The sequence below is a fragment of the Chryseobacterium sp. WG14 genome, from assembly GCF_024586945.1.
In the GTDB taxonomy this organism is placed as follows: domain Bacteria; phylum Bacteroidota; class Bacteroidia; order Flavobacteriales; family Weeksellaceae; genus Chryseobacterium.
In genome coordinates this window covers 519,045-628,118 of sequence record NZ_JALCZD010000002.1, presented here as the reverse complement: position 1 = coordinate 628,118, position 109,074 = coordinate 519,045, and the positions used below count along the sequence as shown (strand labels likewise).

The window sequence follows — 109,074 nt, the reverse complement described above, 5'->3', positions numbered from 1 at the left end:
AGAAGTTAAGCCCACCAGCGCCGATGGTACTGCTAACGCGGGAGAGTAGGCCGCCGCCAGTTTTTATTTTATTTTTAAAAATCCTTTATCGTAAGATAGAGGATTTTTTTTGTTTATATACTATAACAACTATACTGCTATACTTCAACTCTAAACTATACCCAACCTCAGTTGATAGTTAATAGTTGATAGCGCTGTCAACCCTCAACTCTTAACTCTCAACTATTAACTCCTAACCCATAACTCAAAACTGGCCACTCATCACTGTTCATAGATGTACTAAGATTCCCCTAATAATCATATATAGAAAGAAATTTCCCGCTAGAAGTAGATTTTACTCGAATAAATTCAATAAGTTTGTATCTGTTTTCCAAATACAATTATAATGTCAGGAAATATTCTGATTATCGACGATGAGATCAAACTCCTTAAGTTATTAGGTATGATCCTTTCCCAAGAAAATTTTAATGTAAAAGAAGCTTCTACGGCACGGTCAGCGATGACAATGTTGGAGCAGTATGATTTTGATGTCGTTTTAAGCGATGTCCGTCTTCCTGATGCCTTTGGGGTTGAGCTGATCAAGTCCATAAAGACAAAATATCCCCATCTAGAAGTCATTTTAATGACCGCATTTGGAAATATTACAGATGCTGTACAGGCCATGAAGAATGGTGCCTATGATTACCTGGTAAAAGGGGATGATAATGAGAAGATTATTCCATTAGTATATAAAGCACTGGATAAAGTAAAAGACAACAGATCAAAAGTTGTTCAGCAAATTACTGCCATAAAAGGTTTTGAACAAATTATTGGACATTCTCCTATCATTTTACAGGCTAAGAAACTGGCTGAAAAAGTTGCTTTAACAGATGCTGCCGTACTTTTGACAGGGGAAACCGGAACCGGGAAAGAGGTTTTTGCCAATGCCATTCATGAAGGAAGCGACAGAAAGAAAAATAATTTTGTGGCGATCAATTGCTCTGCATTCAGTAAGGATATCCTGGAAAGTGAGCTTTTTGGACATAAACAGGGTGCTTTTACAGGTGCTTTAAGAGATAAAAAAGGCTTAATTGAAGAAGCCAATGGCGGAACTTTGTTTCTGGATGAAATTGGTGAAATGCCCATTGAGCTTCAGGCAAAACTGCTTAGGGTACTGGAAACCAAAGAATTCATAAAAATGGGAGAAACGAAGCTCTCAAGATCTGATTTTAGGCTTGTAGCAGCAACGAACAGAAACCTCGAGGAAGAAATAAAGCAAGGTAACTTTAGAGAAGACCTCTATTTTAGACTGAACGTTTTTGAAATTACTCTTCCCGCATTAAGAGAGAGGAAAGAGGACTTAAAAATGCTGGCTAAATATTTTATTAATTTATTTTCAGATAAGCTGCATTTATCAACTATTCAGGTGAATCCGGATTATTATAAAGCGTTGGAAAAAAATGACTGGAAAGGGAATATCCGTGAATTGAGAAATGCAGTAGAGCGAAGCCTGATTCTTATGGATAATAATATTCTTGATGCCGAAAGCCTTCCTCGCTATTCAGAGAAAGCGGTGGCTGAAAGTGACTCCCTGAGCATAAGATCCCTGGAAAAAATACATATACAGAAAGTATTGCAGTATACAAAAGGAAATAAAGCTGAAGCTGCCAGGTTACTGGAGATTGGTATTGCTACCCTATACCGTAAACTGGAAGAATACGGATTGAAATAAATTATTTTTATCATTTTAATAAAGAGCCTATCATTTTGATAGGCTTTCCTGTTTTTATACCGTTTGTTAAATTAGTGTATCGTATTGTTATACAATGTATTATATGTTCTTTTTTTAGGATGGAATTCTTTTTGGCATATAGACTATGAATAAAATATTTAAAAAATGACAATTTCAAGAAAAACGTTTAAAAAACGGGAGTACTCTACTTTTAGCCTGCTGATTGTATCGTACGTATTACTGACTATTTTAACCTTAATAATAAAGATATGATGTTGATAAGTTTAGTTCTGCTTTGTGCAGTCCTGTTTTGGCTTTTATATAAATCAGTTGAATTTTTTGATAGAATATAAAATTATGTGGAGTTTATTTTTCCTTTCAATACTTGCCTTTGTGTACATCTGTTATGTTTTAATGAAACCTGAAAAATTTTAAATGGTCATGAATACAGAAATTTTAGGCATCATAGCAATGTTTGCTATTACATTAGTTATCGGAATATTTTTGGGTAAATATATTGCTAATGTCTATGGATATAAGAAAACTTTTTTAGATCCTGTTTTTCAGCCGATCGAAAAGTTAATTTATAAAATATCGGGAATTAACCCGACTCGTCAGATGAGCTGGAAACAGAATATGTATGCCATGCTGACGATTAATCTGGTTTGGTTCATCATTGGATTTTTAATCCTTCTGAATCAGTCCTGGCTTCCTTTAAATCCGGATGGAAACCCCAATATGACGGCAGATCTGGCTTTTAATACAGCTATCTCGTTCTTAGTTAACTGTAACCTACAGCATTATTCGGGAGAAACGGGAGTAAGCTATCTAAGCCAGCTCTACCTGATGTTTTTACAGTTTGTAACAGCAGCAACGGGAATGGCAGCAATGGCAGTCCTTTTTAAAGCCTTTAAAGACAAAACAGCTACCGAACTGGGAAACTTTTATGATTATTTTACCAAATCGATGATTCGGATTCTGGTTCCCATAAGCGTAATTGTTGCTTTAATACTTTCCATTAACGGAAGTCCTATGACTTTTGAAGGGAAAGACCATATCACAACTTTAGAAGGGCAGAAAATTGATGTCTCAAGAGGTCCTGTGGCAGCTTTTGTTGCTATAAAGCATTTGGGAACCAATGGAGGTGGCTTTTTTGGAGCCAATTCAGCCCATCCTCTTGAAAATCCTAATTATGTAACGAATATGACAGAAATGGTTACTCAAATGATCATTCCGTTTGCATTGGTTTTTGCATTAGGCTTTTACTTGAAAAAAAGAAAACTTTCATGGGTCATCTTTACAGTAATGACTGTTGGATTTCTCGCGCTAACCATTCCGAATGTTATCAATGAAACAGGTGGAAATCCCCTGATTACAGAGATGGGAGCAGATAGTAGCCTGGGAGCTATGGAAGGCAAGGAAATCCGCCTTGGGAGTGCTGCATCAGGATATTGGAGTATTGCTACCACTGTTATTTCAACAGGTTCTGTAAACTCTATGCATGACAGCACCATGCCTCTTTCGGGAATGAACGAATTGCTTGCCATGATGATCAACTGTTTCTATGGAGGCTGTGGAGTAGGTATTCTGAATTATTTCATCTTTATCATCCTTGCCGTATTTATCAGTGGTCTTATGGTAGGACGAACGCCGGAATTTATGGGGAAAAAGATTGAAGCCAAAGAAATGAAGATTGCAATGATCGTGGCTTTATTTCACCCATTCTTAATTCTTGTGGGAACGGCTTTAACGGCTTATCTGCCGGAATTTGGAGCAAAAACATTGAATAACCCGGGTTTTCACGGATTCAGTGAAATGCTTTACGAATTTACTTCATCTTCTGCTAATAACGGATCCGGATTTGAAGGATTGGGAGACAATACTCCATGGTGGAATATTGCAACAGGAATCGTACTGCTGTTATCAAGGTTTATCCCAATCATAGGACCGGTAGCCATAGCCGGATTGTTGGCTCAGAAAAAATTCATCCCTGAAAGTTCAGGAACACTGAAAACGGACACCGCTACTTTCGGATTTATGACGCTGGCAGTTATCCTGCTTATTGCAGCATTGTCTTTCTTCCCTGCATTGACATTAGGACCCATTGCAGAGCAGATTCAGTATTTCTCTAAATAAAATATGAACATTAAAAATTAAAATCAATATTCTGCCATTAAGGAAGCTGAAGCGTCTGAGGAAGTTAGTCTAAAAACTTACTGAAACGTTCATCACATAATATTATCCATTTTCTTCCTTACAGTTTTAGCTGCCCTTGATGGTTAGTATTGATTTATAATGATATAAAATTCTTTCAAAAAAATGAAAAATCAATCACAAACATTGTTTCAAAGAGATTTGGTTAACGAGGCGATTAAGCAGTCTTTCGTAAAGCTGAATCCGAAAATTATGTTTAAAAATCCGGTCATGTTTCTGGTGGAAATCGGAACCGTTGTCATGTTTATCGTAAGCATGTTTAGCCTGACTGGCGATACATCACAGGGAAGCTTCTCTTATAACTTTTTAGTTTTTATAATATTATTTTTTACAGTTCTGTTCGCCAATTTTGCAGAAGCAATCGCTGAAGCCAGGGGAAAAGCACAAGCTGATACACTTAGAAAAACCCGTGAAGAAACACCTGCTAAATTAGTGGTTGATAATAAACCCGGATTTCAGGTGGATACCACATTGAAAATGTCTGCTGAAATGAAATTAGGTGATATTTTCCTTTGTGAAACAGGAGATCAGATTCCAATGGACGGAGAGATCATCGAAGGATTGGCAACCATTGATGAATCTGCAATTACCGGTGAAAGTGCTCCGGTAATCCGTGAAGCCGGCGGAGATAAAAGTTCTGTAACAGGGGGAACAAAAGTACTCTCAGACAGGATAAAGGTAAAAGTAACCACAAAACCGGGAGAATCATTTTTGGATAAGATGATTGCTCTTGTAGAAGGGGCTTCAAGACAAAAAACACCTAACGAAATCGCATTAACCATACTTTTAGCCGGGTTTACCCTTACATTTATTATTGTTACCCTCACGTTAAAGCCTTTTGCAGACTATGCACAGACGCCGATAACAATAGCAGCATTTATTTCTCTTTTTGTTTGTCTTATTCCGACAACCATCGGAGGACTGCTTTCTGCCATTGGAATCGCTGGAATGGACAGAGCTTTGAGGGCCAATGTCATCACTAAGAGTGGTAAGGCGGTGGAAACAGCAGGTGATATTGATGTTCTGTTGCTTGATAAAACAGGAACAATCACTATTGGAAACCGTAAAGCAACCCATTTCCATCCGTCAAACGGAATTAAGCTGGAAGACTTTATTAAAGCTTCTGCACTGAGTTCTGTAGCAGATGAAACACCGGAAGGAAAGTCTATCATTGAATTAAGCGATTTAAAATCAGAAGATTTACTGGTTCCTAATCCTACTTATATTGATTTTACGGCTGAAACAAGAACTTCAGGAATTGATTTTGAAGATACAAGGATCAGAAAAGGAGCTTATGACACTATAAAAAAACTGACTGAAAAAGCCGGGAATATCTTCCCGCAGGAAACACAGGATGCTGTGACCAAAATTGCTGAAAACGGAGGAACTCCCTTAGTAGTAGCAATCAATGAAAAAGTATGGGGCGTGATTGAACTTCAGGATATCATTAAAACCGGAATTCAGGAGCGTTTCCAACGGTTGCGAAAAATGGGAGTAAAAACGGTAATGGTAACCGGAGACAATCCTTTAACCGCAAAATTTATCGCAGAAAAAGCCGGTGTAGATGATTTTATTGCCGAAGCCAAGCCTGAAGATAAAATGAACTATATCAAAAAAGAACAACAGGAAGGCAAACTGGTAGCCATGATGGGGGACGGAACAAATGACGCTCCGGCATTAGCCCAGGCAGATGTAGGGGTGGCCATGAACAGTGGGACCCAGGCCGCAAAAGAAGCCGGTAATATGGTAGACCTCGATAACGATCCCACAAAACTGATTGAAATTGTAGAGATTGGAAAACAGCTTTTGATGACCCGAGGAACACTGACAACCTTCAGTATTGCTAACGACGTTGCGAAATACTTTGCCATTATTCCGGCCTTATTTATCACATTTATCCCTTCACTGCAAAAATTGAATATCATGAATCTTCATAGCCCGGAAACAGCTATTTTATCAGCTGTCATTTTCAATGCTGTGATCATTCCTTTCCTTATTCCGTTAGCATTAAAAGGAGTAGCTTACAAACCTATTGGAGCAAGTGCCTTATTAAGAAGAAATCTTTTGATCTATGGGTTAGGTGGTGTCATTGTTCCGTTTATTGGAATCAAAATCATTGATGTACTGATCAGTTTATTCTATTAAAATTTAAAAAATGAAAAATCATATTATTTCAGCATTCAGGCTGACTCTTGTAATGCTGGCTGTGGTAGGAATCTATTTGGTAATTGTCTACGGAGGTTCAAAAATATTACCTGCACAGGGAAATGCGGAGATTATTACCTATAAAGGACAGAAATTCTATGTAAATATCGGCCAGGAATTTAAATCTGGTCAATATTTTCAAGGGCGCCCATCCAGTGTCAACTATAATGCCGCAGGAAGTGGAGGAAGCAATAAAGGTCCCAGCAATGAAGAATATCTGGAAACGGTACAGAAGAGAATTGATACCTTAAAACTAGATAATCCGGAAATGAAAAATGCTAAAGTTCCTGTAGAACTGGCTACAGCCAGCGGAAGCGGATTAGATCCTGACATCTCGCCGGAAGGTGCTTTATACCAGGCAAAAAGAATAGCTAAACTAAGAAATCTTTCAGAAGAGAAGGTGAAAGATTTAATTAAAAACCAGACTGAAGGTCCATTCTTAGGGCTTTTCGGACCCTCAAAAGTAAATGTATTAAAGCTGAATATTGCTTTAGATCAATTAAAATAATTAGAAATAACGTGAAAAAATATATTGTTATAGGAATGCTGTTGGGTGTTTTCTTTCCCAAAGCACAATCTTCGGATTCATTAAAAATAGGAAATAAAGTTACCTTTTCTGCCTATGCAGAGCTTTTCTACACCTACGATGCTAATGAACCGGGTAATCATCTTCGTCAAAACTTTTTATATTCATACAACAGGCATAATGAAGTAAACCTGAATCTGGGTCTCGTAAAAGCCAATTATCAAAGTGAGAATCTTCGTGCCAATGTAGCTTTAATGGCAGGAACCTATGCTCAGGATAATATGGCTGCCGAACAGGAAGCCTTACGCTATGTAAATGAAGCGAATATCGGGATCAAAATATCAAAGAATAAAAATCTATGGATTGATGCGGGGATTATGCCTTCTCATATCGGTTGGGAAAGTGCCATAGGAAAGGATAATATCAATTTGACGAGAAGCCTTGCAGCAGAGAACTCTCCTTATTTTGAGACCGGAGCCAAGCTTTCCTATACTTCAGATAATGGAAAATGGTTTTTAAGCGGATTGGTACTGAATGGATGGCAGCGCATTGCAAAAGCAGAGGGAAATCAGAGTATTTCTTTTGGACATCAGGTAACTTACAAACCTAATGATAAGATTACACTGAACAGCAGTTCATTCATTGGAAATGATAAGGCAAAAGAAGAAAAAAGAATGCGGTATTTCCACGATTTGTTTGGAAGCTTTCAGCTGACGGATCAATTTTCAGCATTGCTGGGGTTTGATATCGGAGCAGAGCAGAAATCCAAAGGAAGTGAGCAATATAATATCTGGTACAGCCCGAATGTACAGATGAAATATCAATTAGATCAAAAATGGGCCCTAGCCGGAAGATTTGAATATTATAATGATAAAAAAGGAGTGATTATTAATTCGGGAACTCCTAATGGATTTCAGACTTTTGGATATTCACTGAATGTAGATTATGCGATCTTAAAAAACGTGATTTTCCGTACCGAGGCCAGAGGATTTACCTCTAAAGATGCCGTTTTTGTAAAAAATGGCGAAATGAAGCAGGGAAATTTCTTTGTGACAACAAGTTTGGCAGCATGGTTTTAGAAGTTTGATGGTAAAAACGAAATAACTACAAAAAGGACAAAAATTTTTTGGAAATTTTATCCATTCAATTTGTCATTCCGTAGGAATCCAGACAAGGTAAATAAAAGTAATCAATCATAATATGACCTTTTATCCTTTGAAGTTAAGAGGCTGGATTTCTTCAGAATGACAAAATTGTGTTAAAATACAGGAAAGCTTTTGTCCCTTTTGTAGTTCAATAAAAATTATAATAACTTAATACTGTAAAAGCAGGAATCAATGTCATCAGCAAAACATTTTTTAGAACTGATCCAGAAATCCAGAAAAGGAAAATTCAAGATCTATATAGGGATGAGTGCAGGCGTAGGAAAAACTTTCCGGATGCTTCAGGAAGCTCAGTCCCTTTTACGGAACGGCATTGATGTAAAGATCGGCTATATAGAAACGCATGGCCGGGAAGAAACAGTGGCTTTGGTGGAAGGTCTCCCGGAAATTGCAAGAAAATCAGTTTTTTATAAAGGTAAAAACCTGGAAGAAATGGATGTTCAGGCTATTATCAATGAACATCCTGAAGTTGTTTTGGTGGACGAATTAGCCCATACCAATGTAGAAGGATCTAAAAATAAAAAGAGATGGCAGGACGTCCTTGAGATTCTGGATAATGGGATCAACGTGATCAGTGCCATGAATATTCAGCATATTGAAAGTCTGAATGAAGAAGTAAAAGTAATCACAGGAGTTGAAGTTACAGAGCGTGTACCGGATAAAATTCTTGCTATTGCAGATGAAGTGGTAAACATAGACCTTACCGCTGATGAATTACTGACCCGGCTGAAAGAAGGAAAGATCTATAAAAAGGAAAAAATTCAGACCGCCTTGAATAATTTCTTTCAGAGCGGACATATCTTACAGCTTCGTGAACTGGCTTTAAAGGAAGTGGCCACTCACGTGGAAAGAAAAGTAGAAACTGAAATCAAGACTGAAAATTTTAAACCGATAAAATTTCTGGCCTGTATCAGCAGCAATGAAAAAATTGCCAAAACAATCATTAGGAAAACAGCCAGGCTGGCGAGCTACTATAATAGTCCGTGGACGGTCTTATATATTCAGAAGCCCTCAGAAAATCCTGAAAAAATAGCACTGGATAAACAGCGGTATTTGATTAATAATTTTAATTTAGCACAGGAATTGGGAGCAAAAGTGGTCCGGATCAAAGACGGAAGTGTTCATAATGGAATTCTGGAGTATGTAATTGCCCATAATATAACAACAGTCTGTATCGGAAAGCCTCACGCCAGATTTTGGCAGCGCCTGTTGGGGTATAGCTGGATCTATACCCTTATGAACAGATTGAATGAAAGGCAAATAGATATTATTATTTTATCTTAAAAAAAGTAATGAAACTTAAAACTAAACTTACCTTAGGCGTAGGCCTTTTATTTTTTCTGATCGTTCTGCTTTCAGTGATAGGGTCTGTGTATATCAATAAACTGAAATCTGATACGGAGAAAATCCTTACAGCCAACTATAACAGCCTGGAGTTTTCTAAAAATATGCTCCTGGCTTTGGATAATATAAGCAGCGACAGTGCGGTGGCCATTGCAGATTTTCAGAAAAACAACCAGTTACAGGAAAAAAATCTCACGGAATTCGGAGAAAAAGAAGCTACTCAGAATCTGAATTTACATTTTAACAGTTACCTGAAAGAACCTTCATACAGTAAAGAAAAGCTGATCCGGGAAGATCTTACGAAGATAATGTCTTTAAATATGAAAGGCATTGAAAGGAAAAGCGATATTGCCATCATCACTGCCGGTAATGCTACTTTCTGGATTGTTAGCTTGGGAACGGTATGCTTTCTGATAGCCTTTATTTTACTTTTTAATTTACCGCAAACCATTGCAGAACCTATTAATCAGCTGACATTCAGTATCAGGCAGATTGCTGATAAAAATTATAATGAAAGGGTACATTTTAAAGGAAGTGAAGAATTCAACAGCCTGGCAGAATCATTCAACACCATGGCTGAAAAGCTTCAGGAGTATGAAAGCAGTACACTTTCTAAACAGCTCATGGATAAGAAGAGGATTGAAACACTGGTAAACAATATGCATGATGCCGTGATTGGATTGGATGAAAACCATTTTATCTATATGATTAATGACGAAGCGTTGAAAATCACCAACCTGAACAAAGACGATATTATAGGCAAAACAGCTCATGAAGTTGCTGTAAACAATGATCTGATCCGGGAGCTGTTGAAAAATATTGACCATCCGGTAAAAGAACCTATGAAGATCGTCCGCGATAATAAAGAGAACTATTTTGAACAGGATATTGTTCCTATCAATATTGTGAAAACCGGGGAAAAGGAGAAAAAATATATTGGAAAGGTTATTTTACTGAGAAATATTACCCCTTTTAAGGAACTGGATTTTGCTAAAACGAATTTTATAGCTACCATTTCTCATGAACTGAAAACTCCTATTTCTGCCATAAAAATGGGCGTACAGTTACTGGGAAATCAGAAATTCGGTGAACTGAATGACCAGCAGAAAGAACTACTGAAAAGTATCAATGAAGATGGGCAGCGCTTGCTGGATATTACCGGTGAACTGCTTAATCTTTCACAGGTAGAATCCGGAAATATCCGTTTGACAATTGAAAAATGCTCCCCTAAAGAGATTGTACAGTCGGCGGTGAAAAATGTAGAAAAACTGGCAGAACAGAAAAATATCTCAGTGAATATGGAATATCTTCTGGAAGACACAGATTTTGTTGCTGCAGATTTTGATAAGACGGTTTGGGTGATGAATAACTTTCTTACCAATGCTGTGAAACACTCTTTTCAGGATGAAAATATAAAGATTTTGGTGGAAAAAATAGATTCATTTATTCAGTTCAGTATTACAGATACGGGAAGTGGTATAGATGAAAAGTACCACCGTCAGATCTTTGACCGGTATTTTCAGGTTCCTGGCGAGCACCAGAACGGAACAGGTCTCGGCTTGGCTATTTCAAAGAATTTTATTGAGAAACAGGATGGAGAAATTGGAGTAAGCAGTTCCCCTAATAATGGAAGCACATTTTATTTCAGGCTGCCTGTTTCTTAAAATGTATAATATAGTATTTAACTTTACGTTTGAATTTCAATAAAGATACTGTAAGAGTAATATTAATAAAGTATGAATATTAAGAAAATAATTATTTTACTTTCATGTGTTGTGGTTAATTTTTGCTTTGGACAAAGTGAGTTTAGAGAAGCATTTACATTAAAACTCAAGGTGGATTCTGTTAGATTCTACCAACAGGAGATCAAAAAATCGCCGTATTTTGTAAAAGACGATATTTTACAGATTTATCCAGGTGAACATTTGTTTATAGAAACAGAAGTAAAAAATGGAAAGATTGAAGCCATGAAAGTGGTTAAAGCCAATATAAATCCTGAAAAAACTATAGAGATAGATTTTTCACAAAATACTGAAGAAAGAAAAAATAAAGGAATGCTACTTCAGGTAAAAAATCCTTTTAATATCAGTCTAATGTACGATGCCATGATGTATATTGTTGGAGATACCCGATGGATTAAAACCTCAATTATACCTGTAAAACCTCAGCTTCAAAATTTTGAAACGTGGAATGATCCTATTATTAGTCTTGTATTAGAGAACTGGAGATTGGAGAAATAATCCTTATTCAGAAATTATATAAATAAATTCAGTCTTTTAATTAATATGTTTACAGACTTATTTTTTTACTTTTTCCTAGCTTCTTTAGTATTTGCTGTTCTCTCAGGAATCTTCTTTTCTATACAAAAAAAGAAAATTATTTCAAAATATAAACAACCAAACTCAAAAGTCTTACAGAATATTAGTGGTACAATTGTTACTAAAAACGGCTTTCTGCGGAAAAAATATGAATGGTGTAATTTTGATGTATTAATCAATTCCAATTCAATATTTTTATTTCCCAAGACTCTTTATTGTATTCCTACTCGTTTTATTAACCTTATATTTTCTAATTTTGATAAAAGGAATACAAAAAGACCAACCATTTTAAGAGAATTTTATATTAGTAAGCATTCTGTGGAGTTGGTATCTTATCCGGGTTATCTTATCAATGGAGAGCGTAAAATTTATTTAAAGAACCTCAATCAGGAACAAATTATACTTTTCCAAAACGTATTAAAGAAAAATTCATAACTTTATCAAAAACTTGAAGACTATTCTTTTAAACTTATAAACTTTTATCATACAATGAAAAAAACTCTATCTCTATTAACATTGCTGTTTTTTATCGTATTAAGTATTCAGGTATCAGCTCAGGCATTTACATTAGAAAAAATTGCAGAATTCAATAAGCTTGGTATGTCTGAATTTAAAAATGAAATGAAGAAGATTAATTTCAGCTTTAATGACAAAACAGAAAGTGCAGATTTCACCCTGAACGAATATGAAAGTCCTGATCATACATTTAAAATTGGAAAATTTGTCTACACTAAAGATAAATCCCAGGACAGAATAGAGTGTGAATTTCCGGAACAGAGAGATTATCATAAGTATCTTTCAGCTGCTTTAAATGCTGGTTATAAAGAGACTGGTAAAGGGAAAATTATTACAAAAGAGCCTTATGTTGATTACCAGAAAGGAAAACAGCACATCAGGTTTATTTTACCTAAAGAAAATCAGAATGGCCCTTACAGTGTTCTTGTTTTCAAATAAAAAGAAACTCTAAATTAAAATACAAAGGCTGTGAAAGTAATTTCGCAGCCTTTATTTTAGTGTAGCCCTTTTTCCACCTTAATAAATTTCTAAATGTAATTTTTATTTTATCAAATGCTAAGGTAAAAGAAAGCTTTTTTATTCTTATTGTTTTTCAATCAAATCAAGGAACTCCTGCTCATCCAGAATGGTAATTGTTCCAATATCCTGAGCTTTTTTCAGTTTACTTCCCGCTTTTTCACCTACCACCAGGAAGTTTAGGTTTTTGGAAACGGCAGAAATATTTTTTCCACCATGTTTCTCCACCATTTCTTCGGCCTGTTCTCTGGTAAATAAAGATAATTTGCCGGTAAAAAGAAAAGCTTTTCCTTCCAAAACTTTGGATAAAACCTCATTGGTATTTTCTCCCTTTTCAAGCTGTACACCGTAAGATTTTAAACGTTCTATCATCAGGATATTTTCAGAATTTTTGAAAAACTCTACAATGCTTACTGCAATTTTGGCTCCGATATCCTCTACCTGGCAAAGCTCTTCTACAGTAGCGTCTTTCAGTTCTTCTATGGTAGGGAAGTTCTTCACCAGTTTCTTGGCAACTGTTTCTCCTACATGCTTGATCCCTATTCCGTATAAAACTTTTTCAAACGGAATTTCCTTAGATTTTTCAATGCCTGTGATGATATTTTGTGCTGATTTTTCTGCCATTCTTTCCAATGGGAGAAGCTGTTCTTTCGTTAGAACATAGAAATCAGCTGGATTTTCAATTAACCTTTCCCTGTAAAGCTGTTCAATGGTTTCACTTCCCAGGTTCTCAATATTTAAAGCTTTTCGGGAAACATAGTGGATCATTCTTCCTACCACCTGAGGCGGGCAGTGAAGTTCATTCGGGCAGAAATGGATCGCCTGATCTTCAATTTTTACCAACTCAGTTCCGCATTCAGGGCAATGTTTAATGTATTCTATTTCTTTACTTTCTTCAGTCCTTTTTTCAGTGTTTACCGCAACGATCTTCGGAATGATTTCACCGCCTTTTTCTACATAAACGAAGTCATGCTCATGAAGGTCCAGCTTTTTGATAATATCTTCATTGTGGAGAGAAGCTCTTTTGACAATAGTTCCTGCCAGTAAAACAGGTTTAAGGTTGGCAACCGGCGTAATAGCACCTGTTCTTCCTACCTGGTAAGAAACGCTTTGAAGCTCTGTCTCTACTTTTTCAGCCTTGAATTTATAAGCCATGGCCCAGCGGGGAGATTTTGCAGTATATCCAAGCTGTCTTTGCTGCTGCAGAGAATTCACTTTTAAAACAATTCCGTCAATTTCAAAAGGAAGGTTGTGGCGCTCCGTATCCCAGAAACTGATAAACTCTTTTACCTCATCCAGGGTAGTACATAATTTTGCCTGCTGAGATGTTTTGAATCCCCAGCCATGGGCTTTTTGAAGCAGTTCCCAATGGGTTTCAGCCGGAATATCTTCAGCAATGAACTGATAGAGTACAGAAGATAAACTACGCTTTCTTACTTCTGCGCTGTCCTGCATTTTTAAACTTCCGCTTGCTGTATTTCTGGGGTTCATAAACGGATCAAGGCCTTCCTCTTCACGCAGTTTATTGAGTTTATCGAAATTCTTTCTGGTCAGGTAAATTTCTCCACGCATAAAGAAATGCGAAGGAAAATCACCTTTCAATGTCAGAGGAATATCTGAAATAGTGCGGACATTCGGAGTAATTTCGTCTCCCTGAAAACCATCGCCCCGGGTTACTGCCTGCATCAGTTTTCCGTTTTCATAAAGAATGGAAATAGAGGCACCGTCATATTTTAATTCAGCAACAAACTCTACAGGATCATTAATGGTCTTAATAATTCTTTTTTCCCAATCTTCAAGATCCTCAAAATCATAAGAATTATCCAGAGAATACATTCTGAATTTATGCTGAATAGTAGGAAAAACCTTTGTAACTCCACCACCTACTCTTACAGAAGGGGAGTTTTCATCATAAAACTCCGGATGCTTTGCTTCCAGTTCCTGAAGCTGCTGCAGAAGTATATCAAAGTCATAATCTGAAATGGTAGGCGTATCCAGAAGATAATAGTTTTCATTATGCTGATGAAGCTCTTTGCGGAGCTGTTCTATTTTTTGTTGAATGTTTTCGGACATTGCGGTTCTATCTTTTGAGCAAAAATAACTAAACTAATCCCATTTAGAAAATAACATAATTAAATATTACAGGAAAATTAATATTACGTAATGTCTTTTAACAGGCTGGTTATCTAGGGGATAAATTGGTTGTTTATAATAAATTAACATAACGTTTCGATTTAATTAAAAAAATGTTAAAACTCTCTTAAACAGAAGGCTCTTAAAGTCAAAATACCTTTGCACATCTAATTTGAGGTAATGAAAAAAGTAAAGATTGTACTGGGATTATTGTTTTTAGGGTTTGGAACGCTGGCATATGCACAGACTACACAGGCTTCTATTGTAGGGAAAGTAACAGGACCGGGAAGTACGGTTCAGGAAAAAGTGAAAGTAACGATCATTAATGAATCTACAGGATTCAGAACGGAAACGGAAACCAATTCAAAAGGAGAATATATCTTTAAAGAGATTCCTCTCGGTGGCCCTTATACCGTTATTGTCAACGAGGATAAAAAAGAAGGCTATAATGTCAACTTTGGAGATCAGGTTACTGTAAACATGGATATGGGTGGAGAGAAGCACATAGAAGAAGTAGTGATTACCGGGAACCTTAAAAACAAGATCGGAAACCTTGGAGCAGCTACAGCCATTTCTGCAAAGAATATAAGTATGCTTCCGGTAAACGGGAGAAACTTCACGAACCTTACAGAACTGTCTCCTCTAAGTGGAAAGGGAGGAAATTTATCCGGACAGCTGGGCTCTTCCACCAATTTCACCATTGATGGGATGACCGCTAAAAACCCAACCTCTGCAGGTTCTACTACCAGCCGGAGCGGTGCCCCTTTTTCTATTTCTATAGAAGCAGTACGTGAATTTAAAATTACAACCAACCAATATGATGTAACATTGGGACGAAGCGGTGGTGGAACAGTAAGTGCCGTTACCAAATCAGGAACCAACAAATTTTCAGGAAGTGCCTGGGAATATTTAAGAACCAATTGGCTTTCCAGCCCATATGATATCAGAGGAAATAAGAGACAGAATGATTTCTCTACCTCTCAGTTTGGGTTTTCATTGGGTGGACCGGTCATTAAAAATAAACTGCATTTCTTTGTAGCCTGGGATCACCAACTGGATTCCAGACCATTGATTATTGCAGATATCAGATCTCAGGAAGATGAAAAAAGATTCAACACCACTACAGAAACGCTGAACAAGTTTCTGGATATTTCAAGAGCAAAATATGGGGTAGGAAACACTCCTCAGTTCGGAAGCTTTGATAAAGTGAGAAATTCAGATGCTGCATTTTTACGTTTAGACTGGCAGATTAATGAAAAGCACTTATTGACGTTAAGAAACAACTTCACTTACGATCTTAATAAAAACGGGCTTGGTGATAATACCAATATCAATTTCTTTGAATCTTACGGAAATGATAAAAACCTTGACAACAGTTTGCTATTGACTTTAAGATCAAATCTGAAGCCTAATGTGACGAATGAGCTGAAGGCTCAGTACTTATATACTTTTCAGAATAGTTATCAAAATGATGAGTTAGGAAGACCTGTGCCGAGAGCTATTGTTGAAGGAGTAGCATCAAGTGCCGGTTCTACAAATATCCAGATTGGAGGTCACCGTTTTGCTCAGGAAAGTTTCAGAAATAATGTATTCCAGATTGTAGATAATTTGTATTACAATACCGATAAAGTAAAATATACTTTCGGTGCAGATTTGATGTATACCACTTCAAAATCTGTTTATGGAAGTGAGGTAAACGGAAGATTCCACTTTAAGGAAGATCCGGATAAAAAAATAAGCAGCCTTGATAATTTTGATAATCTTAAACCTTACAGATTCTATAGAGAAGTTCCTTTAATGGATGACCCATCAGTAAGATCCAGTATCTGGAATATCGGTATTTACGGGCAGTTTCAGACGAAAATTGCAAAAGGTCTTGATTTGATGGCCGGTTTAAGATTAGACTACAGCGGTTATCCGAAAGCGGAGTTCAACCAAAAGCTATTTGATGAAATGGGGATCAGAACGGATAATAAAATCAAATCATTTGTGATCCAGCCAAGATTCCAGTTTGATTGGAATATCAACGAACAAAATAAAGATTTCTTGAAGTTTGGAGCAGGAATATTCTCTTCAGATATCAACAATTATATGATTATCAATAATTTGGTATTCGATGGAAAACATTTGGCTACAGTAGATGTGGATCCTGCAACTGTTGGTCTTACTCCTGATTTTAACAGCTACAGATCAGATTATGGCAGCGTTCCTTCCCTGGCTCAGTATCAGATCCCAACGATCAACTATACAGGGAAAGATGCAAAGATTCCAATCGTTTATAAAGCCAATATTTCCTATACCCACTTCTTTAATGAAAGATTCAGAGCAGGATTGGCAGCATATATGGCTTTGGGTAGAAATAACTACTATTACTATGACAGAAATATGGTAGCTAACCCGTTCTTTACATTGGATAATGAAGGAGGAAGAGGAGTATATGTTCCTACTTCAGCAATAGATGGTGCAAAAATCGACTGGAAAAAAGGAAGAATCAATAATAATTTTGGAAGAGTATTGGAATTGGTAAGTGACGGTAAAGTGAACCAGTTCTCTTTTGTAGTGGATACCAGCTACCGTTATTGGAAAGATGGAGAAATCACGGCAAGTTATACCTGGTCTGATATTAAAGATAATACTTCATACAACGGAAATGTAGCCAATTCTGCAACATTATCCACAATGGTTCAGGGTGATCCGAGAGATTTGAGAATGACATATTCTGACAACCAGTTTCGCAATAAAGTGGTTATTTATGGAAACTCACCTACTATTGCAGGATTTACATTGGGAATCAGATATTCAGGAATCGGGGGAACACGTTTCTCAATGACAGCAGGAGGAAATATTAACGGAGACTTTGTGGATAGCAATGACCTTGCTTACATTTTCCCGAATGTTACCCAGTCTATTATTGATGATCCTAATGTAGGACAGGCCTTGAAGGATTATGTGAATGAATACAATGGTAAAATTGCAGAACGTAACGGTGGTAAGAATGGATTCTACGGAGTTTGGGATTTACGTGTAGCTAAGAAAATAAAATTTGATAAAGTAGGGGCATTTGAACTTTCTGTAGATATTTTCAACGTGGCAAACTTACTTAATAAAGAATGGGGCGTCAATGAATCCTATGGAAATACCTCAATGTACAGGATCAAAAAATTCGATCCGGTAACCAAGCAGTTTGAGTATACAAAAAATTTGAGTGGTAACGGTTTAGCCCCTTTATCTGGAAATCCGTATCAGATTCAGATTGGTGCAAAATACAGTTTCTAACAAGAAAATAATATGAACCACAAAAGGCTGAAAAATAGAGAAATGACCGAAAACAAGCGAAAAATTATGTGTCTTTTGTGGTTTAAAACTTTTTAAAATAATTATCTTTATCCAAAAGTCTCCGGACTCGGTTTTTAATTATCAATTTATATTATGAAAAATTTTATCTTAGGATTAGCAGTTTTAAGTACAGTATTGATGAAAGCACAAACTCAGATTATCGCACACAGAGGGTATTTCCAGGCACAGCCTCCTACAACGGAGAACTCTATTACATCTTTAGAGAATGCTCAAAAGCTTAAAGTGTATGGATCTGAATTTGATGTGAGAATGACAAAAGATGGAGTATTGGTGATCAACCATGACGAGCACCATGATAAAATGGAAATCTCTGAGACTTCTTTTAAGGAATTGGAAAAAGTAAAACTATCCAACGGAGAAAAGTTTCCTACCTTAAAAGAGTACCTTAAGCAGGGAAAAAAAGATCCGTCTGTAAAGTTAATTGTAGAGATCAAGCCTGCTAAAACTCCTGAAATAGAGAATGAGATCACTCAAAAGACGATCAAAATGATCAAAGATATGAAGTTGGAATCTCAAAGTGAATTTATTTCTTTCAGCTTAAATATTTGTAAAGAAATCAAAAAGCTTGAGCCAGCATTTAAAGTGCAGTATCTGAATGGCGAATTGTCACCGGAGCAGATCAGAAAAGAAGGACTTGACGGCATGGATTATCATTACAGTGTTTTCCAGAAAAACCCTACATGGATTGCCGAAGCTAAGACGCTGGGGCTTATTACGAATTCCTGGACAGTAAATGATACAGCTGTTTATGAGGAATTAAAAAAGCAGGGAATAGGGTTTGTTACCACTAATATCCCTGAACAATTGAAAAATAAGTAAAAATAAATATTGCAATGTGTAAAGTCTGTCTCTTCCAAGAGGCAGACTTTTTTGTTCTTGTTCATCAACATTAAGTTCCCTGGGATTCTAGCTGGCTTTTATTTTCTTTTTGCTGTACATTTCGTTCAGCAGATTGGCGTTAAAAATAAAGTATGCCGAATTTAAATAGCTGTTATGTAATTGTTTATGATGTTTTGTTTTATTTTCTCAAAGACAGACAATAAAGATATGTAAACATTATCATTAAATGATATTAAAAATAATTAATTAGTTAATGTGTTGTTAATCAATGTGGTGTGTTAATGTGTTAATGAAAATTTAATATTCCATTCAATATTTTTTTAATAAATGTTAAAGTGTTGTTAAAATCTTAATCATAATGTCCTTTTAATTTTGCACAAACAAAAGGATATGCGTAAAGAGACACAAAAGCTGTTGGTTTTGTCACTGTTAGGACTAATCAGTGTAAACCTGACAGCTCAGCAGAAATCTAAAAAAGACACTATTAAAGGGCTTGATGAGGTGGTGGTAACTGCTTTGGGAATCAAAAGGCACGACAAGTCATTAGGGTATTCTACCCAGACGGTTAAATCTGAAGAAATATTACAGACTCAAAACAACAACTGGGCAGAAGCGCTGGAAGGTAAGGTGGCAGGACTGAAAGTGCAGACTGCGGGAGCAGGACCCCTTGGAACAGCCCGTATTACCCTCCGTGGAGACATTTCTATGAATATGGGAAATAATGATGCATTGATTGTTGTTGACGGCGTTCCCCTGAGCGGGAGAAAAACCGGTACCGGAACGGCAGCATATGGAGCGGGTTCAGGAGGAGATTTACCGATTGACTATGGTGACAGCTTCAACAGTATCAACCCTGATGACATTGAATCCATATCAATTCTGAAAGGACCTACCGCTTCTGCATTGTATGGTTCCAGAGGTTCCAGAGGGGCTATCATGATTACAACCAAATCCGGAAAAACAAAAAAAGGGAAAGTTCAGATTACCTTAAATTCATATTCAAGCTATGATACCGTTCTTAAGTGGCCGGATTATCAATATGAATACGGGCAGGGAACTCAGCAAAAAGATAAGAACGGAAATTATTATTATTCTTATGGAGCTTCTGCTGACGGTATCAATACAGGCTCTACCAGCAGTGCTTTTGGACCGAAATTTGACGGACAATATTACTTTCAGTATGATCCGGCTGTAGAAGGCCAAAGCCTGGAAAGAAAACTCTGGAGACCTTATAAAGATAATATTAAAAACTTCTGGCAGGTAGGCTCTACTTATTCAAACAGCTTGTCAGTAGAACATTCTAACGAATCTACATCCTTCAGAACTTCACTTTCTTATCTTAAAAATGAGTGGATGATGCCTAATACAGGTTTCGACAGGTTGAATGCTGCTATATCCGTAGATCATAAATTGAGCAACAGGCTGAAAATGGGAACTAAAATCAACTTCAGCCAGACTAAAAGTGATAACCTTCCTGCTACAGGATATAATAACCAGTCGATCTCTTATTTTATGATTTTCCAAAATCCCAATGTAGACCTCGAATGGTATAGACCCATCTGGAAAAAGGGACAGGAGCAGGTTGACCAGATTCACCCTTTTAGCTCATATATAGACAACCCTTATCTGATTGCCTATGAAAATCTAAACAGTACAAACAAAAAGATTATTACAGGAAACGTTAACCTAAACTATCAGCTGGCTAAAAACTTTGATATTGCTTATAAGACGGGATTGGAATGGAGTAATGAGCTCCGTACACAGAGAAGACCCTGGAGTTCTGCCAATTATCTGAAAGGATATTACAGGGAGCAATACATCAGGTATTTGGATCTTAATAATGATATTCTTTTTACCTATAAAAACAAATTCGGAGATCTTGGTGTGACAGCTTCTGCCGGAGGTAACATCAAATATCATGAATATACGATGAATGATTACCGGGCTAATGGACTTAATAAAGCAGGATTGTACCAGCTGTCTAATGCAACATCATTGGAAAACAGACTGCCAAAGCCTAACGATAACCAGGTAAACAGTTTATATGCATTGGCTAATTTCAGTTATAAGGATATGATTTTCCTGGATGTGACCGCCAGAAATGACTGGAGCAGTACCCTTCCTGATCAGAACAGGTCTTATTTTTACCCTTCGTTATCATCATCTTTTATATTATCGGATATTTTTAAATTGAAATCGGATAATCTAAATTTCTGGAAACTTAGACTTTCTTGGTCGAAGGTAGGTAATGATACCTACAATTATATGCTTGAAAAATACTATGAAAATAGTGTATTTACAGGATCTGTAGAATCTCCCTTATTGTATCCTAACCCTAATCTGAGACCGGAAATGATTACCAATGTAGAAGGAGGGATGGACTTTACCATTTTGAAAAACAGACTGACCTTTAATTTTACAGCGTATCAGAATAATTCTAAAGATCAGACCATTATTATTCCTGTACTCTATGAAACCGGATATAATAAAAGAATTATCAACTCCGGAGAGCTCAGAAACAGAGGAATTGAAATGTCATTAAGCACTACTCCCATTAAAAATAAAAACTTCTCCTGGAATGTAAATGCCAACTGGTCAATGAACCGGAATAAAATTCTTTCCCTTCCAGAAGAGTTTAACGGAATACCTTACACGATGGCGAGTGTGGGAGGCGTGGTTTATTACAATGCTGTAGTGGGAGGTTCACTTGGAGATATGTATGGTTATGGCCTGATGTATTCTCCGGATGGACAGGTGATTTATGGTACAGATGGATTAACGGCAAAGCCAACCGAAATGAAAAAAATAGGAAATGCCTATCCAAAATGGAGAGCAGGGCTTCAGAATGAGTTTAAATATAAAAATATTACAGTTAGTTTCTCATTTGACGGACAGTACAAAGGGATCGCTTACTCACAGTCGCATCATAAAATGTCTGAACAGGGAAAACTTACCCATACTCTTGTAGGAAGAGATAACCCGGGTGGGCTGATTGTAGGGAACGGAGTAGTTCAAAATCCGGACGGAAGCTTTTCTCCGAATACAAAAGGAGTTCCTGTTTCTTCCTATTATGGAGATTATTACAGAAGAGCCAATGTAGAAACCAATTCATTTGATACTTCGTTCATTAAGCTAAGAGATGCCAGAATCTCGTATTCCTTCCCAAAATCTATTACAGAACCATTAAAAGTTACAGATATCAGCCTAGCTTTATTTGGAAGAAACCTTTGGATGTGGACAAAATTTCCATTATTTGATCCGGAAGCCGCTACCCTTGACGATTCTACCATTACACCGGGAGTTGAAATCGGACAGTTGCCTTCAGCCAGAACAGTTGGAATTCAGTTAAATGTTAAATTCTAAAAATTTTAAAATGAAAAAGATACTCTATATATGCTCATTTCTTAGCCTTGTAGGAAGTGCCGTTTCATGTGACAGAAGCCTTGATGAAATTAATAAAGATACAAGTAGAATCAACGAACCTGTTGCAAGCGCTTTGCTGGCTCCAATACAATATAATATGGCTTCCATAGGCTATAACAGAGCCAATGATTTTAATTTTGATATCATGCAGGTTTCTCTGGATTTTCCGAATGAAGGAAACTCATTAAGCCGTTATTATATTACAGAAAACACAGGAACGGGATTCTGGAACAATTCATACAGGTGGCTGAAACAGGTTGATGACCTTAAAAAAGCGGCTATTTCTGAAGGAGATAAAAATTACCAGGCTATTTCCATGGTACTCAATGCATGGATTTATTCCAACCTTACCGATACCTATGGCGATATTCCTTTTTCCGAAGCTTCACAACTGGATAATGGGGTTTCTCAGCCTAAATTTGATAAGCAAAAAGACATTTATGTCCATCTTTTAGATGATCTGAAAGCGGCTAATGCTCTCTTCATTACCACAAAGCCTCTTACCGGAGCAGATCTTTTTTATAAAGCAGATACCGATAATACTGGAATTGCCAATTGGAAAAAATTATGCAACTCGCTTTCTTTAAGGCTCTTGCTAAGAATACTAAGCCGGGAGGGAGAAGTGAATGTTAAAGAAAGAATTCAGGAAATCGTTAACAATCCAACGGTATATCCTGTTTTTCAAAATAATGCAGATGCAACAAAGCTTGATATTTCCGGAATTTCTCCATTAATGCCACCTATTGCAAGACCTCAGGATTTTACAACAGGAAGAGCAGCTTCAGATTTCTTTGTACAGGCTTTACAGAAAAATAATGACCCGCGTATACCGATGTTCTTTACCCAGGCAAAAGATCTGAAAAATAATAATATAGGATATGTGGGTGCTCCTTCCGGATATCCTTTCGGAACAGTTTTTACCTTCCAGCCATCCAATCTTAATCAAAACCTGGCAAAAGCCCCGCTGAAAATTTTTGTTTATCCCTATGCAGAACTCCAGTTTACATTAGCGGAGCTTGCTCTAAAGGGAATCATTCAGGGAAGTGCTAAGACTTTTTACGAAAACGGAGTGAAAGCTTCTATTGAACAGTGGGGAGCTGTAGTACCGGCCAACTATTTTGATAACCAAAATGTAGCCTATGAAGCAGACCTGAAAAAAATTATGCTTCAGAAGTATATTGCTCTATTCTTTGTGGACCAGCAGCAATGGTTTGAAAAAAGAAGAACAGGATTTCCGGTACTTCCCAACAATGGAGGTCTGCTGAATAATGGAGATTTACCCCAAAGATTAATGTATCCGCCCAATCCGAAAATATTGAATCCCACCAACTATCTGGCAGCTGTTCAGCAGATGGGAGGAGATCATATTAATGTGAAAATGTGGTGGAATAAATAAGAAGATTAATAAAGAATAAAAAAGAAAAAAGAAATGAGAGCTAAGATGAAATTTTTGATGCCATGTATGCTGATTTCGGCAATGGCGTTTTCCCAGACTTCTGTCTCCGGGTATATATATGAAGACAGCAATAAAAACCAAAAGAAAGAAAGTCGTGAAAAAGGAGTGGAAGGAGTAGCCGTATCCAATGGAGCACAGGTTGCCCTTACGGATAAAAACGGACGGTATAGCTTACCTGTTCAGGATGGACAGACCATTTTTGTCATCAAACCTTCAGGATACCAAACGGCTTTAAACAGCAATAACCTGCCTCAGTTTTATTACCATCATAAACCCAAAGGTTCACCGGCTGATTTTAAATACAAAGGAGTAGCTCCTACCGGAGAACTTCCTAAAGAGCTGAACTTCCCACTGTACAGGCAGAATGAAGATAAAAATTTTGATATTCTGGTTTTTGGAGATCCACAGCCTTATACAGAGAAAGAACTCGATTATTTTAAAAGAGGAATTGTAAATGAAGTTAAAAATACCAGAAAAAATGCAGTGCTCGGAATTAGCCTGGGAGATTTGGTTGGAGATAACTTAAGCCTTCAAAAACCTTATGCAGATGTGATGAAAGAAGTAGGATTGCCATGGTACAACGTTATGGGAAATCATGATATGAATTATGATGCAAAAGAAGACCATTTATCAGATGAAACATTCGAATCCAATTTTGGTCCTGCCAACTATTCATTCAACTATGGTAATGTTCATTTCATTATTTTGGATGATATTCTTTATCCGGACCCGAGAGATGGAAAAGGATATTGGGGAGGATTCCGTGAAGATCAGCTTCAGTTTATTGAAAATGATTTGAAATGGGTTGATAAGAATAAGCTTGTTGTGGTATCTTTCCATATTCCGTTGGAGCATAAAAACGAAGATAGTTTTAGAAATGCTGACCGTCAGAAGTTATTTGATTTCTTAAACCCTTTTCAGAATGTATTGCTCTTATCGGCGCACACCCATATTCAGCAACAGATTTTCTATGGCAAAAAAGCAGGCTGGAACGGAATAAAAGAATTACACGAATATAATGTGGGAACCACTTGTGGTGACTGGTATTCGGGTACGGCTGACGAAGCAGGTCTTCCTACATCAACGATGAGAGACGGAACAGCAAAAGGATATTCTTTCATCAGTTTTACAGACAACCAATATAAAGTTAAGTATAAAACGGCTGGAAAACCTGAAGACTATCAGATAAAACTGTACGTTCCAAAGGTCATTCCTTATCCTTCAAAAACCTCTGCAAAAGTGCTGGCAAACTTTTTTATGGGAAGTAAAAAAGATAAAGTAGAGTATAAAATAGACAACGGATCCTGGGAGGCCATGGAGTATGATGAAACGATAGATCCGAATTTTGCTCTTTCAGTTTTTAAATGGGATGCTACAGAGAAAATTCTTCCCGGTAGAAGACCTTCCAACCCTGAAATGTCAAAACATATCTGGGAAGCAGATTTTCCTAAAAAATTAGCCTTGGGGAAACATAAAGTTGAGGTAAGAGCTGTTGATATGTACGGAAATCAATTCTCCGCTTCAGAAGAATTTGAAGTACAGAACTCAATTCAGATTCCTTAAGCTTATTATTTTACTTTTTTTAGATTTTGAAGCCGGTTTATCATGAACCGGCTTTTTTAGTAAGCTGGCACTAAAAAAATCAAATTTTACCATAATCTTTGTCATTCCGGAAGAATCCATCTTCATTTCAATATCATTTATTTAGATTCTCCTAATGATAAATCATGTGGATTGTTTTGTGGTGAAGACAATAGAATGCCGTTAAAAAAACATTAAATATATATTCTTCTCATCCCGTAAAAATGTTCTTTTGTAACTTTGTACAACGAAAAGTATTATTACAATGAACATAAACGGAAAAAATGCCATCGTAACCGGTGGTGGAAGAGGATTAGGAAGGGCAGTAGCGTTAGCTTTGGCTCATGAAGGAGTGAACGTTGCCATTACAGGAAGAAACGAAGAGAATTTAAAAAATACAGTTGATGAAATCCAGAAATTGGGAGTAAATGCAGCCTATGCTGTATTTAATATTGACGATGAAGCCTCTGTAAAAGCAGGAATCAGAACTTTAGCTGAAATGCTTGGTGGAGTAGATATCCTGATCAATAACGCAGGAATCGGGGATTTTGGAAGTATTGAAGATATGTCTTCTGAAACCTGGGAACAGGTGATCAAAACCAATCTGTTCGGGGTATACTATGCGGCTAAGGCCGTTCACCCGTTTATGAAAGCTAAAGGAGAAGGTGATATTGTAAATGTAGCCTCTACAGCAGGTTTAAAAGGAGGACCTAATATGTCTGCCTATGCAGCTTCCAAAGCAGCGGTAGTTTCTCTATCCCAATCCATGATGGCAGAATGGAGAAAACAGAATATCCGTGTGATTACGTTGACGCCAAGTACCATTGCTTCTGATATGAGTATTCAGGGCGGACTTACAGACGGTAATCCCGAAACGGTATTACAGCCAGAAGATTTTGCAGAATGGGTAAGAGATATTTTAAAAATGAACAGACGCGCATTAATTGCAAATGGTTCTATTTTCTCTACAAATCCATAACAGATTTAAAATTTAAAGCCTCGCGAAACATACTTTACGTAGCTTTTAAATTGTTAAATTCAAAATAAATGCAGGTTTTACTTGTCAGAGTCGGAAGAGTTTTCTTCCGGCTTTTTTATTTTACTATCTTTTTTGCGACTTATTCTAAAGTCTTTAAAAACAGTGTAAAGCTGAAAATTATTCGCTCACAACAGAGGGATATGGGCTATTTTCTCTAACTTTGCATTTTAAATTTTTCCCCCAATATTATTGTGAAATTAATTAACTTATACACGAGTTCTTTCAAAGGACTCTCGCAAGAGAGTTGGATGCTGGCGTTGGTAATGCTAATCAACAGGGCGGGTTCTATGGTACTTCCTTTTTTAGGAGTTTATATGACAGACCATTTACATTTTAGCATTGAAAATTCCGGAATTGTCCTTAGCTTTTTTGGAATAGGTTCAGTGATAGGTTCATGGTTTGGTGGAATGATCACCGATAAAATTGGTGAATACAAGGTGCAGAGCCTAAGTTTACTTTTGAGCGTACCCTTATTTTGTTTAATTCCTCTTTTTACAACAGAAGCAGGGCTGGCAGGAATTATTTTGCTGCAGAGTATTGTAAGTGAAACTTTCCGGCCCGCCAACTCGGTGGCTATTACAAAATATGCCAGGCCGGAGAATATCACCAGAGCCTTTTCATTAAACAGGATGGCTGTTAATTTAGGATTTTCTATAGGCCCTGCATTAGGAGGTATTCTATCTGCTATTTCTTATGAATTTTTATTTTTCAGTAATGCTTTGGCCGCTTTACTGGCCGGATTAATGTACATCTGGTTTTTCAGAAAACGTACAAGATTAGCTAAGAAGAAAGCAAGAAATGTAAAAGAAGCTATCGCCATTAAAAAGGAGAATTCTCCCTATAGAGACCGTAAATTTCTGGTATACTGTGTATTCTGTATGCTGTTTTCCATTTGTTTTTTCCAGTTATTCAGTACATTGACTATTTTCTATAAGGATACCGCTCATTTGAGTCAGCAGAATATAGGATTTATTCTGGGCTACAGTGGCTTCCTGATCGTATTGCTTGAAATGGGATTTGTACAGCTGGCTGAGAAATATTTCACCTTAGGCTTTACAATGCTGATAGGAACTTTCTTGTGTGGATTTTCCTATGCTATGCTGGCCTTCGACTACAGTATGGTGGTATTGTTGGTTTCCATGACATTGCTTTGTGTGGGAGAAATATGGACCCTGCCTTTTATGTCAACCATTACTGCACTGCGCTCGGGAGAAAATAATAAAGGAGCTTATATGGGACTGAACGGAATGTCTTTTTCAATAGCTTTTATTATTACACCTTATATAGGAACATTGATTGCAGATAAACTAGGTTTCAACAATCTGTGGATAGGAACCGGTGTGTTGGCAATACTGATTGCCATAGGCTTTTATTATATAGTTCCATGGATGCTTAAAGATAACAGAAAAACAGAAAAAGATTTAGTTTAAAACCAGTCTTTATTTAATAATAAACCCAGCTGAATACTATCCAGCTGGGTTTTTCATTGACTATATGAATTAAACTTATTTAATGATAATTTTTTTAGTAATTTTTTGGGTATCTGTATTGAATACCATTATATAATTACCCTTAGCAAAGTGGGTAAGGTCTATTTTGGTATCATTGGTAATGCCGGATTGTTTATGTACTAATCTTCCTGCAATATCAAAAATATTTACCTCCACAAAATTGCTCTTTTTCATCAAGACACTAAACTTTCCATTAGATGGATTAGGATATATCTGGAATTCATCATTTTTTAATGAAAGATCTTTTACTGCCAGAGTAGTAATTGCTTCTCTTGTACAAAGTTCGATTGCAGTTGCATTTACAGTTCCTGAACTGCTATTTGCCTGTACATTATTTAAGACGTCTGATGTATGTAAAGCTTTGATGAGCCAGTTTCCGTTTGGATTCTGTCCGTAATATTGACTTAAGTCTAATCTGATAGGCTCCAGATGCTTATTGTTACTAATATTATTACAATTTACCACTGGAGATTCTCCTTCTTGGTCAAAGATGGTTTTCATTATACCGGTTCCTGAACAATTCCCCAGCCAGAATATCTGATTGCTCTGATCATTCGGACCTTTAAGTTGTAAAGCAGTTTCTTTAATATCGGTATATGAAAGGTCCATTACAATATTAATATCTTCAATCAAGGTAGTAGCAGGAATATTAATAGTAATATTTGCTGGTGTAGCCGGAGCAAAAGCGAAAGTTCCACTCGCAGGATATTGTGTACAGTTCATTGTTATAGCATAATCTATTGCAAAAGCAGGGCTTGCTGCATAATAGATATTTCCTACGGATTCCACTATAATATATGCCTTTTTTGAAGAAGTAGAGGGAATTGTAATGCTTTCTTCCCCATCGTTTGGCGTATTGGAAATAAGAGGGTTGAATGTAGTTCCTCCATCTGTTGATATTAGGACATTAACAAACTGAGTATTGATAGGCGCCGCATTTGTTCCTGCTACATCCCATTTCAGAAGGTGCGAAGATCCTGAAGGGTAATTCTGATTCAATGATAGAGAGGTAACTTTAAAAGGGCCAGTACTTTCATGTACATTAACTACAGCTTCATCACTTGCCGTTTGTCCGCCCTCCGTAGCATTATCTCTTATCAAACTTACAAATTTCATACTTCTTGCCACATCAGATATCATATTCCAGGTGCTGTATAAACTTCCGTCTAGAACTTCCTTAAGCGGTGGAAAATACCTTGTTGCGCTTGTCGTTGGTGGATATGTTCTGAAGTTAGGATTTACTGCAGACATACGGTCAGGATATGAAAATGGTCTCATCATAGCCAGAATTTGAGCAGAAGCATTTGGATCCGTAATATCAATATTATCAAAAACAGGATTGGGATCTGCAATATCAGACTCTTCCCAGGAATATGTTAAACTATTATTATCAGGGTCTGTTCCGGTAGCAGTTAACTTGAATGCTGTACCTTTAGGAATTGTATAGTCAGATCCGGCATTAGCTGTAGGCGGATTATTAAGCATATTCACTGTTGCCGCGCAGCTGGTTGTTTTAACATAGGCATTGATTTGGCTAATACTATAATGAAGAAATTGATCACTGAATTTATCGGCTACATCATATGTTCCTGTTACACCCGGATATCCCATTATGGTTACTCCGCTTCCAGGTTCTCTATTGGCTCCGGTTTCTGGTAGAATCTCGTAAGGAAATGAGATACCACCGAAGTTAATGAGAATACTAACATTTTCTGGTTTTGAAAACGTGTGATTGGCTCCAAACATGTGCCCCATTTCATGAGCCGCAGCTATTGCATACATAAATCCTTCTGGTGTAAATTGACCTATATATGCGAATCCTCCGTTGCATACTGAACCAATGGCGGAGGCTTTACCTCCTCCTGTATTCTGATTGGAAAATAACATTCCCAGGTCATAATTACCACTGCCAATAGTATTGTCAAGAGTTGTTTTAATTTCCTGATCTAATGTTGTACTTGACGTAAATGTTGAATAAGGGTCTGTAGTTTTATCCAGGAAAATTATCTGGTCATTGTTAGCTACCAGATTCATATGGATGGAAAGATCTCTTTCATAGACAGGATTAATGTAGCTCATCAGATTATTGATAGCAACTAACGAATTGGCAGCTGTTCCGCCATAGTATTCACTGAATTCTCCATCGGTGGATGCTGCCAATCTGTATGTCCTGAATTTCTTATCACTGGTATTGTCAGTAGGGAATATTCTTGCTGTATTACCAGAGTTCTTTTCCTCAATATTACATTCAAAATTACTGATTTTTGAAAGTGTTTCCGGAACAGCAGGACTCACCAGATAGACAGAAGCATCTTTGGTAGCAGGTTCTATAACTGTCGGCTTCTGGCCGGGAGTAAATATAATTATGTTTATTCCTTTAGATGAAAGGCCAAAGCTTATAGTTTTGCCAGAATTTTTTACTGATGTCCCTCTGTAAGATTTAATATCGGGAAACTTAACGGCCAGCTCAGGAGCCATATTGGAAGTTTCATAAACAGCATATTTTTCGAATTTCCCATCCAGTCCGGGAATATCTACAGTTATAGTCGATTTGGTAATAATCCCTGTTTTAGATACCGGTGCTGTTTGCAGAGTGGATTTTAATCCGTTGATATCCAGTGTATAGGCATTGGAGTAGTCAGCTCCGATATTTCTTTTAGATTCTATTGCATTTCTCTCAGTGAGATGTGTCTTTTTCCAGAAGTTCTGTCCGTACAGGCTTTGGCCACTTATGGCTGCTATTGCCAAAAATAAATAGATTTTTTTTTTCATTTTTCTTTTGTGATTTTGATTGTTTTTTTGTAAAAATATAAATTTATCACATATGAAATTGAATTATTTTTTTATGTTAAGTTATTGATAATCAATTTATTGTTGGTTTTGTTGCGAGAATGAATATTGTGTTGAAAAAATAATAAATATCTGTTTTTTATTATAAAATATTTATTTAAAAAATTATAAATGCATGATAAAATAAATACTTGGAAAATGAGTTTTGGGATAGAGTTTATAGGCAAATTGATAAAACGCTTTGGGGGTTTAATGATATCATCATAATTATTATTTTCACCGGTTTAGTTCACTTCAGCTGGTATAAAATGATATCGTATAAAAGTCTAAACATCATACAGGTCACCCCTTAGTATTTTTCCTATACCTTCTATTTTAAATTTCGCACAAGCTGATAACGAAGTATGTTGCCTGTTTTTCATGTTCTGAACGTCTGTTTTCTTTTCCCAAAAGGAGATTCAGCAGTATAGATTTTCAGCAATAAGAATTGATCTAGTGGCTAAAAGAAACTTTATGTTGGATGTAAAATTGATTTTTGATGATCTGATGATGTTATGAGTTTTTGGAGACTATATTTTTTATAATCATTTCAGCATGTACCCTTGAATTTTCAATAAACCAGAGATGGGTGTCTTTTCCTCCGCAAACCACTCCCGCCAGATACAGATTGGAGATGTTGGTTTCCATGGTCTCCATATTGTATTGGGGATTCAGGCATTCTCCATTCAGTTCTATACCGGAATTCCTTAAAAATTCAAAGTCGGGAAGGTAACCGGTCATAGCCAGAACAAAATCATTTTCAATCTCATGAATCTGATGGTCATGGTCTTTGAAAATAACAGATTGTTCTTTAACTTCAATAATCTCAGCATTGAAATAGGCTTTTATATTGCCTTCTGAAATTCTATTTTCTATATCCGGTTTTACCCAATATTTTACACTTTTTGAAATTTCAGAATGCCGGATGATCATTGTTACTTCGGCTCCTTTTCTGTAGGTTTCAAGAGCTGCATCTACCGCAGAATTACTGCAGCCTATTACCACTACTTTCTGCCTGGCGTATGGGTAGGGCTCGGTATAATAATGTTGAACTTTCGGAAGATTTTCACCGGGAATGTTCATCAGATTCGGAATATCATAGAACCCTGTGGCAATCACCACATTTTTAGCAAAGTACTTTCCTTTTGTAGTCTCAATTTCAAAGACATCGTCAATTTTGAAAACTTTTAGTACTTTTTCATAAAGATGAATACTCAGATCTCTCTGCCTGGCAATTCCCTGATAATATTCCAACGCTTCCTGTCTGCCGGGTTTCGGAGCAGGGGAGATAAAAGGAGTTCCGTCAATTTCAAGCTTTTCAGCGGTTGAAAAAAAACGCATATACAAAGGATAATGATACAGTGAATTAACAATAGTTCCTTTTTCAATGATCAGGTAACTGAGGTTATTTTTTTGAGCTTCAATAGCACAGTTTAAACCGATAGGGCCCGCTCCGATGATAAGAATATCCAAAATTTCCATAGAACAAAGATACGACGTAATTGGCAGATTGTATAGAGGTTTTTAGGACAAAAATTTCAGGTGGTGTGAGTTGAGAGTTAAGAGTTAAGAGTTAAGAGCTAAGAGTTGAGAGTTGAGAGTTGAGAGTTGAGAGGTCAGAAGTTATACACTATACATTATACATCCGACATTATACATTGTACCCCTCCTCACGGTAATGGCATCAGTTTTGGTGTTTTTTACCATCACTTAAAATTAAAATATGAAAAAACTACTTATTTCTCTATGGGTACTCACTGTAGTAATCGCTTGTAAGAAAGAAGCTGGAAAACCGGTTCCGAATGTTATTGATTCTGTTGCACAGGCAAAAACAGACAGTATTGGAAAACTTCCTACAAAAGAAGAAAGAGAAGCTTCTTTGAAGAAAGTAAACGATGAGGTTCTGCAGGCCCTAAAAACTAAAGATTATAAAACATTTGCTTCATTAATTCATCCTGAAAAAGGAATTCGCTTTTCAATGTATGCACATGTTGATATGAAAGGGGACAAACATTTCTCTAAAGCTGATTTTGAACAGTTTCAGCCTACAAAAACATTGTTTACCTGGGGAGCACAGGATGGCTCCGGAGATCCATACAAGGCAACGATTAATGACTACCTGGGTAAATGGGTTTTTTCTAAGGATTTTACAGCTTCCCAGTATTCTGTAGATAAATTCATCGGTGGAGGGAACTCTCTGAATAATCTTAAAGAAAGTTATCCTACAGCTAATTTTACAGAAAACTATATCAAAGGAACAGAAAAGAATAGTGAAATGGACTGGAAAACCGTTCGTTTTGTATTTGAAGAGTTTCAGGGAAAATATTATCTGATAGCGGTGATCAATGATCAGTGGACGATATAAGAAAGAGAGAAGCTGGATGCCGGAAGGAAGAAGCTATGGTCTTCCCAATTCCTGCCTCCAGCTTTTTTTATAAAATGTCTGCCAACTGTTGAGTGAGATTTTTTCTTGAAAACTGTTCAATGTGTTGAGTGTTTTTACTAAGATTTCCACTTTTCCAAAGCTTAAATTTTTCCAGGATAAACTGCTTTACTTCTTCGGAACCATGATATCCGAAGTGCTTCCCGGCATGGGTATCTTCTAAAATTTTTTCTACATCGGCTTTATCAGGGCCAAATGACAGAATCTGTTTTCCTGAAGCCAGATATTCAAATATTTTCCCCGGAATAATCCCTTTTGAAGACTCGTTAGGAAAATTGGTGATAAGCAGAAGATCAGAACTCTGCATTTCTTCAACAGCTTTTCCATGGGAAAGATAACCCAGGTTTAAAATATGGTTTTTCAAACTGGAATTTTCAAGAGAAGCTAAGATCTTATCATCAATTCTTCCCACAAATTTCAGTGAAAAATCCTTTGAAAACTCTGTGTTTTCTTTCACCAGTTCGTCCAATGCTTGCCAAAGGTTATCAGGATTCCGTAATTGCTCCAAAACGCCGATGTAACTTAGCGTAAATGTTTTGTTCTTTTGCAGTTTAGGATCTTCATGGGCATCAGTCTCGTCAAATCCATTAGTAATACAAACGGCATGAGCTCCTGCTTTCCGAAAGTTTTCAGCATCGGTATAGCTGGTGGCTAGGGTAATATCTGCATTTTTAAATACAGCACTTTCTAACTGACGGTGTTTCTTATCCGAACTTCTGGTTAATTTTAAATGCTTGTAGTAAGAAATCTCCGTCCACGGATCACGAAAATCGGCAATCCATTTGATATGGGGAAGCTTATTTTTAAGACCTAGCCCAATGAGATGCAATGAATGGGGTGGGCCGGAAGTGACTACAATATCTATTTTATTTTCTTTTAAATACTTTTCTAAAAATTGAATAGAAGGTTTGGCCCAAAAAACCCGGGCATCCGGAATAAAGAAATTTCCCCTAACCCAAATGGAAAGCCTGGATTTCCAGCTTTGGTTTTTACCTACATCAAATTGCCCGGCTTTGAATTTTTTATTGCTTTTATTAAGCTTTTCTGCCAGCTGATAAGGTTCCCAGATCCTTGTTCTGACCATCTCAATATCGTTGGGAACATCCTTCATCAACGTTTCATCTATCAACGGATAATTGGGATTTTCCGGAGTGTAGATCACAGGTTTCCAGCCAAAATCGGGTAGATATTTTGCGAACTTAAGCCACCTTTGAACACCAGGACCTCCCGCAGGAGGCCAGTAATAGGTGATAATCAATATTTTCTTCTGTTCCATTTTGATGTTGAGATTCTTTATAACGGCTTGTTCCATTCAGAATGGTTTGCCACAATATTGAATTAAGCTTGTGGTTCAGTTACTGTTTCCTTTTTCTTATTTTTATTCATCCAGAAAATTCCAAAAGCTGTCAGGGCTATAAATAGTCCGAAACAAATAAGGGAAATCCATTTTCCTTTTTCAATGACTTCAGGTTCAAACACCATTCTGATATGATGGTTTCCTGCAGGAACGTGTACGGCACGAAGTAAATAATCTGCTTTGATATAAGGGACTTCTTTTTCATCAACCAGAACCTTCCAGCCATGAGGATAGTAAACTTCAGAGAACACAGCCAATTGCGGTGTTCTGGATTGAGATTTAAACTCCAGTTCATTAGGCTGGTATTTTGTAAGATTGATAAATGCTGTAGAATCTGCCTGAACAGGTTTATTGTCGAAATAAGATTTGTCTGAACTGGCAATAACGGCAGTTTTTTTATTGTCAATATCCCCAATAGATTTGATTTCTTCATTGGGTGTATCTGCAAATTTCAGGTCACTTACAAACCACGCATTTCCGTTGGCATTTGGATTAGGCACAGCCTGAGGTTCTGCGGGGCCTCCAAAAATCATATACTTAGCATTAAGCATATTCAGAATTTTAGGAGTCTTTACACTGTCTATGTTCGACAGGTATTCATTAAGAATGTCATCATATCTTCTTAACTTTACTGCATGATAACCACCAATAGATGCTTTAAAATAAGAAGTATTTGTCTCACTTGTTACGCCTAAAGTCTGGTTATAAATTCTATAATGGCTCTTATCTTTTTCAGCAATTGTTTCCAGTGTTTTGTTGACATTCACATTATCAAGAATAGAGGATAAGCTCGGGTTTGCCTGAACTTTTTCAGCCAGTAAATCTGAAGTTTCTGTCTGGAAAGGATTTTCAGCAAAGACTTTGTCTACATAATTTTCATCATTCAGATAACGCTTATTCACAGTCCATAAGTCGAATAAACTTACTAAACCAATCACTACCAAAGCAATATTCTGATTCAGCTTTTTCTTTAAACTGAAAAATAAAACGGCTGCAGTAATAGCTACATAAATAAAGGCTTTAACAGCATCTGTTCTGAACAGTTTATATCTTTCATCCACAAGATAATCAAGTAGGAAAGGAGGGAAATAGGTTCTTTCACCTTCTGTAGCGAATCCTAATAATGATTTTCCGAAGACCAAAAGAATCAATACGAATCCTAATGTTCCACCACTTACGTAAAGAAGTGTTTTTTGTTTGTATTCTTCAGTAAGCTTTTCATCGGTGAAGAATCTGTACAGCCCAAGGATGGCTATCAGTGGGAATAACAATTCTACAACAACAAGGATTGAAGAAGGTGCTCTGAATTTATTGTAAAACGGAACATAGTCAATAAAGAAATCGGATAATGGCATAAAGTTACTTCCCCATGCCAGTAAAACAGTAAGTATCGAAGCTCCTAAAATCCAGTAACGGTATTTTTTTCGGGCAATGAAAAACCCAAAAAGGGCAAGAAAACATACAATAGCTCCCTGGTATGCCGGTCCCGAAGTTCCGGGTTGGTCACCCCAGTATGTCATGCCACTGAAACCTTTTGATATTCTGTCCATTTCAGCTTGTGAGCTTACATTTTCCTGAACAAGCTCCTGAACTTTGTTCATCATTTCCTTAGCTTCCGGCTCCTGGCTTCCGCCACCCATCAGCCTTGGAATGAAAAGATTTAACGTTTCCAGTTTACCATAGCTCCACATCAGCATGCTTTCCTTATCCATTCCGGATTTTCCTGAAGTATGGCTGTCATTCGTTAAAATCTGCTTTCCACGAACCGTTTCTTTTACATATTCAGAATTGGCAAGGATTCTTTGAGAATTCATTCCAACTCCAATAATGCATGATACCGCAATAATTCCCGAAGAAATAAGAAAATGCTTCATCTGTGTTTTCTTCAGGATCACTCTGGTCAGTTCAGAAAGGAATAAAAATCCTAACGCAATGAACAGGTAGTATGTCATCTGTGGGTGGTTTGCTGCAATCTGAAGACCCATAAAAAGGGTTGTCACAATGAATCCCCAGATATATTGTTTCCGGATATAAACCAATAGGATTCCAGCTAAAAGTGGCGCGAAATATTCAATGGTATTTACTTTACCATTATGCCCCGCAGCAATGATAATATAAAAATAGGTAGAAAGGCCAAAGAAAGTAGCCCCTAGCAGAGCATATTTCCAGTTTTTGACCACTACCATACCCAGAAGGAAAAAGCCTGCAAAAAGCAGAAACAGATAATTAACCGGCCTTGGCAGGAAATTCAGATTGCTGTCAATTTTCTTGATAATATCACCTTTAAACTGGCTACCCATCTGATAAGTGGGCATTCCTCCAAACATGGAGTCACTCCAGTAGGTTTCATTTCCTGTGTTGGCTCTATAGTCGAGCAGTTCTTTTGCTCCCCCTCTGTACTGTATGATGTCATGCTGGAAAAGCTGTTTTCCCGTAAAGACAGGGGTGGAATATAAAAATGCTAAAACTATAAATACAACTAATGAAATAGCAATATAAATTAAGTTTTTATTTTTCGCCATGCTGGTTATTATCTTTTTTCTTGGAATTTTTACCTTTTATCATTATTCTGTTTCACCTCTTCATAGTCTACGGTTTCCGCATCCCACTTAAGGTTTTGCTTATTCTCTTTATTCGAGTCATGGATATCCTGCTGCCTGTTATTCTGATTACTGTTATTGTTGAACCTATAACCGTAAAACGTCTTAAAAAATATCCTTTTCAGAATATTCCAGACAAAGAAAATAATGATAGCAGAGAGTACCAGCTCAAGAATGTACTTCATAATACAATATATTTAAGATTCTAAAGTTCAAAGTTGTTTGTCGATACTTATTTTAATAATCAAAATAAAACTCTCAAATTCTCAGACTCTTCAACCTCAAACTCTTTTACTTTAATTATTTTGCTGAAGGATTTACCATGACAGAAGATTTTGAAACACTTTTCATAGACTGAGACTGTTTTCCGTCTGTAATAGATTCTATCTGTGTAGTTTCCACATTGATATTCTGGTTGGTAATCCACCCTGTATTTTCATCAAATTTAATAGTACCGGTCTGTACCAGTTCACTGCTTAAGCTATGAGTAATAGGCCCCTGAGCTTTCTTTTCTGTTTTCTTAGGAATCCCTCCGGTAACACCAATTTCAGCACTTCCGTTTCCTAAGCTTTTTAAAACATAGTTTGAAGTTACTTTAACTGTCCCGCTTGCATCAGCGTTTTCAGAAGTGGTCCATTTTTCACCGATCTTCACTCCCTTTTTAGGAATAATCGTCAGGTTTTTATTGAACTGATCTTTCAGTACTTTTTCATTGAAAGTTTCTTTAAGACTTGCTACAACGCTTGCTTTCTGATTCGCATCTTTGATAAGAGTTCCTACAGAAGCAGATACTTTGTTGTACACAGCATCAAAACCTGTGATGGATATCACATTACCTTTTGTATCCATTTTCATAGCAAGCTTATTTCCGGTAAGCGCCCTGTTGATATTCCAGATCATTTTAAGATCATCTTCTTTAGGAATAGGAAGCTTGGTATCTACAACAATAGTTTTTCCCTGTGCAGACTGAGAACTTCTTTTAGCTACAAGGTTAAGGGTCATATCATACACATTTCCTTTGATATCATTGACTGTAAAATTCATTTCATCCGTAGATTCACTGGTCGCTGTAATAGACTTTCCAGTAGGATCTGTCATGGTCTTTACATCTCTCTGATACGTTGTAAGAGGATATGTTTTTCCTTTTTCAAGCTTAAAAGTTTGCTTAATGATCCCTGCAGAATCTCTGATCGCCGGGTTCTCCGCTACTTTAGCTACAGAATCAGCAGGAACTTCTACAGTAACGGTTTTTCCCGTTTTAGGATCTACTTTCGTTACAGTAGCTGTTTCTTTTTTACACGATACAAGAGCTATGGATGAGATAAGCGCTAATGCTGCTATATTTTTCATTTTCTGATTTTTTAATGTTGGTTATAGAACTGAATTATTTCAAAATTTTCTGTCTTACCGCTTCATACAGAATAGCACCACATGCGACAGAAACATTTAGAGATTGTGTTTTTCCTTCAATAGGAAGTTTTATTTTTTCATCCGAATGATGAAGTACTTCTTTAGAAATTCCGGTTTCCTCATTTCCCATTACAATAGCACAAGGTTCTGAGAAGTTAACATCATAAATTAACTTTTGTGCTTTTTCACTGGCAGCAAATACCGTGATTCCGCTTTGCTGTAAAAAGTCTACGGCATGGGCCAGATTATTTTCTTTACAGATTTTAATGTTATAAATGGCTCCTGCAGAAGTTTTTATCGCATCAGAATTGATTGGAGCACCTCCTTTTTCCGGAATAATGATCGCATCGATACCCACACATTCTGCAGTTCTGCAGATGGCCCCAAAGTTTCTTACATCGGTAAGTCTGTCCAGGATCAATAAGAAAGGTGTTTTTCCTTCTTCAAATAATTGAGGAACAATATCTTCTACTTTATAAAACGGAACATCCGAAATAAAAGCAACCACACCCTGGTGGTTTTTTCTCGTAAAGCGGTTCAGTTTTTCAACCGGAACATAATTGGGACGGATTTTATTTTTTGCTAAAGCAGCTTTCAATTCAGCATAAATAGGACCCTGAAGTGCATTTTGCACAAAGATCTTGTCAATGGTTTTTCCTGCTTCAATAGCTTCTATTACTGGACGAAGTCCAAAAATAAAATCGTCTTTTTTGTTGTCGTTTGTCAAAATTTATTTTTTCTATTGTTAAATCTAATCAAGGTAGGGAGGCTCTTCTACAGTTTTGTAGTAAAACAACATCCGGGATTACATGAATTTTATTTTCCTCCGGATGAATTCCCTGATTTTTACTCATTAACCCTTCTGAAGGCTCATCAGTTTTATTTTTTTGCCAAAAATAAGAACTGTGGTAGCTCTTATTCATCAGAGGGTAATTGTTTAATATTTTTCACCCAAAATAGCTCTTTTCTGAGCCATTGCATATCCGTAATGTAAGCTTTCATGCATGTTATTAAAGATAATGGCATCCTGAATACTTTTTAAATCCATTCCGAAACTGGTTGTATAGGGCGTGTAATCTGAAAAGAAATCACTGTCATAATCTTTCATTAAGATCTTTGACGTTTCAGTAAGCAGGAACTCCAAATCTTCCACTTCTGATTTCTGGACATTAAGATTAGGTAAAGTCCCTTTTTTATAAGTTTCAATCCAGTATTTATCAATACGGAAAGGGTTTCCACTCAGATAATAGTGCAGCAGCTGCTGGGTGGCAACTGTGTGTACAATATTCCAATATATATTGTTGTTGAAGCCATCCGGAATCAGCAGAAGATCTTCATGAGAAGTGTTCTGCAGGATGTCCAGAAGGTTTCTTCTTACCTGTCTGTGTGCTTGAAAATGATAATTCATTTTGCCGTTTTTTTAATCTCCAAAAATAGTTTAATAAACTGGAAATGACAATTTTTTGAATGGGGATTAGAGTTAAAGTTTTTTAACTATTCAAAAAAAGAACTAATTATGATTATATTCTTGCGCTTTTTTCTATAATAACAGCGTTTTAAGCCTTTTAATTTTCCTTTTTTAAACGACAGGGCTTTTTGAAATGTAAAACAAGATAGTTATAAAAAACCTCTTCAGGATATTTTCCAAAGAGGCTTTTGTATGGTTGAATTTAAATACCTTGAAGGGATATTATTGGTTTTATTTCTTGATAATCTTGTGTTTAAAAGCCGTCCCATCTTTCAGTACAATATTCAAAAAGTAAACTCCTGTACTGTAGCCGGAAAGATCTACCTTGTTTTCCCGGTACGTTTCAGATAATTTTCTTCCCTCTATACTGAAGACTGAGATAGAAGCGACAGCAGTCTCTGATTTGATGGTTACAAAATCAGAGGTGGGGTTGGGGTATATACTGACATCTATTGTTTTAATATCCTTAACGTTTAACGTAGTGTTGCTCTTACCCTGCATATAGACAGACAGGTATACATCTCCCTGCTGCTGATTGAAAACAGCTGTTGGGATGGTGTGTTTAAGAGTATGATTTCCTGCGGTCATATTAGCTAGGCTGAATCCGCGTATAGGAACGGCATTGCCCGGGCACCAGTTATTCCAGGAAGTCCATTCTGCAAGCGTTTTGGGAGTAGCGCCATAGATTCCGTTACCCTGTGTGTTGTATACTCTGTAGGGTTCACACGAAATTCCCCCGGGAGTATAGGTGAGTACCTGTACATCATCTACATAGGTGTAGTTTTGTCTTCTTATATATTCCTCACCACCGCTGTTGGCGCCATGTGGAGTAGAGATCACAAAGAAGCGGGCATTGGTAACCGGGTCTGGCAAGTTAAAATTTACAATTCTTACGGTTTCACCGGCAACATCTGTACTGTTATAATTATTAAGCCTGTTATAGCTCAGAATAGGAGCAAGGGTATTATAGTCTGTAGCTGTCGCCCCGTTATCTGTTGAAAAGAAAGTAAGAGTTCCCGTAAATACATCATTCCTGCCTGAGCATCCCGGAACTTCATTGTTTGCTGCATAAGGCACACCAAAGACATCCAGTTCCATGTATATATTATAGGTATTTCGCAGGGTAGCGTCGTGAAATATACTGTACAGGTTGCTCACATCATAAGTATAGGGAACTTCCAGAGGAGAGCGGTTTTTGTTCATAAAAGGAGTAATGTATCTCCCTGCCTCAATCCTTTTTACATTAGCATCATTTATTGTATAAGTAGCCTGGTCTTTAGGTACCAATGCTAAAAACACTTCTCCCAGGCGGTCATAATTATCACACAATGCACCTATGGTGACTCTCATGGCAATCTTTGCCTTAAAAGAGTCCATTTCTGCATCTGTAAGCTTTCTTGTATATCTGGCATTGTTCAGTCTGATCAACCCGTTAGGAACAGGAGCGGATACTGTAGCAGCATAGCCGTCATAAAACACTGCCTGAGAAATCACATTGGTTACTGTCGTGGTTTGTGATTTAAAAAGACTGGCAAACAGAAGACTGACAAAAAATAGATTTTTAGACATGTGATTGGTATTTGATACAAATGTATTAAAATATGTACTTAAAAAACGCTTTATTGTCTTTGTTTTTAAATTAAATAGCTTTTTGTTGTTAATAGTGTAAAAAAAACAAATAGAAGAAAGCATTTTCAAATGAAAGATGTAAATGAATTTTATTAAATGATTGTATTTGTCATTAAAGTTGAAATTTTATTATTAAATTAGCATCGTATTCACTGATAATTTTATTAATGATGAAGAAAAATTTACTTTTATTTTTATTATTGACAGTCTTGATTTTTAAAGCTCAGATCAATTTAAATATCGGAAGCACCAATGTGGGCACAGCGCCTGTCAGCAGTTTTTTTTCCTATTCTTATGTGCAGCAGATTTATCCTAAACAGGAATTGAATGCGACTGCTGCAGGAACTATTACAGGAGTTGCATTCTATGTGGATCCGTCTGCCGGTATTTCTGACTCTTCGAATTGGACGGTTTATCTTGGGCATACTCCGAAAACAGCATTTACTTCCGGCGCAGACTGGATTCCCTCCTCACAACTTACTCAGGTATTTGCAGGTACGGTAACGAAGAATAATGGTAAAGTGGAGATTGCTTTTACTACACCATTTGCCTATAATAATACAGATAATTTAGTGGTGGCAGCAAGAGAAAATGCGCCAAGCATTGATATTAATAATTTTGATGAAGTTTTCCGTGTGTATCCATATATTCCAAATTCTACCCTTTATTATAAAGGAGACCAGGCAGTTATTGATCCTGCATCTCCACCCGGTGGAATAAGAGCGGATTATAAATCAGCAATAACAATTGCCGGGCTGACGGCCAAGTCTACTCCTGCCTGTCCTTTTATACTCTATCCTGCAAACAATGCTCAGTTTATTTCTTTATCTCCTACTGTTAGCTGGCAGCCGGTGATTGGAGCTACGTCTTACAAAGTTTCCTTAGGGACGAGTCCCGGAGGTACAGATATTATCAACCAGCAGGTTGTGACTGCTGCCAACTTTAATCTTTCACCATCAATTGTTCTTACGAGAGATACCAGTTATTATTTAAAAGTAACAGCTGTTTCGGCCAATGGTGAATCTTCCGGCTGTACAGATAATGTTTTTAAAACCATTCCTCCAATACCGGTAAATGATGTCTGTTCCGGAGCTTTGCTGGCATCTGCTTTTCCTTATTCCTATACACAGAGTGATGGAATGTCCTCTACCAATAATGCCGGATTTATAATGGCATGCCCTAACGATGGAATGAACGATGGACTGTGGTTCAAATTTACGGGAGACGGCGGCCAATTTACCATTAAAGTGGCTCCTGCAACCATTTCTTTCGATCCCAAAATAGGAGTATATAAAGGATCGTGTAACAGCTTGACTTGTGTGGGTACAAAAGATAATGGCGGTGGCGGTAGTTCGGAAACTATTACTATTACTACCACGGCAGGAACAGAATATTATATCAATGTGGGATCTTACGAGGATGCGGAAGATAAGCCGGAAGATGTGTTTATCATTACCATCACAAAGCTTTGATATGCTGAGAAATTGGTAGCAGATTTGTAATTTAATATAATAAAAATGTTGTGGTAAAAATGCCACAACATTTTTTATAGGAAGCTGGTGAAAATGCTGTATTCCTAGCAGGAAAATCAAAGATACACCCGGTGGAGCTTCCGTGTGAATCGGCAGTATGTGTAAGAAACTCAGTTCGTATTACCCTGAATCCCTTGTTCATCCCGGAATATTTAACAAACTTTAACTCAATAATGGCATTGATTGTGTTGATTAATGCAAGTATTTATCAGAAATTTACCACCTATTTTAAATCAAGCTATGTCAGATACATTTCAAGCAGAAGATATTCGTCAGTTGACGGAAAAAGTAAAAGAAAAAAACTATTTATTTTCTCTTCTGAGACAGGAAATCAACAAAGTTATTATTGGGCAGGAATACATGATAGACCGCCTTTTGGTAGGGCTTTTGGGAAATGGTCACGTGCTTCTTGAGGGAGTTCCGGGACTGGCCAAAACTTTAGCGATAAAAACATTGGCGGATGCTGTTCATGGCGAATTCTCAAGGATTCAGTTTACACCGGATCTGCTTCCCGCAGATGTGGTGGGAACAATGATCTTTAATATCAAAGACAATGATTTTTCTATAAAAAAAGGTCCTGTATTCGCTAATTTTGTACTAGCGGATGAGATCAACCGTGCGCCGGCCAAAGTACAGTCTGCCCTGCTGGAAGTGATGCAGGAAAAACAGGTAACTATTGGTGATGAAACAATGAAGCTTCCCAAGCCGTTTTTAGTACTGGCTACTCAAAACCCTATTGATCAGGAAGGAACTTACCTGTTGCCGGAAGCACAGAGTGACCGTTTTATGCTGAAGTGTACCATAGATTATCCATCTTTTGAAGATGAAAGAAAAGTAATGAGAATGGTTTCCACTTCACATCAGCCTACTGTGAATCCGGTCATTTCTCTTCAGGATATCGTAGATGCCAAAGAATTGATCAACCAGATTTATCTGGATGAGAAAATTGAAAAATATATCCTGGATATGGTGTTTGCAACCCGATATCCGGAAAATTACGGACTTTCCGAACTTAAAAATTATATCAGCTTCGGAGCTTCTCCAAGAGCATCTATTAACCTTGCGATTGCTTCAAGAGCTTATGCATTCTTAAAAGGAAGAGCTTTTGTTATTCCTGAAGATGTAAAAGCATTGGCCAAAGATGTGCTGAGACACAGAATGGGCTTAACTTTTGAAGCGGAAGCAGAAGAAATTTCAACAGAAGAGATCATCAACAGAATTTTAGCAAAAATCCAGGCGCCATAATGAGTGATGTTGTAATCAGAAAAGCCGTTCAGGAAGATTGTGCTTCAATGCTTGACTTAATTAAGGAACTTGCGGAATACGAAAAAGCATTACATGAAGTAACGGTAACATTAGATCAGTTTACTGAAGATGGCTTTGGGCCGTCTCCGGTCTGGGGTGCCTTTGTTGCTGAAATGAACGGTAAAATTGTAGGAATTTCGTTGTATTACGACAGATATTCAACCTGGAAAGGAAGGAGGCTGTATCTTGAAGATTTGGTAGTAACCGAAAGAATGAGAGGAATGCAGATTGGGAAAAAATTATTTGATGCAACACTGGAACATGGAAAATTAAATGATTACAGCGGAATGGTATTCCAGGTCCTAAGCTGGAATGAACCAGCCATCAATTTCTACAAAAAATACAGTCCGAAATTTGATGATGAATGGCTTAATGTGTCCATTGAATTGAAAGATTAGAAGATGAATATGGGAAAAAGAATAGTGTAAATACGCTATACAAATCCCTGTAAATTATTAAACCTTACATCAGCGTATGCAGATAAAAGATATTGTAAAAAAAGTAAAGCAGATAGAAATCCGTACCAGAAAAAAGACGGAAGCTGCTTTGATGGGGCAATATCACAGTGCTTTTAAAGGGCAGGGGATGACTTTTTCGGAAGTCCGTCCCTATCAGTTTGGAGATGAAATAAGAAGAATCGACTGGAATAAAACAGCACGTTTCCGCGAACCGTTTGTAAAAGTAATGGAGGAGGAAAGAGAGCTTACGATGATGATTCTCGTAGATATTTCCGCTTCAATGGATTATGGAACAAAGACTCAGCTGAAAAGGGAATATGTTGCCGAAATCGCAGCCAGCTTAGGGTTTTCAGCCGCAGGAAATAATGATAAAGTGGGACTGATTCTGTTTGCTGACAAAGTATATAAAGTAATTCCACCACAGAAGGGGAGAAAACATATTCTTTCTATTATCAGCAATATCTTGACGGCCGATTATGTTGCTGCTGAGTCTAAAATAGACAAAGCACTGGAATATATGATGGGAATTTTTAAAAGAAAATCTCTGGTATTCCTGTTTTCAGATTTTGAGGATGAATATGATTCTAAAATGCTGAGGGTAGCCTCAAAAAAACATCAGCTGCTGGGAATGAGGATCTATGATGAAAAGGATAATGAAATTCCTGATGTAGGATATACACTGTTACATGATGTAGAAACAGGAAAACAAATATGGGCCAATACTTCCAGCGCCAGATGGCGATATACTTTTGCGGAAGCTCAAAAACAGAAGTTAAGAGCCCTGGAAGAGGATTTTTCCAACAGCTCGGCCAGCTTTATGAATATCAATACAGGTTCAGATTATTCAAAATTACTGTATAGCTATTTCCAGAAAAAATAGTACGGTAACCGATAGATAGAATTAGAAATAAAACACTAGGCACCAGCCTGAATTTATTATTTGAAAATTGAAAAAAATACTATTAATATTATCTTTTTTTATCTGTGTCAATACTTTTTCACAGATATTGTCTTCCAATATAGAGAAGAAAACTATTGCGTTAGGTGAAGTCAATCATTTTGTTATTAAAATTGACAATATTCACGACCAGCAGGTGATCTCTGCAGCCAAAAATGAGTTGCTGCCTTTTCATTTTGAAGAAACAAAAGACAGCATCGGACAAAATGCCAATTTATATGAGAGGAAAATAGAGTTTGCTGTTTTTGAAGAAGGGAAATTTACGATTCCTGAGCTGGAATTTAAAGTGGGTGATAAAATACTGAAAACTATTCCTTATGAGATCGATGTCATTAATACCGCTCAAAAAGCTGATCAGATTAATGATATCATGAAGAATAAAGAAGTTAAACTTGATGCAAAAGATTATTGGGAGCTCTATAAATTCTATATTCTGGCAGCTTTAGCAGCTATTGCTTTGATTGTGGCTATTATCATGATCGTAAAATGGGGAAGAAAATCCAAGAGTTCACCGGCTGTAGCGACCAACCAAACATTAAAAGAACTGGATTCTCTTAAAAAGAAAAAATATATTGAAGGAGGTAATTTCCGTTCATTCTACGTAGAACTGATCGATATTTCCAGAACCTTTATAGCCAAACAATATCACCTTCCTGCAGATGTACTTCTTACCGATGACCTTATTGAGGTCATAAAAAAGAATAATACCATTTCTCAGGATAACGAAAAAATAATAGAAGATGTTTTCTTAAGGGGAGACCTTGTGAAATTTGCGAAAACCTTTCCTGATAAAGAAACCATGGAAAATGATTTTGCCAATATCAGGGATTTTGTAAAAAGATCATCGAAAGATTTAGAATTTGAAAACTTAAGAAAGGATGTTTAATTTTGAGTTTTACAGTCCGTGGTTCTTACTGCTTTTTCTACTGTTTATTCCACTTTTTATTAAAGATGCCGGAAGACAGAAAAGGAAAGGGATAAAAGTCCCTACCGTTAAAAATATGGATTCCAGCGGTGGTATTCAGGCTGTTCTTTTTGTCTTGAAAATATCGAAGTACATCATTCTTGCTGCACTGATTATTGCTATGGCGAGACCCAGAACCTTTACAGTCTCCCAGGATAGAGATGATACAAAAGGTGTAGATATTATGCTGTCTATAGATGTTTCTCTCAGTATGCTGGCGAAGGATTTAAGCCCGGACCGTATTACAGCACTGAAGGATATTGCCGTAAAATTTGTTCAGAAACGTCCCAATGACCGGATAGGAGTTGTAGCTTACGCTGCAGAGGCTTTTACAAAAGTGCCTGTCACTTCAGATCATCAGGTTGTCATTGATGAGATTAAAAATCTTAATTCAGCAGGGCTGGAGCCGGGAACGGCTATTGGCGAAGGTCTTTCTGTAGCCGTCAACCATTTGATTAAAAGCAAAGCGAAAAGTAAAGTAATTATCCTGATGACAGATGGGGTCAGTAATATTCAGAATGCTATTCCGCCACAGATTGCTGCCGAACTGGCTAAAAGTAATCATATAAAGGTGTATTCCATAGGAATCGGGACCAATGGATACGCACTGATGCCTACATCACAGGATATCTTTGGGGATCTTGTATTTACCGAGACGGAAGTTGCCATTGATGAGAATACCCTGAGGGAAGTGGCTCAGAATACAGGAGGGAAATATTTCAGGGCTACGTCAAACAGCAGTCTTGAAGAAATATATGATGAGATCAATCAATTGGAGAAATCTGATGTAAAGGTTTCCAAGCTCTACAATTACGAAGAATATTTTAAGATCTTTCTGTGGATTGCGTTGGGAATGCTGGTATTGGATGCATTGTTGAGATGGGTGTTTTATAAAATTTTAAGCTGATGAGTTGGTCTTTAGGAAATTATTGGTATTTATTTTTGCTGTTGCTTCTGCCGCTGTTAGCTATCTTTTTGATCCGTTTTTTGAGATGGAAAAATAAAAAGAGAGAAATTTTTGCTGACAGCCAGTTTCATGATCATTTATTTGAAAAACAATCGGGATTTATAAAAATTTTTCCTGCCTTATATTTATTAGGAACTCTATTTTTGATATTTTCAATCATTGATCTTCTTAATGGCTCAGAGGAAGTGAAAAGCAGCCAGAAGTTAAACAATGTGATTTTTATGCTTGATGTTTCGAATTCAATGAATGCCGAAGATATAGACCCAAGCCGTCTTGCTGAAGCTAAAAATCTGATGCTGGGTACTATGCAGAAGATGAAAAATGACAAAGTTGGTATTGTGATTTTTGCGGGACAGGCTATGTCTATCATGCCTCTGACTACAGATTATAATTCTGCCGAAACCTATATCAGCGGAATTGAAACCAACTCCATGCAGATCCAGGGAACCGATTTTTTGAACGGAATGCAGGCTGCTGTAGATAAGTTTAAAAATGTAAGCAAAGGCTCCAGAAAGGTTATATTGCTCAGTGATGGTGAAGATAATGAAGGGAATGACAATGCTGCCATTAGGTTAGCCAATAAAGAGGGGATAAGTATTACTTCTGTAGGCGTTGGAACCGACGAGGGAGCGCCGGTTCCTGAATATGTTTACGGGCAGTTAATGGGATATAAAACAGATGTGAACGGAGGAACTGTCATTTCAAAAAGACAGACAGACGCTCTAAAAAAGATGGCTGAATCTACCGGAGGAAGTTATATAGACGGAAATAACATCAATGAAGCGCCAAACAGAATTATTGATGCCGTCAATAAAAAATCTTCAGGATCCGAAACCATAGTGAAGTCACAGAATGCCAACCATTACTATCAGTATTTTCTGGGAGTATCCATCTTATTTTTCCTTTTAATTTTTCTTTTTAATCCTAAAAAAGATTTCAATGTCTAATCTTCTTAGAAGAGAACCTTATTTTAAAGGCCACTTTAACCGAATTTTAACAAATAAACTCCTGTTTCTTAACATTTAAAGGAATAATTTTGCAAAGGATGAATACTAAAATCTTACTTTTATCGTTTATAATTGCTTTTTCCTTCTCAGGCATTCTGTTTGGGCAGGAAAACTACAGGACTTTGGTTCATGAAGGGAACCAAAAATTTGACGGTAAAGACTATGATGGAGCATCTTCAAAATATATGGAGGCCGCAAAATCCAATGACAAAGATTTTACGGCGCATTACAATTTGGGGAATGCCTTATATAAAAGTAAGAAGTATGAAGAAGCAAAGGAAGAGTTTGAAAAAGCACAGCAGTTTTCACAGACACTTCCGGATAAAGCGGCGGCACTTCATAATTTAGGCAATAGCTATATGCAGATGAACCAGCCGGAAAAGGCTGCAGATTATTATAAAAAAGCTCTTAAGCAAAATCCGTATAGTGAGGCCACCAGGAAGAATTATGAAATTGCCAAGTTAAAGGAAAAAGAAAAACAACAGAAAAACCAGCAGAACAACTCAGGAAAAGGTGGTGGTGGTAATGATCAGAACAAAGGTGATGATCAGAAAGGCGATAAAAAAGATCAGAAGCAGGATCAGGGAAGTGGTCAGCAAAACAAAGGTAAAAGTGACCAGGGCAATGATCCCCAGCAAAAACAGGACAATGAAGGTAAAATGCCAAAAGACCTTGAAAATGCAATTCTAGATAAAATTAACGAAAAAGAAAAAGAAACCGCCAGAAGAATTTTAAATAAGAATTCTTATTCGATGCCTGAAAGCAACGAGAAAGATTGGTGATGCAGCATAAATTGATTTACATATTGCTTATTCTGGCATCCGTAATTACTTACGGACAGGTAAATCTTAGCCTTGATGCTGATAAAGCTGAATATGCCGGTAAGGATATTGTTAATCTTACAATCATTTTAGAACTCAACGGAAGTGATCTTGTACAGCAAACAGGGTTTCAGCTTCCGGATCTTTCGAAATTCAATATTATCGGAAGCGGATCGGTTACCAATACAGTGATTGATCCTGCTACCAATACACTGATTACCCAGAAAGTATCCAGAATAGCCCTTGAACCTAAGAAAAAGGGAAAAATAAAAATCGGATCGGTACTGGTTACTGTCAATAATAAAATCTATAAAACAGAACCTTTTGATGTCAATGTCAAAGAATTTGTAGAAAAGAAATCTTTAGCCGGGAATACTTCCAATGACGTCTATCTGAATATGGAGATAGAAGACAGAGAAGTATACCAGGATCAGCCTACCATTGCTGTTCTGAAGGTGTATTCCCGAAATATGGATAATCTTAGAAAAGTAAAAAATATCCATCTTCCACAGCAGGATAATATCAATGTGCACCCTATTAATTTTAACAGGTCTGAAATAGATCCGACGAATTCCGGAAATATGGCTTCCCAGATTCTGGCAATGTTTATGGTATTTCCAAATGAAGCAGGATATGTAGAAGTTCCGGGGGTGTCAGCCTCTGTGAATTCTCATTCCAATAAAAATAAAATTCTTTCCAATAAGATAAGACTTACTGTAAAAAAACTTCCGGAAGGAGCTCCTGACTGTTTTAAAAATGCAGTGGGAAACTTCAATGTAAGTGTTTACAATGCCTCTAAAGAGAAGCCTGAGGCTAAAAAGCCAATGAATATTGTGGTAAAGGTTTCAGGAGAGGGAAATTTACCGGATATGGTACTTCCAAAAATTGCAGCGTCTCCGGATTATGAAATTTTTGCCCCTAAAATCACCTCTAAAGTATCCCCAGGAACAACGGGGATGAAAGGAGTAATTTTGGCTAACTATGTTATTATTCCTAAAAAATCGGGAGCAATTTCTATAAAAACAGAACAGTTTGCTTTTTTTAATCCTGAGAACAAAGAATATATCGATCTTGGGCAGGAAACATTGGCCTTGAATGCATTTTCTCATGAGCAGGTTCTTGAAGCCCGTTCTACGGTAGAGAAAGTAAATGAATATACCAATAATCTGCTTGAAACGGTAAACACTCCGGTTTTAAAGACCACTTCATTTAAAGTAAAAGAAAAAAGTAAATTCCATTGGAATATTCTCTTCACCAATATTGTGATCCTTTTGGGGTTATTTGTTGCTTACCTGTTATTTAAGACTTGGCAAAAAAAACGTACATTAGTTAGGGAAAATGCACCGTCTAAATCTTTAGGATCAGTGGCCGAAACAGAAAGGGAAATCAAGGAATTGCTGAAAACGGATATTAATGACTATTTCAGCTATCTTGAAAATCTTAAAGATAACGGAGAATACGAAAAGTTCTTTGAAACAATGGAAGAATTGGATGAGGAAGTAAGAGCTCAGTATTTTCAGGGCTCTGTCAGCGAGTTTAAAACTTTTCTTGAAAATCACAAAGGTTCTTCTTTTGCAGAAGACTACGGAAAACTTCAGCAGAAAATTCAAATTGAAAAATATTCTCCTGTGAAATCTGTAGAAGGACTGGAGGAACTTTTGAAAACAATTGTTAATTTATATTCACAAATTAGCAAATAGTTAATTTATTTTCATATTTTTGCGAAATTTTTAATTACAAAGAGATGGAAATTTTTGATGGTTTCTCTATTAAAGAGGTCGTTACAAGCTTTATGGTTCTTTTCGCCGTTATTGACATTATCGGTTCAGTTCCTATTATAGTAAGCCTTCAACAGAAGTTCGGGCAAATTGAAGCTGGAAAAGCTGCAATTACTGCCGGCCTTATTATGATTGTTTTTCTATTCGTAGGAAATAAGATCCTTAAACTGATTGGAGTAGACGTGAATTCCTTCGCCATTGCCGGAGCTTTTGTGATTTTTGTCATAGCCCTGGAAATGATTTTAGGAATTGAAATCAATAAAACCACCGAAGCAAAAGCGGCATCCATTGTTCCCATTGCATTTCCGCTGGTTGCAGGTGCCGGAACACTGACTACCGCGCTATCTCTCAGAGCTGAATTCCATGATATTAATATTATTTTAGGAATTATTCTTAATACAATTTTCGTATATTTGGTGCTTAAATCAGCGAAATGGCTGGAAAGGAAAATAGGGGATGCTACATTGATGATCCTTCAGAAAGTTTTCGGAATTATCCTGCTGGCAATTTCAATTAAATTATTCACCGCAAATTTTGCCCAGTTGGTGCTGAATTATGTTAATTTTTAGAAATTATGAAGAAGTTTTATAAAGTATTTTTAGTACTATTTATTGTATTCATTGCCATTAATCTTTACGCTATAGATTGGCAGTCAGATGTTTTATCAGAAGAGAGTGATAACCTGAAGTTTGTATTTTCTGCGGCAGCAGCTTTTATTGGGCTTATTTTGCTTTTCGTTATGGATACGTGGAGCAGAATCGGAGTAAAGAAATAACTCAGATAACTTATATTTAAATAAACAAAACCTCTTTCAATCTGAAGGAGGTTTCTTATTTCTATTTAAATTCTTTATGTTTTTTATGAAGTTGCCAGATTTTTAAGAATGGCTTCAGACTTCAGTTCTGTTTCAGTCCATTCTTTTTCCGGATTGCTCTGAGCGGTAATTCCGCCACCGACAAAGACATGTACAGAGTCTTGATAAAGTCTTGCACATCGCAGATTTACAAAAAACTGTATACTTTCTTCAGTTTCAATTTTAATGTAACCGGCATATAATTCACGGGGAAACTTTTCATACCTCTGAATATTTTCAATGCAGAAGTCTTTAGGAATTCCACATACTGCCGGAGTAGGATGAAGATCCCGGATAAGGGTATCAAGGTCCTCAGGCTTTATATAAGTCCGGAAATCTGTACGAAGGTGTTTGATGTTGCCGGAAATATGATCGTAAGTTTCTGACTGCTGTACATTGCCGGAATAATTTGTAAGGATATCCTGAATATAGGTGGTAACGGGTTTTTGTTCTTCAACCTCCTTTTCGGCCCATTCTTCTGAAACCGGTAGCGTACCCGCCAGTGCCATGGTTTCAAATTCATAGGTTTCCTTATTGAATTTCCCTAAAACTTCAGAAAAAGCACCCATCCAGGCATTCTGTCCATCATTAAATAAATACCTGAATGCATTCGGATAAGAGGTGCACAGGTTTTTAAAGCTTTCTGTGAGATCAATCTGATCAAAGTTCCTGAATATCTTTCTTCTTGAATAAACCAGTTTAGGAAGTTGGTTTTTTTTTATCACCTCAATCACATTGTGAAGACTATGGATATATTCTTCCTTCGTTTCTTCTTCAAAATGGGTTTGATCCTGTAATAAGGGATTGTTTATAAGACCGGTTGCAATCTGCTGCTCTTCAGCCTCAGTAATTTCACCTTTAAAACTTACCTGTTGCAGTTTGTCAAAAGAATAAAAATTTATGGAATTTATATTCTGATTTTTATCTGTGGAATATAATTGTTCGTCAAAAGGAAATTTGAAATAAATCATTAGCTGTGGATAGATTTTGAAAATCACCGCCCGGAAATATTATAGGCAATTCCCACGTTGATTTTCCTTTCTGCAAAGGTATTATTAGTCTTAAAAATGTCAAAATTAAAAGAGCTGTTTTTTAAAGAAATATTCTTTACTTTATATTCCGGTACTCTGAAAAGTTTGCAGTAAGTATATAAAAAAGACTCAAAAAAATTGAGTCTTCTATTTTTTTATTGATATTCCTTTAATCTATTTCAGGATAATAGCATTCGTCATCGTCGTATGGTTGATGAGTACTCCTTTTTCATCCCTGATCTCAATTTCTGAAACATGCATGGTTTTTCCTTTTCTGATAAAGCGGGCAGTAGCGGTTACAAGCCCATCTTTCTTACTTCTCAGATGATTGGAATTGATATTAGTTCCCACACCATAGTATTTGTTCCCGTCTATGAAAATATTAGACAGGCTTGACCCTAAGGTTTCAGCCAATACACAGCTGGCTCCTCCATGCAGGATTCCAAAAGGCTGATGGGTTCTTGGAAGCACAGGCATTGTGGCCGTAAGGGTTTCATTTTCGACATCAATGTCGATGAATTTTATTTCCAGTGTTTTTGCCAGGGTTTCGTTTCCCCAGTTATTCAAAAACGCCAATATTTCTTCTTTATTCTGACCTTTCATTGTATGTTGATAATTTGCTGTTGATGATACTTATTCCCCCATAATATTAGGATTCCAGTTAGCCGGAATTTTAGGACCAATATCATTTTTAATGTAATAATCCTGAATTTCCTGCATAATCTCTGAAAAAGGAGCAGATGCAAGCCTTTCATAAGGAATGGTATAGCCCAGGTAAACAATATTTCTTTTGAAATCTCCCGCTGCCAGTACAATAGGAACTTTTGCTGCCAATGCCATGTGATAGAAACCTTTTCTCCATTTCGGAACCCAGCTTCTTGTTCCTTCCGGGGTAATAACCAGGCTGAAATCTTCTTTTGCAAATTGATTCGCTACAAAGTTGACCAGATCATTTTTTTGAGTTCTGTCTATACCGATACCTCCAAGTCCTCTTACAAGGCTTCCATACCATGCCTTGGTGTGGGCATCTTTAATAATGATCTTTAATGGCTTCCCTAAAGACCAGTAGGCAAGATTTCCTAAAATGTATTCCATATTATGGGTATGTGGTGCCACCACAAGGATACATCTGTTCAGGCTGTTTACATCGCCCTGCAGAACGACTTTCCAGCCCAATAATTTTAGCATTAGTCTGCCTATCAGTTTTTTCATAGATTCTTGGATTAAAACAAAAAAGTATAACCAAACTTTGGTTATACTTTACAAATATATTGAAATATTATCGCTCTTAAAACAAACCGTTGATTAAATCTACGATTTTCATAACAAATTCCAGGGCAAATTGTATCATGATAGGGGTGTGTTTTTTGTTGGTTGGTTATTATATTTTAATACTACGAAAGTAAAGCTTTTTTTTCACATAGGAAACTAAATAATATGATATTTTTTCTTTTCTGAGAGAAGAAGAGTGTGAATTTCAAACGGTTGCTATCCACTCACACCTTCTCGCACTCTCTGAAGTTAATTATTTAGTTTGTATGGAAATTTCGTTTTTTCCGTCTTTGATCTTGATGTCTACATCTTTGTTCAGTTTTTTGATGTCGGACGTTACAGAATCAATTACTTTTTCAGCCTGGTAGTTTGGAACTTTTTTACCATTAATGATCACACTGTCTTTATCATTAGGATCATAGTTTATTGTAGAACCGTTTACTGTAATCTTATTTTTTTCGATTCTTATACCATGCTGGTTCTCATCTCTGTCCTGATCATCATCATTGATGCCGTCACCATCCAGATCCCCATCGAAGTTGATGCTGTCTTTTTTTAATGGAATAACAATTGCTTTTTGAGGAACTACCAGTTCATAATTTACTCTGTAGTCTCTGAATCTGTGTTCATATGGATACTTAACGTAGTTTGGAAGTATCACTTTGTTATCAACAACCTCTACCGGTACCGTTAACTGAATAGGGAAGTTATAGCCGTTTCCTTCTTTTTTAATGATCAGATAAGGGGTTTTGATATCCGGTTTTCTCGTTACGTCTACAGAAATATAATCTTCTTCATAAACGAATCTCTTATCAGAATAAATATCATCATCATAAGCTTTGAAGTTTTGTGGGATGCTTACCTGTTTTACATCTAGATAAACGGTGTCAGAATTGGTATTGATAGCTACATTTTCTGTGTCTTCTTTGCTGCCTCTGTAGATCAGGTTTTTCTTTGCCATACTTAATCCAAAGTAAGTTCCTAATCCGATTAACAGAAGAAATAGTCCACCTATTACCCATCCGATATTTCTCAGCTTAGTTTTTGGAGAGAATATTTTAATGCTTAATAAGCTAAAGATAATAGCCGGGATTAAGCTTCCGATAACCATTATAGCTGCCAATACCTTATCAAGGCCGTTATCATCCATATAGAATCTGATCTGATTGGCACCAGGGAAATCTGTATCCATTCCAAAAAGGCCAAAGACTACAAATACTCCAATAATACTTCCTACAGCCATCAGCACAAAGATTCCGCCCACTATATATTTAAAAATATTCCAGACTCCGCTTCCTGCGTTGTTGATATAAGGTTTGTTTTCGTTATATATTTCTCCGACTCTCTGAGTAGATTCATTAGCAAACTGTACTAATTTATTAGACTCATTCTTAAGATTGTCGAAGTTCATAGGCTTTCCCTGCATTTTCAGGAAATCTGCTGCTGTTTCAGCTTTTGGAAGAACGATCCAAAGGATAACATATAAAAGTCCGATCAATGAGGAAGAAATAGCTGCGGTAAAAATTCCTAAGACGAAAATTCCTAACCAGATGGCTCTCATAGCCGTAATATCCATTCCTACATATTGTGCTAAACCTGCACAAACTCCTGCAACCTTTTGCTTCTCAGGATCACGGAACAATTGCTTTTTATCCGTATAATTGGAACCTGAGTAGTTATTTTTATTTGTTGTTTTTTCAGAAAAATAAGCCTCTTCCTGCTCTTCTATTTTTTCCGGAGTTCCGATCTGTGCGATTACTTTTTCTACATCAATATCATTAATCACTTCACGTTTTCCCAGAGAATCTCTGAAGATCTCTACCATTCTTATTTCTATGTCGTGCATTACCTCATCTACTTCAGAAGCATCCAGTGAGCTTCTAAGAGCGTTCAGGTAATCGCTGAGCTTTATATATGCGTGTTCTTCTATGGTAAAAGAAAAACCTGCGAGTCCTATTGAGAGTGTCTTGTTCATAGCTTTGTTTTTAATGTTGTTGAGTGATTTGGCTTACTGACGCTGTCAGTTCATTCCAGGTGTTTTGAAGTTCATTCAGGAAAAGCTTTCCTTTTTCAGTGATCTGATAATATTTTCTGGGTGGTCCTCCTGTAGATTCTTCCCATCTGTAAGAGAGAAACTCTCCATTTTTAAGCCTTGTCAGAAGTGGGTAGAGGGTTCCTTCCACAACATCCAGTTTTCCTTTTTTCAGTTCATCTATCAGATCAGAAACATACATTTCGCGATGATTGATGAGACTTAGAATACAGAATTCCAGAATTCCTTTTCGCATTTGCGCTTTGGTATTTTCGGTATTCATCTTTGATAAGTTTTTGTTAATTGGTTATATTTTAGAATATTGCTCCTAGCTAGATGAGCTTATTCCGATTTTACATTACAAAGATATGTAATTAAAATGGTAATATGCAATACAAAGTAGTGTAATTTTTAAAATAAAACAATTAAATAATTGATAATCAGTATTATAATTTTTATTTATCGAGTTGTTAAAAAAGGAATGAGACCAGAATAGTCCCAAAAATGGTAAATAAATGAAGATAGGCTGAATAGAAATGGAGGTGTTCTATAGCAAATCTTGAATAAAATTCATTCTTTATCTACGGCCAAGAGATTTTGAAATGGGCGTTATGATTTGTATTTTTGTTGTAATAATTTATAAAAAAACACCTAAATCTATTTGCTATTACTATGAAAATTTTGAATTATTACAGAAGTTTATCTGCATGTATTCTGCTAGGCCCTTTATGTTTTGGACAATATCAGTTTGAAGTTAAAGAAGTATCAAAGAACTATAATAATGCTATTATTAATATTGAAAATTGCTTTGATGAGCAGTGTAAAGACAGGGGAACAATAGAACTGTATGACAATAAGAACACCAAAGTTCAGACTTTTACTTCCGAAGATCTGGTATTTTATTTAAACAAAGGTCAAAAATTGGTACCCGGAAAAATGATTCAGCTGACCCATGAGGAAAGTCCTTTCATTATTGATGATTTTAACTTTGACGGAACGGAAGATATAGCTATTAGAAACGGAAATAAAGGAAATTACAGTAGTGCATCCTATGATGTCTATGTATTTAATAGTACCAGAATGGCATTTGTGAAAAGTGAGGAGCTTACGGAAATTGGCTCCAATTATTTTGGATTATTCGGTGTAGATGCCAAGCGTAAGCGCCTTGTTGCCACAGGAAAATCCGGATGTTGCATGATTTTTACTACAGAATATCAAGTAATTCCTAACAAAGGATTAGAAAAGGTATTGGAAAGGGAAGAAGATATGACCAATGAAGACCGTGTAAAAGTGATTACCAGGGAAAAAATAAATAACAAATGGGTTACCAGAACCAAGGTATATCCGGCAGGGCAATATAATAGATAAATAATACAATGAAAATTCAGAAAGAAATCGATTTTATCCTGGCAGTAGATGCTTTGAAAAACGTACAAAGAAGAAATTATAATGCAGATGATTCAAGAAGGGAAAATACTGCAGAACACTCGTGGCAGATTGTTATTCTTGCACAGATTTTATATCCTTATGCAAAAAACCGTGCTGATATTGACCTCCTGAGAGTTATCAGAATGCTTTCCATTCACGACTTGGTTGAAATTGAGGCTGGCGATACTTTTCTTTTTGATGAAAAAGCGATGGTTGGCAAGTTTGAAAGGGAAAAAGTTTCTGCTCAAAAGATCTTTGGAATTTTAGACGAGCCGTTACGTTCGGAGTTTTTCAATTTATGGCTGGAATTTGAAGAAGAAATAACGCCAGATGCTATTTTTGCGTGTGCTATTGACAGAATTATTCCTTTTATCCTCAATTCACATACCTCAGGAAAAAGCTGGACAGAAGCCGGAGTTACGGAAAAACAAATTAGAAGCATGCTTGAAAATGCCATCTGCAGAGCTTCTGATGAGATGGGAGAGGCTTTTGAATTATTGCTGACCAGAAGTCTGGAAACCGGAAAAGTGATCAAATAAAAGCTTAGTTCTTACTATAAATAGTTTCGGGCGGCCAAAGGCCGCCCGAAACTTTATAATTATAGGATTTGGATTGGCTTTTTGAATTCATCAATGGCTACAAAAGTAAAGTCGCCAATGATTGCTTTTTCTCTTTCGTAAGAATACATCTGTTCCGTGTAGATCTCTACATTGACCTTCATACTGGTTTTTCCAACGTAGGCAACCTTTCCGATCAGCTCAACGATAGTTCCGGCAGGGATAGGTTTTTTAAAATCAATTTTATCACTGCTTACGGTTACCACTCTTTTTCTTGCAAATCGGGTAGCAGTAATGAAGGCTACTTCATCCATCAGCTGCATAGCCGTACCTCCAAAAAGTGTATCATAATGATTCGTTGTATTAGGGAAAACCGCTTTAAATATTCTGGTTTCAGATGCTTCAATTCTTTCTTCTGTAGTCATATTTCATTATTAATTAAAGCGAAATGAAATACTATTAAAACAACAGAATAATAACAGGAATCCAAGAAATCCCTGAAAAAATCCATCAGATCAATAAACTTCATATCGCGAAAGTTTTTTGTTTAAGAAAAAGGCAGGTCTCCTGACTTGTAACATCTTTTATCCCCTTCCCATGCCCCGCACAGTGGATCTTAATAAAAGACTTCAGTTACTTACAGTTGCGCGACAGTTCGTGATTTTCACACGATTCCCTTTTTAATCTGCTGTTAGGCAGAACCTATTTCCATGATGAATAAGCGTTAAACTTTTTCGGGGCAAAAATAATGAATTTATTCCGGATTATGGTAAATAATCTGACTGATCACTCTTCCTTTTTTAATGGTCCAAAGACTTGTATATCTGTATTCTCCTGAACCATTGATCATATAAAGAAAGATATTGTCGTTATCTAAAGAGGTTACCGCCACATTATTGAAATCCATGGTGGGCTGAAACATGTTTTTGATAGCTTCCCTTACAAAAACAGAACCTCTTCCAGGCTGCTGAACCCTGATTGATTTAATTTCGGTCATGCCTTCAGGGAGATCATTGCCTATTCCCCATGGCTTTACTTTATCGATAGTAAGGAGTTTTCCATCAGCATCTTTCTCCTTTTTACGGTATCCGGCATTGGATGGGTAAATATCAATAACTACTTTACTCCTTTGGGCTGTGGGGATTTTAGGGTCAGAATTATCGGTGAAAATAAGCGACTTTCCATTCTTGGATTTGGAAGGTGTATACTGGGGAAGCTGGTCAATATAAGCAATACGATCTTTATTTACCATTCCTTCCTTATCAAGAGTTTCATACCTTACAAAAGGCTTTTCCTCGTCCTGTTTTTCAGGATATTTGATCCAGATCCATTCCGTTTCTCCCGGCGCCGGCTTTACATAAACAAAAACATCCCCTTTACGCATACGGATCTTATCTACAATCTTCCTGTAATTATCCTTATGTACGCGTACATTGGCATATCCTTCTTCAGCTTTTACCACTCCAAAAGGAACCTTATTCTGGCCTTTAACCAATGCTAAAGAGAAAATACTAAATGCAGATAGATAGAATGCTTTGCCTACTGAAATCATTATAATAAATTTTTGATCCCCAAATATATAAATTAAATGCTTTTCGGAAGATAATTATACTGTTGCAGTTCTTTTAAATCTTGTATTTTCTTTAAATGAGAGTCTGAAAGAAGATATACATTATCTGAAATATCTAATACATCCACATAATGATGATCTGAAATAATGAAACCTTTATTCTCAGATTGGATCTGGAGAATCATTTTAAGCTTATCAATAGCTTTTGGAGAAAGATTGTGAAACGGTTCATCCAGCAGTACAAAGTCTGCTTTAGAATGGATAATCAATAAAGCTTCAATAAGCCTCAGTTCTCCTCCTGAAAGATTTTTAGGTTTTTCATTGAGAAAGGGACTGATCAATTCTGAAGTAAGAAGATGATCGGTATCTTTCTTGTCACAGAAAAGAGGAATCAAATGTTTAATCTTGTTATTTTTAGGTAAAAATGAATGTTGAGGAAGATAAGAGATTATACTTTTCCTGTCTGACAGTTTTTTTAAAACTTTACCTTGACATCGTATAAACTGGGAGTCGCTGCTGATCACTCCAAAGATGATTTTTAATAACGTTGATTTTCCAGATCCGTTTCTCCCCAAAAGTCCTATAATCTGGCCCTTCTCACATCCAAGATAAATATCCTGTAGGATTTTCTTGTCTTTAAAAGATTTTGTGACACTGTCAATATGAAGCTTATTCATAAGAACTGAGTGATGAATTTTATAATTAAACTTATTAAAACTGTTGTGATCCAAAGAAATGACCTTGAAAACCCAAAATTAGCATAAAAGTAATATTCATTCTTAAACCTTAGTTCATAAATAAAATAATGAAGAACAGGTAAAATTAAAAGAAAACTGAGCCCGAATGCTTTAGAACTGAATGGTAATAGTAAAGACAAGACTAAAGAAAATAATATGGTAGCGGGTATTATTTTTTTGTAAAAAATCCAGAGAACAGATAAACTTTTAGTCATATCTCAAATATATCATTTCTGGTTAAAAAGAAGAAGGAGAAAATTGATAATTATAAATGAACTTTCATTACCCTTCAAAAAGAATTTAAAGATAAAAAGAGTATTTTTAATAACACCCTTTTTATCAGATATGTAATTTAAGAGCTGGAATTATTTTTAGCGGCCCATAAATAGTCTCCGGATTATTTTTCAGGAAAATAAGAAATAAAGTACAAAAAGAAAGAGAGCATCTCATGATGCTCTCCATTAGTTATTTTAGATTAATTTTCAAATTCTCAAATTAACGCATTCTCCAATTGATTAAATTCTTTCAAGTTCCTCCGCATCAATAGTCGTTTTGAAAGTTCCGTAATTGACAATTACTTTGTTTCGGGATATTTTCTCAATCGTCCCTACACTGGTACTTCCTGTGATGCGGACACGTTGTCCCACCTTCATCCAAACAGCACGGTCACTTTTACGTTTTTCCTCCAGTTTTTCATTGGTTTCAGCAATTTTTTCAATCACATCTTCCTTTTTAAGCTGTTGGGTAATCTTCCTCTTAACCACCTGAAGACGTTTTGATTCATCTTTATCAGCGCCTATTTTTCTGAACTTTTCCTGTTCCAGAAGCTTTACAAAATCCTTTACAACATCTTTCCTTGATTTTCCTTTTGTATAGCTGTCTATGAACGCCTCAATTTTGTTTCCAAACTGAAGTTTACGGTGTTCCTCTTCATAGAGCTTCTGGAAATTAAAGAGCTTTTGCTGAAGCTGTTCATTCAGTTTCTGAAGATTATCACGCTTATCTTCTACAGATTCTTTTCTTTCGGCAAGGTCAGATTTCAGCTTTTCAACCTCAAACTTTTCCTGCTGCAGCTTCACAATGGTCTTATCAAGATTCACAATATCATGTTCCACTTTTTTCTTTGCCGAATGAATAATGAATCTTGGAATTCTATTCTTCTCAGCAACTTCGAATGTGAATGAACTTCCCGCCTGTCCCACTTCCAATTTATACATGGGTTCAAGGGTTTCTTCATTAAAGAGCATAGCTGCATTTTCAGCATTGGGAAGTTGTTCTATCACCAGCTTAATGTTGGTATAGTGAGTGGTAATAATCGCAAAACTTTTCTTGTCGTAGAAATACTCCATAAAACTTTCTGCCAAAGCACCTCCCAGTTCCGGATCAGAACCTGTTCCGAACTCATCAATCAGTAAAAGAGTATTCGCATCAGCCTCACGGATGATCCCGGACATTTTTTTCAATCTTGATGAATAGGTGGACAGATGATTTTCAATAGATTGGTTATCGCCGATATCAGTCATCATTTTCTCAAAGAAAAACATTTCAGACTTCGGATGAACAGGAACCAGAATACCACTCTGAATCATCAGCTGTAATAATCCAACTGTTTTCAGCGTAATTGATTTTCCACCGGCATTCGGGCCGGAAATACAGATAATTCTGTTGTGTTCCGTTAAAGCCAGAGTTTGAGGATAGATTGTTTTGTTTTCTACCTTATTTCTTAACCATAATAACGGATGGAAGGCATCCCTCAACTTTAAGGTTTTATGGCGGTTTATTTTCGGTAATACCCCGTTAATTAAATCTGCAAACTTAGCTTTAGCTCTTGTAAGGTCAAGATCAAAAATATAGATCTGATATCTCCACAGCTGAGGCTGAAACTCTGCCAGCTCACCAGTAAGTTTTCTCAGAACCCTGTCTATTTCTTTTTTCTCTTCCTCTTCACTTTCACGAAGCTTGAAGTAATGCTTTACAACACTGTCCGGCTGGATATAAGTAATGGAACCTGTTTTTGAAATCCCTAATGTTCTGCCCGGAACCCTTTTTTTGAAACCCGATTTTACGGCAAGAACCCTTTGGTCATCAATAATAGTCTCCCTGATATCATCCAAAAAATCACTTTGTCCATAGGTGGTAAGCGCACGGTTGAAATTTTCCTGAATGGCTTTTTTAGCATGCTGGATCTCTGTTCTCAATTCTTTTAAAGCGGCAGAAGCCTCACTTTTTACTTCGCCAAAACGGTTGAAAACTTTATCTACTTTCTCAATAATCTCTTTCTTAAACTCCAGTACAGAAACATCTTCTATAAGGGTAGGGAAGGTTTCCGGCATGGTAGGGAAGAACTTCTGAAGCCTTCCTATTTGTTCCGTGATGGTTTTGATTTTAATGAAAGCACTGTTTTCAAGACGGTAATTTTCAATCAGCATTAATTTCAGCTCATTTTCAATATCTTCATACTCATCAAACGGAATTGCATTTGAACTTTCAAAACTCGACAGATACTCTGATGTTTTTTTCAATGAAAGCTCTGCCTCGTCTATTTCCATCGGACGAAGTTGAAGAATTTTCTCTCGTGTTTTCGGAGAATACGCAAGGGGGGAAATTTCCGCGAGTAATTGCGGAAACTCTAATTCGTCTAAATCTTCTTTATCTATATACACACTGCAAATTTAGTGAGAAAATGTGAATGTAATACGGTGGTAATTTGAAAATGAGCTAATTTGAGAGATTGACAATAAAGAATGAGAAAGGTTTTTCTGATAAAAGTTTTTAATTAATGATGAGTTTAATACATTTGAAGGATGAAACTGGAAACCGAACGATTCATTTTAAAGGAAATCAATGAAAACCATGTAGAAGATATTTTACGGATCCGGAGCAATGAGCTGATTAATCAATATGTTAGAAGAAACTCACCCAAGACCAACTATGACGCTTTAGAATTTATTTTAAGCATCAGGAAAAGAACTCAGAATAAAGAGATCATTTTCTGGGGAATTTCTTATAAAAACCAAAAGAACCTTATTGGAACTATCTGCCTGTGGAAATTCTCAGAAGACCGGAAAACTGCGGAAGTAGGATATGAGCTGCTTCCCGATTATCATAAAAAAGGAATTATGAGTGAAGCATTGAAATCCGTTTTAAATTTTGGATTTAATGACTTAAATTTACAGGAAATTTTAGCTTTCACCAGTAACCAGAATGAAAATTCCAAGGGATTACTTTTAAAGCATAATTTTGTTTTAGAAGAAAACAAAACAGACGAAAAGAATCCTGAAAATGTTATTTTTAGTCTGAAAAAAGCCCTTTAGTTTACCAAAAGACAGTGTTTTTTGATAAAGCAAGAATAGTAAATAATCAAATGAACTCATTATCAAATTGAATTATGACCTGGACAGAAATTTTAGCCCCGATAAAGAATACAGAATACTTTAAAACCCTATGGGAAAAAGTGAAAAATGAATATGCAACTACTAAAGTTTTTCCTCCTAAAGATCAAATTTTTAGAGCGTTAGAATTAACACCGTTTGAAGATATTGAAGTGGTGATCATTGGGCAGGATCCTTATCATAATGACCATCAGGCTAATGGACTGTGTTTTTCTGTTTCCGAACAGGTAACTGCTCCGCCTTCCCTTAAAAATATTTTTATCGAATTAAAAGATGATCTTGGAGTGGTAAGAACTTCTAAAGAATTGGATGACTGGGCAAAACAGGGGGTACTGCTGCTGAATGCAACATTGACCGTTCGTGCCCATACTCCCAATTCTCATAAAGATCTCGGTTGGGAAAAGTTCACTAATTTTATCATAAAAGAAATTTCAGATAAAAAAGAGAATGTAGTTTTTGTACTGTGGGGTGCTTTTGCACAGAAAAAAGCCGAACTTATAGATCCGGCTAAGCATTTTATTCTGAAATCGGCACACCCATCACCATTTTCTGTATACAGAGGTTTTTTTGGAAGCAAGCCTTTCTCAAAAATTAATGAATATCTTGTTTCCAAAGGCAAAAAGCCTATTTCGTGGTAGTCCCTGATGGGCTTTCAGTCGTTTTTATGGTAATCCCGATTTTGTATTTTCCAATCGAAGCTTTTAATCCATCACTTGCCGCTTTAGGATAGGGGGTAACTTCCTGTAATGTAATAGTATATCCGTTAAAATCTGCCGATTGATGATAGTTTCTTGCAGGATGATCCATACTGGCAAGGTTTAACAATACAGGCCTTGTTGTGGTACCCATTACTTCTACCTGGGCAAGAGCGACCCCGGCCCAGATGCAGTTCACGCCTTCAGGACAGCGGCTGTCTTCTGAAATACCTTTAAAGGTCACATTCATCTCATATTCTTTAAGGAATTTATTTTCCCCTTCATTGAAGTAGATAATATCTCCTTTTTGATCTGAAGTTTTGGTGCTGGAACTCATTTCAGAAGCTTTTGTTTCTGTTTTTGTTTTCTTTTGGGCATCGCATCCTGTTAATGCGAGTATTCCAAGACTGAAGATAAGGACTTTATGGAACATAGTTTCTTTTTTTATTTAAATAATAGTAAGCATATTGAGTAATACCACCAAAAACATTGCCACACCTACTACAAAACTGAAACCCGTTCCGTAAATGAACCCAATAAAGGCTCCTTTGGTGGATTGCAGGGCTTTGTTCATGTCTTTACTGTCATGAAGTAATTCTCCAATAAATACTCCGGCAAACATCCCGATCAGAAAGCCTAACGGAATAGGGATGAAGATTCCTACAATGGTCCCGATGACAGAACCAATGCTTCCCCAGCGTGTTCCTCCGTATTTTCTGTTGGTTTTTGCAGGAATTACATAGCTCAATACCACTGATGCGGCAGTAAGAATTCCAAATGCCCAGATATAAATCATCGAAAGATCTGCATCAGTCCCGAATTTATAAATCAAAAGTCCGCAGATACTTAATAGCAGCCCTGGAAGAACCGGAAGAAAAGTTCCTAGAATTCCGACAAACAGCAAAACAAGGCAGAGAATATTAATAATTGTGGTATCCATTCTTAAAAAAATATAGATGCAAGATAAAAAAAGTGGCCTTATAAAAAGCCACCTTTATATTTTAATTGAAAATTTTATTACAGTGTCCCGTCCTAAAATAAGATGACATATTCCAGGATAAGACCTGCTTTCCCCATACTTCCTGTTGTATTTATTTTGATGAGCTTAGTTTTACCAATTGTGATAAATAATTGATAGTAAAACATTAAAAGTGTAATTGTTCTTAGTATTGTCATTTAAATAATATTATGTATAGTCTATTTTCCTTTTATCATTAAGGATTCTGTAGAGTTATTATTGATGGAGCTTTTTTACCGGATATTTGCTGAAGAATATTTTTTGGGATGAAAATTGATGATGAATAGTAAAAATCGTCATTCTTATTTTATAAATTTGCTGTCAATGAAAGATGACCTACAAGAAACCAAAAACTATTTGCAGGAATTAAGCGAACAGTTGTATAATTATATCACCCAGATTTCTCCCACCGGGTTGGACTGGATTGTTCATATCATCGTAAAACTGGCATTGCTTTGTGCTGTATTTTTGATTGTAGACTTTGTTTTTAAATTTGTCATCAATTTTATCTTCCGTTTATTTCATGACCAGGTAAAATTTCCGATTCTAAAATCTATATATCAGTCTAAAATTACCAATTCAGTAGCTCACTTTGCTGCACTGATTATCGTAGGAGCATTGCAGGGCTCTATATTTCCTGAAGGTGTTCTTCCAAAAACAACAATTTTTATTATAAGAAGTGTTAATTTGGGGCTGGTAATGATACTTGCCGGAATGCTTTACAGATCGCTCACTGCATTCCGGAATTATTTTGCAATCAAGCAGGATTTTTATAAAATAATGGCCTTGAATGCCCTTTCTGAAACCGTGAAGATCCTTGGGATTTTTATATTTACAGTAGTAGGGATCTGTGTGGTTTTTGGAATAAAAGGAACTACCATTGTTGGAAGTTTGGGGGCAATTACAGCTGTTTTGGTACTTGTTTTCAGAGATACCATTCTGGGATTTGTAACGGGACTTCACGTAGCGACTTCCAAAAATTTAAAAGTGGGTGACTGGGTAAGTATCCCAAAATACAATATGGAAGGAAATATTACTGAAATAAGCCTTTTAACAACAAAAATCACCAATTTTGATAAAACGGTTTCTACCATTCCTACCTATGATCTGTTGACCACAGAAATCAAGAACCTTCAGGTAATGTCTGAGTCCAATACAAGAAGAATAAAGAAATCCATTTACTTTAATATCAATTCTTTTAAGTTTCTGACAGAGGAGGATATTGAAAGACTGAAAGAAGTGAACCTTATTTCAGGGTATCTTAAAGAAAAAAGTGCTGAGATCAAAAAGGAAAATTCAAGCCTTGAACATCAGGATAAAGTAGTGAACGGAAGACAGCTTACCAATATCGGGGTTTTCAGATATTATGCCCAAAAATATATAGAAAACGAACCTGATGTGGATAAAGACGGAACGAGAATGGTTCGTCAGCTGGATATAACTCCACAGGGGCTTCCTCTTGAGGTTTATTGCTTTGCCAACGATTCCAAATGGGAACGTTTTGAACAGATTCAGGCTGATATTTTTGACCACTTGCTGGTTGCTTCAAAAGAATTTGACCTCGAGGTAATGCAGGTAAGTAAAGTATAACAATGAGAAACTGGAAAGTAGAGACCAATTAGTCTTTAGAATCTTAATAAAAAATAACATTAAGAGCTAGAATCAGAGGTTAATAGTACAATAATATTAGTCTGACATCTGAAGTCTAGCGTCTAACATCTTACATAAAAATGACAAAATTAAGCGTAAACATTAATAAAATTGCGACGTTAAGAAATGCAAGGGGTGGTGAAACACCTAGTGTTACTGAAGCTGCTGTAAAAATTCAGGAATTTGGGGGACAGGGTATTACAATCCATCCAAGACCGGATGAAAGGCATATTACAAGAAAAGATGTCTATGATTTGAAACCACTGGTTATCACCGAGTTTAATATTGAAGGAAACCCACATCAGGATTTCATTGATATGGTATTGAAAGTAAAACCGGAACAGGTAACATTGGTTCCCGATGCTGATGATGCTATTACTTCTAATGCAGGATGGGATACAAAAAAACACCTCGATTTTCTTACAGAGATCATTGCAGAATTTAAAAATGCAGGAATCCGTACCTCTGTTTTTCTGGATCCATTACCTGAATTGGTAGAATATGCCGCAAAAACAGGAGCAGACAGAATTGAACTGTATACTGAAGCCTACGCTAAAAATTATGTAACCAATAAAGAGCAGGCCATCAAACCTTATTATGATACAGCGGTTGCAGCTACAGAATTTGGACTGGGAATTAATGCAGGACATGACCTAAGCCTGGATAATCTGAAATATTTTGCAGATCATATCCCGAACCTGCTGGAAGTTTCCATCGGGCATGCTTTAGTTTCTGAAGCACTTTATATGGGATTGGAAAATACAGTTCAGGCTTATTTAAAGAGGCTGGCTAAGTGGTAAAAATAGATACAAGATGCTAGATGTGAGATTTTAGACCAAAGTATTGTGTCTGAGCTGCTCATCTGGAATCTGATATCTGAAATCTATTATCTTAATAAATATGGAAATCTTAAACTCAAAAATATTCGGCGAAAGCTTAACAACTACGCCGCTCCTGGTATTTCACGGATTGTTTGGAATGCTTGACAACTGGGGAAGCTTTGGAAAAGACCTTGGTGAATATCTTCCGGTACATCTGATTGATCTTAGAAATCATGGCAGAAGCTTTCATTCGGAAAGTATGTCCCATGATGATCTGGCAGACGATATTGCCCGTTATATGGATCATTATGAAATTCAGAAAGCGCATGTCTTAGGACATTCTTTAGGGGGGAAAGCTGTAATGCAGTTTGCTTTAAAATATCCTGAAAGAGTAGAAAAACTCATTGTAGTGGATATTTCTCCCAAAGCTTATCCTCCGCACCATCAGGGAATTATAAAAGCACTGGAAACGGTAGATTTCGATACGGAAGGTTCAAGAAATGATGTTGAAGCAGTTCTAAGCCAATATATCCCGGAAAAGTCGACCATTCAGTTTTTAACAAAAAATCTGTATTGGGATGATAATAAGAAGCTAAACTGGAGATTCAACCTGAAGACCTTATCTGAAAAATATAACGAATTTGTCTCTAATGCAGTTAAATTTGGGGTTTTTGAAGGCGATACTTTATTTATTGCCGGTGATAAATCCAATTATATTCTGCCACAGGATGAATATGGTATTAAGCAGCAGTTTCCTAAGGCGACTGTGGTTACGGTAAAAAATGCAGGACATTGGGTGCAGGCAGAAAATCCTGTGGATTTTGCAAAAGTTGTCAAACAATTTCTTGGATTGAATTAAAACTATTCATCGTTTTTGTTATATATGTTAAAATTTTATTAAAATAATTAATTATTTCTCCATGAGTTGAATTTTTTTGTACTTTGGTTTATCAAAAAAATAAAATTTTTAACTTATGGAAAACAAAAATTCAAAGAAGAAGCCATTTTTCGCATCTTTCTTAGAAAAACAGCTTAAAGATCCTGAAACAGTGAAAGGAGGGGCTATTACTTCAGTAAGTCTGGATAATGTTACTTCGGTTATCAAGGATTCTATTACTTCAGCACTTGAAGATAATGTATCTCTTCCGGGGCATGATAACGTAACGATGAAATATCCATCCGACAGCGATGAATCAGGAGATGAATTATAATTCAGATCCAAACTATCATTATATCAATTCCCAAAAATAAAATTATAACTTATGGAAAACAAAAATTCAAAAAAGAAACCGTTTTTCGCTTCATTTCTAGAAAAACAACTTAAAGATCCTGAAACAGTGAAAGGAGGATTAGAAATCACAATTCCTGAAAGAGATGTGATTACAAAACCGGTTATCGACACTGTAACATCCGCACTGAAGGATATGGAACACACTATGAAATACCCTTCTGATGGTGATGATGATTCTTTAGAAGTATAAGTAATAGAACAGAACAAAACTATAGTAAGGGGAAACTTAAAACATTAAGTTTCCCTTTTTAATAAAAACCGGCTCATGATTCTCTGTATTACCCACTCACAGGATTTCTATAATATCGATCTCTTTTTTGAATATCTTAATTCCAAACATATTCCATATTTCAGGCTGAATTCTGACAAAATGAACCATTTTCAGAAAATCAGTATCAATGAAAATTCATTCGAACTGACGGATGAATTGGGAAATACTCTTCACTCAGATGATGTTAAAGGAGTGTGGCATAGGAAAGCCTGGAAAATAAGCGTTCCGGAAGAGTTGGATGAAGATTATGAAAAAATCTTCCTGAAAGAATACGGAAGCCTCCGATTTAATCTGATGACAATTTTAGAAAATATTCCTTGGATCAACCCTTCTGAAAAGGAAAGGAAAATTGACGGAAATAAAATGTTTCAGCTTAAAATTGCTCAAAAAAATAATCTGATCATTCCCAAAACGATATTTTCCAACGATGAAGAGAAAATCACTGCTTTTTTTCATGAATACTGTAATGGAAAAGCGATTGCCAAACTTCACAGTGTGGCCGTAAAAGCAATGGGTGGTGAAAGCCAGATTTCTACTACTATTATTGAAGAAGATACCCTTGTCAATCTTTCGGATATTGCATACTGTCCTATGATTTTTCAGCCTTATATCGATAAAGAATATGAGCTGAGAATAGTATATGTGGACGGCGAGTTCTTTACAGGTAAAATTAACAACAGTGAGAATGTCGATTGGCGTGTTGCTCACGAAAGCTATTTTTGGTCCGCCTATGAATTGCCGGAAAATATCAAAAAAAATATAAGTTCGATGATGCAAGAAATGGGACTTTATATGGGAGCTATTGACATGATCAAAGGAAGAGACGGTAGCTACTACTTTCTGGAAGTGAATCCACAGGGAGAATGGGGAATGTTGCAGAAAGAACTGAACTTTCCTATAGCACAGAGAATTGCCGACAATCTTATAAAAAGAATCAGTTTCCATGGATAAAATTTTAATTATAACACATACTGCAGATAACTTTTCAATTGAAAAAGTAACAGAATATATCGGGAAAAATGGCTGTGAGGTCATTCGTTTTGATGTAGACTTATATCCTTTACAAAATAAACTGTCCACTGTTTTTCAGGATGGAGAATGGGTAAGTATTCTTGAGACCCAGGAAGTGAAATACCGCTTAGATGATATTTCTGCTATCTGGTACAGAAGGGCTTACAATATAGGGAAAGGCTTGAGAGACGAGCTGGAAGCTAAATTTTACGGACCAGCAATGGGAGAGATCCGCAATACCATTTTTGGTTTTATTGAATCCGTAGATGTCTATTCATTGGGAAAACCAAGTGTTTACCGAAGACTCGACAGTAAAGAAGAACAGTTGAAAGTGGCAGATAAAATAGGGCTGAAAATTCCTGAAACCTGTCTTACCAATAACCCTGAAGAAGCCAGAAAGTTTATTCTTAAACATCAGAATGTAGTGGCCAAAATGCAGACCGGATTTGCTATTTATGAAGATGGTGTGGAGAATGTGGTTTTTACAAATGTTGTCAGTGAAGACAGGCTGGAAGAGCTGGATTCACTTTTGTATTGCCCAATGCAGTTTCAGAAGATGATTGAGAAGAAAAAAGAACTTAGGGTTACCATCGTAGGAAGAGATGTATATGCTTTTGAGGTAGATTCCCAACAGTTTGAAGATTCCAAAGTAGACTGGAGGAAAGATGGCGTGAATCTGATCGATAAATGGGTAAGAACGGAGCTTCCGGGAGAGGTGGAAGAAAAATTATTAGAACTCCTGGATGTATACAACGTTGATTATGGAGCAATAGATATTATTGTTTCCCCTGAAGACGAATACTTCTTTATTGAAATCAATGCAGCAGGAGAGTTTTTCTGGCTGGATAATCTTACAGAAGAAAATCTTATCTCTAAAAGTATTGCAGATGTCCTCTGCGACAAAGCGCCAAGAAGAAATAATATGGTTACAGCGTAAAAAATAAAAAAAATCTTCAATAACTGTCATTCCTTAGGTATCCAGGCTATCCAATTTTAAAATAGCATATCCGGATTTCTAAGGAATGACAATTTATTTCCGGGGCTTTTACCTCTCTTGTATTTGGAGAATAATTCAGCAGTATTTGCTCATTTTATGATTTACGGAATGATAATATTGGTTAAATTAAGTTGAATTATGCTTTAAAAATCGCAAATTTGCAGAAGCAGTTTTTCAAAATATTTTTGCAGAAGAATGAAGAATTGCCGGATAGAAAATATTGTCATATTTTAGTCAGCAATCAAGTAACATAATTAATGGTTTTTGTAACGGGTGCTACCGGAATTCTGGGAAGAGTACTTGTGTTGGAGCTTCTTAAAAGAGGTAAAAACGTAAGGGCTTCCAAAAGGCCGGGCAGCAATTTAAACGAAGTAAGGCATTCATATCGCTTTTATACTGAAAATCCTGATGATTTTTTTAATAAGATCGAATGGGTAGATGTAGATTTTAATGATCTCTATACTCTTCAGACCGCTTTAAAAGGAGTAGAAGAAGTGTATCACTGTGCCGCAAAAGTAAGCTTTCATCCCAAAGATGAAAAAGAAATGTACCATACCAATATCAAAGGAACAGAAAACCTGTTGTTTGCCTGCGAAGGATCTGATGTGAAAAAATTTCTGCACGTAAGCTCTGTTGCTGTTTTGGATAATTTTAATGAAGACGGGGAGCTGGATGAAGATTCTGATTTTAATCCCAAACTTGAACATTCTTCCTATGCTATTTCCAAACATCTATCAGAAATGGAAGTTTGGAGGGCTTCTGCAGAAGGACTCAATGTAGCCATTCTCAATCCGGGAATGATTGTAGGAAGCGGAAACTGGAACCAAAGCAGTGGTGAGCTTTTCTCTACTTTTGCGGATAATGGTTTTACCTTTGCCGGTGGTTCGGCCTATGTAGATGTAAGAGATGTTGCAAAAATTGCTATAGAACTTCTGGAGCATAACATTTTTGGAGAACGGTTTATTATTGTCTCCGAAAATAAAAGATTTACAGATCTAGCCAAACAAATCCGAACAAGACTGGGACTTAAAGATGCTAAAGTACTTCCCGAATCACTACTGAATCTGGGAAGAGTAGCCAATATGCTTCTCGGATGGCTGATTCCAAAGCTGAAAATGGTGACCAAATCAAATATTGAAGCGATCTCTTCTTTCAACACCATTTCCAACCAAAAAATAAAGGAAAAACTGAAATATCAGTTTATTCCTGTACAAGAAAGTATAGACTTTCACCTGAATAATTATATTAACGACAAAAAGCTGAAGAAATGAATCTGGCAGAGGCAATTATCCTTAAAAATGTAGAAAAATATCCTGTAAAAGCTGCAATAGGCTTTAAAAAGAAAGATGAAGCCTGGAAAGAGCTGAGCTGGCAGAAATTCAGTGAAATTATTTTTAAAACAGCGAATGCGCTCAAAGAAGCAGGAGTTCAGGAAGACGATAAAGTAGCTGTTTATTCAGACAATTCTTCTGAATGGATGATCTGCGATTTGGCAGCAATGTCTATCGGAGCGATTACCGTTCCTGTTTATTCTACAAATAATGCCGAACAGGCTGAATATATCATCAATGATTCCGGTGCTAAGGTTGTCTTAGTTGGAGATCAGGCTCAGTATGATGCTTGTCTGGAGATTTTACATAAAGAAGAAAATAACCTTGATACCATTATTATTTCTAAGAAATCTGTATGGATCAAGAAAGAATTTAACAGCTTCTACCTTGAGGATTTTATAGCAAAAGCTTCTTCAACACTGGAAATCTGTAAAAGAGAATATGAAGATACAGCAACGCTGATCTATACTTCCGGAACAACCGGAACACCAAAAGGAGTAATGCTTACCCACGGAAATTTTATTAAAGCCTTTGACTCGCACTTTGAGTTTTTTAAGTTTAAAAACTTTGAAGAAGAACTTTCATTGGCATTTTTACCTTTAAGTCATGTTTTTGAAAGAAGCTGGAGCTTACTTTGCCTCTATGGAGGAGCAAGGGTCTACTTCCTTGAAGATCCGAAAAACGTAGCAAAAGCACTGGAAGAAGTAAAGCCTACCACCATGTGTGCGGTGCCGAGATTTTTCCAGAAAGTATATGCCGGAGTATTGGAAAAAGCCGAGGAAGGTTCATCATTTAAGAAAAAAATCTTTGACTGGGCTTTAAAAACAGGGTGGGAAACTGCAGAGTTTAGAAGAAATGAAAAGCCTGTTCCTTTTGGATTGAAATGTAAAGAATCTGTTGCAGATATGCTGGTCTTCAGTAAAATAAAGGAGAAAATGGGAGGCCGGTTATGGTTCCTGCCTTGTGGAGGTGCTTCTTTATCCCCTGAAGTAACCAAATTCTTTGAATCTGTAGGAATCCATGTGACAGTAGGGTATGGGTTGACAGAAACTACAGCTACTTTAACACTTTTCCCTTTGACTCATTTCGAGCATGGTACCAGTGGAAAGCCGCTGCCGGGAGTAGAACTTAGGATTGGAGAAAGTGATGAGATCCAGGCTAAAGGAAACGGAATTATGAAAGGATATTACAACAGACCTGAAGAAACTCAGAAAGTTTTTACCAGTGATGGATGGTTCAAAACGGGTGATGCAGGGAAAATTGATGAAAAAGGAAACCTGATCATTACAGACCGAATCAAAGATCTGATGAAAACATCCAACGGAAAATATATTGCTCCACAACAAATTGAAAACCTTCTGACCAATAATAACTTTATACAGCAGATCATGCTGGTTGCAGAGGGAAGACAATTTGTTTCTGCATTAATTGTTCCGAATTTTGAATTCCTGCAGGACTTTATCAAGAATAATAATATTCCGTTTACAAGCTGGGAAGATATAGTAACCAACGAAAAGGTGATCAACTTTTATAAAGATAAAGTGAAAGAATTGCAAAGCCATCTTGCCGATTATGAGAAAGTGAAAAAATTTACCTTAATGCCGGCAGAATTTGACATCAATACTGGAGAAATTACTCCTACACTGAAAGTCAAAAGAAATGTAGTCCTTAAAAAATATGCGGATATTATTGAGAAAATGTACTAATTGTAAAATTTTATAAACATATTATTTTTCAAAAATCCCTGGTTTTTACGAATATCTTGATTGATATAAGGATTCTCCTCTTTCGGAGGAGTAGCAAATCAAAGATTGGTCGGGGTGATTAAAAAAAGTCTTATCATTTAAAATAAACGATGACAACACAAGAATTTATAGGAAATCCAAACTTTACGATTCATACACAGACCGTTTCAGAAAGCTGTCCGTCTAATATTGCCCTGATTAAATATTGGGGGAAATATGAGAATCAGATTCCTGCTAATCCGAGTATCAGTTATACTTTAAATTACTGTAAAACTAATACTTCAATGGAATTTATGGCTGATGAGCCTTTTTCTGTTCATACTTTTCTGGCAGGAAATGAGGAAGTACAATTTGCCGAAAAAATTGAAAAATATTTCAAAAATATTGAACAGTATCTTCCCTGGATTTTAAAAGGAAAATATATCATCAGAACTGAAAATACATTTCCACACAGTTCCGGGATTGCTAGTTCTGCTTCAGGGTTTGGTGCTATCGCCAAATGTCTGATGAGTTTGGACGAAATGTTCACCGGTACATCTTCAGTCGAAGAATCTTTGAAAAAAGCTTCATTCTTAGCAAGGTTAGGAAGTGGAAGTGCTTGCAGAAGCTTATACAACGGGCTTGTGATATGGGGAAAAACAGATGAGGTTGAGAATAGTTCTGATCTATTTGCTGTCCCTTATCCGGATCATGAAATTCATGAAACTTTCAAAAACTTTAACGACTGGGTTTTATTAATTCATGAAGGACAGAAAAGTGTTTCTTCAACGGTAGGACATGGTTTGATGAAGACCAATCCATATGCAGCAAGAAGATTTCAGGAAGCAAGGGAGAATTTTGTTCCGATGAAAGAGATCCTGAAAAGTGGAAATATGGAGCAATTTATTAAATTGGTTGAACATGAAGCGCTTACTCTTCATGCAATGATGATGATGAGTGATCCTGCTTTTATTCTGATGAGAACAGGAACGCTGGAAGTGATCAATAAGATCTGGGATTTTAGAAAAGAAACCGGTTTATCTTTATTCTTTACACTGGATGCCGGAGCTAATGTCCACCTTTTATTCCCAAATAACGGAACTGAAGAAAAAATAAAAACATTCATTGAAGAAGAACTGCTGCAGCATACCCAGAAGAATGGAGTAGTGAAGGATGTGATGAGGTTTTAGAAAACAGATAATATTCAATAAAAGTGGGCTTTAGCTCACTTTTTTTATTGCCCAAACTTATTGATATTCCTACCAGTGCTCTGTCATTCCTTAGGAATCTAAACAATGTAATAAACATCGCCGTCAATACGATACTCTTTTTATACTCTAAAATTAAGAGACTGGGATTCCTGCGGAATGACAAACTGAATGCTTTATTTTTATGTAAATGATTAAAAAATAAGTTTTTATCAAATGTTAATTACTGATATTTCTATCAGTGCTTTTGTCATTCCATAGAATCTAAACAATGTAAATAAAGGCAGCGAACAATTTATATTCTTGGATTTTTCTTACTTTTATTCATCCAATTAAATCCATTATCATATGAATAAAATAGTCTTAATTCTTTTGGTATTCAGTACTTTTTGTTTTGGTCAGCAAAATCAGGACATTGAAAAACCTATCCGGAATTTGTTTCTTGCTATGAAGAATGCTGATCCGGAGCTGCTGAAATCTGTGTTTACTGAAAATGCCGTTCTTCAGACTATAACAAAAGACGGAAGTGTAAAAAATGATAGTATTCAGGATTTCATAGCCTCTGTTTCTAAATTTTCAAAAGGGGACTTGGAAGAAAGGATTGTAGTAGATGCCGTGCATACGGATGGGAATCTGGCAAGCGTATTCACTCCTTATTCCTTCTATCTGAAGGGCAAATTCTCTCATTGCGGAGCCAATAGTTTTCAGTTGATAAAGCAAAATAATGACTGGAAAATCCAGTATATTATCGATACAAGAAGAAAAGACAATTGCAGGGAAATAAAATAGTAAAGCCTGGTATACAACGATTAAAAAAATATAAATGAAGATGAAGATCCATCATATTGCCATTATCTGTTCAGATTATGTGGTATCAAAGAAGTTTTATACGGAAATTTTAAACTTACATATAATCAGGGAGGTCTATCGTGAAGAAAGGCAGTCTTACAAACTTGATCTGGCGATTGGAGATCATTACGTTATTGAGCTGTTTTCTTTTCCTGACCCGCCTAAGCGACCTTCACGACCTGAAGCTTGTGGCCTGAGGCATCTTGCTTTCTCTGTTGAAAATGTTGCAGAAAAACGAAATGAATTAGTACATAAAGGTTTGAATTGTGAAGAGATCAGGATTGATGAATTCACAGGAAAAGAATTTTTCTTTACCCAGGATCCCGACCAGCTGCCACTGGAGTTTTATGAAATGTAAAAATATTAGTGTGCGTACCCCGCGAAAAAGCTTACAGCCATTATGGCCAAAACAATAGAGGAAATGACTACATATACGTAGTCTTTTTCTTTTAAGTAGCCTATTAAAGCGAAGACAATCCTCATTAAGGGAGTGAAGATCAGCAGAAGAATTCCCAGCTGAATAATAGCCATTCCTTCACCTTTACATAGAGAATTCCAGAAATGACTCCACACTTTTTCTGAAGAGTTGCCAATATCCAGTGAGGTGTATTTTTTGGGCATTTCAAAACCTTCGGTAAAAAGCTTGATGAAACCTATCATTGAGGTTATCACAGATAGAATAACGCCTAATCTCAGAAGATTTCCTACGGAACGGTTCAGGTCTATATCTGTAAAATTCTTTTTCATTATCTGAAGCTTTTATTGATACCGTTATACATCATATAAATGGAAAGGATCGTGATTACAATGGCAAAAAAGACTTTTAGTTTTTTAGTTTTTGAGACCATCAGTGTTTTTGAACCTATAAAACTTCCTATAACCACACCTATCAATACGGGTGCTACAATAACAGGGATGATTTCTCCTCTTTGAAAATAAATCAGGGCACTGGCTACTGCCGTTACTCCAATCATAAAATTACTGGTGGTTGTAGAAACCTTGAAAGGCAGTTTCATCATATTGTCCATGGCCAATACTTTCAACGCTCCGGAACCTATTCCTAAAAGCCCGGACATTGCTCCTGCAAACATCATCATCAAAAATCCCGGAACTGTATTTCTTGCAGAATAGCTTTTTAATATTCCTTTATCAGGAAAAGTCCCGTAAAGTTTCAGCTTGTCTTCGAGGCTTCCTTTTACGAGTGGTTCCTGGTGGTCAGGTTTTCCTTTAAGATTTAAAACAACCGTCAGAAGTAGAATACTGGCGAAAATAATTCCGATGGTATTGGGATTAAGCATGCCCGAAACTAAGGCTCCGATAATAGCGCCTGCTGTAGTGGCAATTTCGAGGAACATTCCGATTCTCATGTTGGTAAAACCTTCTTTTACAAAGGCTACTGCTGCACCGGAAGAAGTCCCGATCACCGAAATGAGGGAAGCGCCGATGGCATAATGCATTGGAACGCCAAAACCTAGCGTTAATAAAGGAATGATGATAACTCCCCCTCCTAAACCCGTAAGTGAACCTAAAAGACCAGCGGAAATTGCGCCAAGGAAGAGTATGATGATTTCTGACATACTACAATTAATGTTACAAATATAAAATTATTGTAGTAGTCTGCCAAACATTTGAAAAAGATAAATTTAACGTATTTTTGTATGCATGAAAAATGAAATGAAATTATTTTATGTCATCCTTGGGGCTACTCCTAAAGGAAGGAATATTGAACAGCACGATGTATTTTTCGGGATTGCCGAAAGCCTTAAAGATTTGGTTCCGGATATGAAAGACTTCTGGAAGGAAGCTGAAGGTAAGATACATATTGATTGTTATCAGGAGGTTAAATTTGCGGATGGATATGAAGTGGAGATTGTAGAGAAGGGAGAAAAGATATCTGAAGAACAGCTGTATTTTCTTAATTTGGGAGGATATAAGAGAGGTTTCTTTGAAGAATTTCATGAACAGCATCTTATGGTTGGCCAGTCTATGGGAGAGATTATAAAGAGAGCAAAAGCTACTGAATTTTATCAGACAATGGGATTTGAAGGAGCTGTAAGCCATGTAGATGATAAACACGGGGTAGATATCGATGATATTTTCACTGTGAATGATATTCTTCCTGTAAAAATGAAAGAAAAATATTCTATAGTCCTTAAAAAAACTGAAGCAGAGAATCAGGAAAATCCAATGGAACTTGGGTACTTAAAAATTGATAAACTTCAATAAGAATAAATCTAATAAAAATAAAAAATGAAAATAGGAATTCTGGGAGGCGGACAGCTGGGAAGAATGTTGATACAGAGCGCATTGAAATATGACGATGAGTTTTATACATTGGATCCTGCGTCCGATGCACCTTGTCATAATATCTCATATTTTACACAGGGAAACTTTAATGATTATGAAACAGTTCTGAACTTCGGAAAAGATAAAGATGTTGTTACTATTGAAATAGAACATGTAAATGCTGATGCGTTGGCAGAACTTGAAAATCAGGGAATAAGAGTAGTTCCTAATGCTAATATTATTAAAACCATCCAGCAAAAAATCCTTCAGAAAGAATTTTATAAAGCTCACGATATTCCAAGTCCTGAATTTCAGATTGTCTGGAACGGTGATGAAAAAATCATGATGCCGTTACCGTTTGTTCAGAAAATGAATACGGGAGGCTATGATGGAAAAGGGGTACAGGTGATTAAAACGGAAGATGATTACCAACATCTATGGGAGGATGCCTCTGTGATCGAAAGCCTTGTGGATATTGATAAAGAATTATCTGTAATTGTAGCCAGAAATGAAAAAGGGGAAACCAATATTTTTCCTGTAACGGAAATGGTTGCCGATCCGAAGTTGAATCTGTTAGACTTTAATGTATGCCCGGTTCTTCTTACTGAAGATGTTCAGTCTCAGATTGATTCTATTACTGAGAAGTTTTTAAATGCTGTTAATTCTCCGGGATTGTTTGCTATTGAATTATTCTTGGATAAAGAAGGGAAAATATGGGTTAATGAAACCGCTCCAAGATTACACAACTCAGGACACCAGAGTCAGGAAGGAAATACCAATTCACAGTTTGAGCAAATGTACCGTGTGGTAAAGAACTTACCATTAGCGGATACGGATGCCATTACCTATAGCGGTATGCTGAATTTGGTGGGAGCAGAGGGATATGCCGGAAAAGTAATCTATGAAGGAATGGAAGACGTGCTTCAACTGCCTGAAACTTATATTCATTTATATGGAAAAACAGAAACCAAACCGGGAAGGAAAATGGGTCATATCAATGTGTTGGCAGATTCCAGAGAAGAGCTGATGGAAAAGCTTGTCATGGTGAAGGGAATGGTGAGAGTGATTGCAGAATAATTAAGCCATCAAAAATATAAAAAGGAAGCTGTTTCTGTCTTGAAATAGCTTCCTTTTTTAGTGCTTTATATTTTTCTTGTACAACCTGAGAAATTATCATGTTTTTGCTTGATACATTCAATAGGAGTGGGTTTTAGCAAGGCGGCTGTTAAAAGGAATATTTTTTTGTTTTCAATGTTGTTTTAAAGGTTAAAATTTTGGCTGAAATAACCTGTATTACTTAAAAATATTCTGAATCACATTTCCGATTTCCACAAAGTCACCATGGTTTCCTACGGAGCGTATTTCAGGGCTGTTTTTATCATATTCGGAGAATGGGAAAATCAAAAGATAATTATTGTCACTCAGATTCCTGTTTAAAAGTTCAGGGATTAATCTCATTCTTGGAATATAGGACTTCATGCCCCGTTTTGCCATCAAAATAATCAAAGCTTCATCATCTTTCAGCTGAGCAGCTGTTTTTTCGCCGTCCTGCCATGTACTCATAATAATAAATTCTGCTTCTATGCTGGCTTTCTTCATGATTTTCTGAAGGATATCAATGATATTTTCAGGCGCATAAAAAGCCATTGTTGCCCCGGAATTTCTGGCAATATTCCAGACTCTTAAAAGGGCATGGAAAAATCCTGCATCTTTATGGGCATTTTCAGGAATCATTACAGCGTACCTTTTGATTGTAGAAAGAGGCTGTGCCGCATGGTATACCAATACATTCACATCATCATTCTGAAGGTAACCATTGTATAGATTATAAACAAAAGACGGAGAGAATCCCTTCTCATCCTCCAATCCGATAATAAGATCGGTAATTTTCTGTTCTTTAATGACGTTGTTGACCCCATTGATAACATCATTGTCGTATCTTTTCAAAGCCTGTAATTTTACATCTGCTGCGGCAGCTGCATCGGTAGCCTGATGAAGAAGTTTTTCTGCATTTTTTACAGAAGATTCATTCTTATCTTCATTAATTACATTTAAAGCAAACAGGTCTTCCGTATTGGAGTGGGCTTTTATGAGGATTCCAAGATTAACCATCCTTTCAACAGTTTCTTCATGGTTGATGGCTAATAGTATATTTTCATCTTCATGGCTGTTCCCCGAAACGGTATCCTCATTATCAGATTCTGCAATTTTCTGGGCACTTGCCATAGAAATAAAAGAGGAAATGGTACAGGAAATAAGAATCAGTAAAATACTTCCGTTCAGTACATGTTCATTCAGTAATCTTACAGGTTCTCCTGTTTCGGTTTCAGAGAGGATAATGTTATAACCTACCATCACTGATGCCAGTGTGGCGGCCGCTGAAGCAGAACTTAGTCCGAAGATCAGTTTTCCTTCTTCTTTTGTCAGTCTGAAAGTTTTTTGAGTGGCTACGGCAGAAAGGTATTTTCCTCCAATGGAAGCTGCAAGCATAATTCCGGCTACCTCCAGTGTTTCCCAGCTTTTAAAGAAAACCTTAAAGTCGATCAGCATACCAACACTGATCAGGAAGAACGGAATGAAGATCGCATTTCCTACAAATTCCACTCTGTTCATTAAAGAAGATGTATGGGGAATAAGTCTGTTTAACGCCAATCCGGCAAAAAATGCACCGATAATAGCTTCTACACCGGCCAGCTCAGCAAGCATCGCAGCCAGGTAAATCATGACCAGTACAAAAATATACTGCGAGATTTTATCATCCACTCTTTTGAAAAACCACCGTCCGATAATAGGGAATACAATTAATACGATAAGGGCAAAAACTACAAAAGAAACCGATAGTTTTACCCAAAATTCAGTCCCTACATCTCCCTGAGACATTCCAACGATTACCGCAAGAACCAATAAAGCCAGAATATCGGTGATCATTGTTCCTCCAACTGTAATATTGACGGCCTTATTTTTTGCAATTCCCAGTTTACTTACCAATGGGTAGGCGATAAGGGTATGAGAGGAAAAAAGGCTGGCAAATAATATAGAAGTCAGCATCGAGAAATGAAGGAGGTAATATCCGCCTAAATATCCCAGGACAAAAGGAACAGTAAAGGTATAGATCCCAAAAGTGAGGCTTTTCCACTTATTCTTCTTAAAATCACCCATATCGATCTCCAGTCCGGCCAGAAACATAATATAGAGGAGGCCGGTGGTTCCCGTAACGACAATGCTGCTGTCTCTGGACAGTACATTGAAACCATTAGGTCCTATGATGGCCCCGGCAATGATAAGCCCCAACAGATGTGGAACTTTAATTTTATTTAATAATAATGGGGCTGCAAGAATAATGACCAGCACCAACAGGAACTTTAATACCGGATCTTCTATGGGAAGACTCAGGTTATGTATACTCAGTAACATCATAGGTGTTTATTTTGTGGAACGTACTAACTCAACAGAGAACTTGGCACTGCAGCCATCAGATGTAATGGTTCTGGTTCCCTTGATTTTGTTATCAGAAATATCGTTAAGAAGGACACTCATTTCCACATTCTTTTTGGCCGTAGAATCTGTTTTAAAAGACAATTTAATCTCGTTATTTTCAAACTTACCGGAATAAAGCCTTACCAGGTTATTATTGTTAATGATTTTGGTGATCGGCTGGGTAGAATCATTATCAAATTCCCAGATATCTGTACGCTGATCGCCTACTGCATATTCGCTGCAGCTGGATTCTGTGCATATTACTTTTCCGTTCCATGCTCCCGAAATTTCTGCCGGCCATACTGCTATTTTTACTGAATCTTTTTTTGCAAAAACACTGTCTCTCATTTTAAGAAGTGACTGATATTCGGATTCTTTTGTGGCAAATATTTTCTCTTTTTCGAGTAATTGTTTTTCTCTGTCTGTCAGGTTTTTTTCTTTTTCTTTAAAGTCACAGCTTATTAAAAGTAAAGAGGCTGCCAGAAGGACAAAAAATGTGTTTTTTAGCATATTGTGTAGGTTGAGTATAACAATATAAGGAAAAAATGAAAAAGAGGCAAATTATCAACAGGTAACCTTTTGTTCTGGTGTTGAGTGGCCAGAGATAATCCTGTACCAAATCAAAGATGTTCAAAAACTTAAGTATATTTGAGGAATTAAAAATAACTTTATAAAATCTAACGCTTTTGTGGTAAAATTAAGCCTGTTTTTCCATGATCTCAGACTTTTTCCTTTTAAACATTTCAGGTCTGTAATTGATAATAAAAACACCACAAATAATCAAGGCTGTTGCAATAATAAATTTAAAAGAGATCTTTTCATCCATAATCAGCCATCCTAAGAAAATAGCAATAATTGTATTGATATAGGCAATAATGGAAACCTGTACCGGGGAGATCTTTGTTAATGCATAATGGAATGCAAAAAAGGCAGCTACAGAGCCAAAAATAGAAAGGTATAACATCGCGGAGATACTCTTTAAGGTCCAGTTTTCAAAGTTGTAGTTTTCTGAAAAAATGAAGGCGAAGATAATCTGAACAACGCCAGCGAACAGAAACTGATAAAATAGGTTCAGGGTTATATTTCCGCTTTGGATATTCATTTTTTTAGTAAAGATTGTTCCCGAAGCCCATCCTGAAATAGCACAGAAAAGGAAAATCATTCCTGTTCGGTATTGAGGGTCGGCAAGATCCTTAAGCCCATCCCAGAACACAAAAAGAATACCGCTGAAACATATCAAAACACCAGTCATAGCCCGGAAGCTGAACTTTTGCAGGCCAATGGCGAGACTTCCCAGAAATACCAGAATAGGAGCACAGGCACTGATCAGAGAAGCCAGACTGCTTGTTACGCTTTCTTCAGCTACTGTAACCATTCCATTGGCTATAATCAGCATTAGGGAAGCAAAAATAATCTGATAACCCAGGTTTTTCCAGCCAATCCACTTAAATTCTTTTCTTGAAAGGAGGATGACAAGCATAATAATAGAAGCAAAAAGCTGACGGATTCCTGCAACAAACCATGCGGGAATAGTTTCTACTGCAACACGAATGGCTAAAAATGTGGTTCCCCAAACAATAGCAACAGTAAAAATGGCAAAAATGAGTTTATAATCTTTCAAGGTAAATGAAGTGTAATCGGCAAATTTACCGGTTTTCAAATAAACGGCATGGACTCAGTTAATGTAATTTTTACTGACACAGATCTGTGTTTAATGAATTTTTGCCTTTATTTTAAATGTTAAATATGGTGATTAGGGAGTGATTAATTCTTTTTGGTTTACATTTTTTTAGTTTTAAGCTTTTTGACTTAAATTTTAACATGAGGTTTTAATTTTTTATCTTTGAGCCTCTAATAAAATTGAAGATGGTAGGAATTATAATGGGCAGTCAGAGTGATCTGCCAATCATGGAACAAGCTGCAAATTTTCTGAAAAGCCTGGATATTCCATACGAGCTGACCGTTGTTTCAGCACATAGAACACCGGAAAGGATGTTTGATTATGCCAAAACAGCCAAAGAAAGAGGTCTGAAAGTAATTGTTGCCGGAGCAGGAGGCGCAGCCCATCTTCCGGGAATGGTGGCAAGCTGTACTACACTTCCGGTAATTGGAGTTCCGATCTTGTCCAGTAATTCTATAGATGGTTGGGATTCTGTACTGTCTATCCTTCAGATGCCTGGCGGAATTCCGGTAGCAACCGTAGCTTTAAACGGAGCTTTAAATGCAGGGATTTTAGCAGCAAAGATTTTAGGAAGTGCGGATGTTCAGGTAGCTGAAAATCTTCAGAAATATCAGGATTCTTTGAAAGATAAAGTATTGGGAACTGTGGATGATATTAAAGCTCAGCATCCTAATCATTTTGATCAATAGTTTTCACTCACTTACAATATGTAAAAGCCTCACTTTTCAGCGAGGCTTTTTATATTATTCCTGAACCATATTGTCTCTTGTATTTTTCTGGACGGAGATAGCTCCAAAAAGCGCCAGTAGAAATGCAAAAGCATAGAAGCCTTTTTCACTCGGAAGTATGGTGGCATTCCAAAGTCCTACAGCTAGTAATACAATAGATGATAGTGTTGCAAACCAACAGATCCCATAATAAATATCTGTTACCTGGATATTCTCTAACCTGTCGCGGACTGCTTTCTGAAGAGAAACAACCGCAAATAGGCCATAGAGTAGGATTGTAAAATAATATCCTTTTTCGTTCAACAGCATTTCAGCTCTTGCAAGGCCTACAATATAACCAACCATTCCTGCTCCCAATGCTACCCATGATGCAGCGATAAATGCATTCGAGACTTTTTGTTTTTTCATAGATTAATGTTTTATTTAATGGGCTAAGATATTCATTTTTTATAAATAGAGCTCTGGCAGAGGGAAAATATGGGCAAAATACGGTGAAATATATTTATCGGTTTATGTTTTGGATAAAGCCAGTTGATTTTATTCTATTGTGAAAACGACTAAAGCCTGTTCCTGTTGAATATTTATAAGGACTATATAACCCCGGATACCACATTCCATAATTCATACCTTATAAAAAAACTCTCCAAATTTGGAGAGCTCTTATCTTATTGAGTGATATATTCGTAATTGTACTGAGCGGAAAGACTTCCGTTAGCTTCTTTTGAGATCACCTGAACAGGTAGACCGGCGTTGTTGTATTGTATAGTAGAAGTTCTGGATTGATTTTGTATCCAGGCACCATTACTTTTGTAGCTTATTTTTTCTGTCAGATAATTGTTTTTGCTTACAACATAAGCTCCTCCCATCGTAATTTTGAGATATTTGTTGGTGTTTGTGTATGGGTTCAGTTTGTCATCATAAGAGTAAACAATTTTAGTACCGTAACTGGATCCCCCGCCCTCTAAAGTTTCTGATGAAATATTGTCTCCATTATAAACATAAGTATTTATAATCGGATTGGAGCAGTTCGGTGACTGGCAAAGTGAGGAAGAGATCACCTGTCCGTTCGTATTATAATGATAGGTAATCGTTCTGTTGTAATCCGGATTAGTGTAGATTGCTTTAACATTTACCAGCTGATCACCATTGTAAGTGTAGGCCGAATAATAGTCTACCGTGCCATCTGGGTTATAATAAGTGGTTTTTGTAGGTTTTCCATTACTGTATTCGAACCTGGAAGTTCCTGATGCTGATAATGTTTTTATAAGTTCACCCTGATTATTGTATTCCAGGGTTTGTATACTGGTCTGTGGCTGAGCCGGATTGTCATAGTAAACTATAGTAATTTTACTCAATAATACCTTTGGTTCAGAAGGTATATTGGTTCCATCATTATCATCATTATTGCTGCAGCTGCTAAAGAATACAACTGAACCTATCAGTCCCAGAAATAAGTAGTTTTTCATGTTATTTTTTTAGTTCGCAAAAATAAGGAATGCTGAGTAGGTATAAATAAAAAAATCCCACTATTTGGAAATAGTGGGATCATATCATATTTTGATGTAAGTCTTAGTATCTGTAGTACTCAGGTTTGAACGGTCCTTTTACGTCTACACCGATGTACTCAGCTTGTTCTGTAGAAAGAGTTTCAAGCTCTACGCTTAATTTTTTAAGGTGTAAAGCAGCTACTTTCTCATCTAAGTGTTTAGGAAGCATGTATACTTCATTGTTGTAAGCCGCAGAGTTAGTCCAAAGCTCAATCTGAGCCAGCGTCTGGTTAGAGAAAGAGTTAGACATTACGAAACTTGGGTGCCCTGTTGCACATCCCAGGTTTACCAGTCTTCCTTCTGCTAAGATAATAACTTCTTTTCCTTCGATAGTATAGATATCAACCTGAGGCTTCACTTCAGATTTAGTCTGACCATAGTTTTTGTTTAACCACGCCATATCGATCTCGTTATCGAAGTGTCCGATGTTACAAACGATAGCTTTATCTTTCATTTTAAGGAAGTGCTCTCCTCTTACAATGTTAAAGTTACCCGTTGTAGTAATGATGATATCTGCGTTATCTACTACAGTATCTAATCTTTTTACTTCATAGCCGTCCATAGCAGCCTGCAGTGCACAGATAGGATCAATTTCAGTAACGGTAACAATAGAGCCGGCTCCTCTGAAAGAAGCAGCAGTACCTTTACCTACATCTCCGTATCCACAAACTACCACTCTTTTTCCAGCTAACATTACATCAGTAGCTCTTCTTACAGCATCTACTGCAGATTCTTTACATCCGTATTTGTTGTCGAATTTAGATTTAGTTACAGAATCGTTTACGTTGATAGCAGGCATTACTAAAGTTCCGTTCTTCATTCTTTCGTACAATCTGTGTACTCCTGTAGTGGTTTCTTCAGAAAGCCCTTTGATATCTTTTGTGAATTCCGGGTATTTATCAAAAACCATATTGGTTAAATCTCCACCATCATCCAGAATCATATTTAACGGTTTTCTGTCTTCTCCAAAGAATAAAGTCTGCTCAATACACCAATCAAATTCCTCTTCATTTAATCCTTTCCAAGCATATACCGGAATTCCTGCAGCAGCAATAGCCGCAGCAGCGTGATCCTGAGTAGAGAAAATATTACAAGAAGACCAGGTAACTTCAGCTCCTAAAGCTACTAATGTCTCGATAAGCACAGCTGTTTGGATCGTCATGTGAAGACATCCTGCAATTCTTGCTCCTTTAAGCGGCTGAGACGGTCCGTATTCTTCACGGATAGACATCAGGCCCGGCATTTCTGCTTCTGCAAGAGTAATTTCTTTTCTTCCCCATTCTGCTAGGGAAATGTCCTTAACTTTATAAGGAACGTATTGTGTTGTAGTACTCATATGTAATGAATAGTTTTTAAATTCAATTGATAACGAAATGCAAAATTACAATTAATAATTAAGATAAAAAAACGGCAGCCTGAGTTCAGTTTATGAGATTAAACATTGCTTAAAATTATTTAGTCTTAATATAAATAACTACTTTTATCTCATAAATAATACATTATGGATCATACCAATACCCAAGACGAATCTCAAAGAAAAGCAAAACCCGTTGCTCCAAAAGTAAAAGAGCTGATAGAAAGAAGCAAAAGTGTAGTTCTGGCAACTGTAGATGGAGAAGGAAACCCTAATTCCAGCTATGCCCCTTTTGTACAGGATGGTCATACATTCTATATTCTGGTATCTTTTATGGCGAGACATACCAAAAATCTTGCAGAAGGAAGAAAAGCCTCAGTGATGTTTATTGAAGATGAATCTGCTACCAAACAAATATATGCCAGAGAACGTCTGACTATTGAGGTGGTACCATCTCAGATAGAAAGAGACTCCGAAAAATGGGTTCAGGTGATTGCTAACCTTAAAGAAGCTCATGGGAAAGTAGTGGATGTCATTTCCGATATGGGAGATTTTATTTTAATTGCCTTGCAGCCGGTAAAAGGAGCTTATGTTAACGGATTTGGAAGTGCTTATTTTGTGAGCGAAAATCTGGAGATCATAGAGCATAGAAATGATGTGAACCATCAGTCTAAATAAAATTGAAGCAGGAAGAGGGAAGGAGGAGGTTTCAGAGGATAAGTAAACATTAGATCCGTTTTGTATGGATAGGTTCTTTGTCATCTATATTTTGCAGATTACTTTTTGAACAAATTTTAACTTTCATCTTCCTGCTTTCCATTTTCAGTCTTTCATTCATTTTCTCTTTCCACATCTTTTTATTACTTTTATCGAATAAAAAACGATGCCCCTTTACCGAGATTTTTCAGATGATAATGCCACAATCCTTGTTTGGAAGTATGACGAGAGCGAAGAACTTGATATCCGCGAGCTTCTGGAGCCTGAAAATGCCGAAAAAGTAAAGGATTACCACCCCAAAAAACTATTGGAGGTTCTGATGGTACGCAAACTCTTGAAAGGGCTAAAGCCATCTTCCAAAATTTTATATAGAGAAAGAGAGCCTTTTCTTTCCCCTCACGATGCGGAAATTTCCATCACCCATTCTTTCCCTTTTGCAGCTATTGCCATTTCTAAAAATAAAATAGGAATTGACGTTGAGAAATTCAATCCTAAAATTTTAAGGGTGATTGATAAATTCACGTATGAAAATGAAAGAGGATTTATTCCTGAAGATAAAGCAGATACTTTCTATACTATTATATGGAGTGTAAAAGAAAGTATGTATAAAATCCATCATTCAAAATATTGGTCCCTGAAGAAAAACTACGAAGTGAAACCTTTTGAGCTTAAGCATCTTCATAAGATTAGCTGCCGTGTATATGACGAACAGTTTTCAGATGAGTTTAAAGCAAGGGTAGAATTTTTTGACGATTACTGCTTTACGATTGTGGAGGAGTAGCGTGCTTTTCAATTTTGTATTTTTCAATAACCTTTCTTTGTTCCTTGGCTACATCATAGATCAGTTCCAGGATGTCATGGATGTTTTTAAGTTCCGTTAAATGTGAAATTTTATCGGGATCTCTTCTGTCGATAATCTCATTTTCTTCGATCTCCGTTTTCCTTTTCATGAGCAGGTCTTCAATGGAAGAATCTTCCGGCTCAAGACGGCTTTCCATTTTAAGAGCTTCGCTGATATCATCACCGTTGAGCAGGGCAGAGGTCTGCTGCATCTCAGCTTCAATTTTTCTGCTCCAGCTTTCAGCATCTATTTCAGGATACTGCTCATTGCTTTTGGAGTACTGAGAAAGAGAAGCGGTATAGGCTGTAACAAGGTGTGAGGTAGCCACAAACTGATGCACTACTTCCAGTTTTTTTTGCTGGTTTTTAGGATCAGAAATCATTCGCTGGAAATTATCTGAAAGATTAGCCAGCGAAATAATTGCATTTTTTCGCTTTACCTTATAATCTTCAAGATCAAAATTTCCTTCAAGGAATTTAGAAATCACACTCTGGAAATAGATGAGGTTATCTGCAGCAGACTTTTTCATCAGATCCAGGTTCTGGGTATGTTCCCAAACAGGCAATACAATATAAGACACTGCAAAAGCAATAATTCCGGCAATAGCTGTATCCACCACTCTGTCTTTGAAAATAACGTCTACTTTTCCGGGGTTTAAGAAATTAAAACTGAGGAAAACATAGATCGTCATGAATAATACGGCCCAAAAGTACCGTCCTTTCAAAAAGCTGAAACACATGATCATACTTATAAGGAGTATGGCAAATAAAACACCGTTGATGTGTATAAAGTGCAGAATGATATATGCTATGGTAGCACCGGTAACCGTTCCATAAAGACGGAGAAGGTTTCTTTGCTTTGTAATGGAATAAGCCGGTTTTAAGATTGCTGTAATGGTAATTAATATCCAGTAGGTATGTCCCAGTCCCAGAAAATCAAACATAGAGAAAAGATATCCCAGCAGCAAAGCGGTGGTAATTCTTATAGCATGGCGAAAATGCGAGGATGATAATGAAATGTTATTCCTTAAAACTTTGGCATTAAGCTTAGGCTCATTCGGCATAAACTTTTTCAGGTCCAGTCCGGTAGATAAACTTTTCGCCAGTTTCACATCCTGGGAAAATACTTTATAAATCTCGTTGATCTCTTTGGTAATTTCGTTAATACGCATCAGAATCTGACGCAGGATCATGAAATTTTCCAGATTTTCAGAGCTTAATTGTTTATTTCTGAGTTCAAAATAATTGTAATTAAGGTTTTTTAATTCAAGTTCCAGATTAAATATAGATTTTGCCCGTGTTCCACTTTGGAGGGCAATTCCGATATTGGTGATTTCTTCGGCCAAAAGATTAAGATAATCATGAATGTTAACCAGGATCATACTGTCCTCGAAACTCTGCTGCAATTTTTGATAGTCACTCTCGGAAGTCATCAGTTTTTCATGAAGGTCCATAGAGTTCAGGAACATCAACATCAGTAAACGACTGGTCGTTGTAGATTCATTAACAATGGTTCTTGTTTTAAAAACAGTTTCCCGGGTGTCCTCCTGAAGGTTTTTTATTTCAATCTGTTTAGCAATGACCTGAGTGGTCAGTTTATCAAAATCAGGATTTTTCTGGTAATAATTAGCCTTAATCTTTAAAAATTCTGCCAGCTGAAGATAGTTTTCTCCAATCATCTGGCCGGCCAGTTTATAAGGCCGGATGGTAGTTACAACAAGAAAGATGAGTAGAAACCATATACAGCCACAGGCAAAGATCAGTAAGCTTTTTAAGATATTACTTCCTGTAAGATGCCCGTCAATAAAGATGGCGAGCACAACCAGTGATAGAGAACCTACAGCAGCTAATCTCTGACCATAAACTCCGATCAGGGAGAAAAACATTCCAAATACAATGATTTCGAGAAGCACTAATAGTTTAAGGTCCATCACCATGCTTGCAATAAGTGCCACAAAGACAAAACAGCAAATGGCAAAAGTTAAAGCATTTCTTCTTCGGATGAAAGGTCCCGGCTGGTCTGTAAGAGCTACAAAGCTGGTTCCGAGAGGGAAGAGGAAGTATTCTTTTAATATTCCAAAATGGGCAAGGACTAAACAAGGCAGAACAGTAGCTAATGTAATTCTGATTGCAGAATATACATATTGACTGGTTACAAATTTTTTTAGCTCCGCCGAATAGTTCATACTACAAAAATAGCTATTGAATTTAAGAAAATAGTTATAATGATAAGACTTTTGTAAACTTAAATGTTATATTTCTTTAATAGTAGGCGAGAAGTGTTGCCGATAGTTAATTTTGCTTCGCCAAGTGAATAGTGAATGGGGTCTGAAGAAATTGACGAGCGAAGCGGATTGACGATTGACAATCAGCCTTTCTCCTGCTTCCAACAAAAAAGCCTCATATTGATGAGGCTTTTGTATGATATTGATACTGTTGTTAACGGTCGTTATTAGATGTTTCATCTCCAATGTTCCAGGTAAGACCGAAACGAAGAGTGTTATCTAAGGCACTGTTAATTTTAGACATGTTAATCAGATAAGAAAGATCAAGCCCGAAAGAACGGTAATTCAACCCGATACCTGCTGTAGCAAATTGTCTGGCACCCTGTTCTTCACTTTCATGAAAATAACCTCCTCTTACAGAAAAAGCATTGTCATATGAATATTCTACAGCACCACTGTACATGATACTGTTTTTATTTTTGAAAGATTTTCCAATACCGGCCATTGGACCTACATTGGGAATTTCATATCTCGGTTGTCTTGTATTGGGATCAATTCCTACATATTCAGATCCCGGAACCAGAAGTTTTGAACCTTCTACACTAATTCCTACTCTGTTCATATCATCCAGGTACATGTCATATCCAATCCCTAATCTTGCCATAGTAGGAAGATAAGATCTCGATTCTTCATTTCCTGTATAATCCAGTTTGGGACCTAGGTTCTGAACCGCAAAACCGGCATTGATTTTACCGTCATTTCCTCCTAAACCTGTAAATTTTGGAGAACTGTAGTATCCTGAAATATCTACTGCAAAGGAATTAGCAGCCTTAAGTGTTGTATCTGTATTGAATCCACCGGCTAAGTCTGAACGGATAAATCTACCTGTTACAGCCATTGAGTAAGAATCGGATAGTTTCAAAGCATAGGCAACGTCCAGAGAGAATTCATTTGGTTTTGATGTACCCATAGAAGCAATTTCAGTACCTACCAATTGAGTAAGGTCTACCTGACCCATATTGAAATAATAAATACTCGCGGAAATAGTAGATCTTTCATCCTGTCCCAAAAACTTATGGAAAGCTCCGTATAGTAAGAATACATCATTGGTAAGTTTTCCCATATACGGTGTATAGTTAAGACCGATGGAAGAACTTGTTCTGCTAAAAGGATATTTTGCAGCATTCCAGAATTGTGAAAATGCATCCGGAGAGGTTACAACCCCTTGGTCTCCCATACCTCCTGATCTGGCATCTGGTGCAATTCTTAGGAAAGGTGCTCCGGTTAATACAGGACCTACTTTACCTAGATCTTGTGAATATCCTAGAAAACCAGCACTTAACCCAAATCCTAAAAGCAGTTTAGTAGTTAAATTCATATGTTGTCTTTTATATATTATCAGTTTTTTATTAATATTATTATCTATGTATTATTTAATTATTTCAAAAGTACCATTTTTTCTACAGCTGTAGCACTTCCTTTGCATTTTTCCTGATTCTGACTTTTTGCAAATATCTTAAAAATATACGTACCTTTTGCAACTGTAGCCCCAAAATCATCTCTTCCGTCCCATTCTATTGCCTGGCGAGGTGTTCTAAAGCCCTGTAGGAACGGTTCTGCAACCACCGGCTGAGATAAAGTTCTTACCAATCTTCCTGTTATCGTATAAATCTGCACATTCACATCCAGAATATCGGAACAGTTATGTTCAAACTGAATATACGTCTTATTGGTAAAAGGATTAGGCCAGTTTAATGGGCGGTTGATTACCAAATGCTGGTCAGACTCATCTTTAACCTCAAAATTTAACGTGGCAGTTGTAGAATTATTGTTTATGTCCCAAACTTTAAATAATAATTGATGCTGGCCTATGGCTAAATTCCTGAAAGGATAAGTTACATTTCCTTTTTGGTATTCTGCAAGGCTGGGATTTAAACATCCGTTTCCTTCTCCTGCGGCATAAAAATCATTTAAAATGATAGTGTTGATAATTTGTCCGTCCAGATATACGGTGATATCGTGGCCAACCCCTGAACCTGTAGAGTTGATTCCCGTATCATCAGTAAGACAGGCAAGAAGGGTAGGGTTTTGATTGGTAATACCGCCATCAGCAAAGTTGGTGTTATTCATATACAGTTTTACTTTCGGAGGCTGGTTATCATTAATTCCGTTAGGATTAATATCTCCCACCTGTACAGCCTGGTTGTTGAAGACATCCATTACCTTATTGTCAGCATAACTTAATATTCTTCCCTGGCCTACAGTATAATTAATATCTTTAGGAACATAGAATTCAGCGGTGAAAACTCCGTTTACGGCTATCCCCGAAGCTTTTACAATAGGGCTTCCTTCTTCTGTATATTCTAATACAGGACTAAGGTGTCCGTCATTATTTAATGTTTTTTTATTGATTCTCTTATCAAAAATATTAATAGTAACCCTTCCGTTAAAGGTATTGTTTAATGTTCCGTTAGAATTATTGATATGTCCTTTTACCTTTACAAAATCCAATCCTCTGATCAGACCGGGAACAGGCGTTTCAATATTATCAATCACCAAAAGTCTTTGAGGTCTGCTCAGTTTCATGGCAGGGTCACCCAAAAGATTTACCTTTAAATGGTTAAGGTCAGCACCTCTTTGTTTCTTCGCCGTTAAATGAGCATTTCCTAATGTTTCGAAATCATCATTAGTCAATTTAAAGATGTTTTTAGTGTAGGTATCTGTAAACTGACGTCCGTAGATTACCCCAATAGCCCGGCTGGAAGTAATCATAGCTGCAGCACCACCTTGTTTTAGTTTAATGAACTGTTCTCCTGCAGAATTAGTGGCAGGTTCATCCCATAATGTAAATTCACAGGTAATGGTAGAAACAAACGGGAACCTGCTGTACACATTGGAGAAATTATTGGAATTTTGGATTTCTGTACTGGTTAATACTCTTTCCTGTGCCCAGCCGTTGATTCCTCCATGTCCGAAATAGAACAGATACATGCTGTTTCCAATAGCATTGGAAATAGCCTGATTGACCTGCGGATATCTTTGTCCTGCTGCTGTACTCTGAGCCGTGAAAGAATCCAGGTATAATTTCTTAACATTATATTCTTTCAGTTCCTGCTGTACCGGCTGTTCAAATACATTCACCAGCGTAGTGTTCATCACATTGTGGAAAGGTGGCCCATCGTCATTGTCATCATCTACCACAAAATCTAACCTCATACGCCATTCTCCAAACGGACTGGATTGCCCCGGTAGTGCATTATAATAAGCAAGCGTTTTGCTGATCATATCTCCGGCTTCAGAAGCATTGGATGCAGGAATTCTTCCTACCGGTATATCCGGTAGATTGTTTTCAATGATGTTGGCGGTTTGTGGTTTCGTCATTACAATATAATCATCCGTAACAAAGGAGCCTACATAATCTGAAGACTGTTCACTTTGATAGCTGGAAACTACATTGGAATTATTTGAAACTTTATTTTTATAATCATAGGATGTATCCCCCAGAATAAATACATATTTAAGTTTTCCCTGGGTGGTGTTCAGTCTTGTCACGAAATCTCTTATAGCAGTAAGGTCCCTGCTTCCACTTCCAAATTCCTGATATACCTTATTAACATCTACAATTTCTACATTATAATTGTTTTTTGTCTGGTGGTAGCTGGCAAGTCTTTGTGCCTGGCCCATCATTTGAGGAACCGTTAAGATCAGATAATCTATATTTTGTAAGGCAGAAAGATTTTGATTACCGATTCTCTCCACAAACTGTGGCGAAAAAGCAGCATCCGCTCTAAAAGCTACAAACTCATTATTGAAGTTCTGATCAGCAGCCATATAAGCAAAATTGAAACTTCCGGCACCTGCCTTATTTACTCTTCTGTTGGCATTGGTAATATCCGTAACATCCCATACCTGTTCTATATTGGAAGCATTGGAAATGCTGAAACCATAGTTGGTATTGCTGCCGCTTACCAGAGAGAAATCCCTGAAATTCATTTGTGAACCATTGAAAACAAGATTCTCTTTATATTGTACTTCAGTATAATCTATATAGAATGATCCGTTAGGATTGATAGAAATATTGGGATTATACTTAAAGGTAATCTGATTTCCACTCAGGTTGCTTACTGTTCCGTTATATGGAAGGAGGAAATAAAGATTATACTGGAAGTTGGAGGTATCTTCAGGCACTGACCCTGATGAAGGGTTTACATCATTAATCTTATACTCAATTGTATTTTTTTGTGCCCTGTAGCCAGCCACTCTGGTTCTGTATCTTATAACATCTGATGGCTGTATGGGTGATTTGGTGGTAAAGGTTACTGTTTTTTCGGTAGTGAAAGGGGCATCTTCTAACCAAACCCGGCCTACTTTCATAAGGTTTTTCTGGTCATTGTTGATTACCTGATAGTCATCATATCTTGTGATCAGCTGACTAGGAAGATCTCCATCGATGGTCTGAACCCTTTTACCCGGTCCTTTATCAAAGGTAATATAGTAATATGAAAAGTCTTCATATATATTCTTTACGTTATCACTTCTGTCATAGCGGGTATCTGTTCTTTTAAAACCGTTACCGTTACCCCTGTTATAAAGATTATATCCATCCGGTCCCTGAGCATAGAAAAGAGCAAAATCATTGTCGTTCCATACACCGTCATCTTCACCTACCACCTGAACGGCATTTTCCTGCAGTGCACTGTATCTTGGATCCTGGTTAAATTCCGGGAGCATAAGCCCTCCGTTTCCATATATTCTGAAATTCTTGGGATTCACAGATGCCGGATTGATTCCATTATCTTTTAAAAATTGAGCGGTAATTTTAAATATCCCCGATTTATCTACTTTTATCTTATAAAAGCTTCCATTTGAAAGAGGGTTTGCTGTAGATCCTATTCTGTTTACATTATTTGTAGTGTTCAAAGCTGAGGCTTCAGAAACATTAAATGAAGATAACCTCTGAACCCGTCCTTTTACATTTTTAAATAAAGCAACATTAATACTGGCATAGCTTTCTCCCTCTAAGGTATAATATGAAACATCTGCAATATCATAATCGGGTAGGCTGCCTTTGTCTAATTCAAATAAATCCTTGTTGGAAACATTTTCCCAAATAAGGTCAGAAACTCTGAGCTGTTTTTCCCCTATTTTTTGTTTAGTTATGATAAAAACATTATTTTGGCTAAACGAAAAACCATCATTTTTGAAATTTGGAAGAATTAATTTTGTATCACCAAAGTCCTGAATTTTTGAACCCTCCCATTCTATGGTGTTTCTTTGGGCCCAAAGTACTGATACAAAAGAGAATAGAAATAAAATAGTGATTTTTTGTCTCATGTTTATTATTGAAATTGCTAAATTACAAAATAAATGAAAATTTTATAATTAAATTGCGATACAATAAAATTAATTTGTTAACGTTTTTCAAAAAAATCAAATCTTTACTTGATTTATTGAATAATTTATTTTTTCTTTGTACTCTTGAAAATATTTATATCGACTATGAAAAAACTAAAGTTGTTTTCATTAATAGCATTAAGTTCTACACTTGCATTAACCAGTTGTGGCGGGTCAGGAACCAGCAAAGGTGGTGGTACCAAAAAATTTGTCAGTAAAACAGGTTGGAAGCCAAACGAAAAACAGGGTTGGTTTTTTGCAGGAAAGCAACAGAAGCAGAAGGGGTGGCCTGGAATGGTATATGTAGAAGGTGGAACTTTTACAATGGGATTAGTGAAAGATGATGTTATGCACGATTGGAATAATACGCCTCGCAGAATGCAGGTTAGTTCATTCTTTATCGGAGAAACTGAGATTACAAACTATGAATACCGCGAATACCTTACATGGTTGAAGTATGTATTCCCGCCAAGTGACCCTAGTTTTAAGGAAATCTATAACGGTGCTCTACCAGATACCTTATTATGGGACAACAAACTATCTAGAAACGATTATAATGAAACGTATCTGCGTTCTCCGGAATTCGACTACTATCCTGTAGTAGGAGTTTCCTGGACCCAGGCAAACAGATATTGTGAATGGCTGACAGACAGAGCTAATGAAAAAGCTTTGATGAGCGCTGGTATTATTGCTAAAGATTTGTATATCAACGAATCTAATAACCAGGGAGGAACAGCCTTCAATATGGATAAATTCAAAGCAAATGATCCTGAAATGCAAGGATACATCAATGAGCAGAGAATGCAGCAGAAGACCGGTCTTAAAACTACAAACCAAAGACTTCTTTCTGCCAACAGAGCTCCAAATTCTGCTATGGTACAGAAGTTCAGACTTCCTACCGAGGTAGAATGGGAATATGCTGCTCTTGGTATGGCTAAGAATAGAGAATATAACCAATACTTAGGTAAAAAACCTGAAATCGAAAGATTAAGAGGTACCAAAGGAAAAGATAGAGGAATGTTCCTTGAAAATTTCAAAATGGGTAAAGGTGACTATTCCGGTATTGCAGGATGGAAAAACGACGGATCTGCACAAACTTCAGACGTAAGACAATATCCATCTAATGATCTAGGTGTTTATGGTATGTACGGTAACGTTGCTGAATGGACAGCTGATGTTTACAGACCTATTATAGATGAAGACTACAACGACTTCAATTATTACAGAGGTAATATGCCTCAGGCTATTGTAAGAAACGGTGACGGAACTTATAAAATGATTGACGAAGGAACTATCAAATATGATACTTTATCTGATGGTAGACTGGTTTATAAAGGACTTCCCGGACAGTTTGAAAGACAGACCATTGCTGACTACAGAAACTATAGAGATGGTGACAGACAATCTTCTTTAGAATACAGAAGAGAATCAGACTCAGCTTCATCATTCGATATGTATAATGCACCTCGTCAGAGTTTCATTGTAGATGCGGGAGGTAAAGTGAAAATGGTGAAAGACACTAAAGACAGAACTTCAGGGATCTCTAATGACGTAAGAGTTGTAAAAGGAGGATCTTGGCAGGATACTGCATATTGGCTGGACCCGGGTCAGAGAAGATATAAAAATCAGGGCAGGGCTTATGGTTGGATTGGATTCCGTGTTGCACAGGATGCCAGAACAAACGATAAGAATAGAACTAGAAGATAATATAGTTATCAAAAAATACTTAAAAAAAACCTTCCGGATTTCCGGAAGGTTTTTTTATTTTTGAATCATGAAATCGCTTTGGCTAAAAAATCTAAAAATACTTGTATACATTTGGCGATTGCATGTGACTTCTTAAAAAAAAATAGATGAATATAGAACAATTTTATCCTTTAGTTTTACAGGCAGGTAAAGTAACGATAGATAGTAGAAAAATAGCAGAGAATGATATTTTCTTTGCCTTTTCCGGTGAAAATTTCAATGCCGCAACTTTAGCCGAAAAAGCTATAGATAATGGTGCTTTGGCGGTAATTGTAGAGCTGCCGGAATTCGAAAACAGGGATAAGAATATTTTCTATGTTCCATCTACCCTTGAGTTTTTACAGCAATTAGCAATATACCACAGAAATAAGCTTAGCATCCCTTTTATAGGACTTACAGGAAGCAATGGGAAGACCACCACAAAAGAACTGATCCATGCAGTGCTGTCAGAGAAGTTCAGTGTTCAGTATACCTATGGAAACCTGAATAACCACATTGGTGTTCCCCTGACCATTCTTTCCATCAAACCGGAACATGAGATAGCGGTTATAGAAATGGGAGCCAACCATCAAAAAGAAATAGAACTTCTATGTACGATCGCCCAGCCGGATTTCGGGTATATTACCAATTTTGGAAAGGCCCACCTGGAAGGGTTTGGAGGCTTTGAGGGCGTGATCAAAGGAAAGTCCGAACTTTACGAGTATCTTAAAACGAACCAACGGACCATTATCGTTAATGAAAACGACCCTATTCAGATAGAAAAAACTCAAAACTATCCGTCTACCATTACTTTTGGAAATGAAGGATCAGATTATAACTTTGAATCTTTCTCAGAAGAACACTTTGTAGGCTTGTCTTATCAGAATGTAAAAGCGCTTTCAAAGCTCACCGGAGATTATAACTTCACCAATCTCTGTGTAGCAGCAAGCCTTGGGCTTCATTTCGGAATTAGCTTTGAAAAAATAAAACATGCCGTTGAGCAGTATACCCCAACGAACATGCGTTCTCAGGTGGTAAAAAAAGAGAATAAAACATTGGTGCTGGATACCTATAATGCTAATCCAAGTTCTATGGCAGTTTCACTGAAAAATTTCATCAGTTTTGAAGGGCGCAAAACCATTGTTATCGGAGATATGCTGGAATTGGGTGCCGAAAGTGAAAAGGAACATCAGAACATCTTAAAACTGGCTCAGGATTTGAATTTTGATGAAATCATCACCGTAGGAAAACACTTTAAAGCAGTGAATTCTTCAAACCTTGCTTTTGAAGATACATCCTCATTAATTGATTACCTGAAGCAGACTCCGATTCAGTCTGAAAATATTCTTTTAAAAGGATCCAGAGGAATAGCTTTGGAAAAGGTGATCGACTTTATTTAGGCTGATAAAAAAACAGGAAAATATAAAAGGCAGAAAGTTTAAGTTTAATAACTTCCTGCCTTTTTTTATTTCGGACCTACAGGTTTTTTGAGTTCCAGAAATCTTTTATAATCAGTTTAATATTTTTGAAAGTGCTCGGAAACACTTCGTTTTCTATTTGCTGTCTTTTTTTCCATGCCACTTCAGTAATTCCTTCTTCTGCCTGTGGCTTGAATGTAGCTTCTCCATTAAAATTCATCTCAAACCAATGAGTGCATTTTAATATTTTTTCACCGTTTCTTTCCACATAAATATGGTAAGTAGTATTAATGAATTGTACGAGTTCTACATCTTTAAGGCCTGTCTCTTCTTCAATTTCTCTTACTGCAGATTCCTCCTGAGATTCACCCTTCTCCATTTTACCTTTGGGAAGATCCCATTTACCCAGCCTTTTGATGAAAAGAATCTCACCTTCAGGATTGCTCACTATTCCTCCCGCTGCCTCAATGATCCTGAACAGCTTCTGAAATTCCCTCCAGATCTCATCAATATTCTCACCGAAAACATTGAGTTCTTTTACAGAAGTATTCTCTAAAATATCTAATGCAATCTCTAAAGTTGTGAAACTTTCGTACCCAATACTTTTTTCAAGTTCCTCGGGATGCTTAGATACTAATAATTTTTTTTCGTTCACAAAAACTTTATACATTTGTAAGAATTAAGAATTTAAATACAAAAATAAAAAATGAATTTAGAAGGACGAAAGATTATTGTTAATAAATCATCTAAAGAGCTGTCAGAATTACTGAAGTCTCCAGAAAATTATAAAGAATTTATGCCGGATGGTCTTCAGAAATTTGAAACAAGAGACAACGGTTTTAAATTCGGATTACAGGGAATGCCGGAAATTGCATTGAAAATAGATGAAGTTAATGATCAGAAAGCAATCTTGAAATCAGCAAGTTCAAGTTTAGACTTTACATTAACAGCAACTTTAAACCCTATTAATGAAAATCAGACAGAAGTACAGATGCTTTTTGAAGGGAAATTTAATCCATTCATCAAAATGATGGTAGAAAAACCGCTGCAAAATTTCATCAATACGCTTACAGATAAGATCGAGGCTTATAAATAACAGAGAGTATCAGCTCGTTCAGGATCATAAGTAAAAATACAACCCCTATTTCTCAGAAGTATAAGGGAACTTTATAGAAAAAGCCGTTTTCATGATTTGTAAGACGGTTTTTATTATTTTTTGTCTAAGGGATGATGGAGTAAAGGAAGTTTATGGGAATTTAAATTAAAAATCCCTGTTAAGACTTTATCTTTTACACCAAAGGTTCGGGTTATCATAATCATAGCTAAAACCCAGTTACGAGGTATTTTTATTTCTGCATTTGCAGTAAAATTTGGTCTGTTATGTATTCTGCGGAGAGCAAATACTGAAAGACTGATTGTCCAGTAACAGAAACGGCGTATTCCTGCTTCTGAATCGGGAATTAATAATGTGTACTGCAATGCTTCGCGCAGGTTTTTGTGGGTAATACTTATTAGTTCTTTTTGAGCATTCTTATAACCTTCATTATAATTTTCAGGTTTCAGATCTTTGAGCTCACTTCCATATATATCGCGAGGTAACCAACAGATACCAGCTTTACGGTCTTCCCAATGATCGTATAAAATATTTACCGTTTGCAATCCTCTTCCAAATGATATAGCCAGTTTTTTCATGGCGGCATTATGCTTTGCTATCTCATCTGAATAATCACAAAAAAGGTCTGTTAACATTTCTCCTACAACACCTGCGGCATGATAGCAATAATCATTCATTTCATCCAATGTTTCAAGCCCGTTTAAGCTTCTTTGTTTCAGGAATTTTTGCATACCATCCCACATAATACGAATGCATCGTTCTATTGCTTGCTGCTGTACATCATTGAAAGTTTGCTTTATTCCTATCACTAGTGCCAAATTATGCATAAGCTCCCGTTCTGCTTCATGAGTGTGAAGGGATAGCAGCGGCGTTAATTCCATAGCAAACTCTTCTGCATTTTCATTAGTACTAACAATTTCAACAAATCTTTTTCCAAAATCAAATTTTTGTTCCAAGGTTAGAGCGTCGTCGTCTTCAATTGTATCCAATGCACGGGCTAAAAGATAAGCATTCATCACAACACCGCGTAACGGCACAGGAAGTTCAGGAACAGTTAAGGCAAAAGTACGTGAAACACGAGGAAATAAAGCTTTTAAATATGTTTCAGCTTGATCAAATGAAAAATTCTCGTGAGTTTCTGATATGTTTTTTCTTTCCATAATAGTTAATGTAAAATTATCTATTTTTTATGATAATTAACATTGAAAATTCATTATTAATGTATTTATTTAATTTATAATGAATTTTTTTTAAAAAGAATGGTAATGTGTGGTTTGTTATAGAATAATTCCCGAAGAATGATCTTCACGGCTTCCTGTTGCAGAAGCCAAAACATTGATTTCATTTTTAAACCTTAAAACTCCCATAAATGCGAAGATTAAAGCTTCTTTATAGTCTATGATTTCTCTTTCAGGAATAACAATTTCCGCGGTGGTTTTTTCTTTAATTTTTTCAATTAAATAATGATTATAAGTTCCACCACCGGTAAAAAGTACATTTTTTAATTGATTTTTATTAAATATATCTGAAATCTGTTGAGCAGTATGTTCTGTAAAAGTAGCTAAGGCATCAAGAGCTTCAACATTTTTAAATAGCGGGAAAATATTTTCATTACACCATTCGATTCCAAGAGATTTGGGATGCGATTGACGATAAAAGCTTAAGGAATTTAATTTTAATAATAAATTCTCATCAATTTTTCCTGTTCTGGCTAAATCTCCGTTTTCGTCAAAATTTTTCCTGAACTGCTGAACCAGTGTATTCAAAACAATATTCACAGGAGCGATATCAAAGGCAATTCTTTGACCATTAATTTGTAAGGAAATATTGGAAAACCCACCCAGATTAAGACAGGCATCATATTGAGAAAATAGCAATTCGTCACCAATTGGAACCAGAGGAGCTCCATTTCCGCCCATCAAAACGTCCTGAGTCCGGAAATCGTAGATGACGGGTAAATTTATTTCTATTTTAACAGCTCTTCCGTCGCCTATTTGCAGGGTAAATCTTTTTTGAGGCTGATGAAAAACAGTGTGGCCATGAGAAGCAACCAGATCAATATGCTGCAATTGATGTTTTTCAATGAAGTTTTTAACTGATTTTCCTAAATAAAAGCCGTATTCCGAATGTAATTCTAATAACTTTTCTGCAGAAATATGAATTGAATTTCTAAGCTTTTCTTCCCATTCTTTAGAATAGGGAATGGTTTCTGCTTTCAGGATCTTAAAGGTCCATTGGTCTTGCTTTTCAAATTCAGCAAAGCAAATATCCAAACCGTCCAGGCTTGTTCCGGACATAAGGCCAATAGCAAGAGTTTTCATGATGATAAGACTTATTTTTTGTTTTCAGAAATCCTTTTAGAACTAAAGTCTCCCGAGTTGTTATAAAAAGTATATTCAGAAAAATCATCTTTAGCAGTCATTCCATTAGCGCCTACTAATGTGGATCCGTCTTCCATAGTTACATATACCGTATCTTTGGTATAAATTCTTTTTTTTCTCTGATCCCAATAAATACTCTGCATAGCAAACCTTTGGCCTTCATTGGTTGTAATCCTCACATCACCTTTTGCCTCGTAGAATTTTTTGTATTCAAAAATACGGGCATATTTAGCGGTGATCTTTCCGGGGATTTTCGGTTTCTTTTTATCGAAGAACTCTATATTGATTCCTTTTTTTGCTACAACATACGGGCTGTCTATCAGTTCATATTTTTCAATGATAGGCGCTTTGGCTTTTAAAGTGACAAAACCGGAATCACGCTGTACAATATTGGCATTATTGATGATCTGTGAAGGGAAGTTTTTACTCTGGTTGCCTTTATTTTTGGTAAGGTCCTCTTCACATGATGTCAATATAAAAAATATAGCACAACTAAAAAGGCATGCTATATTTTTATATGATATTTTTTTTGAAAAATTCATTCTAGTTATAAAGAGTCTTTCTAAACCATTTATCAGCAAAATTAAAGCCGATTCTAAGATTAATGAAGTTCTGATTGATCAGGTTGTCATTAAGGGTTCCTCTCTTACCAACTTCTACTCCTATTTCAAGTCCGCTCATTCTTGTGATACTGCTGGTCTTGAATGGAAGCATTACTCCGGCAGAAATACCAAATTTATTAATGCTGTTACCTTCTAGTTTAAGGTTTCCTCTTTCATAGAAAGCTCCATATCTGTAGATTACTCTTGAGAAATAATTTCTGAAGTTATTGTAGTTAGGCAAGTACCATCCACCGGCAGAAATTCTATAAGTATCCTGGAAATCAAAAGTTTTTCCGAAATAAGAGATGTCTTCACCTTTCTTATAGTCTACCTGTCCTGAGAAGAACCAATGGTTTTCACTTCCATATCCAACCCCTACAGAGGCCTGTAAAGGAAGAAGGTTCTTGGAACGTATACTTTTTTGCTCTATGATTTTTTCATCAGTTTTAGTTCCTGCTGCATCTGCAAACCTGTAAGTACTGTTGATGTACTCAGTCGTCATATTACTGGTATTCCCAAAAGTAGCAGTAGCTCCGATCGTGAATTTTTTATCAGTACGTGTATTTAAAGTCTGATAGCTGGTACCCAGTGTAAAATTAAAGTTTCTTACTTTGTTTTTAGTTTCATACCCATTCACGAAGCCATTGATAGCATTATTGTATGAAGTGCTAAATTCATTCAGGTCATACAAATCACCAAAATAAAGATTGGCCCTTGCTCCAACAGAAAACTCCTGGTTTATTTTGTAAGATACAGCCACCTGTGCTGTATTTAAAGTTCCGTTTCCTTTAAATTTATTAATGTAAGTATCTCCGTTTTCTAATTTTTGCTCATTTAAAATATCATAGCTTTTAGAGCTATACGGCTGATAAGAAAGTCCCATCTTTACCTTGGAAGATAAAGGAAATGCCAAAGCAATATTGGAGAGATACGTAGAATGCTTTGTAGATTTCATATCGTTATAATTCGATTTGAAATAATTGTTTTCATTGGTAGCCTCCAGTCTGATACTTGTAAGTTCGAAATTGGCGTTGTTTGCAGGGTTTGCAAAGTTGAAACTACTGGTGAAATCACTTATAAAAGCAGTTGATATACCTCCCATTGAAGCAGTTTCGATCGTATTATCATATTTTACATCTCCAATTCCATACGTTGCATAGGGCGAATTACCTATACTCTGTGCATTCAGGAAGTATCCAGCTGATATGAATGATACTACAAAGATTTTTTTCATTCTTTATTTTTAAAACAATGCGCAAATATCTTAAATATTAATGAATTGTAAAAATTATATGTGGTTAAAGTTTGTTAAGGGCCTTCCTTTAAAAGAAAACTATAAATTTTTATTCGTAAAACTGGTCATTCTATTATACAAAAAAGACTGTTTATAATAGTATAACAGTCTTTTTTTTAGCAAGATAGCCGGTAGAGTTATTTTACCTGAAGCACCGACCGGCTGTGACTAAAACTTTCAAAGCTGAATTTTCCGTGGTATTTTCCCATCCCCGAAGTTCCAACGCCGCCAAAAGGTAAATAATGGGAACCAACGTGAATAATGGTACTGTTGATTTCTGCATCACCACTTGTTGTACAGTTTAGAACATGAGCTGAAAATTCCTGGTCTTCCGAAAAAACATATAAGGCCAGTGGCTTAGGGCGGTTATTTATTTCTTCCAGCGCTTCATTAATGTCATGATAGGTCATAATTGGAAGGATAGGACCGAAAATTTCCTGCTGCATTACCTGATCATCCCAGGTTATATGATCCATTAAAGTAGCCTCAAAATGACGGCTCTCAAGGTCATACTTACCTCCGTAGATTACTTTTTCAGGAGCAGCTTCCAGATATCCGGCAAGATGTTTAATCTGATTCTGGCTTACAATCTTTCCTATTTTCCCTAAAGATTCGTCGTTATAGGTTGTCTTTAAATGAGCTTTAAATTTTTCAATAAACGCATCCTTTACAGACTCATGAATATAAATATAGTCGGGGGCCACGCAGGTTTGTCCACAGTTGATCCATTTTCCGTAAGATATTCTTGCCACTGCCTTATCAAGATCTGCATCTTTGTGAACTATGGTAGGAGATTTTCCTCCAAGCTCCAATGCTAAAGGAATTAACTGCTCTGCCGCAGCTTTCATCACAATTTTTCCAACATTTGGACTTCCTGTAAAGAAAATATAGTCAAAAGGCAGGCTTAATAATAAGGTGTTTTCTTCAATAGCCCCCTGAAATACGGCTACATAAGATTCATCAAAAGATTCCTTTACGATATCTTCAAGAACTTTAGCAACATGGGGTGTATTTTCTGATGGCTTCAAAATGGCAGTGTTTCCTGCTACCAAAGCTCCGATAAGGGGACTGAATGTCAGTTGAACAGGGTAGTTGAAAGGCCCGATAATATAAGTTACTCCATACGGCTCATACATTATTTTACTTATGACTTCGGCTCTTGTTGGATGTGGTTTGGAGGGAACGGGAGTTGGTTTTGCCCATTCATCAATATTTTCCAGAAAATAATCAAGTTCACTAATGACAATCTGAATTTCTACATATTCAGCTTCCTTCCGGCTTTTCCCCAAATCTGTATGTAAAGCATCGCAAAGAGCATCCGTATGCTGTAAAAATACTTCGCGGAATTTTCTCAGCTGTGCTTTTCTGAATTCAATATCTTTTGTCTGATTGGTTTTGAAAAAAGCTTTCTGCTGTTGAAAGACATTTCTTATTTTCTGTTCTGATTCTTTGTTCATTGTGTATCGATTTTTAAGAATTCAATAATCTGAAATTCTAATAGTAAATTAAGTTAAATTAGTAATGCAAATATATTGTTGAAAATTATATTGCGCACAATTTAATTTAAAATTAATTCTAATTGAATTATTGATGTTTCCTATAATTACTAGATTTTTGATTTCAATTAAATATATAAAAAGGTTTTACTGCAGATTAAGCAGACTTAATTTTATAAATTGAGATAAGATTTTTTATCTTTGGAACATGAATTGGGAGAACATAGCCGGTCAGGAAAACCTGAAAAAACTTCTTAGAGAAAGTATTGCTGAAAACAGAGTTAGCCATGCCCAGCTTTTTGTAGGGAAAGAAGGATATGGAACATTACCTATGGTCCTGGCCTATGCCCGAGAGATACTGAGTCGGGAAAATGAGCATGCTGCCGTAAAGGTGGAGCATCTGAATCATTTGGATCTGCATTTTAGCTTCCCTGTTTTTACAGATAATAAAAATTCTTTAAGTAAAAATAAGTTTGAAGAATTCCGGGAGATGATCATGGCTTCTCCCTATGCCAGCTATGATGACTGGACTGCCTTTTTAGAATCCGAAAACAAACAGCTTTTTATCTCTGCAGATGAAGTAGATGACCAAAATCAGAAATTTTCCCTGAAAAGTTTTGAAGGAGGAACTAAGATCCTTATTGTCTGGAGGGCTGATAAAATGAATATTGCAGCTTCAAACAAATTTTTAAAATTCCTGGAAGAACCGCCGGCCAAAACTATTATCCTCCTTACCACAGAAAGTACAAATGATATACTTCCTACCATTCTTTCCAGAACCCAGATTGTGGAAATTCCGAGAATTAATGATGAAGATATTAAACACTATCTGGAAAAGAATTTTTCTGTTTCTGAAGAAAAGATCAGAGAGGTTCTCCATGAAGCTCAGGGAGATTTAAACAATGCCATAAAACTTTTAAACTCCGGTGATAAGACTAACGAGTTTGAAAAATTATTTGTACAATGGGTACGGGATGCATTTATGGTAAAAAAGAAACCCGCTTATCTTAAAAGTATTATTTTCTGGGCAAGAGAAATAGCCGGATGGAACAGGGAAAAGCAGAAGAATTTTTTAAACTACTGTTCTGAAATTTTCAGGCTGGCACTCCTTCAGAATTATCAGTCTGAGGATCTTGTTTATAAAAAAATCAATGCTGATGGATTCAACTGGCCCGGATTTTCAAAATTTATCAGTGGTGCCAATATTGAAAATATATTAGAAGAAATCAATACTGCAGATCTACACCTGACAAGAAACGGGAATCCTAAAATTGTATGGACAGACCTTGGGATAAAGCTATCAAGATATATTCATAAAAACTCATGAAATAAAATTCCGGTCAACAGGCCGGAATTCCTGTTTTAAAATTTTTGTTCTGTTCTTTCTGCACAAACATCCACCCGTTGAACTTTCCCGGAATATCTCTATTACAACAACCAATATCTTTGCTGATTTTAAAGTGTAAGTAAATGCATATTTTTCAACAGACTGTTGATTTTTAAGGAGTTTGCAGTAAATATTGCATTAGTCTTTTTTTATTATAGTTTTTTATACTTATTCTTTTAATAGAAGCAATCTTATGTTGCTGATAAATTAAATCTATATTAAAAAATCAATCAATCGTTTGATTTTATGAAAAACTTATGTAAATTTGCGCCCTGAAAATGGAAGTGATAT

Annotated in this window: 94 protein-coding genes and 1 riboswitch (1 of these 95 cut by a window edge); of the genes, 55 read left to right on the top strand and 39 right to left on the bottom strand. The window is 36.5% G+C overall.

Going from position 1 to position 109,074, the window contains the following annotated elements; genetic code table 11:
* Positions 1 to 385: 385 nt before the first annotated feature.
* The 10 genes from MP478_RS06045 to MP478_RS06000 all read left to right on the top strand — a co-directional run bounded on the left by MP478_RS06045 (position 386) and on the right by MP478_RS06000 (position 12,435).
* The gene (locus MP478_RS06045) at positions 386 to 1,711 is read left to right on the top strand and encodes a sigma-54 dependent transcriptional regulator (protein WP_257199905.1); all 1,326 of its coding nucleotides are present in this window, start codon (positions 386 to 388) and stop codon (positions 1,709 to 1,711) included.
* Between the two features lie 441 nt (positions 1,712 to 2,152).
* A complete protein-coding gene (gene kdpA / locus MP478_RS06040) occupies positions 2,153 to 3,847 on the top strand; it encodes a potassium-transporting ATPase subunit KdpA (protein WP_257199904.1) in 1,695 nt (564 codons plus the stop codon).
* A gap of 183 nt (positions 3,848 to 4,030) precedes the next feature.
* Positions 4,031 to 6,070 carry a potassium-transporting ATPase subunit KdpB gene (gene kdpB, locus MP478_RS06035; protein ID WP_257199903.1) on the top strand — a complete coding sequence of 680 codons (2,040 nt, stop codon included), beginning with the start codon at positions 4,031 to 4,033 and terminating at the stop codon, positions 6,068 to 6,070.
* Positions 6,071 to 6,080: 10 nt separating this feature from the next.
* Positions 6,081 to 6,638, top strand: coding sequence for a K(+)-transporting ATPase subunit C (kdpC, locus tag MP478_RS06030; protein WP_230041041.1), 558 nt, complete (start codon positions 6,081 to 6,083; stop codon positions 6,636 to 6,638).
* A gap of 11 nt (positions 6,639 to 6,649) precedes the next feature.
* A complete protein-coding gene (locus MP478_RS06025; protein WP_257199902.1) occupies positions 6,650 to 7,735 on the top strand; it encodes a porin in 1,086 nt (361 codons plus the stop codon).
* 258 nt (positions 7,736 to 7,993) lie between these two features.
* Positions 7,994 to 9,103, top strand: coding sequence for a sensor protein KdpD (locus MP478_RS06020; protein WP_257199901.1), 1,110 nt, complete (start codon positions 7,994 to 7,996; stop codon positions 9,101 to 9,103).
* A gap of 8 nt (positions 9,104 to 9,111) precedes the next feature.
* The gene (locus MP478_RS06015; RefSeq protein WP_257199900.1) at positions 9,112 to 10,827 is read left to right on the top strand and encodes an ATP-binding protein; all 1,716 of its coding nucleotides are present in this window, start codon (positions 9,112 to 9,114) and stop codon (positions 10,825 to 10,827) included.
* 72 nt (positions 10,828 to 10,899) lie between these two features.
* A complete protein-coding gene (locus tag MP478_RS06010) occupies positions 10,900 to 11,403 on the top strand; it encodes a hypothetical protein (protein WP_257199899.1) in 504 nt (167 codons plus the stop codon).
* A gap of 45 nt (positions 11,404 to 11,448) precedes the next feature.
* Positions 11,449 to 11,916 carry a hypothetical protein gene (locus MP478_RS06005; protein ID WP_257192051.1) on the top strand — a complete coding sequence of 156 codons (468 nt, stop codon included), beginning with the start codon at positions 11,449 to 11,451 and terminating at the stop codon, positions 11,914 to 11,916.
* 54 nt (positions 11,917 to 11,970) lie between these two features.
* Positions 11,971 to 12,435, top strand: a complete 465-nt coding sequence (locus MP478_RS06000) for a hypothetical protein (RefSeq protein WP_257199898.1) — start codon at positions 11,971 to 11,973, stop codon at positions 12,433 to 12,435.
* Between the two features lie 144 nt (positions 12,436 to 12,579).
* Here the strand turns inward: MP478_RS06000 and ligA are convergent, their stop codons facing one another.
* Positions 12,580 to 14,586 (bottom strand): NAD-dependent DNA ligase LigA, encoded by a 2,007-nt coding sequence (ligA, locus tag MP478_RS05995; RefSeq protein ID WP_257199897.1) that lies wholly within the window; start codon positions 14,584 to 14,586, stop codon positions 12,580 to 12,582.
* Between the two features lie 240 nt (positions 14,587 to 14,826).
* Between ligA and MP478_RS05990 the strand changes: the two genes are divergently transcribed.
* The 7 genes from MP478_RS05990 (at position 14,827) to MP478_RS05960 (ending at position 27,772) form a co-directional block, all read left to right on the top strand.
* Complete coding sequence (locus tag MP478_RS05990) at positions 14,827 to 17,922, top strand: TonB-dependent receptor (protein ID WP_257199896.1); 3,096 nt, start codon at positions 14,827 to 14,829, stop codon at positions 17,920 to 17,922.
* Between the two features lie 153 nt (positions 17,923 to 18,075).
* Positions 18,076 to 18,822 carry a glycerophosphodiester phosphodiesterase family protein gene (locus tag MP478_RS05985; protein ID WP_230041032.1) on the top strand — a complete coding sequence of 249 codons (747 nt, stop codon included), beginning with the start codon at positions 18,076 to 18,078 and terminating at the stop codon, positions 18,820 to 18,822.
* 411 nt (positions 18,823 to 19,233) lie between these two features.
* The gene (locus MP478_RS05980; protein WP_257199895.1) at positions 19,234 to 22,206 is read left to right on the top strand and encodes a SusC/RagA family TonB-linked outer membrane protein; all 2,973 of its coding nucleotides are present in this window, start codon (positions 19,234 to 19,236) and stop codon (positions 22,204 to 22,206) included.
* Between the two features lie 10 nt (positions 22,207 to 22,216).
* Entirely contained in the window at positions 22,217 to 23,662 is a 1,446-nt protein-coding gene (locus MP478_RS05975) for a SusD/RagB family nutrient-binding outer membrane lipoprotein (protein WP_230041030.1), read from the top strand.
* 57 nt (positions 23,663 to 23,719) lie between these two features.
* Positions 23,720 to 25,285 (top strand): calcineurin-like phosphoesterase C-terminal domain-containing protein, encoded by a 1,566-nt coding sequence (locus MP478_RS05970; protein ID WP_257199914.1) that lies wholly within the window; start codon positions 23,720 to 23,722, stop codon positions 25,283 to 25,285.
* 283 nt (positions 25,286 to 25,568) lie between these two features.
* Entirely contained in the window at positions 25,569 to 26,282 is a 714-nt protein-coding gene (locus tag MP478_RS05965) for a 3-ketoacyl-ACP reductase (RefSeq protein WP_230041029.1), read from the top strand.
* Between the two features lie 308 nt (positions 26,283 to 26,590).
* The gene (locus MP478_RS05960; protein ID WP_257199913.1) at positions 26,591 to 27,772 is read left to right on the top strand and encodes an MFS transporter; all 1,182 of its coding nucleotides are present in this window, start codon (positions 26,591 to 26,593) and stop codon (positions 27,770 to 27,772) included.
* A 75-nt stretch (positions 27,773 to 27,847) separates the two neighbouring features.
* Here the strand turns inward: MP478_RS05960 and MP478_RS05955 are convergent, their stop codons facing one another.
* Together MP478_RS05955 and MP478_RS05950 are read right to left on the bottom strand one after the other, a co-directional pair.
* Positions 27,848 to 30,625, bottom strand: coding sequence for a reprolysin-like metallopeptidase (locus tag MP478_RS05955; protein WP_257199894.1), 2,778 nt, complete (start codon positions 30,623 to 30,625; stop codon positions 27,848 to 27,850).
* Between the two features lie 570 nt (positions 30,626 to 31,195).
* Positions 31,196 to 32,164, bottom strand: coding sequence for a YpdA family putative bacillithiol disulfide reductase (locus tag MP478_RS05950; protein ID WP_257199893.1), 969 nt, complete (start codon positions 32,162 to 32,164; stop codon positions 31,196 to 31,198).
* Positions 32,165 to 32,405: 241 nt separating this feature from the next.
* Between MP478_RS05950 and MP478_RS05945 the strand changes: the two genes are divergently transcribed.
* Positions 32,406 to 33,047 (top strand): hypothetical protein, encoded by a 642-nt coding sequence (locus MP478_RS05945; RefSeq protein ID WP_257199892.1) that lies wholly within the window; start codon positions 32,406 to 32,408, stop codon positions 33,045 to 33,047.
* 67 nt (positions 33,048 to 33,114) lie between these two features.
* Here the strand turns inward: MP478_RS05945 and MP478_RS05940 are convergent, their stop codons facing one another.
* The 7 genes from MP478_RS05940 to MP478_RS05910 all read right to left on the bottom strand — a co-directional run bounded on the left by MP478_RS05940 (position 33,115) and on the right by MP478_RS05910 (position 41,529).
* Positions 33,115 to 34,401, bottom strand: a complete 1,287-nt coding sequence (locus MP478_RS05940; RefSeq protein ID WP_257199912.1) for a glycosyl transferase family 1 — start codon at positions 34,399 to 34,401, stop codon at positions 33,115 to 33,117.
* A 62-nt stretch (positions 34,402 to 34,463) separates the two neighbouring features.
* Positions 34,464 to 37,004 carry a YfhO family protein gene (locus tag MP478_RS05935; RefSeq protein ID WP_257199891.1) on the bottom strand — a complete coding sequence of 847 codons (2,541 nt, stop codon included), beginning with the start codon at positions 37,002 to 37,004 and terminating at the stop codon, positions 34,464 to 34,466.
* A 29-nt stretch (positions 37,005 to 37,033) separates the two neighbouring features.
* Entirely contained in the window at positions 37,034 to 37,267 is a 234-nt protein-coding gene (locus MP478_RS05930) for a hypothetical protein (RefSeq protein WP_257192080.1), read from the bottom strand.
* 115 nt (positions 37,268 to 37,382) lie between these two features.
* Entirely contained in the window at positions 37,383 to 38,432 is a 1,050-nt protein-coding gene (locus MP478_RS05925) for a DUF6263 family protein (protein ID WP_230041024.1), read from the bottom strand.
* 34 nt (positions 38,433 to 38,466) lie between these two features.
* Entirely contained in the window at positions 38,467 to 39,219 is a 753-nt protein-coding gene (rlmB, locus tag MP478_RS05920; RefSeq protein WP_306552801.1) for a 23S rRNA (guanosine(2251)-2'-O)-methyltransferase RlmB, read from the bottom strand.
* A 210-nt stretch (positions 39,220 to 39,429) separates the two neighbouring features.
* A complete protein-coding gene (locus MP478_RS05915) occupies positions 39,430 to 39,900 on the bottom strand; it encodes a DinB family protein (RefSeq protein WP_230041023.1) in 471 nt (156 codons plus the stop codon).
* Positions 39,901 to 40,191: 291 nt separating this feature from the next.
* Complete coding sequence (locus tag MP478_RS05910) at positions 40,192 to 41,529, bottom strand: peptide-N-glycosidase F-related protein (RefSeq protein ID WP_257192088.1); 1,338 nt, start codon at positions 41,527 to 41,529, stop codon at positions 40,192 to 40,194.
* Positions 41,530 to 41,756: 227 nt separating this feature from the next.
* Here MP478_RS05910 and MP478_RS05905 point away from each other — a divergent pair, with 227 nt between their 5' ends.
* From MP478_RS05905 to MP478_RS05855, 11 genes are all read left to right on the top strand, one after another.
* A complete protein-coding gene (locus tag MP478_RS05905) occupies positions 41,757 to 43,061 on the top strand; it encodes a hypothetical protein (RefSeq protein WP_257199890.1) in 1,305 nt (434 codons plus the stop codon).
* A gap of 300 nt (positions 43,062 to 43,361) precedes the next feature.
* Complete coding sequence (locus tag MP478_RS05900) at positions 43,362 to 44,366, top strand: MoxR family ATPase (protein ID WP_230041018.1); 1,005 nt, start codon at positions 43,362 to 43,364, stop codon at positions 44,364 to 44,366.
* Positions 44,366 to 44,824, top strand: coding sequence for a GNAT family N-acetyltransferase (locus tag MP478_RS05895; RefSeq protein WP_257199889.1), 459 nt, complete (start codon positions 44,366 to 44,368; stop codon positions 44,822 to 44,824). Before MP478_RS05900 ends, MP478_RS05895 begins: the two co-directional genes overlap by 1 nt.
* 76 nt (positions 44,825 to 44,900) lie before the next feature.
* The gene (locus MP478_RS05890) at positions 44,901 to 45,764 is read left to right on the top strand and encodes a DUF58 domain-containing protein (protein WP_257199888.1); all 864 of its coding nucleotides are present in this window, start codon (positions 44,901 to 44,903) and stop codon (positions 45,762 to 45,764) included.
* Between the two features lie 67 nt (positions 45,765 to 45,831).
* Positions 45,832 to 46,728 (top strand): BatD family protein, encoded by an 897-nt coding sequence (locus MP478_RS05885; RefSeq protein WP_257199887.1) that lies wholly within the window; start codon positions 45,832 to 45,834, stop codon positions 46,726 to 46,728.
* Positions 46,721 to 47,713 carry a VWA domain-containing protein gene (locus MP478_RS05880; protein ID WP_257199886.1) on the top strand — a complete coding sequence of 331 codons (993 nt, stop codon included), beginning with the start codon at positions 46,721 to 46,723 and terminating at the stop codon, positions 47,711 to 47,713. Before MP478_RS05885 ends, MP478_RS05880 begins: the two co-directional genes overlap by 8 nt.
* Entirely contained in the window at positions 47,713 to 48,720 is a 1,008-nt protein-coding gene (locus tag MP478_RS05875) for a VWA domain-containing protein (protein WP_230041013.1), read from the top strand. Before MP478_RS05880 ends, MP478_RS05875 begins: the two co-directional genes overlap by 1 nt.
* A gap of 98 nt (positions 48,721 to 48,818) precedes the next feature.
* A complete protein-coding gene (locus tag MP478_RS05870; RefSeq protein ID WP_230041012.1) occupies positions 48,819 to 49,562 on the top strand; it encodes a tetratricopeptide repeat protein in 744 nt (247 codons plus the stop codon).
* Entirely contained in the window at positions 49,562 to 51,301 is a 1,740-nt protein-coding gene (locus MP478_RS05865; RefSeq protein WP_257192103.1) for a BatD family protein, read from the top strand. The genes MP478_RS05870 and MP478_RS05865 overlap by 1 nt, the downstream gene beginning before the upstream one ends.
* A 44-nt stretch (positions 51,302 to 51,345) precedes the next feature.
* Complete coding sequence (locus MP478_RS05860; RefSeq protein ID WP_230041010.1) at positions 51,346 to 51,948, top strand: MarC family protein; 603 nt, start codon at positions 51,346 to 51,348, stop codon at positions 51,946 to 51,948.
* 5 nt (positions 51,949 to 51,953) lie between these two features.
* Entirely contained in the window at positions 51,954 to 52,154 is a 201-nt protein-coding gene (locus MP478_RS05855; protein ID WP_047487286.1) for a hypothetical protein, read from the top strand.
* A gap of 83 nt (positions 52,155 to 52,237) precedes the next feature.
* On the opposite strand, the gene MP478_RS05850 is transcribed toward MP478_RS05855, so the two are convergent.
* From MP478_RS05850 to MP478_RS05830, 5 genes are all read right to left on the bottom strand, one after another.
* Complete coding sequence (locus tag MP478_RS05850; RefSeq protein ID WP_257199885.1) at positions 52,238 to 53,203, bottom strand: chorismate-binding protein; 966 nt, start codon at positions 53,201 to 53,203, stop codon at positions 52,238 to 52,240.
* A 234-nt stretch (positions 53,204 to 53,437) separates the two neighbouring features.
* Positions 53,438 to 53,866: a PaaI family thioesterase gene (locus MP478_RS05845; RefSeq protein WP_230041008.1), complete on the bottom strand. Its 429-nt coding sequence runs from the start codon at positions 53,864 to 53,866 to the stop codon at positions 53,438 to 53,440.
* A gap of 30 nt (positions 53,867 to 53,896) precedes the next feature.
* The gene (locus MP478_RS05840; RefSeq protein ID WP_230041007.1) at positions 53,897 to 54,475 is read right to left on the bottom strand and encodes a 1-acyl-sn-glycerol-3-phosphate acyltransferase; all 579 of its coding nucleotides are present in this window, start codon (positions 54,473 to 54,475) and stop codon (positions 53,897 to 53,899) included.
* A gap of 313 nt (positions 54,476 to 54,788) precedes the next feature.
* On the bottom strand, positions 54,789 to 56,510 hold the full coding sequence (locus MP478_RS05835) for a PspC domain-containing protein (RefSeq protein WP_257192109.1): 1,722 nt from the start codon (positions 56,508 to 56,510) through the stop codon (positions 54,789 to 54,791).
* A gap of 10 nt (positions 56,511 to 56,520) precedes the next feature.
* Complete coding sequence (locus MP478_RS05830; protein ID WP_047487297.1) at positions 56,521 to 56,850, bottom strand: PadR family transcriptional regulator; 330 nt, start codon at positions 56,848 to 56,850, stop codon at positions 56,521 to 56,523.
* A 389-nt stretch (positions 56,851 to 57,239) separates the two neighbouring features.
* Between MP478_RS05830 and MP478_RS05825 the strand changes: the two genes are divergently transcribed.
* Positions 57,240 to 57,935, top strand: a complete 696-nt coding sequence (locus MP478_RS05825) for a hypothetical protein (RefSeq protein ID WP_257199884.1) — start codon at positions 57,240 to 57,242, stop codon at positions 57,933 to 57,935.
* Positions 57,936 to 57,943: 8 nt separating this feature from the next.
* Positions 57,944 to 58,534, top strand: a complete 591-nt coding sequence (locus MP478_RS05820) for an HD family hydrolase (RefSeq protein WP_230041004.1) — start codon at positions 57,944 to 57,946, stop codon at positions 58,532 to 58,534.
* A gap of 59 nt (positions 58,535 to 58,593) precedes the next feature.
* On the opposite strand, the gene MP478_RS05815 is transcribed toward MP478_RS05820, so the two are convergent.
* From MP478_RS05815 to MP478_RS05800, 4 genes are all read right to left on the bottom strand, one after another.
* Complete coding sequence (locus MP478_RS05815) at positions 58,594 to 58,977, bottom strand: acyl-CoA thioesterase (RefSeq protein WP_047487307.1); 384 nt, start codon at positions 58,975 to 58,977, stop codon at positions 58,594 to 58,596.
* Between the two features lie 114 nt (positions 58,978 to 59,091).
* Positions 59,092 to 59,273: riboswitch (cobalamin riboswitch) on the bottom strand.
* Positions 59,274 to 59,306: 33 nt separating this feature from the next.
* Positions 59,307 to 60,104 (bottom strand): hypothetical protein, encoded by a 798-nt coding sequence (locus MP478_RS05810; protein WP_257199883.1) that lies wholly within the window; start codon positions 60,102 to 60,104, stop codon positions 59,307 to 59,309.
* Positions 60,105 to 60,136: 32 nt separating this feature from the next.
* Positions 60,137 to 60,799, bottom strand: a complete 663-nt coding sequence (locus MP478_RS05805; RefSeq protein WP_257192117.1) for an ATP-binding cassette domain-containing protein — start codon at positions 60,797 to 60,799, stop codon at positions 60,137 to 60,139.
* Between the two features lie 575 nt (positions 60,800 to 61,374).
* The gene (locus tag MP478_RS05800) at positions 61,375 to 63,522 is read right to left on the bottom strand and encodes a DNA mismatch repair protein MutS (RefSeq protein ID WP_257199882.1); all 2,148 of its coding nucleotides are present in this window, start codon (positions 63,520 to 63,522) and stop codon (positions 61,375 to 61,377) included.
* Between the two features lie 141 nt (positions 63,523 to 63,663).
* Here MP478_RS05800 and MP478_RS05795 point away from each other — a divergent pair, with 141 nt between their 5' ends.
* Both MP478_RS05795 and MP478_RS05790 read left to right on the top strand, forming a co-directional pair.
* Positions 63,664 to 64,173, top strand: coding sequence for a GNAT family N-acetyltransferase (locus MP478_RS05795; protein WP_257199881.1), 510 nt, complete (start codon positions 63,664 to 63,666; stop codon positions 64,171 to 64,173).
* 74 nt (positions 64,174 to 64,247) lie between these two features.
* On the top strand, positions 64,248 to 64,889 hold the full coding sequence (locus tag MP478_RS05790; RefSeq protein WP_230041000.1) for a uracil-DNA glycosylase: 642 nt from the start codon (positions 64,248 to 64,250) through the stop codon (positions 64,887 to 64,889).
* On the opposite strand, the gene MP478_RS05785 is transcribed toward MP478_RS05790, so the two are convergent.
* The 3 genes from MP478_RS05785 to MP478_RS05775 form a co-directional block, all read right to left on the bottom strand.
* A complete protein-coding gene (locus MP478_RS05785) occupies positions 64,876 to 65,379 on the bottom strand; it encodes a hypothetical protein (RefSeq protein ID WP_257192121.1) in 504 nt (167 codons plus the stop codon). The two genes, MP478_RS05790 and MP478_RS05785, sit on opposite strands and share 14 nt — an antisense overlap.
* Before the next feature lie 15 nt (positions 65,380 to 65,394).
* Entirely contained in the window at positions 65,395 to 65,886 is a 492-nt protein-coding gene (locus MP478_RS05780; protein WP_230040998.1) for a DUF456 domain-containing protein, read from the bottom strand.
* Positions 65,887 to 65,978: 92 nt separating this feature from the next.
* Positions 65,979 to 66,122, bottom strand: coding sequence for a hypothetical protein (locus tag MP478_RS05775; protein WP_257192124.1), 144 nt, complete (start codon positions 66,120 to 66,122; stop codon positions 65,979 to 65,981).
* A 166-nt stretch (positions 66,123 to 66,288) separates the two neighbouring features.
* On the opposite strand from MP478_RS05775, the gene MP478_RS05770 reads away from it, so the two are divergent.
* The 12 genes from MP478_RS05770 (at position 66,289) to MP478_RS05715 (ending at position 77,475) form a co-directional block, all read left to right on the top strand.
* A complete protein-coding gene (locus tag MP478_RS05770; RefSeq protein ID WP_230040997.1) occupies positions 66,289 to 67,554 on the top strand; it encodes a mechanosensitive ion channel family protein in 1,266 nt (421 codons plus the stop codon).
* A gap of 140 nt (positions 67,555 to 67,694) precedes the next feature.
* A complete protein-coding gene (locus MP478_RS05765; protein WP_230040995.1) occupies positions 67,695 to 68,414 on the top strand; it encodes a pyridoxine 5'-phosphate synthase in 720 nt (239 codons plus the stop codon).
* Positions 68,415 to 68,514: 100 nt separating this feature from the next.
* Complete coding sequence (locus MP478_RS05760) at positions 68,515 to 69,294, top strand: alpha/beta fold hydrolase (protein WP_257199880.1); 780 nt, start codon at positions 68,515 to 68,517, stop codon at positions 69,292 to 69,294.
* Positions 69,295 to 69,409: 115 nt separating this feature from the next.
* Positions 69,410 to 69,646 carry a microviridin/marinostatin family tricyclic proteinase inhibitor gene (locus MP478_RS05755; protein ID WP_257192128.1) on the top strand — a complete coding sequence of 79 codons (237 nt, stop codon included), beginning with the start codon at positions 69,410 to 69,412 and terminating at the stop codon, positions 69,644 to 69,646.
* Positions 69,647 to 69,697: 51 nt separating this feature from the next.
* The gene (locus tag MP478_RS05750; protein WP_257192129.1) at positions 69,698 to 69,916 is read left to right on the top strand and encodes a microviridin/marinostatin family tricyclic proteinase inhibitor; all 219 of its coding nucleotides are present in this window, start codon (positions 69,698 to 69,700) and stop codon (positions 69,914 to 69,916) included.
* Positions 69,917 to 69,991: 75 nt separating this feature from the next.
* A complete protein-coding gene (locus MP478_RS05745) occupies positions 69,992 to 70,948 on the top strand; it encodes an MvdC/MvdD family ATP grasp protein (RefSeq protein WP_257199879.1) in 957 nt (318 codons plus the stop codon).
* Entirely contained in the window at positions 70,941 to 71,945 is a 1,005-nt protein-coding gene (locus tag MP478_RS05740) for an MvdD family ATP-grasp ribosomal peptide maturase (RefSeq protein ID WP_257199878.1), read from the top strand. Before MP478_RS05745 ends, MP478_RS05740 begins: the two co-directional genes overlap by 8 nt.
* A gap of 317 nt (positions 71,946 to 72,262) precedes the next feature.
* On the top strand, positions 72,263 to 73,276 hold the full coding sequence (locus tag MP478_RS05735) for an NAD-dependent epimerase/dehydratase family protein (protein WP_257192132.1): 1,014 nt from the start codon (positions 72,263 to 72,265) through the stop codon (positions 73,274 to 73,276).
* Positions 73,273 to 75,042, top strand: a complete 1,770-nt coding sequence (locus MP478_RS05730; protein ID WP_257199877.1) for a long-chain fatty acid--CoA ligase — start codon at positions 73,273 to 73,275, stop codon at positions 75,040 to 75,042. The genes MP478_RS05735 and MP478_RS05730 overlap by 4 nt, the downstream gene beginning before the upstream one ends.
* 149 nt (positions 75,043 to 75,191) lie before the next feature.
* A complete protein-coding gene (locus MP478_RS05725; RefSeq protein ID WP_257199876.1) occupies positions 75,192 to 76,250 on the top strand; it encodes a diphosphomevalonate/mevalonate 3,5-bisphosphate decarboxylase family protein in 1,059 nt (352 codons plus the stop codon).
* A 366-nt stretch (positions 76,251 to 76,616) separates the two neighbouring features.
* A complete protein-coding gene (locus MP478_RS05720) occupies positions 76,617 to 77,057 on the top strand; it encodes a nuclear transport factor 2 family protein (protein WP_257192137.1) in 441 nt (146 codons plus the stop codon).
* A gap of 40 nt (positions 77,058 to 77,097) precedes the next feature.
* Positions 77,098 to 77,475 carry a VOC family protein gene (locus MP478_RS05715; protein WP_257192162.1) on the top strand — a complete coding sequence of 126 codons (378 nt, stop codon included), beginning with the start codon at positions 77,098 to 77,100 and terminating at the stop codon, positions 77,473 to 77,475.
* A 5-nt stretch (positions 77,476 to 77,480) separates the two neighbouring features.
* Here MP478_RS05715 and MP478_RS05710 read toward each other — a convergent pair whose 3' ends face one another.
* Entirely contained in the window at positions 77,481 to 77,864 is a 384-nt protein-coding gene (locus MP478_RS05710; protein ID WP_230037986.1) for a DUF1634 domain-containing protein, read from the bottom strand.
* On the bottom strand, positions 77,864 to 78,694 hold the full coding sequence (locus MP478_RS05705; protein ID WP_230037984.1) for a sulfite exporter TauE/SafE family protein: 831 nt from the start codon (positions 78,692 to 78,694) through the stop codon (positions 77,864 to 77,866). The genes MP478_RS05710 and MP478_RS05705 overlap by 1 nt, the downstream gene beginning before the upstream one ends.
* 97 nt (positions 78,695 to 78,791) lie before the next feature.
* Here MP478_RS05705 and MP478_RS05700 point away from each other — a divergent pair, with 97 nt between their 5' ends.
* A complete protein-coding gene (locus MP478_RS05700; RefSeq protein ID WP_257192138.1) occupies positions 78,792 to 79,343 on the top strand; it encodes a DUF1543 domain-containing protein in 552 nt (183 codons plus the stop codon).
* A gap of 24 nt (positions 79,344 to 79,367) precedes the next feature.
* The gene (locus MP478_RS05695; protein ID WP_257199875.1) at positions 79,368 to 80,480 is read left to right on the top strand and encodes a 5-(carboxyamino)imidazole ribonucleotide synthase; all 1,113 of its coding nucleotides are present in this window, start codon (positions 79,368 to 79,370) and stop codon (positions 80,478 to 80,480) included.
* A gap of 216 nt (positions 80,481 to 80,696) precedes the next feature.
* On the opposite strand, the gene MP478_RS05690 is transcribed toward MP478_RS05695, so the two are convergent.
* From MP478_RS05690 to MP478_RS05680, 3 genes are all read right to left on the bottom strand, one after another.
* Positions 80,697 to 82,820 carry a cation:proton antiporter gene (locus MP478_RS05690; protein WP_257192140.1) on the bottom strand — a complete coding sequence of 708 codons (2,124 nt, stop codon included), beginning with the start codon at positions 82,818 to 82,820 and terminating at the stop codon, positions 80,697 to 80,699.
* A gap of 6 nt (positions 82,821 to 82,826) precedes the next feature.
* Complete coding sequence (locus MP478_RS05685; protein ID WP_230037976.1) at positions 82,827 to 83,390, bottom strand: hypothetical protein; 564 nt, start codon at positions 83,388 to 83,390, stop codon at positions 82,827 to 82,829.
* 187 nt (positions 83,391 to 83,577) lie between these two features.
* On the bottom strand, positions 83,578 to 84,501 hold the full coding sequence (locus tag MP478_RS05680; protein ID WP_257192141.1) for a DMT family transporter: 924 nt from the start codon (positions 84,499 to 84,501) through the stop codon (positions 83,578 to 83,580).
* Positions 84,502 to 84,746: 245 nt separating this feature from the next.
* Between MP478_RS05680 and purE the strand changes: the two genes are divergently transcribed.
* The gene (gene purE, locus MP478_RS05675) at positions 84,747 to 85,250 is read left to right on the top strand and encodes a 5-(carboxyamino)imidazole ribonucleotide mutase (protein ID WP_257199874.1); all 504 of its coding nucleotides are present in this window, start codon (positions 84,747 to 84,749) and stop codon (positions 85,248 to 85,250) included.
* A gap of 54 nt (positions 85,251 to 85,304) precedes the next feature.
* Here purE and yiaA read toward each other — a convergent pair whose 3' ends face one another.
* The 3 genes from yiaA to ahcY form a co-directional block, all read right to left on the bottom strand.
* A complete protein-coding gene (gene yiaA / locus MP478_RS05670) occupies positions 85,305 to 85,697 on the bottom strand; it encodes an inner membrane protein YiaA (RefSeq protein ID WP_257199873.1) in 393 nt (130 codons plus the stop codon).
* 257 nt (positions 85,698 to 85,954) lie between these two features.
* Positions 85,955 to 86,755, bottom strand: coding sequence for a hypothetical protein (locus MP478_RS05665; RefSeq protein WP_257199872.1), 801 nt, complete (start codon positions 86,753 to 86,755; stop codon positions 85,955 to 85,957).
* A 103-nt stretch (positions 86,756 to 86,858) separates the two neighbouring features.
* On the bottom strand, positions 86,859 to 88,172 hold the full coding sequence (ahcY, locus tag MP478_RS05660) for an adenosylhomocysteinase (RefSeq protein ID WP_230037966.1): 1,314 nt from the start codon (positions 88,170 to 88,172) through the stop codon (positions 86,859 to 86,861).
* Positions 88,173 to 88,337: 165 nt separating this feature from the next.
* Between ahcY and MP478_RS05655 the strand changes: the two genes are divergently transcribed.
* Together MP478_RS05655 and MP478_RS05650 are read left to right on the top strand one after the other, a co-directional pair.
* Positions 88,338 to 88,868: a pyridoxamine 5'-phosphate oxidase family protein gene (locus MP478_RS05655; RefSeq protein ID WP_257199871.1), complete on the top strand. Its 531-nt coding sequence runs from the start codon at positions 88,338 to 88,340 to the stop codon at positions 88,866 to 88,868.
* 205 nt (positions 88,869 to 89,073) lie between these two features.
* Entirely contained in the window at positions 89,074 to 89,688 is a 615-nt protein-coding gene (locus MP478_RS05650; RefSeq protein WP_230037962.1) for a 4'-phosphopantetheinyl transferase family protein, read from the top strand.
* Here MP478_RS05650 and MP478_RS05645 read toward each other — a convergent pair.
* The 3 genes from MP478_RS05645 to porU all read right to left on the bottom strand — a co-directional run bounded on the left by MP478_RS05645 (position 89,669) and on the right by porU (position 97,306).
* On the bottom strand, positions 89,669 to 91,933 hold the full coding sequence (locus MP478_RS05645) for an FUSC family membrane protein (RefSeq protein ID WP_257199870.1): 2,265 nt from the start codon (positions 91,931 to 91,933) through the stop codon (positions 89,669 to 89,671). The two genes, MP478_RS05650 and MP478_RS05645, sit on opposite strands and share 20 nt — an antisense overlap.
* Positions 91,934 to 92,186: 253 nt before the next feature.
* Positions 92,187 to 93,350 (bottom strand): type IX secretion system outer membrane channel protein PorV, encoded by a 1,164-nt coding sequence (gene porV, locus MP478_RS05640; protein ID WP_230037958.1) that lies wholly within the window; start codon positions 93,348 to 93,350, stop codon positions 92,187 to 92,189.
* 59 nt (positions 93,351 to 93,409) lie between these two features.
* The gene (gene porU / locus MP478_RS05635) at positions 93,410 to 97,306 is read right to left on the bottom strand and encodes a type IX secretion system sortase PorU (RefSeq protein WP_257199869.1); all 3,897 of its coding nucleotides are present in this window, start codon (positions 97,304 to 97,306) and stop codon (positions 93,410 to 93,412) included.
* Between the two features lie 165 nt (positions 97,307 to 97,471).
* Between porU and gldJ the strand changes: the two genes are divergently transcribed.
* Together gldJ and murF are read left to right on the top strand one after the other, a co-directional pair.
* Positions 97,472 to 99,073, top strand: coding sequence for a gliding motility lipoprotein GldJ (gldJ, locus tag MP478_RS05630; protein WP_230037954.1), 1,602 nt, complete (start codon positions 97,472 to 97,474; stop codon positions 99,071 to 99,073).
* Positions 99,074 to 99,219: 146 nt separating this feature from the next.
* Positions 99,220 to 100,491 (top strand): UDP-N-acetylmuramoyl-tripeptide--D-alanyl-D-alanine ligase, encoded by a 1,272-nt coding sequence (murF, locus tag MP478_RS05625; protein WP_257199868.1) that lies wholly within the window; start codon positions 99,220 to 99,222, stop codon positions 100,489 to 100,491.
* A gap of 76 nt (positions 100,492 to 100,567) precedes the next feature.
* On the opposite strand, the gene MP478_RS05620 is transcribed toward murF, so the two are convergent.
* Complete coding sequence (locus tag MP478_RS05620) at positions 100,568 to 101,179, bottom strand: NUDIX hydrolase (protein WP_257192147.1); 612 nt, start codon at positions 101,177 to 101,179, stop codon at positions 100,568 to 100,570.
* A 36-nt stretch (positions 101,180 to 101,215) separates the two neighbouring features.
* Between MP478_RS05620 and MP478_RS05615 the strand changes: the two genes are divergently transcribed.
* Positions 101,216 to 101,605, top strand: a complete 390-nt coding sequence (locus MP478_RS05615) for an SRPBCC family protein (RefSeq protein ID WP_230037950.1) — start codon at positions 101,216 to 101,218, stop codon at positions 101,603 to 101,605.
* Positions 101,606 to 101,718: 113 nt separating this feature from the next.
* On the opposite strand, the gene MP478_RS05610 is transcribed toward MP478_RS05615, so the two are convergent.
* The 5 genes from MP478_RS05610 to mdlD all read right to left on the bottom strand — a co-directional run bounded on the left by MP478_RS05610 (position 101,719) and on the right by mdlD (position 107,357).
* Positions 101,719 to 102,783 carry a squalene/phytoene synthase family protein gene (locus tag MP478_RS05610; RefSeq protein WP_257199867.1) on the bottom strand — a complete coding sequence of 355 codons (1,065 nt, stop codon included), beginning with the start codon at positions 102,781 to 102,783 and terminating at the stop codon, positions 101,719 to 101,721.
* A gap of 117 nt (positions 102,784 to 102,900) precedes the next feature.
* A complete protein-coding gene (locus tag MP478_RS05605) occupies positions 102,901 to 103,944 on the bottom strand; it encodes an anhydro-N-acetylmuramic acid kinase (RefSeq protein ID WP_257192149.1) in 1,044 nt (347 codons plus the stop codon).
* Between the two features lie 11 nt (positions 103,945 to 103,955).
* A complete protein-coding gene (lptC, locus tag MP478_RS05600; RefSeq protein WP_230037944.1) occupies positions 103,956 to 104,546 on the bottom strand; it encodes an LPS export ABC transporter periplasmic protein LptC in 591 nt (196 codons plus the stop codon).
* A 1-nt stretch (position 104,547) separates the two neighbouring features.
* Positions 104,548 to 105,840 carry a hypothetical protein gene (locus tag MP478_RS05595; protein ID WP_257192150.1) on the bottom strand — a complete coding sequence of 431 codons (1,293 nt, stop codon included), beginning with the start codon at positions 105,838 to 105,840 and terminating at the stop codon, positions 104,548 to 104,550.
* A 197-nt stretch (positions 105,841 to 106,037) separates the two neighbouring features.
* Positions 106,038 to 107,357 carry an NAD(P)-dependent benzaldehyde dehydrogenase MdlD gene (gene mdlD, locus MP478_RS05590; RefSeq protein WP_257199866.1) on the bottom strand — a complete coding sequence of 440 codons (1,320 nt, stop codon included), beginning with the start codon at positions 107,355 to 107,357 and terminating at the stop codon, positions 106,038 to 106,040.
* Positions 107,358 to 107,604: 247 nt separating this feature from the next.
* Between mdlD and MP478_RS05585 the strand changes: the two genes are divergently transcribed.
* Together MP478_RS05585 and MP478_RS05580 are read left to right on the top strand one after the other, a co-directional pair.
* Positions 107,605 to 108,723: a DNA polymerase III subunit delta' gene (locus MP478_RS05585; RefSeq protein WP_230037939.1), complete on the top strand. Its 1,119-nt coding sequence runs from the start codon at positions 107,605 to 107,607 to the stop codon at positions 108,721 to 108,723.
* 349 nt (positions 108,724 to 109,072) lie between these two features.
* A protein-coding gene (locus MP478_RS05580; RefSeq protein ID WP_257192153.1) for a TetR/AcrR family transcriptional regulator crosses the window boundary here: on the top strand, positions 109,073 to 109,074 show a 2-nt sliver of it. 625 nt of this gene lie beyond the right edge of the window; a 2-nt sliver of its 627-nt coding sequence is all that appears in the window; its start codon straddles the right edge of the window (only 2 of its three bases are visible, at positions 109,073 to 109,074); its stop codon lies beyond the right edge, outside the window.

Coding starts and splice junctions, on each gene's coding strand:
- MP478_RS06020 (WP_257199901.1), top strand. CDS start 7,994: ATGTCATCAGCAAAACATTTTTTAGAACTGATCCAGAAATCCAGAAAA.
- MP478_RS05840 (WP_230041007.1), bottom strand. CDS start 54,475: ATGAAAAAACTGATAGGCAGACTAATGCTAAAATTATTGGGCTGGAAA.
- kdpA (WP_257199904.1), top strand. CDS start 2,153: ATGAATACAGAAATTTTAGGCATCATAGCAATGTTTGCTATTACATTA.
- MP478_RS05730 (WP_257199877.1), top strand. CDS start 73,273: ATGAATCTGGCAGAGGCAATTATCCTTAAAAATGTAGAAAAATATCCT.
- purE (WP_257199874.1), top strand. CDS start 84,747: ATGGTAGGAATTATAATGGGCAGTCAGAGTGATCTGCCAATCATGGAA.
- ahcY (WP_230037966.1), bottom strand. CDS start 88,172: ATGAGTACTACAACACAATACGTTCCTTATAAAGTTAAGGACATTTCC.
- MP478_RS05875 (WP_230041013.1), top strand. CDS start 47,713: ATGAGTTGGTCTTTAGGAAATTATTGGTATTTATTTTTGCTGTTGCTT.
- MP478_RS05845 (WP_230041008.1), bottom strand. CDS start 53,866: ATGAAAGGTCAGAATAAAGAAGAAATATTGGCGTTTTTGAATAACTGG.
- MP478_RS05855 (WP_047487286.1), top strand. CDS start 51,954: ATGAAGAAGTTTTATAAAGTATTTTTAGTACTATTTATTGTATTCATT.
- MP478_RS05970 (WP_257199914.1), top strand. CDS start 23,720: ATGCCATGTATGCTGATTTCGGCAATGGCGTTTTCCCAGACTTCTGTC.
- MP478_RS05835 (WP_257192109.1), bottom strand. CDS start 56,510: ATGAACAAGACACTCTCAATAGGACTCGCAGGTTTTTCTTTTACCATA.
- MP478_RS05830 (WP_047487297.1), bottom strand. CDS start 56,850: ATGAATACCGAAAATACCAAAGCGCAAATGCGAAAAGGAATTCTGGAA.
- MP478_RS05960 (WP_257199913.1), top strand. CDS start 26,591: ATGCTGGCGTTGGTAATGCTAATCAACAGGGCGGGTTCTATGGTACTT.
- MP478_RS05910 (WP_257192088.1), bottom strand. CDS start 41,529: ATGTCTAAAAATCTATTTTTTGTCAGTCTTCTGTTTGCCAGTCTTTTT.
- MP478_RS05825 (WP_257199884.1), top strand. CDS start 57,240: ATGAAAATTTTGAATTATTACAGAAGTTTATCTGCATGTATTCTGCTA.
- MP478_RS05740 (WP_257199878.1), top strand. CDS start 70,941: ATGGATAAAATTTTAATTATAACACATACTGCAGATAACTTTTCAATT.
- MP478_RS05765 (WP_230040995.1), top strand. CDS start 67,695: ATGACAAAATTAAGCGTAAACATTAATAAAATTGCGACGTTAAGAAAT.
- MP478_RS05610 (WP_257199867.1), bottom strand. CDS start 102,783: ATGGAAAGAAAAAACATATCAGAAACTCACGAGAATTTTTCATTTGAT.
- MP478_RS05805 (WP_257192117.1), bottom strand. CDS start 60,799: ATGAATAAGCTTCATATTGACAGTGTCACAAAATCTTTTAAAGACAAG.
- MP478_RS05860 (WP_230041010.1), top strand. CDS start 51,346: ATGGAAATTTTTGATGGTTTCTCTATTAAAGAGGTCGTTACAAGCTTT.
- MP478_RS06045 (WP_257199905.1), top strand. CDS start 386: ATGTCAGGAAATATTCTGATTATCGACGATGAGATCAAACTCCTTAAG.
- MP478_RS05645 (WP_257199870.1), bottom strand. CDS start 91,933: ATGAACTATTCGGCGGAGCTAAAAAAATTTGTAACCAGTCAATATGTA.
- MP478_RS06000 (WP_257199898.1), top strand. CDS start 11,971: ATGAAAAAAACTCTATCTCTATTAACATTGCTGTTTTTTATCGTATTA.
- MP478_RS05605 (WP_257192149.1), bottom strand. CDS start 103,944: ATGAAAACTCTTGCTATTGGCCTTATGTCCGGAACAAGCCTGGACGGT.
- murF (WP_257199868.1), top strand. CDS start 99,220: ATGAATATAGAACAATTTTATCCTTTAGTTTTACAGGCAGGTAAAGTA.
- MP478_RS05820 (WP_230041004.1), top strand. CDS start 57,944: ATGAAAATTCAGAAAGAAATCGATTTTATCCTGGCAGTAGATGCTTTG.
- MP478_RS05595 (WP_257192150.1), bottom strand. CDS start 105,840: ATGAAAAAAATCTTTGTAGTATCATTCATATCAGCTGGATACTTCCTG.
- MP478_RS05655 (WP_257199871.1), top strand. CDS start 88,338: ATGGATCATACCAATACCCAAGACGAATCTCAAAGAAAAGCAAAACCC.
- MP478_RS05815 (WP_047487307.1), bottom strand. CDS start 58,977: ATGACTACAGAAGAAAGAATTGAAGCATCTGAAACCAGAATATTTAAA.
- MP478_RS05690 (WP_257192140.1), bottom strand. CDS start 82,820: ATGATGTTACTGAGTATACATAACCTGAGTCTTCCCATAGAAGATCCG.
- MP478_RS05665 (WP_257199872.1), bottom strand. CDS start 86,755: ATGAAAAACTACTTATTTCTGGGACTGATAGGTTCAGTTGTATTCTTT.
- MP478_RS05930 (WP_257192080.1), bottom strand. CDS start 37,267: ATGAAGTACATTCTTGAGCTGGTACTCTCTGCTATCATTATTTTCTTT.
- ligA (WP_257199897.1), bottom strand. CDS start 14,586: ATGTCCGAAAACATTCAACAAAAAATAGAACAGCTCCGCAAAGAGCTT.
- MP478_RS05955 (WP_257199894.1), bottom strand. CDS start 30,625: ATGAAAAAAAAAATCTATTTATTTTTGGCAATAGCAGCCATAAGTGGC.
- MP478_RS05935 (WP_257199891.1), bottom strand. CDS start 37,004: ATGGCGAAAAATAAAAACTTAATTTATATTGCTATTTCATTAGTTGTA.
- MP478_RS05980 (WP_257199895.1), top strand. CDS start 19,234: ATGCGTAAAGAGACACAAAAGCTGTTGGTTTTGTCACTGTTAGGACTA.
- MP478_RS05705 (WP_230037984.1), bottom strand. CDS start 78,694: ATGTCAGAAATCATCATACTCTTCCTTGGCGCAATTTCCGCTGGTCTT.
- MP478_RS05695 (WP_257199875.1), top strand. CDS start 79,368: ATGAAAATAGGAATTCTGGGAGGCGGACAGCTGGGAAGAATGTTGATA.
- MP478_RS05700 (WP_257192138.1), top strand. CDS start 78,792: ATGAAATTATTTTATGTCATCCTTGGGGCTACTCCTAAAGGAAGGAAT.
- MP478_RS05975 (WP_230041030.1), top strand. CDS start 22,217: ATGAAAAAGATACTCTATATATGCTCATTTCTTAGCCTTGTAGGAAGT.
- MP478_RS05990 (WP_257199896.1), top strand. CDS start 14,827: ATGAAAAAAGTAAAGATTGTACTGGGATTATTGTTTTTAGGGTTTGGA.
- yiaA (WP_257199873.1), bottom strand. CDS start 85,697: ATGAAAAAACAAAAAGTCTCGAATGCATTTATCGCTGCATCATGGGTA.
- kdpB (WP_257199903.1), top strand. CDS start 4,031: ATGAAAAATCAATCACAAACATTGTTTCAAAGAGATTTGGTTAACGAG.
- MP478_RS05940 (WP_257199912.1), bottom strand. CDS start 34,401: ATGGAACAGAAGAAAATATTGATTATCACCTATTACTGGCCTCCTGCG.
- mdlD (WP_257199866.1), bottom strand. CDS start 107,357: ATGAACAAAGAATCAGAACAGAAAATAAGAAATGTCTTTCAACAGCAG.
- MP478_RS05685 (WP_230037976.1), bottom strand. CDS start 83,390: ATGCTAAAAAACACATTTTTTGTCCTTCTGGCAGCCTCTTTACTTTTA.
- MP478_RS05850 (WP_257199885.1), bottom strand. CDS start 53,203: ATGATTTATTTCAAATTTCCTTTTGACGAACAATTATATTCCACAGAT.
- MP478_RS05945 (WP_257199892.1), top strand. CDS start 32,406: ATGAAAAAACTACTTATTTCTCTATGGGTACTCACTGTAGTAATCGCT.
- MP478_RS05735 (WP_257192132.1), top strand. CDS start 72,263: ATGGTTTTTGTAACGGGTGCTACCGGAATTCTGGGAAGAGTACTTGTG.
- MP478_RS05750 (WP_257192129.1), top strand. CDS start 69,698: ATGGAAAACAAAAATTCAAAAAAGAAACCGTTTTTCGCTTCATTTCTA.
- MP478_RS05915 (WP_230041023.1), bottom strand. CDS start 39,900: ATGAATTATCATTTTCAAGCACACAGACAGGTAAGAAGAAACCTTCTG.
- MP478_RS05870 (WP_230041012.1), top strand. CDS start 48,819: ATGAATACTAAAATCTTACTTTTATCGTTTATAATTGCTTTTTCCTTC.
- porU (WP_257199869.1), bottom strand. CDS start 97,306: ATGAGACAAAAAATCACTATTTTATTTCTATTCTCTTTTGTATCAGTA.
- porV (WP_230037958.1), bottom strand. CDS start 93,350: ATGAATTTAACTACTAAACTGCTTTTAGGATTTGGGTTAAGTGCTGGT.
- MP478_RS05650 (WP_230037962.1), top strand. CDS start 89,074: ATGCCCCTTTACCGAGATTTTTCAGATGATAATGCCACAATCCTTGTT.
- MP478_RS05775 (WP_257192124.1), bottom strand. CDS start 66,122: ATGACAATACTAAGAACAATTACACTTTTAATGTTTTACTATCAATTA.
- MP478_RS05905 (WP_257199890.1), top strand. CDS start 41,757: ATGATGAAGAAAAATTTACTTTTATTTTTATTATTGACAGTCTTGATT.
- MP478_RS05780 (WP_230040998.1), bottom strand. CDS start 65,886: ATGGATACCACAATTATTAATATTCTCTGCCTTGTTTTGCTGTTTGTC.
- MP478_RS05785 (WP_257192121.1), bottom strand. CDS start 65,379: ATGTTCCATAAAGTCCTTATCTTCAGTCTTGGAATACTCGCATTAACA.
- MP478_RS05950 (WP_257199893.1), bottom strand. CDS start 32,164: ATGGAAATTTTGGATATTCTTATCATCGGAGCGGGCCCTATCGGTTTA.
- MP478_RS05710 (WP_230037986.1), bottom strand. CDS start 77,864: ATGAAAAAGAATTTTACAGATATAGACCTGAACCGTTCCGTAGGAAAT.
- MP478_RS05760 (WP_257199880.1), top strand. CDS start 68,515: ATGGAAATCTTAAACTCAAAAATATTCGGCGAAAGCTTAACAACTACG.
- MP478_RS05925 (WP_230041024.1), bottom strand. CDS start 38,432: ATGAAAAATATAGCAGCATTAGCGCTTATCTCATCCATAGCTCTTGTA.
- MP478_RS05715 (WP_257192162.1), top strand. CDS start 77,098: ATGAAGATCCATCATATTGCCATTATCTGTTCAGATTATGTGGTATCA.
- MP478_RS05720 (WP_257192137.1), top strand. CDS start 76,617: ATGAATAAAATAGTCTTAATTCTTTTGGTATTCAGTACTTTTTGTTTT.
- MP478_RS06005 (WP_257192051.1), top strand. CDS start 11,449: ATGTTTACAGACTTATTTTTTTACTTTTTCCTAGCTTCTTTAGTATTT.
- MP478_RS05810 (WP_257199883.1), bottom strand. CDS start 60,104: ATGATTTCAGTAGGCAAAGCATTCTATCTATCTGCATTTAGTATTTTC.
- MP478_RS05770 (WP_230040997.1), top strand. CDS start 66,289: ATGAAAGATGACCTACAAGAAACCAAAAACTATTTGCAGGAATTAAGC.
- MP478_RS05965 (WP_230041029.1), top strand. CDS start 25,569: ATGAACATAAACGGAAAAAATGCCATCGTAACCGGTGGTGGAAGAGGA.
- MP478_RS05790 (WP_230041000.1), top strand. CDS start 64,248: ATGACCTGGACAGAAATTTTAGCCCCGATAAAGAATACAGAATACTTT.
- MP478_RS05865 (WP_257192103.1), top strand. CDS start 49,562: ATGCAGCATAAATTGATTTACATATTGCTTATTCTGGCATCCGTAATT.
- MP478_RS06010 (WP_257199899.1), top strand. CDS start 10,900: ATGAATATTAAGAAAATAATTATTTTACTTTCATGTGTTGTGGTTAAT.
- gldJ (WP_230037954.1), top strand. CDS start 97,472: ATGAAAAAACTAAAGTTGTTTTCATTAATAGCATTAAGTTCTACACTT.
- MP478_RS05795 (WP_257199881.1), top strand. CDS start 63,664: ATGAAACTGGAAACCGAACGATTCATTTTAAAGGAAATCAATGAAAAC.
- MP478_RS05880 (WP_257199886.1), top strand. CDS start 46,721: ATGTTTAATTTTGAGTTTTACAGTCCGTGGTTCTTACTGCTTTTTCTA.
- MP478_RS05615 (WP_230037950.1), top strand. CDS start 101,216: ATGAATTTAGAAGGACGAAAGATTATTGTTAATAAATCATCTAAAGAG.
- MP478_RS05585 (WP_230037939.1), top strand. CDS start 107,605: ATGAATTGGGAGAACATAGCCGGTCAGGAAAACCTGAAAAAACTTCTT.
- MP478_RS05745 (WP_257199879.1), top strand. CDS start 69,992: ATGATTCTCTGTATTACCCACTCACAGGATTTCTATAATATCGATCTC.
- MP478_RS05755 (WP_257192128.1), top strand. CDS start 69,410: ATGGAAAACAAAAATTCAAAGAAGAAGCCATTTTTCGCATCTTTCTTA.
- kdpC (WP_230041041.1), top strand. CDS start 6,081: ATGAAAAATCATATTATTTCAGCATTCAGGCTGACTCTTGTAATGCTG.
- MP478_RS05890 (WP_257199888.1), top strand. CDS start 44,901: ATGCAGATAAAAGATATTGTAAAAAAAGTAAAGCAGATAGAAATCCGT.
- MP478_RS06015 (WP_257199900.1), top strand. CDS start 9,112: ATGAAACTTAAAACTAAACTTACCTTAGGCGTAGGCCTTTTATTTTTT.
- MP478_RS05895 (WP_257199889.1), top strand. CDS start 44,366: ATGAGTGATGTTGTAATCAGAAAAGCCGTTCAGGAAGATTGTGCTTCA.
- MP478_RS05620 (WP_257192147.1), bottom strand. CDS start 101,179: ATGTATAAAGTTTTTGTGAACGAAAAAAAATTATTAGTATCTAAGCAT.
- MP478_RS05900 (WP_230041018.1), top strand. CDS start 43,362: ATGTCAGATACATTTCAAGCAGAAGATATTCGTCAGTTGACGGAAAAA.
- MP478_RS05725 (WP_257199876.1), top strand. CDS start 75,192: ATGACAACACAAGAATTTATAGGAAATCCAAACTTTACGATTCATACA.
- lptC (WP_230037944.1), bottom strand. CDS start 104,546: ATGAATTTTTCAAAAAAAATATCATATAAAAATATAGCATGCCTTTTT.
- MP478_RS05985 (WP_230041032.1), top strand. CDS start 18,076: ATGAAAAATTTTATCTTAGGATTAGCAGTTTTAAGTACAGTATTGATG.